The organism is Paracoccus sp. IB05 (assembly GCF_016405985.1).
In the GTDB taxonomy this organism is placed as follows: domain Bacteria; phylum Pseudomonadota; class Alphaproteobacteria; order Rhodobacterales; family Rhodobacteraceae; genus Pseudogemmobacter.
In genome coordinates this window covers 1-112382 of the sequence record NZ_JAEFCF010000006.1, presented here as the reverse complement: position 1 = coordinate 112382, position 112382 = coordinate 1, and the positions used below count along the sequence as shown (strand labels likewise).

General features: G+C 64.1%; 111 protein-coding genes and 1 pseudogene (1 of these 112 running past the window's edge). 62 read left to right on the top strand and 50 right to left on the bottom strand.

The annotated features are described in order from the left end of the window. Both JC607_RS06030 and JC607_RS06025 read left to right on the top strand, forming a co-directional pair. Window positions 1-659 carry the 3' portion of an asparaginase gene (locus JC607_RS06030; protein WP_198836046.1) on the top strand. The gene continues 370 nt to the left of window position 1, outside the view, so the window shows 659 of its 1029 coding nt (coding positions 371-1029); the start codon falls outside the window, past its left edge; the stop codon is at window positions 657-659. 139 nt (window positions 660-798) lie between these two features. Further along, a complete protein-coding gene (locus JC607_RS06025) occupies window positions 799-1140 on the top strand; it encodes a DUF2794 domain-containing protein (protein WP_370584758.1) in 342 nt (113 codons plus the stop codon). An 853-nt stretch (window positions 1141-1993) separates the two neighbouring features. On the opposite strand, the gene JC607_RS06020 is transcribed toward JC607_RS06025, so the two are convergent. From JC607_RS06020 to JC607_RS06010, 3 genes are all read right to left on the bottom strand, one after another. After that, window positions 1994-2812, bottom strand: coding sequence for an NlpC/P60 family protein (locus JC607_RS06020; RefSeq protein WP_198836044.1), 819 nt, complete (start codon window positions 2810-2812; stop codon window positions 1994-1996). A gap of 14 nt (window positions 2813-2826) precedes the next feature. Next, window positions 2827-4233, bottom strand: a complete 1407-nt coding sequence (locus tag JC607_RS06015) for a M17 family metallopeptidase (protein WP_198836043.1) — start codon at window positions 4231-4233, stop codon at window positions 2827-2829. Between the two features lie 156 nt (window positions 4234-4389). Further along, window positions 4390-4731: a hypothetical protein gene (locus tag JC607_RS06010; protein ID WP_233092700.1), complete on the bottom strand. Its 342-nt coding sequence runs from the start codon at window positions 4729-4731 to the stop codon at window positions 4390-4392. A gap of 307 nt (window positions 4732-5038) precedes the next feature. Between JC607_RS06010 and JC607_RS06005 the strand changes: the two genes are divergently transcribed. Next, window positions 5039-5686, top strand: a complete 648-nt coding sequence (locus tag JC607_RS06005) for a carbonic anhydrase (protein ID WP_092901157.1) — start codon at window positions 5039-5041, stop codon at window positions 5684-5686. Between the two features lie 6 nt (window positions 5687-5692). Here JC607_RS06005 and JC607_RS06000 read toward each other — a convergent pair whose 3' ends face one another. Then, window positions 5693-6931, bottom strand: a complete 1239-nt coding sequence (locus JC607_RS06000; RefSeq protein WP_198836041.1) for an FAD-dependent monooxygenase — start codon at window positions 6929-6931, stop codon at window positions 5693-5695. Window positions 6932-7044: 113 nt separating this feature from the next. Here JC607_RS06000 and JC607_RS05995 point away from each other — a divergent pair, with 113 nt between their 5' ends. The 3 genes from JC607_RS05995 (at window position 7045) to JC607_RS05985 (ending at window position 13056) form a co-directional block, all read left to right on the top strand. Then, entirely contained in the window at window positions 7045-8376 is a 1332-nt protein-coding gene (locus JC607_RS05995; RefSeq protein WP_198836040.1) for an amidase, read from the top strand. Between the two features lie 147 nt (window positions 8377-8523). Continuing rightward, the gene (locus JC607_RS05990) at window positions 8524-9702 is read left to right on the top strand and encodes an aminotransferase class I/II-fold pyridoxal phosphate-dependent enzyme (RefSeq protein ID WP_198836039.1); all 1179 of its coding nucleotides are present in this window, start codon (window positions 8524-8526) and stop codon (window positions 9700-9702) included. A 15-nt stretch (window positions 9703-9717) separates the two neighbouring features. Further along, window positions 9718-13056 carry a DNA translocase FtsK 4TM domain-containing protein gene (locus tag JC607_RS05985; RefSeq protein WP_198836038.1) on the top strand — a complete coding sequence of 1113 codons (3339 nt, stop codon included), beginning with the start codon at window positions 9718-9720 and terminating at the stop codon, window positions 13054-13056. Between the two features lie 95 nt (window positions 13057-13151). Here the strand turns inward: JC607_RS05985 and JC607_RS05980 are convergent, their stop codons facing one another. Then, complete coding sequence (locus JC607_RS05980; protein ID WP_198836037.1) at window positions 13152-13547, bottom strand: helix-turn-helix domain-containing protein; 396 nt, start codon at window positions 13545-13547, stop codon at window positions 13152-13154. 100 nt (window positions 13548-13647) lie between these two features. On the opposite strand from JC607_RS05980, the gene JC607_RS05975 reads away from it, so the two are divergent. Together JC607_RS05975 and JC607_RS05970 are read left to right on the top strand one after the other, a co-directional pair. Next, a complete protein-coding gene (locus JC607_RS05975; protein WP_198836036.1) occupies window positions 13648-14505 on the top strand; it encodes an SDR family oxidoreductase in 858 nt (285 codons plus the stop codon). Between the two features lie 105 nt (window positions 14506-14610). Next, entirely contained in the window at window positions 14611-15012 is a 402-nt protein-coding gene (locus JC607_RS05970; protein WP_198836035.1) for a nuclear transport factor 2 family protein, read from the top strand. 40 nt (window positions 15013-15052) lie between these two features. Here JC607_RS05970 and JC607_RS05965 read toward each other — a convergent pair whose 3' ends face one another. Next, the gene (locus JC607_RS05965) at window positions 15053-15664 is read right to left on the bottom strand and encodes a class I SAM-dependent methyltransferase (protein WP_198836034.1); all 612 of its coding nucleotides are present in this window, start codon (window positions 15662-15664) and stop codon (window positions 15053-15055) included. Between the two features lie 411 nt (window positions 15665-16075). On the opposite strand from JC607_RS05965, the gene JC607_RS05960 reads away from it, so the two are divergent. Beyond that, complete coding sequence (locus JC607_RS05960; RefSeq protein WP_198836033.1) at window positions 16076-16690, top strand: outer membrane lipoprotein carrier protein LolA; 615 nt, start codon at window positions 16076-16078, stop codon at window positions 16688-16690. Window positions 16691-16802: 112 nt separating this feature from the next. Here the strand turns inward: JC607_RS05960 and JC607_RS05955 are convergent, their stop codons facing one another. Next, complete coding sequence (locus tag JC607_RS05955) at window positions 16803-17387, bottom strand: lytic transglycosylase (RefSeq protein ID WP_198836032.1); 585 nt, start codon at window positions 17385-17387, stop codon at window positions 16803-16805. Window positions 17388-17608: 221 nt separating this feature from the next. On the opposite strand from JC607_RS05955, the gene hspQ reads away from it, so the two are divergent. From hspQ to JC607_RS05910, 9 genes are all read left to right on the top strand, one after another. Beyond that, a complete protein-coding gene (gene hspQ, locus JC607_RS05950; protein WP_092895227.1) occupies window positions 17609-17935 on the top strand; it encodes a heat shock protein HspQ in 327 nt (108 codons plus the stop codon). 121 nt (window positions 17936-18056) lie between these two features. Continuing rightward, on the top strand, window positions 18057-18392 hold the full coding sequence (locus JC607_RS05945) for an STAS domain-containing protein (protein ID WP_198836031.1): 336 nt from the start codon (window positions 18057-18059) through the stop codon (window positions 18390-18392). Next, entirely contained in the window at window positions 18382-18846 is a 465-nt protein-coding gene (locus JC607_RS05940; RefSeq protein WP_198836030.1) for an ATP-binding protein, read from the top strand. The genes JC607_RS05945 and JC607_RS05940 overlap by 11 nt, the downstream gene beginning before the upstream one ends. A gap of 425 nt (window positions 18847-19271) precedes the next feature. Beyond that, window positions 19272-20855, top strand: a complete 1584-nt coding sequence (locus JC607_RS05935) for a gamma-glutamyltransferase family protein (protein ID WP_198836029.1) — start codon at window positions 19272-19274, stop codon at window positions 20853-20855. Window position 20856: 1 nt separating this feature from the next. Next, window positions 20857-21309: a GAF domain-containing protein gene (locus JC607_RS05930; protein ID WP_198836028.1), complete on the top strand. Its 453-nt coding sequence runs from the start codon at window positions 20857-20859 to the stop codon at window positions 21307-21309. Next, entirely contained in the window at window positions 21309-22091 is a 783-nt protein-coding gene (locus tag JC607_RS25970; protein ID WP_198836027.1) for a GFA family protein, read from the top strand. The genes JC607_RS05930 and JC607_RS25970 overlap by 1 nt, the downstream gene beginning before the upstream one ends. Next, entirely contained in the window at window positions 22084-22995 is a 912-nt protein-coding gene (locus JC607_RS05920; protein ID WP_198836026.1) for a homocysteine S-methyltransferase family protein, read from the top strand. The genes JC607_RS25970 and JC607_RS05920 overlap by 8 nt, the downstream gene beginning before the upstream one ends. Further along, entirely contained in the window at window positions 22992-23657 is a 666-nt protein-coding gene (locus JC607_RS05915) for a pseudouridine synthase (RefSeq protein ID WP_198836025.1), read from the top strand. The genes JC607_RS05920 and JC607_RS05915 overlap by 4 nt, the downstream gene beginning before the upstream one ends. Before the next feature lie 82 nt (window positions 23658-23739). Next, window positions 23740-25368 carry an FMN-binding glutamate synthase family protein gene (locus JC607_RS05910; protein WP_198836024.1) on the top strand — a complete coding sequence of 543 codons (1629 nt, stop codon included), beginning with the start codon at window positions 23740-23742 and terminating at the stop codon, window positions 25366-25368. Between the two features lie 99 nt (window positions 25369-25467). On the opposite strand, the gene JC607_RS05905 is transcribed toward JC607_RS05910, so the two are convergent. From JC607_RS05905 to JC607_RS05895, 3 genes are read right to left on the bottom strand one after another with little or no spacing between them, the layout of a single operon-like run. After that, window positions 25468-26007 (bottom strand): NADPH-dependent FMN reductase, encoded by a 540-nt coding sequence (locus tag JC607_RS05905; RefSeq protein ID WP_198836023.1) that lies wholly within the window; start codon window positions 26005-26007, stop codon window positions 25468-25470. A 20-nt stretch (window positions 26008-26027) separates the two neighbouring features. Next, window positions 26028-26684 carry an LrgB family protein gene (locus tag JC607_RS05900; protein WP_198836120.1) on the bottom strand — a complete coding sequence of 219 codons (657 nt, stop codon included), beginning with the start codon at window positions 26682-26684 and terminating at the stop codon, window positions 26028-26030. Window positions 26685-26731: 47 nt separating this feature from the next. Next, on the bottom strand, window positions 26732-27124 hold the full coding sequence (locus JC607_RS05895; RefSeq protein ID WP_198836022.1) for a CidA/LrgA family protein: 393 nt from the start codon (window positions 27122-27124) through the stop codon (window positions 26732-26734). Between the two features lie 244 nt (window positions 27125-27368). Between JC607_RS05895 and JC607_RS05890 the strand changes: the two genes are divergently transcribed. Both JC607_RS05890 and JC607_RS05885 read left to right on the top strand, forming a co-directional pair. Further along, window positions 27369-30824, top strand: coding sequence for a chromosome segregation SMC family protein (locus JC607_RS05890; RefSeq protein ID WP_198836021.1), 3456 nt, complete (start codon window positions 27369-27371; stop codon window positions 30822-30824). After that, entirely contained in the window at window positions 30824-31168 is a 345-nt protein-coding gene (locus JC607_RS05885) for a hypothetical protein (RefSeq protein WP_198836020.1), read from the top strand. Before JC607_RS05890 ends, JC607_RS05885 begins: the two co-directional genes overlap by 1 nt. A 79-nt stretch (window positions 31169-31247) precedes the next feature. Here JC607_RS05885 and JC607_RS05880 read toward each other — a convergent pair whose 3' ends face one another. From JC607_RS05880 to cbiB, 4 genes are read right to left on the bottom strand one after another with little or no spacing between them, the layout of a single operon-like run. After that, entirely contained in the window at window positions 31248-31799 is a 552-nt protein-coding gene (locus tag JC607_RS05880) for a hypothetical protein (protein WP_198836019.1), read from the bottom strand. Further along, a complete protein-coding gene (locus JC607_RS05875; protein WP_198836018.1) occupies window positions 31796-32722 on the bottom strand; it encodes a glycosyltransferase family 2 protein in 927 nt (308 codons plus the stop codon). The genes JC607_RS05880 and JC607_RS05875 overlap by 4 nt, the downstream gene beginning before the upstream one ends. Continuing rightward, window positions 32719-33909 carry a lytic murein transglycosylase gene (locus tag JC607_RS05870; protein WP_370584761.1) on the bottom strand — a complete coding sequence of 397 codons (1191 nt, stop codon included), beginning with the start codon at window positions 33907-33909 and terminating at the stop codon, window positions 32719-32721. Before JC607_RS05870 ends, JC607_RS05875 begins: the two co-directional genes overlap by 4 nt. 37 nt (window positions 33910-33946) lie before the next feature. Continuing rightward, complete coding sequence (gene cbiB / locus JC607_RS05865) at window positions 33947-34846, bottom strand: adenosylcobinamide-phosphate synthase CbiB (protein WP_198836016.1); 900 nt, start codon at window positions 34844-34846, stop codon at window positions 33947-33949. Window positions 34847-35050: 204 nt separating this feature from the next. Between cbiB and JC607_RS05860 the strand changes: the two genes are divergently transcribed. Continuing rightward, window positions 35051-35407, top strand: a complete 357-nt coding sequence (locus tag JC607_RS05860; RefSeq protein ID WP_198836015.1) for a hypothetical protein — start codon at window positions 35051-35053, stop codon at window positions 35405-35407. 112 nt (window positions 35408-35519) lie between these two features. On the opposite strand, the gene JC607_RS05855 is transcribed toward JC607_RS05860, so the two are convergent. Together JC607_RS05855 and JC607_RS05850 are read right to left on the bottom strand one after the other, a co-directional pair. Further along, window positions 35520-36065 carry a murein L,D-transpeptidase family protein gene (locus tag JC607_RS05855; RefSeq protein ID WP_198836014.1) on the bottom strand — a complete coding sequence of 182 codons (546 nt, stop codon included), beginning with the start codon at window positions 36063-36065 and terminating at the stop codon, window positions 35520-35522. Next, window positions 36062-37243 (bottom strand): MalY/PatB family protein, encoded by a 1182-nt coding sequence (locus JC607_RS05850; protein WP_198836013.1) that lies wholly within the window; start codon window positions 37241-37243, stop codon window positions 36062-36064. The genes JC607_RS05855 and JC607_RS05850 overlap by 4 nt, the downstream gene beginning before the upstream one ends. A gap of 156 nt (window positions 37244-37399) precedes the next feature. On the opposite strand from JC607_RS05850, the gene def (JC607_RS05845) reads away from it, so the two are divergent. The 3 genes from def (JC607_RS05845) to fmt are packed head-to-tail and all read left to right on the top strand — an operon-like array spanning window position 37400 to window position 39328. Then, window positions 37400-37921 (top strand): peptide deformylase, encoded by a 522-nt coding sequence (gene def, locus JC607_RS05845; RefSeq protein ID WP_198836012.1) that lies wholly within the window; start codon window positions 37400-37402, stop codon window positions 37919-37921. Continuing rightward, window positions 37921-38424, top strand: coding sequence for a peptide deformylase (def, locus tag JC607_RS05840; RefSeq protein WP_198836011.1), 504 nt, complete (start codon window positions 37921-37923; stop codon window positions 38422-38424). The genes def (JC607_RS05845) and def (JC607_RS05840) overlap by 1 nt, the downstream gene beginning before the upstream one ends. Before the next feature lie 10 nt (window positions 38425-38434). Beyond that, window positions 38435-39328 (top strand): methionyl-tRNA formyltransferase, encoded by an 894-nt coding sequence (gene fmt / locus JC607_RS05835; protein ID WP_198836010.1) that lies wholly within the window; start codon window positions 38435-38437, stop codon window positions 39326-39328. A 690-nt stretch (window positions 39329-40018) separates the two neighbouring features. Here the strand turns inward: fmt and JC607_RS05830 are convergent. Both JC607_RS05830 and recO read right to left on the bottom strand, forming a co-directional pair. Beyond that, window positions 40019-41290, bottom strand: a complete 1272-nt coding sequence (locus JC607_RS05830) for an MFS transporter (RefSeq protein ID WP_233092699.1) — start codon at window positions 41288-41290, stop codon at window positions 40019-40021. Between the two features lie 24 nt (window positions 41291-41314). Then, window positions 41315-42118, bottom strand: a complete 804-nt coding sequence (recO, locus tag JC607_RS05825; protein WP_198836009.1) for a DNA repair protein RecO — start codon at window positions 42116-42118, stop codon at window positions 41315-41317. A gap of 300 nt (window positions 42119-42418) precedes the next feature. Between recO and JC607_RS05815 the strand changes: the two genes are divergently transcribed. Then, a complete protein-coding gene (locus JC607_RS05815; protein WP_198836008.1) occupies window positions 42419-42652 on the top strand; it encodes a GlsB/YeaQ/YmgE family stress response membrane protein in 234 nt (77 codons plus the stop codon). 34 nt (window positions 42653-42686) lie between these two features. Here JC607_RS05815 and JC607_RS05810 read toward each other — a convergent pair whose 3' ends face one another. The 6 genes from JC607_RS05810 to JC607_RS05785 form a co-directional block, all read right to left on the bottom strand. Beyond that, the gene (locus JC607_RS05810; protein WP_198836007.1) at window positions 42687-43199 is read right to left on the bottom strand and encodes a TetR/AcrR family transcriptional regulator; all 513 of its coding nucleotides are present in this window, start codon (window positions 43197-43199) and stop codon (window positions 42687-42689) included. Window positions 43200-43230: 31 nt separating this feature from the next. Next, on the bottom strand, window positions 43231-43710 hold the full coding sequence (gene rnhA, locus JC607_RS05805) for a ribonuclease HI (protein WP_198836006.1): 480 nt from the start codon (window positions 43708-43710) through the stop codon (window positions 43231-43233). Between the two features lie 12 nt (window positions 43711-43722). Beyond that, window positions 43723-44328, bottom strand: a complete 606-nt coding sequence (locus JC607_RS05800) for a LysE family translocator (protein WP_198836117.1) — start codon at window positions 44326-44328, stop codon at window positions 43723-43725. A gap of 18 nt (window positions 44329-44346) precedes the next feature. After that, on the bottom strand, window positions 44347-45303 hold the full coding sequence (ispH, locus tag JC607_RS05795; RefSeq protein WP_370584757.1) for a 4-hydroxy-3-methylbut-2-enyl diphosphate reductase: 957 nt from the start codon (window positions 45301-45303) through the stop codon (window positions 44347-44349). A 123-nt stretch (window positions 45304-45426) separates the two neighbouring features. After that, complete coding sequence (locus JC607_RS05790) at window positions 45427-45876, bottom strand: YqaA family protein (protein ID WP_198836004.1); 450 nt, start codon at window positions 45874-45876, stop codon at window positions 45427-45429. A 154-nt stretch (window positions 45877-46030) separates the two neighbouring features. After that, a complete protein-coding gene (locus JC607_RS05785) occupies window positions 46031-46606 on the bottom strand; it encodes an NYN domain-containing protein (protein WP_198836003.1) in 576 nt (191 codons plus the stop codon). 125 nt (window positions 46607-46731) lie between these two features. Between JC607_RS05785 and folK the strand changes: the two genes are divergently transcribed. From folK to era, 8 genes are all read left to right on the top strand, one after another. After that, window positions 46732-47328, top strand: a complete 597-nt coding sequence (gene folK / locus JC607_RS05780) for a 2-amino-4-hydroxy-6-hydroxymethyldihydropteridine diphosphokinase (protein WP_198836002.1) — start codon at window positions 46732-46734, stop codon at window positions 47326-47328. 175 nt (window positions 47329-47503) lie between these two features. Continuing rightward, window positions 47504-47857 (top strand): DNA-directed RNA polymerase subunit omega, encoded by a 354-nt coding sequence (gene rpoZ / locus JC607_RS05775; protein ID WP_198836001.1) that lies wholly within the window; start codon window positions 47504-47506, stop codon window positions 47855-47857. Between the two features lie 100 nt (window positions 47858-47957). Continuing rightward, the gene (locus JC607_RS05770; protein ID WP_198836000.1) at window positions 47958-50075 is read left to right on the top strand and encodes a bifunctional (p)ppGpp synthetase/guanosine-3',5'-bis(diphosphate) 3'-pyrophosphohydrolase; all 2118 of its coding nucleotides are present in this window, start codon (window positions 47958-47960) and stop codon (window positions 50073-50075) included. Between the two features lie 150 nt (window positions 50076-50225). Then, on the top strand, window positions 50226-50978 hold the full coding sequence (locus JC607_RS05765) for a pyridoxine 5'-phosphate synthase (RefSeq protein ID WP_198835999.1): 753 nt from the start codon (window positions 50226-50228) through the stop codon (window positions 50976-50978). Window positions 50979-51123: 145 nt separating this feature from the next. After that, window positions 51124-51525, top strand: coding sequence for a holo-ACP synthase (gene acpS / locus JC607_RS05760; RefSeq protein WP_198835998.1), 402 nt, complete (start codon window positions 51124-51126; stop codon window positions 51523-51525). A 217-nt stretch (window positions 51526-51742) separates the two neighbouring features. Beyond that, window positions 51743-52552 (top strand): signal peptidase I, encoded by an 810-nt coding sequence (lepB, locus tag JC607_RS05755; protein ID WP_198835997.1) that lies wholly within the window; start codon window positions 51743-51745, stop codon window positions 52550-52552. A gap of 4 nt (window positions 52553-52556) precedes the next feature. Beyond that, complete coding sequence (gene rnc / locus JC607_RS05750) at window positions 52557-53246, top strand: ribonuclease III (RefSeq protein WP_198835996.1); 690 nt, start codon at window positions 52557-52559, stop codon at window positions 53244-53246. A 10-nt stretch (window positions 53247-53256) separates the two neighbouring features. Next, complete coding sequence (era, locus tag JC607_RS05745; protein ID WP_198835995.1) at window positions 53257-54186, top strand: GTPase Era; 930 nt, start codon at window positions 53257-53259, stop codon at window positions 54184-54186. Between the two features lie 6 nt (window positions 54187-54192). Here era and JC607_RS05740 read toward each other — a convergent pair whose 3' ends face one another. Continuing rightward, entirely contained in the window at window positions 54193-54387 is a 195-nt protein-coding gene (locus JC607_RS05740) for a hypothetical protein (protein WP_198835994.1), read from the bottom strand. 88 nt (window positions 54388-54475) lie between these two features. Here JC607_RS05740 and JC607_RS05735 point away from each other — a divergent pair, with 88 nt between their 5' ends. Continuing rightward, window positions 54476-54811, top strand: a complete 336-nt coding sequence (locus JC607_RS05735; RefSeq protein ID WP_198835993.1) for a DUF1491 family protein — start codon at window positions 54476-54478, stop codon at window positions 54809-54811. A 170-nt stretch (window positions 54812-54981) separates the two neighbouring features. On the opposite strand, the gene JC607_RS05730 is transcribed toward JC607_RS05735, so the two are convergent. From JC607_RS05730 to JC607_RS05715, 4 genes are all read right to left on the bottom strand, one after another. Continuing rightward, window positions 54982-55302, bottom strand: a complete 321-nt coding sequence (locus JC607_RS05730; protein ID WP_198835992.1) for a hypothetical protein — start codon at window positions 55300-55302, stop codon at window positions 54982-54984. Window positions 55303-55573: 271 nt separating this feature from the next. After that, entirely contained in the window at window positions 55574-57247 is a 1674-nt protein-coding gene (locus tag JC607_RS05725; protein WP_198835991.1) for an acyl-CoA dehydrogenase family protein, read from the bottom strand. 127 nt (window positions 57248-57374) lie between these two features. Beyond that, the gene (locus tag JC607_RS05720; RefSeq protein ID WP_198835990.1) at window positions 57375-57917 is read right to left on the bottom strand and encodes a DUF3859 domain-containing protein; all 543 of its coding nucleotides are present in this window, start codon (window positions 57915-57917) and stop codon (window positions 57375-57377) included. 87 nt (window positions 57918-58004) lie between these two features. After that, on the bottom strand, window positions 58005-58835 hold the full coding sequence (locus JC607_RS05715) for a protein-disulfide reductase DsbD domain-containing protein (protein WP_198835989.1): 831 nt from the start codon (window positions 58833-58835) through the stop codon (window positions 58005-58007). A 216-nt stretch (window positions 58836-59051) separates the two neighbouring features. Here JC607_RS05715 and JC607_RS05710 point away from each other — a divergent pair, with 216 nt between their 5' ends. The 7 genes from JC607_RS05710 to JC607_RS05680 all read left to right on the top strand — a co-directional run bounded on the left by JC607_RS05710 (window position 59052) and on the right by JC607_RS05680 (window position 66068). Beyond that, on the top strand, window positions 59052-59609 hold the full coding sequence (locus JC607_RS05710) for a YqgE/AlgH family protein (protein WP_198835988.1): 558 nt from the start codon (window positions 59052-59054) through the stop codon (window positions 59607-59609). A 173-nt stretch (window positions 59610-59782) separates the two neighbouring features. Continuing rightward, window positions 59783-60895, top strand: coding sequence for a Hint domain-containing protein (locus tag JC607_RS05705; protein WP_198835987.1), 1113 nt, complete (start codon window positions 59783-59785; stop codon window positions 60893-60895). A gap of 224 nt (window positions 60896-61119) precedes the next feature. After that, window positions 61120-61740: a 30S ribosomal protein S4 gene (gene rpsD / locus JC607_RS05700; protein WP_198835986.1), complete on the top strand. Its 621-nt coding sequence runs from the start codon at window positions 61120-61122 to the stop codon at window positions 61738-61740. A 298-nt stretch (window positions 61741-62038) separates the two neighbouring features. After that, a complete protein-coding gene (locus tag JC607_RS05695) occupies window positions 62039-62569 on the top strand; it encodes a TIGR00645 family protein (RefSeq protein ID WP_198835985.1) in 531 nt (176 codons plus the stop codon). 64 nt (window positions 62570-62633) lie between these two features. Further along, window positions 62634-63719: a histidinol-phosphate transaminase gene (gene hisC / locus JC607_RS05690; RefSeq protein ID WP_198835984.1), complete on the top strand. Its 1086-nt coding sequence runs from the start codon at window positions 62634-62636 to the stop codon at window positions 63717-63719. Beyond that, on the top strand, window positions 63716-64741 hold the full coding sequence (locus tag JC607_RS05685) for a prephenate/arogenate dehydrogenase family protein (RefSeq protein WP_198835983.1): 1026 nt from the start codon (window positions 63716-63718) through the stop codon (window positions 64739-64741). The genes hisC and JC607_RS05685 overlap by 4 nt, the downstream gene beginning before the upstream one ends. A gap of 49 nt (window positions 64742-64790) precedes the next feature. Beyond that, window positions 64791-66068: an extensin family protein gene (locus JC607_RS05680; protein WP_198835982.1), complete on the top strand. Its 1278-nt coding sequence runs from the start codon at window positions 64791-64793 to the stop codon at window positions 66066-66068. Between the two features lie 32 nt (window positions 66069-66100). Here JC607_RS05680 and JC607_RS05675 read toward each other — a convergent pair whose 3' ends face one another. Continuing rightward, window positions 66101-67132: a DUF2125 domain-containing protein gene (locus JC607_RS05675; RefSeq protein WP_198835981.1), complete on the bottom strand. Its 1032-nt coding sequence runs from the start codon at window positions 67130-67132 to the stop codon at window positions 66101-66103. A gap of 65 nt (window positions 67133-67197) precedes the next feature. Between JC607_RS05675 and JC607_RS05670 the strand changes: the two genes are divergently transcribed. The 3 genes from JC607_RS05670 to JC607_RS05660 all read left to right on the top strand — a co-directional run bounded on the left by JC607_RS05670 (window position 67198) and on the right by JC607_RS05660 (window position 70888). Beyond that, window positions 67198-67755 (top strand): gamma-glutamylcyclotransferase, encoded by a 558-nt coding sequence (locus JC607_RS05670; protein WP_198835980.1) that lies wholly within the window; start codon window positions 67198-67200, stop codon window positions 67753-67755. 223 nt (window positions 67756-67978) lie between these two features. Further along, a complete protein-coding gene (locus JC607_RS05665; protein WP_198835979.1) occupies window positions 67979-69268 on the top strand; it encodes a biopolymer transporter ExbB in 1290 nt (429 codons plus the stop codon). A gap of 3 nt (window positions 69269-69271) precedes the next feature. Beyond that, entirely contained in the window at window positions 69272-70888 is a 1617-nt protein-coding gene (locus JC607_RS05660) for a peptidoglycan -binding protein (protein ID WP_198835978.1), read from the top strand. Between the two features lie 1641 nt (window positions 70889-72529). Here the strand turns inward: JC607_RS05660 and clpA are convergent. Both clpA and gloB read right to left on the bottom strand, forming a co-directional pair. Beyond that, window positions 72530-74848 carry an ATP-dependent Clp protease ATP-binding subunit ClpA gene (gene clpA, locus JC607_RS05655; RefSeq protein ID WP_198835977.1) on the bottom strand — a complete coding sequence of 773 codons (2319 nt, stop codon included), beginning with the start codon at window positions 74846-74848 and terminating at the stop codon, window positions 72530-72532. Between the two features lie 168 nt (window positions 74849-75016). Next, window positions 75017-75784 carry a hydroxyacylglutathione hydrolase gene (gene gloB, locus JC607_RS05650; protein ID WP_198835976.1) on the bottom strand — a complete coding sequence of 256 codons (768 nt, stop codon included), beginning with the start codon at window positions 75782-75784 and terminating at the stop codon, window positions 75017-75019. Window positions 75785-75897: 113 nt separating this feature from the next. On the opposite strand from gloB, the gene JC607_RS05645 reads away from it, so the two are divergent. The 7 genes from JC607_RS05645 (at window position 75898) to JC607_RS05615 (ending at window position 82457) form a co-directional block, all read left to right on the top strand. Then, window positions 75898-76761: a methyltransferase domain-containing protein gene (locus JC607_RS05645; RefSeq protein WP_198835975.1), complete on the top strand. Its 864-nt coding sequence runs from the start codon at window positions 75898-75900 to the stop codon at window positions 76759-76761. Window positions 76762-77122: 361 nt separating this feature from the next. Next, complete coding sequence (locus JC607_RS05640) at window positions 77123-77683, top strand: F0F1 ATP synthase subunit delta (RefSeq protein WP_198836116.1); 561 nt, start codon at window positions 77123-77125, stop codon at window positions 77681-77683. Further along, window positions 77683-79221, top strand: a complete 1539-nt coding sequence (gene atpA / locus JC607_RS05635; protein ID WP_198835974.1) for a F0F1 ATP synthase subunit alpha — start codon at window positions 77683-77685, stop codon at window positions 79219-79221. The genes JC607_RS05640 and atpA overlap by 1 nt, the downstream gene beginning before the upstream one ends. A gap of 21 nt (window positions 79222-79242) precedes the next feature. Further along, window positions 79243-80115: a F0F1 ATP synthase subunit gamma gene (locus tag JC607_RS05630; RefSeq protein WP_198835973.1), complete on the top strand. Its 873-nt coding sequence runs from the start codon at window positions 79243-79245 to the stop codon at window positions 80113-80115. 21 nt (window positions 80116-80136) lie between these two features. Next, window positions 80137-81576 carry a F0F1 ATP synthase subunit beta gene (atpD, locus tag JC607_RS05625; protein ID WP_198835972.1) on the top strand — a complete coding sequence of 480 codons (1440 nt, stop codon included), beginning with the start codon at window positions 80137-80139 and terminating at the stop codon, window positions 81574-81576. Window positions 81577-81585: 9 nt separating this feature from the next. Next, window positions 81586-81987 (top strand): F0F1 ATP synthase subunit epsilon, encoded by a 402-nt coding sequence (locus tag JC607_RS05620; protein ID WP_198835971.1) that lies wholly within the window; start codon window positions 81586-81588, stop codon window positions 81985-81987. 122 nt (window positions 81988-82109) lie between these two features. After that, on the top strand, window positions 82110-82457 hold the full coding sequence (locus tag JC607_RS05615; RefSeq protein WP_198835970.1) for an H-type lectin domain-containing protein: 348 nt from the start codon (window positions 82110-82112) through the stop codon (window positions 82455-82457). Between the two features lie 5 nt (window positions 82458-82462). Here the strand turns inward: JC607_RS05615 and JC607_RS05610 are convergent, their stop codons facing one another. Together JC607_RS05610 and JC607_RS05605 are read right to left on the bottom strand one after the other, a co-directional pair. Next, window positions 82463-83539: a phosphatase PAP2 family protein gene (locus JC607_RS05610; RefSeq protein ID WP_198835969.1), complete on the bottom strand. Its 1077-nt coding sequence runs from the start codon at window positions 83537-83539 to the stop codon at window positions 82463-82465. Between the two features lie 122 nt (window positions 83540-83661). Next, complete coding sequence (locus JC607_RS05605) at window positions 83662-84681, bottom strand: ribose-phosphate pyrophosphokinase (RefSeq protein WP_092895332.1); 1020 nt, start codon at window positions 84679-84681, stop codon at window positions 83662-83664. 178 nt (window positions 84682-84859) lie between these two features. Here JC607_RS05605 and JC607_RS05600 point away from each other — a divergent pair, with 178 nt between their 5' ends. Next, window positions 84860-85690, top strand: coding sequence for an alpha/beta fold hydrolase (locus tag JC607_RS05600; RefSeq protein ID WP_198835968.1), 831 nt, complete (start codon window positions 84860-84862; stop codon window positions 85688-85690). 15 nt (window positions 85691-85705) lie between these two features. Here JC607_RS05600 and JC607_RS05595 read toward each other — a convergent pair whose 3' ends face one another. The 5 genes from JC607_RS05595 to JC607_RS05575 all read right to left on the bottom strand — a co-directional run bounded on the left by JC607_RS05595 (window position 85706) and on the right by JC607_RS05575 (window position 89769). After that, window positions 85706-86728, bottom strand: a complete 1023-nt coding sequence (locus JC607_RS05595) for a low specificity L-threonine aldolase (protein ID WP_198835967.1) — start codon at window positions 86726-86728, stop codon at window positions 85706-85708. Beyond that, window positions 86728-87180: a YcgN family cysteine cluster protein gene (locus JC607_RS05590; RefSeq protein WP_198835966.1), complete on the bottom strand. Its 453-nt coding sequence runs from the start codon at window positions 87178-87180 to the stop codon at window positions 86728-86730. The genes JC607_RS05595 and JC607_RS05590 overlap by 1 nt, the downstream gene beginning before the upstream one ends. Window positions 87181-87273: 93 nt before the next feature. Beyond that, window positions 87274-88197, bottom strand: coding sequence for a bifunctional riboflavin kinase/FAD synthetase (locus tag JC607_RS05585; RefSeq protein WP_198835965.1), 924 nt, complete (start codon window positions 88195-88197; stop codon window positions 87274-87276). 68 nt (window positions 88198-88265) lie between these two features. Then, window positions 88266-88718 (bottom strand): MaoC family dehydratase, encoded by a 453-nt coding sequence (locus JC607_RS05580; protein WP_370584760.1) that lies wholly within the window; start codon window positions 88716-88718, stop codon window positions 88266-88268. 145 nt (window positions 88719-88863) lie between these two features. After that, window positions 88864-89769, bottom strand: coding sequence for a TIGR01459 family HAD-type hydrolase (locus tag JC607_RS05575; protein ID WP_198835963.1), 906 nt, complete (start codon window positions 89767-89769; stop codon window positions 88864-88866). Window positions 89770-90025: 256 nt separating this feature from the next. On the opposite strand from JC607_RS05575, the gene purE reads away from it, so the two are divergent. Next, the gene (gene purE, locus JC607_RS05570; RefSeq protein WP_198835962.1) at window positions 90026-90520 is read left to right on the top strand and encodes a 5-(carboxyamino)imidazole ribonucleotide mutase; all 495 of its coding nucleotides are present in this window, start codon (window positions 90026-90028) and stop codon (window positions 90518-90520) included. Beyond that, on the top strand, window positions 90513-91589 hold the full coding sequence (locus tag JC607_RS05565) for a 5-(carboxyamino)imidazole ribonucleotide synthase (protein ID WP_198835961.1): 1077 nt from the start codon (window positions 90513-90515) through the stop codon (window positions 91587-91589). Before purE ends, JC607_RS05565 begins: the two co-directional genes overlap by 8 nt. 47 nt (window positions 91590-91636) lie before the next feature. Here the strand turns inward: JC607_RS05565 and JC607_RS05560 are convergent, their stop codons facing one another. Next, window positions 91637-92353 carry a triacylglycerol lipase gene (locus tag JC607_RS05560; RefSeq protein WP_198835960.1) on the bottom strand — a complete coding sequence of 239 codons (717 nt, stop codon included), beginning with the start codon at window positions 92351-92353 and terminating at the stop codon, window positions 91637-91639. Beyond that, a complete protein-coding gene (locus tag JC607_RS05555) occupies window positions 92347-92745 on the bottom strand; it encodes a low affinity iron permease family protein (protein ID WP_198835959.1) in 399 nt (132 codons plus the stop codon). Before JC607_RS05555 ends, JC607_RS05560 begins: the two co-directional genes overlap by 7 nt. Window positions 92746-92853: 108 nt before the next feature. Between JC607_RS05555 and JC607_RS05550 the strand changes: the two genes are divergently transcribed. Continuing rightward, complete coding sequence (locus JC607_RS05550) at window positions 92854-93357, top strand: GreA/GreB family elongation factor (protein WP_198835958.1); 504 nt, start codon at window positions 92854-92856, stop codon at window positions 93355-93357. A 110-nt stretch (window positions 93358-93467) separates the two neighbouring features. Here the strand turns inward: JC607_RS05550 and groL are convergent, their stop codons facing one another. Next, complete coding sequence (groL, locus tag JC607_RS05545) at window positions 93468-95105, bottom strand: chaperonin GroEL (protein WP_198835957.1); 1638 nt, start codon at window positions 95103-95105, stop codon at window positions 93468-93470. A 75-nt stretch (window positions 95106-95180) separates the two neighbouring features. Further along, on the bottom strand, window positions 95181-95468 hold the full coding sequence (locus JC607_RS05540; RefSeq protein WP_198835956.1) for a co-chaperone GroES: 288 nt from the start codon (window positions 95466-95468) through the stop codon (window positions 95181-95183). A 317-nt stretch (window positions 95469-95785) separates the two neighbouring features. Here JC607_RS05540 and JC607_RS05535 point away from each other — a divergent pair, with 317 nt between their 5' ends. From JC607_RS05535 to JC607_RS05525, 3 genes are all read left to right on the top strand, one after another. After that, entirely contained in the window at window positions 95786-96796 is a 1011-nt protein-coding gene (locus JC607_RS05535) for a TraB/GumN family protein (protein WP_198835955.1), read from the top strand. A 205-nt stretch (window positions 96797-97001) separates the two neighbouring features. Beyond that, window positions 97002-98438, top strand: a complete 1437-nt coding sequence (locus JC607_RS05530) for an NAD-dependent succinate-semialdehyde dehydrogenase (protein ID WP_198835954.1) — start codon at window positions 97002-97004, stop codon at window positions 98436-98438. A 124-nt stretch (window positions 98439-98562) separates the two neighbouring features. Next, complete coding sequence (locus JC607_RS05525; protein WP_198835953.1) at window positions 98563-98811, top strand: hypothetical protein; 249 nt, start codon at window positions 98563-98565, stop codon at window positions 98809-98811. A gap of 1249 nt (window positions 98812-100060) precedes the next feature. Here JC607_RS05525 and JC607_RS05520 read toward each other — a convergent pair. Continuing rightward, window positions 100061-101147: pseudogene (locus tag JC607_RS05520) on the bottom strand (IS110 family transposase); the annotation flags it as partial. Window positions 101148-102315: 1168 nt separating this feature from the next. On the opposite strand from JC607_RS05520, the gene JC607_RS05515 reads away from it, so the two are divergent. Beyond that, window positions 102316-103320, top strand: a complete 1005-nt coding sequence (locus JC607_RS05515) for an NADP-dependent oxidoreductase (RefSeq protein ID WP_198835952.1) — start codon at window positions 102316-102318, stop codon at window positions 103318-103320. Window positions 103321-103390: 70 nt separating this feature from the next. Continuing rightward, window positions 103391-104308, top strand: coding sequence for a LysR family transcriptional regulator (locus JC607_RS05510; protein ID WP_198835951.1), 918 nt, complete (start codon window positions 103391-103393; stop codon window positions 104306-104308). Window positions 104309-104573: 265 nt separating this feature from the next. Here JC607_RS05510 and JC607_RS05505 read toward each other — a convergent pair whose 3' ends face one another. The 6 genes from JC607_RS05505 to JC607_RS05480 form a co-directional block, all read right to left on the bottom strand. Beyond that, window positions 104574-104834 (bottom strand): hypothetical protein, encoded by a 261-nt coding sequence (locus JC607_RS05505; RefSeq protein ID WP_198835950.1) that lies wholly within the window; start codon window positions 104832-104834, stop codon window positions 104574-104576. A gap of 126 nt (window positions 104835-104960) precedes the next feature. Then, window positions 104961-105857, bottom strand: a complete 897-nt coding sequence (locus JC607_RS05500) for a glycoside hydrolase family 26 protein (RefSeq protein ID WP_233092696.1) — start codon at window positions 105855-105857, stop codon at window positions 104961-104963. Window positions 105858-105883: 26 nt separating this feature from the next. Then, window positions 105884-107746: a glycosyltransferase family 2 protein gene (locus JC607_RS05495; RefSeq protein WP_198835949.1), complete on the bottom strand. Its 1863-nt coding sequence runs from the start codon at window positions 107744-107746 to the stop codon at window positions 105884-105886. Then, on the bottom strand, window positions 107743-108735 hold the full coding sequence (gene galE, locus JC607_RS05490; RefSeq protein ID WP_198835948.1) for a UDP-glucose 4-epimerase GalE: 993 nt from the start codon (window positions 108733-108735) through the stop codon (window positions 107743-107745). Before galE ends, JC607_RS05495 begins: the two co-directional genes overlap by 4 nt. Before the next feature lies 1 nt (window position 108736). Continuing rightward, window positions 108737-109693 (bottom strand): UDP-glucuronic acid decarboxylase family protein, encoded by a 957-nt coding sequence (locus JC607_RS05485; protein WP_370584756.1) that lies wholly within the window; start codon window positions 109691-109693, stop codon window positions 108737-108739. Window positions 109694-110169: 476 nt separating this feature from the next. Beyond that, window positions 110170-111270 carry a tetratricopeptide repeat protein gene (locus JC607_RS05480; protein WP_198835946.1) on the bottom strand — a complete coding sequence of 367 codons (1101 nt, stop codon included), beginning with the start codon at window positions 111268-111270 and terminating at the stop codon, window positions 110170-110172. A 380-nt stretch (window positions 111271-111650) separates the two neighbouring features. On the opposite strand from JC607_RS05480, the gene JC607_RS05475 reads away from it, so the two are divergent. After that, window positions 111651-111887, top strand: a complete 237-nt coding sequence (locus JC607_RS05475) for a hypothetical protein (RefSeq protein ID WP_198835945.1) — start codon at window positions 111651-111653, stop codon at window positions 111885-111887. A 289-nt stretch (window positions 111888-112176) separates the two neighbouring features. After that, window positions 112177-112382: hypothetical protein (locus JC607_RS25330; RefSeq protein ID WP_233092694.1), on the top strand; the 206-nt coding region annotated here is incomplete at its 3' end.

Sequence of the window (112382 nt, the reverse complement as noted above, 5' to 3'; positions counted from 1 at the left end):
CCGACCGCGAGGAGCGCAACCGGCTGATCCGCGACGGAGAGGCGCCCTGCCAGCTGCACAACAATTGTTCGGGCAAACATTGCGGTTTCCTGACCGTGGTGCAGCATCAGGGCTGGGGTCCCGACTATCACGAGATCGACCATCCTTTGCAGCGTGCGATCCGCGAGGCGACCTCCGAGGTCGCGGGCGAGGAGATCTCGGGCTGGGGGATTGATGGCTGCTCGGCACCGAATTTCGCGCTGAGCCTGGAAGGGCTTGGCCGCGCGATGGCCGGTTTTGCCAATGCGAAACCCGGGCAGGGCGCCAGGGCCGAAGCGATGGTTGCACTGCGCGAGGCGATGATGGCGCATCCCGAACTGGTCGCGGGCGAAGGCCGCGCCTGTACCGGGCTGATGCGGGCCGCGAGGGGCCGCGCGGCGGTGAAGACCGGTGCCGAAGGGGTGTTTATCGGCATCCTGCCGGAACGCGGCATCGGCATCGCGATCAAGGCCGTCGACGGCAATCACCGCGCCTCAGAAGCGGCGATCGCGGCGCTTCTGGTGCGGCTGGGCGTGGTCGAGGCGGGCGATCCGCAGGTGTCGCGCTGGCTCAATCCGGTGCTGAAGAACTGGCGCGGGCTGGTGACCGGTGAGGTTCGGGCCGCCGCCGGGCTGGTCTGACCCCGGCCTGGGGGGCACCTCCTGAGGCGCGGCCTGAGGAGGTGTGGTCTGAGACAGGGACGTGACCAGGAGTGTAACGAAGCTGTGTCGCGCAGCGCTTGATTTGTGGCAAAGCGGCGGGCAGACTGGTTGCATGAACATGGAAGCACCCCTTCCCTTTCCGGCGGGTGGCAAAGAGCCGGAGATCATCGCCTTTCAGCGGCAGGAACTCTCTGTAATCCTGAGGCTTTACGGAATGATGGTGGCTGCAGGCGAATGGCGGGATTACGGCATTTCGCATGGGCGGGAGGTGGCGGTTTTCTCCGTCTTCCGCCGCAGCGCCGAGACCCCGCTTTACCGCATCGAGAAGCGCCCGAAACTGCGGCTGAAGCAGGGGATCTATGCCGTGCTCGGCGAGGGAGGCCAGGTGCTGCGGCGCGGGCATGAGCTGGAGCAGGTGCTCAGGGTGCTTGAGCGCAAGCTGATTCGGCCGGTCGGCTGAGCGCGGCGGCCGGGTGGCACCTCTGCCATGTGACGGCGGATGCGCGGCGTAGTGTCGGTCGCTGCCAGCTTCCTGGTCTTGCCGCAGCAATGCCGGTGCCGCGACCGCGTCAGGCCATTCACGGCGTTACCTGGCAGGCCGGTCAGCGCGGGATTGTCTTCAGAATGCCCCTGGACCGATGATCCCGACCCTCGTTCTGATCTCGCGGGCGAGGACGTTGCGCGCCTCTTGCCGACACGCTTCAGGCCAGGCGTCAGGAAGGGGCTTTGGCCCGGCCATGCCTTGAGGCCTCGGCCAGGTGCGGGTGCCCGGATCTTGTGGCCAAGCGCAAGTGACCTGTGATGCAGCGGTCCTTGTGCGAGCATTTCCGGCACGTGCTGATCCCGGAGCGCCGCATTTTCAGGCCCTGCTTTTCGGATGTGGTACGCAATGCCAGGGCCTGCCCCGCCGGGCCAGATATCGAAGCCGCCGAAGCGGCCCTTGTCACAGGAAATGTGCATTTCTGCCTGGCTCAGGATGACCGCAGCGTGGCAACCAGGACGCCCGGTCCGCGCCGTGGCGAGGGAGGCCGGGCCCGCCCGCGCCGGGGTCATCTGAGAAGATACTGGCACCTCGAAGAGGGTTATATTCTGCAATCCAATCCCCCGGCCGATCAGGGAAAACGGTGATCTGACCCCGGCTGGCGCCTGTGATGAAACCGGCCATATGGCGCCGCCGAACCCCGCAAAAGCCTGCCATATACTGGGATATTAACGCAGCCCCGGCGGAAAGGCTTCGGGGGCCGCCTTAGAAGCTCCGGAATATTTCCGCCAGGACGAATAGCCGCCGCGCAGTGCTTTGGCTGACGTTGCCGTCAGGGGCGGCGGCGGGCGGTGAGCTCGCCGCCGTAATGGGACTGAATTCTGGCGATGGCGGCCGCGAGGTCTTCATAAGCCACCGACATCGTATAGCCATTGGCGTGGATCAGCCGGGTCGGGCTTTCCATCAGCGCGACATGGCCTTTCCAGAACAGCAGGTCTCCGCGTTGCAGGGAGGCGCTGTCGGGGATGGCCTGACCGATGCTCTGTTGCAGATCGCTGTCGCCGGGGCAGGCGAGGCCGGCGGCATGGAAGGCCAGTTGCACAAGGCCCGAGCAATCGACGCCGGCGGCGGAATTGCCGCCCCAGAGATAGGGGGCGTGGAGGAGGGATTGCGCGACCGTGACCGGATCCGGCGCCGCCTGGTTAAGGGGCGCGAGATGGGATTTCGCAAGAAAGCCATCGGGGGTCTCCGCCCAGGGGCCGGTTTCGCCGGTCACCGTGACGCGGGCATTCAGCCAAAGGGGCATCAGCGGCGGGGCCTGGACGCGGGGCTCGGGGTAGAGATGGGTGGCGGGCGTTTTGACACAGTGCGAGGCCGCGCGGGGCGGGGCGAGGCTGGTTTCCGCCACCCAGCCACAATAGCCGTCTTTCGCAGCCATCACGAAGATATGGCCCTCCCGCCGGTCGATCGCTGTGACCTCATCGCCAAAGACCAGCTGCCGGTCGATCGCCCCCGCCGGTGCGGCCAGCAGCGGCGCCAGCGGGGTGCTGATGCGCGCAGGCTCCCCCTCGGTCAGGGGAACATCAGCGATCCGCCCCCGCAGCGAGATATGACCGATGCGGCCGGAAAACGGAGTCAGCCGGCGGTCCATATCAGTGGCCATCCTTAAAGCCCCAGGATTTCGGGCAAGGCGTTCAGGATCGCCCGCGCCCCCTGGCCCGCACCGCCTTTGGGCCGCGCCGGCGCGTCAGAGGGCGTATGGCCGTAGATGTCGAAATGCATATAGCGCGGGTGATCGGCAAAACGGCGCAGAAAAAGTGCCGCCGTGATCGCCCCGGCAAAGCCGAAACCGGGCGCATTGTCGAGATCAGCGATCCCGGGTTCGATCACCGGCTCGTAAGCCTCGTGGAAGGGCAGCCGCCAGACCGGGTCGAAGCCGGATTTCGCGCCGCGCTCCAGGGCTGCGGCCATCGCATCATCCTGCGCCCAATAGGGGGCGAGATCGGGGCCGACCGCGATCCGCGCCGCGCCGGTCAGCGTCGCCATGGTGATCAGCGCATCCGTCTCTTCCTCGGTCGCAAAGGCCAGGGCGTCGGCGAGCACGAGGCGGCCTTCAGCATCGGTGTCATTGATCTCGACCGTCAGCCCCTTGCGGCTGGTCACGATGTCTTTCGGCTTTTGCGCATTGCCCGCGATCACGTTTTCCACCGCCGGCACCAGCAGCCGCAGGCGGATCGGCAGGTTCAGCGCCATGATCATCTTTGCAAGGCCCATGGTGGTGGCGGCACCCCCCATGTCCTTTTTCATCAGGAGCATGCCGTTTGGCGGTTTGATATCGAGGCCGCCCGTGTCGAAACAGACGCCCTTTCCGACCAGGGTGAGGCGCGGGCCTGTACTGCCCCAGCGAAGGTCAAGCAGGCGCGGCGCGCGCGGGCTGGCCTGGCCAACCGCATGAATCAGCGGAAAATTCTGCGTGATCAGATCATCACCCCGGATCACCTGCGTGGTGGCGCCATGTTCAGCCGCGAGCGCGAGGAAGGCGCTTTCCAGCTCGTCCGGGCCCATATCGCGGGCAGGGGTGTTGATCAGATCACGGGTGAGGAATTCGCCCGCCGCCATCGCCTCGATCCGCCGCGCATTGACGCCGTCGGGCACGACGAGTTGCGCAGGCCGCGCCGTGGGTTTGCCGGGGCGGTAGCGGTCGAACCGGTACGAGGCCAGGAGCCAGCCGAGCGCCGCCTCGGAGGCGAGATCGGCGGCGAGATCGGTCGCGAAATGCCAGGTGGTGTCCTCGGGAAGTGCGCTTGCGGCTTTGGCCAGCACAAAGCGCTGCCGGGCCCGGGCGCGGTCTGTGCCCAGCCCCGCCACCGCGCCCTGGATGCCATCGCCCCCCGGGAGGAGGCGCAGCTCGCCCGCTGCCGCCTCAAAGCCGCTCGCCCGCAGCCAGGGCGCGAATTTGGCGCCTTTTCCGGCCAGAAATTCCGGCAGGCCGGCAGGGGTGACGATATAGAGCGGCAGCGACTCCCCGCCTGGTTCGAGGAAACGGGGCTCTGCTCGGGTCTGCTCTGACATGATCGGGTCCGGTTATATGTCGGCGCGGGGCAAAGCCCTGCGCGCGCGGTCAGTGATCGCGCGAGCCTGGCCTGGCCGGCTTCCGGCTGCAAGGGGCGCTCGCGGGAGGTGGTCGCACCGGGCGGCCCCGGGACCTTTGCCCGCCCTCAGCAGGGGTCATACCGAACCACCGGCGAATTCCGGATCCGGGTTAAGCGAGCGCCGCGCGATCCGCAAAATCCGCGCCCAGATCGCGGCGAAAGCCGTGCCATCGCCCCGCTGCAGACAAAAGCGGGCATCCGAGGCCGCGCGTTCCAGGCTCTGCATGCCAAGGTTTTCCGCCATGACGCGGAGTTTTTGCAGATGCCGGTCCGCGCTTTGCAATTCGTGATCGCGGATCTGGCTGGCCAGCCCCGCCAGCACCAGCGCCAGCTCTCCCAGAGCGCGGCTTACGACCTGATCGGCCGCAGCCGTGCCGAGGCTGCGATAGATCGATGCGATGACTTCGCCATCCTGCAATATCCGCTCCTGCGGATGCAGTATCTGTATGGTCCCCATTGCCTTACCCCGTGGCCCCACCAGGCCAAACCCCCAAAACCACCGCCGGAGCAATCGCAACCCGGCCCGCCCGCCGGCATTGAGCGCCGCAGGACGGGCCGGAAACGCGCGCCGCCCCGGCGGAAATTTCCCATTACCCACAGAGATCATTGCGGTGATTTGCTTTCGGCTTTGCTAAACATGCCGGGCGCGTATCGGTTTTGTGGCGATTTTGCCCCTCGCAATTTCTGCAAATGCGAAGTAACCAGAGCAACCAAGGAGCAAGCCCATGATCCAGGCCCGCATTCTTCCGCAGTACCTTGTCCAGCGCTTTCACGGCTGGCGCGCGACCAGCTATCAGAACAACCGGGCGTGGTATCGCCGCCTTGCGGAAAGCGGTCAGCACCCGCGCGCCATGGTGATTTCCTGCTGCGACAGCCGCGTGCATGTCACCTCGATCTTCGGCGCGGATGAGGGGGAGTTCTTCATTCACCGCAATATCGCGGGCCTCGTGCCGCCCTATACGCCGGACGGCAAGAATCACGGCACCTCGGCGGCGGTGGAATATGCGGTGACCGCGCTGAAGGTCGCGCATATCCTGGTGGTCGGCCATTCGAATTGCGGTGGCGTCAAAGGCTGCCATGACATGTGCACCGGCCATGCGCCTGAGCTGGAAGAAAAGACCAGTTTCGTCGGCCGCTGGATGGATATTCTGCGCCCCGGCTTCGAGAAAGTCGCCCATCTGCCCGAGGATGTGATCCTGCCCGCGCTTGAGAAAGAGGCGGTGCTGGTCAGCCTTGAAAACCTGATGACCTTCCCCTTCGTGAAAAACGCGGTCGAAAATGACATGCTGACGCTGCATGGCATGTGGAACAACACCGGCGAGGGCGAACTGGAACAGTTTGATCCAGAAAAGGGCGTATTCGTTCCCGTCTGAGCGGTTTCAGACGGGTCGGCCTGTCAGCAGTTTCGGAAGCTCGCCGCTCAACCCCGCCGCCTGGCGGATGAAACGGCGTCTGAGGCCAGGCGCTGCATTGACCGCGCCGAGGCCCAGATCGCGGCCCAGCCGCAGGATCGGATTGTCGTTCGAGAACAGACGCGTCACCGCATCCATGCCAAGCGCCAGAAGCGTCGAATCAAACCGGCGCCAGCGCTGATATTCCTCCAGCGCGACACCGCCGCCGATGTCTTCGCCACGGCGCTGCGCCATGATCAGCACCTCGGCCAGGGCTGCCACATCGCGCAGGCCAAGGTTCAGCCCCTGGCCGGCCACCGGATGGACACCATGCGCCGCGTCGCCGACCAGCGCGATGCGATCCGCCACGAAATGCTCGGCCAGTGACAGTGACAGCGGATAGGTGAACCGTGCCCCTGCCAGGCTGAGCTCGCCAAGGAAATCGCCGAAACGGGGCTTCAGCGCGGTCAGGAAATCCGCGTCATCCAGCGCGGCGATCCGGGCGGCAAGCCCGCTCTCCTCGCTCCAGACGATCGAGGAGTGGTGACCGCCCGCAAGCGGCAGGATCGCCAGCGGCCCGCCCGGCATGAAAAATTGCTGCGCGCAGCCCTGGTGATGGATCTCATGGTGGACTGCTGTCACCAAAGCGGTCTGACCGTAGCCTGCGCTCAGCCGGCGGATGCCCGCCCGCGCCGCCACGCCTGATCCGCGCCCGTCACAGCCCACGAGCAGCCGCGCCGCCAGCGCCTCGCCCGATGCGAGCGTCACTCCGACCCCTGCCGCACCCGGTGCCTGGCCGCTGACCGTCTCGCCCGAGATCAGCGTGACCCCCGGCGTCTCGCGCATCGCGTCAAGAAAGGCCGCATAAAGAAAACGGTCCTCAAGCATAAAGCCCATCGGGCCTTCTTCGATCTCATCCGCATCGAAGTTCAGAAAAAACGGCGCGGGGCCTTCGCCTGGCCGCCCGTCGCTGGCTTTGATGCGGTGGATTGGCTGCGATTTATCAGCGACCTGATCCCAGATCCCGATGGCGCTCAGCAGCCGTTTCGAGGCGATGGAGAGCGCATAGGCGCGGCCGTCGAACCCGGCTTCGGCGCGCGCCGGCGCCGGGCGCTGATCGACCACCGTGACCGAAAGCCCGCCTTGCGCCAAAGCCAGCGCCAGCGCCGGCCCGTTCAGCCCGCCGCCCGCAATCAGCACATCGCTGTGTTGGTTCCGCTTCGTCATAGGGCATGGCTAGACCCGGCGCGGCGGTTTGTCCATGCGCGGGATTGTCGCCCGCGCGACATGTCGCTAGCGTCGGCGCGAATGGTGGCGAGACTGGCGGAGAGACGGGCGATATGAGCGGTATCTGGTTCAATATGACGGCGGCGGATCTCGGGCGCAGCATCGGCGATGGCCGTATCCATCCGGTCGAACTGGCCGAGGCTTTCCTCGATCAGATCGCGAACCACCCGCTGTCTAAGCGCATCTATGCCCGCGCGACCGAGGCGCGGGCCCGTGCCGAGGCGGTAGGTGCCGCCGACCGCGCGCGGACCGGATTTCGCAAGGGGCCGCTTGACGGGGTGCCGGTCAGCTGGAAGGATAATTTTGACAGCACCGGCACAGCGACCGAAGCCGGATCGGCGCTGCTGCGCGGCCGGGTGCCGGAGCGTGACGCTGAAACCCTTGAAATGGCGACGCTTTCCGGGCTGGTCTGTCTGGGCAAGACCCATATGTCGGAACTGGCTTTTTCCGGTCTGGGGCTGAACCCGGTCACTGCGACGCCGCCTTGCCTGAATGACGAACGCGCCGTGCCGGGGGGCTCGTCTTCGGGGGCGGCGGCTTCGGTGGCTTTCGGGCTGGCACCGGCGGCGATCGGCTCGGATACCGGCGGATCGGTGCGGATCCCGGCGGCCTGGAATGATCTGACGGGGCTGAAAACCAGTCCGGGCCGGCTCTCGGGCCGGGGCGTGGTGCCTTTATGCGAGCGGTTCGACACGGTCGGCCCGCTGGCCCATTCGGTCGAGGATTGCGCGCTGCTGCTTGCCGCGCTGGAAGGGCGGCGCGCCCCCGATCTGACCGGCAGCGCGGTCGCCGGCATGCGCTTTGCGGTCCTGGAGACGGTGGCGCTGGACGATCTGCGCGAGGCCCCGGCCAGGGGGTTCCAGGACGCCTGTGCGTCGCTGACCCGGGCGCGCGCGCGGGTTGAGCGGGTGGCTCTGCCCGAGCTGAAAGAGGCGATGGCGCTTTCGGGCATTTTGTTCACCGGCGAGGCCTGGGGGATCTGGCGCGAGACCATCGAGGCGGCGCCTGGCAAGATGTATGCGCCGATCCTCGAGCGTTTCCGGTCGGGCGCTGCCATCACGGCGGCAGAGTATGTCGCGGCCTGGCGGCGGCTGGAAGAGATCCGCGCGCTCTGGCGCGACCGGATGGCGGGCTATGACGCGATCCTGACGCCCACCGCGCCGATCCTGCCGCCCGATGCGGAACGGCTGCAATCTGACCGCGATTATTACATCGGCGAGAACCTGCTGGCGCTCAGGAACACAAGGATCGGCAATCTGATGGGGCTTGCCGCGCTGACGCTCCCGACCTCGCAACCCTCTTGCGGCATTCAGTTTCTGGGCACCGCCATGGGCGAGGACCGGCTTCTCAGGGTAGGCTCGGCGGCAGAGCGCGCATTGGGCTGAACCGTGCCGGCAGTTTCACGGGCATAAAAGCCACAATCGATGCCCTTAACCCCCTGGGGATGGTTGATAAATTCTGGACCGCCGCAGGATAGGGCGTTATGCTGACCGTCAAACGGGGCGATCAACGACCCTGGTCAGAGGCAGTCTATGGCATTCCCTGAGCGGTTTTCGAACCTGCCGGATTACGCGTTTCCGCGCCTGCGGAACCTTCTCGATGCGCACGCTCCGGGCGGCGAACCGATTGCCATGTCCATCGGCGAGCCGAAGCATCCGATGCCCGATTTCGTCGCCGGGATCCTCGCGGCGAACGTCGGGGGGTTTGCAGTCTATCCGCCGAATGACGGAACGCCTGGGCTGCTCGATGCGATTTCCGGCTGGATCCTGCGCCGCTACGGCGTTGAAATTACTGAAAACCGGCTGATGGCGCTGAACGGCACGCGGGAAGGGCTGTTCAATGCGGCCCTGGCGCTGGCGCCCGAAATGAAGCACGGCAAGCGCCCCGTGGTGTTGATGCCGAACCCGTTCTACCAGGTTTACGCCGTGGCCGCGCTGGCTGCGGGTGCCGAGCCGGTCTATGTGCCCGCCACCGCCGCTACGGGCTTTCTGCCTGATTATGCGGCACTTCCGGCCGAGGTTCTGGACCGCGCCGTTCTGGCCTGGATCTGTTCGCCCGCCAATCCGCAGGGCGCCGTGGCGCCGCGTGACTATCTCGCGGATCTGCTCGACCTGGCCGAGAAACACGATTTACGCCTCTTCGCCGATGAATGCTATTCCGAGATCTGGCGCGAGGCCCCGCCCCCGGGTCTCCTGGATGTGGCCGGTCAGAAGGGCGCCGATCCCGAGAAATACGCGGTCTTCCATTCGCTTTCCAAACGCTCGAACATGCCCGGGCTGCGCTCGGGTTTTGTCGCGACCGGCCCGGAGTCGATGGCGCGGATCCGCCGGTTGCGGTCTTTCGCCGGGGCGCCCTTGCCGCTGCCCTTGCAGATGGTGGCCGAGGCCTGCTGGCGCGATGAGGCGCATGTCGCCGCGAGCCTTGCGCTTTACCAGAATAAATACCGCATGGCTGCCGAGGTCTTCGCTGGCCATCAGGGCTTCCGGCTGCCTGATGGTGGCATGTTCCTTTGGCTGCCCGTGCAGGACGGCGAGGCGGCGACCCTGAAGCTCTGGCAACAGACCGGGGTGCGGGTGCTGCCCGGGGAATATCTCTCGCGTGATGTCGCGGGCGAAAACCCGGGCAAGGGCTATGTAAGAGTGGCGCTTGTTGCGCCCGAAGAAGAAACGCGGCGCGGGCTGGTTCAGCTTCGTGACTGCCTGTTCGGTTGAGGGGACGGCTAAAGCATGGCGAGCTTTCAGATGAGACAGCGAGACCCCCTTCTCGATCAGGGCACCCAGGCAATGCTGGAGCGTCGTGGCCGCGAGCTGATCGGCATCGCGCTGGTCGTGACCGCTTTTCTGGTCATGCTGATGCTGTCGAGCTATTCGCCTGAGGATCCGGGCTGGATGGTTTCCACCCAGGAGCCGGCGCGCAATATTCTGGGCCGTTTCGGGGCGGCTGTGGCGTCGACCCTGACGATCCTGATCGGGCAGGGCGCATGGTCGATCCCGCTGATCCTTGGCCTTTGGGGCGGGCGCTTTATCCTGCATTGCGGCGCGGACCGGGTGATCGGCCGCATCGTCTTTGCGGTGGGCGGTGTGGCGCTGGCCTCGGCCTGGGCCTCTACCCTGACCGTGCCGGCCGGCTGGCCGCATTCCTTTGGCTATGGCGGGCTTTTCGGCGATACCGTGGTCGGCGCCCTGGTCGGCATCGTGCCCGGCTCAATTGAGTTTTCGCTGCGCGTGGTGTCTTTCCTCAGCTTCTTTGGTCTGATCGCGGCGCTTTTGTTCGTGACCGGCTTCAGCCGGGCCGAGCTGGTGACGATCCGCCTCGTACTGATGCATGGCTCGGTCATGCTCTATTCGATGCTGATGCAGCTGATGGGCAAGGGGGCGTCGGGGGCGCTGGACCGGGCGCGCCATGTGGCGGGCGATATGATGGAACGCCGCCGGATGGCAAAAGAGGTGCCGGTATCGCCGCGCCATGAGCCCCGGCACGAGCCGCGCCAGGCGGCACAAGGTTCGGCCTACGGTGCGCCGCAGCCGATGCAGAGCCGCAATTCCGTGGTGCGCCGCGCCGATGTTGCCCGTTCCGATACCGCCCGGGCTGATATTGCCCGAGCTGATATCGCCCGTGCGGAACCCGCGATGATCGCCGATCCGGAACCGGCGCCGCTGGCGGCGGGTGCGGCCTGGAACGCGCCTGCGACCCTGCGCGCGGATCAGCGTTATTCCGCGCCGGTTGCGCCGGTCCAGGAAATGCCGAAGGAAAAGCTGGGCTTTCTCGCCCGGATGCGCCGCGTGGTCGATCCCGAGCCTGAACTGGTCGAACCGCATCTCCCAGCCGAGCAATATGACATCGCCGCCCCTGGCGATGACCGTATCCGCGCGCGGATTTCCGATGCGATCCGGGCGCGCGCCCGTGGAACTGCCGGAAGTGCCGCGGCTGTCCCTGCCGGGCCGCCGATGACCCCGTTGCAAGCTGCGATTGCCGCGCGCCGGGCCGAGCCGCCGATGCTGCGCCCGCGCCGTCCGGCACCGCTGATCGCCGACACCCGCCCGCGTGTCATGCAAAACATGTCCGAGCCGCCGCTCACCGCCTCTCAGGCGCTGGCTCAGGCGGGTGAGATGGAAGAGACCGATGCTCTGGCCTGGGATGAGGCGGTTGCAAACGGCTACGACTATTCCGACGAATATCGCGCTTACGGTCAGGACGAATTCGGTAACGAATTCAGCGATGATGAAGCCTGGAGCGAGGAGAGCTGGGAAGAAGAGGCGCCTGCAATCGCACCGGCTCTGCCCGCCGCTGGCCGTGCCGAGCCGCCTTTGATGGCGCGCCGCGTGGCTGCGCCCCAGGTTCCGGCACCTCAGGCATATGAGGCACCGGTTGATGACTGGCAGCCCGATGAGGATTATGAACCCGATTACGACCCGGCCCCGGTGGCCGCGCCGCGCCTTGCGCCGGTGCTGGATCGCCGCCCGATCGTGCAGGCGCCGGTGAAAAAAGCCGTGGTGCAGTCAAGCCGTGCCCAGGCCGAGGCGCAGCCCTCGCTGCGGTTTGACGAGACGCATCAGGATTTCGAACTGCCGCCGCTGGCTTTGCTGTCGGCGCCCTCGGGCACTTCCGGCCAGCAGCTTTCCGATGAGGCGCTGGAAGAAAACGCCCGCATGCTGGAATCGGTGCTGGATGATTACGGCGTCAAGGGCGAGATCGTTTCGGTCCGCCCCGGCCCGGTGGTCACCATGTATGAGCTGGAACCCGCGCCGGGCCTGAAGGCCAGCCGTGTGATCGGTCTGGCCGATGATATCGCGCGCTCGATGTCGGCTTTGTCGGCCCGGGTTTCCACCGTGCCGGGCCGCTCGGTCATCGGGATCGAGCTTCCGAATGCCTGCCGCGAGAAAGTCTTCCTGCGCGAGATCTTCGCCAGCCGCGAATTCGGTGACGGGCAGCAACGCCTGCCGCTGGCTTTGGGCAAAGACATTGGCGGCGCACCGATTGTGGCAAACCTCGCCAAGATGCCCCACCTCCTGATCGCCGGGACCACGGGTTCGGGGAAATCGGTCGCGATCAATACGATGATCCTGTCGCTCTTGTATAAGCTGACGCCGGATGAATGCCGGCTGATCATGATCGACCCGAAGATGCTGGAACTCTCGGTCTATGACGGCATCCCGCATCTCCTCAGCCCCGTTGTGACCGACCCGAAAAAGGCAGTCGTTGCACTGAAATGGGTCGTCGGCGAGATGGAAGAGCGCTATCGCCGCATGTCGAAAATGGGCGTGCGCAATATCGAGGGCTATAATGGCCGCGTCCGCGAGGCGCTGGCCAAGGGCGAGATGTTCAAGCGCACGATCCAGACCGGCTTTGACGATGAGACCGGCGATCCGGTGTTCGAGACCGACGAATTCGCGCCGCAGCCCTTCCCCTATATCGTCGTCGTCGTCGACGAGATGGCGGATCTGATGATGGTCGCGGGCAAAGAGATCGAAGCCTGTATCCAGCGCCTGGCGCAGATGGCGCGGGCATCCGGCATCCACCTGATCATGGCGACGCAGCGGCCGTCGGTGGACGTCATCACCGGCACGATCAAGGCGAACTTCCCGACCCGGATCTCCTTCCAGGTGACGTCGAAAATCGACAGCCGCACGATCCTTGGTGAGATGGGGGCCGAACAGCTGCTGGGCCAGGGCGACATGCTTTATATGGGCAATGGCCAGCGCATCTCGCGGATCCACGGCCCGTTTGTCTCGGATGAGGAAGTCGAGGAAATCGTCAACCACCTCAAGAGCTTTGGCCCGCCGACCTATATGTCGGGCGTGGTGGAAGGCCCGGATGAGGACAGCGCGTCGGATATCGATCAGGTGCTGGGCCTTGGCGGCAATACCGATGGCGAGGATGCGCTTTACGACCAGGCGGTGGCGATTGTTGCACGGGATCGCAAATGCTCGACCTCTTACATCCAGCGCAAACTGGGCATCGGCTATAACAAGGCGGCGCGACTGGTCGAGCAGATGGAAGAGAACAGCGTCGTGACGCCCGCAAACCATGTCGGCAAACGCGAGATCCTGATCCCCGAAACGTGAGCCTCGGCCCGGTCAGACCAAAACGCCGCGCAATCCCGCGCGGCGTTTTCATTTTCCCCACCGCTCGCCTGTATCAGAATAAAACGTGCGGGGTGTTACACCCCGTGGTCAGAGGCCGGCGTGCTGGCGGACAGCGCCCGGTGTTCCTTGCCCCAGTCTGCCAGCATGAACACCACCTTTTCGAGCGCCTTGCCCGAGGGTGTCAGCTCATATCTGCCGCCCCTGCCTGGTTGCGCCGGATCTGGCCGCGTGATCGCGCCATTGACCTCAAGTTCGCGCAGCTCGCGCGCGAGCATCCGGGGCGAGATCGTCGCCAGCAGCCTTTCGATATCGGCGAACCCTTTGGGGCCGCTCAGCAATGTGCAGATGATCGCCAGTTTCCACTTGCCGCTCACCACGTTCAGGGCGTCGCGGATCGCCATCACAAAGGCCTTCTTGCAGAGCTCGTGATCTTCCGGCTCCAGCTCCATCTGGTGGATCACCCTGTTCATCCCGAGGCTCCTCACATGCGCCGCACAGCACTATACAAGTTGATAGTTCTTTGACCCTTTTGCGGCCCCTATACCGGCGGGGCAGCAAAGGGAGTGTGTCATGATCCTGATCGGTGGTTCAACCGGCCAGCTGGGTAAAGAAGCTGTGGCCCAGCTGTTGCGCCGTAAGGCGAAGGGGCAGTTTGCCATCCTCGCGCGTGATCCGGAGAAGGCAAAAATCTATGCCGATCAGGGCATAGAAGTGCGCCTGGGGGATTTCGATACGCCGGAAAGCCTCGGTCCGGCCTTTGCCGGCATCAGTCGCTTTCTGTTCATTTCGACCATGTCGCAGGATCGCGGCGCACAGCAGAGCCGTGTCGTCGATGCGGCCGGGGCGGCCGGGATCGGTCACATCGTCTATACCGGTCTTGCGATCCGCGATATCGCGACCTCCGCCTTGTGCGACCTGATGGCCAGCCATTTCGAGACCGAGGACCGGATCCGCGCCTCGGGGATGCAATGGACCTTTCTGCGCAACAGCATGTATGCCGAGGCGATTGCGCAGATTGCGGGGCCAAAGGCGCTGACCGATGGGATTTCACTGCCGGGCGGCGCGGGGCGGGTACCCTATGCTTTGCGCGCCGGGATGGGCGAGGCGGCGGCGAACCTTCTGCTAAGCGAGGGGCGTGAGGGCAAGACCTGTAACATCACCGGCGGCGATGCCTGGAGCTATGCCCATATTGCAGCGGGCCTGTCGCGGCTGACCGGCCATGCAATCGGGTACCAGGACATCTCCGAAGAGGCGATGGCCGTTGGGATGCGTGCCGCCGGTCTGCCTGATTTTGCGATCTGGCTGACGCTGGGCACGATCAGGGATATCCGCGACGGCCAGTATGACATCGCTTCGCGCGATCTTGAGACCCTTTTGGGACGGGCGCCGAAATCGCTGGATCAGATGCTTGCATCGGTCTTTGTCTGATGCCCGTCCCGACCAGTCAGTACCGTAACGAGTGACCAGTTTTCCGGATCGGGAGGCCTGCCCCCGATCCCCCCCCGTTTCCAGTCAGACAGGACAGAGGATGCCATGACCCAGACCACTGCACGCGCCGTCGTTGACCGGATGTTCGCCGCCTTCAACGCCAAAGACCTGGACGGCGCCCTTGCCACCGTGTCGCAGGAGACGCTGTGGATCCATCACGGATCGCAGAAAATGCCCTCGGTCCGGTTCGAGGGAAAGGGCGGTGCTGCGAAATTCTTCGGCACCAGCTTTGCCGCGATGAAGATCGACTATTTCCGCCCGCTGACCTTTATCGAACAGGGCGGCCAGGTCGTGGTTCTTGGCGAGGAAAGCTATGTCATGGACGGGATCGAGGGCAAATTGTCCAATAAATGGGTGCAGGTTTACACCGTCACCGATGGGCTGATCAGCAGGATGGAAGAATTCGCCACTTCGGCGGATCCGGCCTCTTACATGATCGTGAGCTGACGGCCCGGGCGGCCCCCCTTCTCCCCCCGGGGGGGCTGCCTCACACCCGCTCCAGCACCAGCCAGGTCATGACCCCCAGGGGCGGCAGCGGGCGGCGTTCTATCATGCGCAGGCGCGGGTCGCCCAGCACGCGGGCAATCGGGAAATCGGCCTGCCAGCCCAGGTGATGCTGCAGCGGCTGGATCAGGCGTTCGGCGACTTTCAGCGCGCCTTTTTCGGCGGCGAAATGATTGGTGATCAGCACATGCGCACCGGGACGGCAGACGCGCGCGATCTCTGACAAAGCGCGTTCGGGATCTGGCACGACCGAGAGCACATGCATCGCCGAGACCGTGTCGAAACACGCATCCGGGAAGTCGAGCGCCTGGGCATCCATCTGCCGCAGCGTGACATTTTTCAGCCCGCGCTCTGCGACCTTGCTTTCGGCGCGGGCGAGCATTTCGGCGGAAAAATCAATGCCGGTGATTTTGACCCCCGGCCCGTAAAGCGGCAGGGCGAGGCCAGTGCCGACCCCCACCTCCAGCACGTCGCCGCCACGCGCTGTGGCATGGGCGGCGGCGCGGTTGCGGCCCTCATGCAGCAATTTCCCAAAGACGGAATCATAGACCGGCGCCCAGCGTTTATAGGAGGCGGTGACGGCGGCGGCTTTCATGCGGAGGACTCCTCGTTGGTTATGCCCGGTTTGTTATATGCGCTGACCGGTGCGATCTGTTGCGGCAAGCCCGATGCTGCCCCATCATCCGCGCCGGCCTGACGCCCGGTTTTCAACCGCGATTTCTGTCAGAGACCTGAGCAAGGTCAAGTGTGGTTTTGCGCCAGATGTCGCCATAGGGCAGGGGATCGCCGGTTCTGGCAAAGCATTGCCTGACCGGAAGTCGCGCGGAAAGTCCGGCAAGGTCCGGTTTCCGCCCTGTAACAGACACCTGGCCGCAAGGCAGGGTTGCACTTTGCATCCGGAAAAGGGCGCGCCGCTCAGACCACCCCGCTCACAGCCCCGGCACAAAGCCGCGAGTATTGTTGCAGAGGGATTTCCGCAAGCCGGGCGGGCGGTTATACTGTTGTCATGGATCGTCGCACCGCGCTTCTCGCCCCGCTCGCCCTTGCTCTGCCTGTCGTGATGGCCGGCCGGCCCGCCCTTGCGGACAAGATCTCTCTCAACACGCTGTCGAAATACCTGAACGAGCTGTCCACGGTTGAGACGGATTTCACCCAGATCAACGGCGACGGTTCCGTCTCGACGGGCAAGCTGTTTATCCGTCGCCCCGGTCGCGTGCGCTTTCAATATGCGCCGCCCGACCGGTCGCTGGTGCTTGCCAGCGGCGGCAATGTCGCGATTTTTGATGGCAAATCGAACTCCGCGCCCGAGCAATACCCGCTGCGCCGCACGCCGCTGAACCTGATCCTCGCGCAGAATATTGATCTCGGAAAGGCGCGGACCGTGATCGGCCATAAGGAGGACGGAACCTCGACCAGGGTGACCGCCCAGGATCCGGAACATCCGGAATATGGCACGATCGAGCTGGTCTTTACCGGCAGCCCGACCGAGCTGCGGCAATGGGTGATCACCGATGATCTGGGGCAGCAGACCACCGTGATCCTTGGCGAGATGAAGAAGGGCGGCAGGCTTGGGGACAGCCTCTTCTCGATCCCGGTCGAAATGAGCAAGCGTAAGGGCTGACCCCGCCCGGCCCCGCTGAACTGTCAGTTGCAGAATGGAAAAAGGCGGGCAATGGCCCGCCTTTTTCCATTCTTGCCATGCACCAGTCAGGTGCCTGAGCCAGGCCCCGGGATCAGCGGCGACAATCCGCCAGCTGGGTGCGATACATTTCCGACCGATTTCCGACCTTTCTGGCCACTTCGACCAGCCAGGGCTTGGCCAGATAGCTTTGACGCGAAAAGCCGGTGCGGCCCTCGTGATAGGCGAGATACTGGTTCTCAGCATCGGTTTTGGAGATGCCAAGCCGGCGGGCCGAGCCGTCCATATACCAGCCCATGAAATCAGTCGCGTCGCGGATATCGTCGCGTTTGCGCCGCCCGCCCTGGTCCTTGAGATATTCCTCCCAGGTGCCGTTAAGCGCCTGGCTGTAGCCATAGGCCGTGCTTTGCCGCCCCATCGGAATCACCCCGAGCGCCCAGCGATGCGGCGTCTGCGCATTGCCGATGAACTTCGATTCCTGGTGGATCGAGGCCATCTGCACATGGACCGGAATGCCCCATTTCCGTTCGGTAGCCTGCATCGCCCGCATATATTGCGGCCGCTCGCGGATGATCGCGCAAGCATTGTCGAGTTCGCGTGGCGCCGTAAAGCTCGCTCTTCCGCCCCCGCAGGAGGCAAGCAACAAAAGCAACAGCGCCGCACGGAGAAACCTGCTCATTTGCCCCTCGTGCATCTTGTTTTTTGCGACTATAGCGCAAGCCGCAACCGGTGGGAACCGGTTGGCAGGGGCCTCTGTTCAGTTCTGCGCGAGCAAAAGTCGTGCGGGTTTAAGGCGAACTGTGAGGATACATTCCACAGACTGTTTCCCTTTGATTCGGTCTCACTTGTGGACAAGGGCGCGCTCCCGGCGTTAGGAACCTTTTTGGGGGACTGTGACTGATGCTTAAGACACACGCCAAATATCATATCGGACAGGTGCTGATGCACCGCAAACACACCTTCCGCGGTGTGGTTTTCGACGTGGATGCGATGTTCTCCAATACCGATGAATGGTATGAGAATATTCCCGAGGAAAGCCGGCCTGATAAGGACCAGCCGTTCTACCATCTCCTCGCCGAGAATGATCAGAGCTATTACGTCGCCTATGTCTCGGAACAGAACCTGATTCCGGATGATACCGGCGAACCGGTGGGCCATCCCGATCTCTGCGATCTCTTTGGTGATTTCGAGGACGGGCGCTATCCGCTGCAGTTCCAGCTGAACTGAACCGGGCCAGATCAGTTAAAACAACCGGCAGAAGCCCGTCTGCGAAAATCCTGCAGCCGCTTACAGGTTGATAAGAATTTTGCCCCATCCTGTGCAGGAACGCCGTCAGGAAGGGATCTCCATGTCCATCGAAGCAGAGACTGAGGGCTCTGCCCGCATCATCCGGGTCGGGCATGACAGGATCGATGCCGCAGGCGCCATTGGTTTCAAAGAACGGATCCGCGATCTGATCCCCGGGCCCGAAAAACGGGTGATCATGGATCTCTCGCGGGTGAATTTCCTTGATTCCTCGGGCCTTGGCGCGATCGTCGCTGTGATGAAACTGCTCGCACCAGAGCGTAAGCTTGAACTTGCCGGCCTGACTCCCACGGTTGAAAAGGTCTTTCGCCTGACCCGGATGGATTCGATTTTCACCATTCATCCCGATCTGGCCAGAGGCCTTGGGCATGCTGGCTGATACCGGGGCTGTATCGGTCATGGGCTGTTCAGCTTCCGGAGGTGCGGGATTTGCCCTGGTCACGATGCCAGCCGATTCGGAGTCGGTGCGCGCCGGGCTGGATCGGGCGTTAAGGTCGTCGCCGCTGCGCGGCCTTGGGGCCGATGACCGTGACCGGGCCGAAATCCTGTTGGCCGAGGTGCTGAACAATATCGTCGAACACGCCTATCGCGGCGGCAAAGGTGAAATCAGACTGCTTTTGCGGATGGAGAGTGGTCGGCTGTGTCTCGTGATCGAGGACGAGGGGGAGGCGATGCCCGGTGGCCACTTACCCGCAGGCACTCTCCCCGATGCGGCCTGCCTGCCGGAGGGGGGCTTTGGCTGGTTCTTGATTCGCGCCCTTGCCAGCGAGATCGCCTATGCCAGGCGGGGAAGAACCAACCGTCTGGATGTCACCATGACCTGCGAACAATAGGGGCATTGAGGGGGGCATTGTTTTGGTTTGGGTGAAAATGACGCGGTTTGGCCGTAATTTCCCCCTAAAACTGCCAGGGCTTGCACCCATAGATTGAGGTGTAGCTGCATAAGGCTTCACCCTGGTGCCGGGATCAACAGCCCCCACCCAGTTCCGGCACCGGGGTTCAATCTTCTCATGCAGCTCACCACTTACGCTGTTCCTCCGCCGTCGCCGCTTGCATCCCCCGCAATTCGGCCCTTTGAGCGGATTGGCTTTGCTGCGGTCCTCGCCTAAATTCGGCTCAGGGGCAGCAGTGTCCGGCCTCAGCTCTGGCCCCGGCGGGATCGCTGTGGCACCGTGCCGCCAGCCATAACTCCGGAAACAGGGCTTTAAAGCCCGGGAAGCCGGAGACACCAGGCTGACAGCAGGTTACGAGGGGAACTATGCGCGATTTTGAAACACCCGGCCGCTCGGAAGTCATGGCTTTGAACGGCATGGCGGCGACGTCGCATCCGCTGGCCTCGCAAACCGCCATCGCAATCCTGCAGGCCGGCGGCAATGCGGTCGATGCCGCCATCGCGGCCGCCATGGTGCAAAATATCGCCGAGCCGCAGATGTGCGGCCTTGGCGGCGATGCTTTCATCCTGCTCAAGCCCGCCGGCCAGGAAGACGTGCTGGCATTGAACGGATCGGGCCGCGCGCCGGCAGGATACTCCGCCGAGAAGTTGCGGGCGGCAGGGCATGAGACCGTTCCGACCCATGGGATCGAACCCGTCACGCTGCCAGGAGGCGTCGATGCGCTTTGCCGGCTGCATGCCGCGCATGGTCGCCTGTCTCTGGAAGAAATCCTCGCCCCCGCAATCGGTTACGCAGAGGATGGTATCCCTGTCGCCGCCCGCGCCGCGTTTGACTGGGCGGATGATATCAATATCCTCCAGGGCGATGCGCTGAAATTCTACAGCCTCGATGGCCGCGCCCCGCGCCCCGGCCAGATCTTCCGCGCCCCCGGCCAGGCCGAAGTCATGCGCCGCATCGCCCGTGAAGGCCGCGCCGGGTTCTATGAGGGCGAGGTCGCAGAGGATATGATCGCCTCGCTGAAGGCGCTTGGCGGCAGCCATACCGAGGCAGACCTTGCCGCGACCAGCGCAACCTGGGGCGAGCCGGTCGCAGGCCTGTATTCCGGCATTGAATTGCTCGAACATCCGCCCAATGGCCAGGGCGCGACGGCGATCCTGCTTCTGAAGATCCTGTCGCATTTCGATCTCGCCGCAATGGACCCGCTCGGGCCCGCGCGCGCGCATATCGAGGCCGAAGCGGCCAAGCTTGCCTATGATGCAAGGAACCGCTTTATCGCCGATCCCGGGCATATGGATCCGGCACGGCTTGCCACCTTCCTCGGCGATGACACCGCCGCGCGTCTGGCCGCGCTGATCGACCCGAACCGCGCCATGGCTGATCCTGTGCGCCTGTCGGAAGCGGTGCATCGCGATACGATCTGCCTCTCGGTGGTGGATCGCGACCGGATGGCGATCTCGCTGATTTACTCGATTTTCTGGGGCTTTGGCTCGGGACTGGCCTCGCAGAAATTCGGGATCAACTTCCAGAACCGGGGCGCGGGTTTCAGCCTGACCCTTGGTCATCCGAACGAAGCCGGGCCGGGCAAACGGCCGATGCATACGATCATCCCCGGCATGCTGCGCCGCGCGGGGCGCGTGACCATGCCTTTCGGTGTGATGGGCGGTGCCTATCAGCCGACCGGCCATGCCCGCCTCATCACAAATCTCAGCGACTATGGAATGGAGCTGCAGCAGGCGATCGACGCGCCGCGCCTTTTCGCAGGGCCGGGCGGGCTGGAGGTCGAGCGCGGCTATTCCGACGCCACCCGCGCGCGGCTGGCGGAACTGGGGCATAGTATCGTCGCGCCTGAACAACCTCTGGGCGGCGCCCAGGCCATTGTGATTGGCGAGAATGGTGTGCTGACCGGCGGGTCGGATCCGCGCAAAGACGGCTGCGCTTTGGGGTATTGAGATGGATTACGAGACCGCGACGAAAGACATCCTCGCTCTGACCCATGGGGAGACGGACAGCGTGGCACTGATGGCGACGCTGGCCTGCGAGATCCATGCCCGCCATCCGCTGTCAGATTGGACTGGTTTCTACCGTGTTACTGCGCCGGAGCTGTTGAAGATCGGCCCCTATCAGGGCGGCCATGGCTGCCTTGTGATCCCGTTTTCGCGCGGCGTTTGCGGGGCGGCGGCGCGCACGGGCGAGGTGCAGAATGTTCCCGATGTCGATGCTTTCCCGGATCACATAGCCTGCGCCTCCTCGACCCGGTCGGAGCTGGTGATCCCGGTCCGCAACGGGGCAGGGCGGCTTCTTGGCGTGCTGGATCTCGACAGCAACACCCCCGCGGCCTTTACGCAGGCTGATGAAGACTGGCTGATCCCGCTTTTGGCGCAAGTCTTTGAAAGGGCGGAATAATGCGTGGATCCTGTCACTGCGGCTCTGTGGTGTTCGAGGCCGATCCTCCGCTGCGCGAGGTCGTCGCCTGCCATTGCAGCCAGTGCCGCAAGACCTCGGGCCATTACTGGTCGGCAAGCTCGGTGCCGCTGGAACGTTTTCACCTGATCGAAGATCGCGGCCTGGACTGGTATCGCTCCTCGCCTTCGGCGGAGCGCGGGTTTTGCCGGGATTGCGGTGCCAGCCTGTTCTGGAAACCCGAGGGCGAAGCGCGGATCTCTTTTGCCGCCGGGGCACTTGACGGGCCGACCGGGCTGAAGACCATCGCCCATATTCATAAGGAAGATCGCGGCGATTATTACGAGCCGGAGGGCCCGCCCTGCGCGTCGCAACCGGCAGAGGAATTGCACGGATCCTGTCTTTGCGGCGCGAATGCATTCCGTGTTGCGGGCCCGATGGGGGATGTCGGTGCCTGCCATTGCGGCCAGTGCCGCAAGCTTTCGGGCCATTACTCCGCCAGTTTCTGGGCCGCAGAAGACAGCGTGACCTGGACCGCGCGTGAGACCCGCGAATATGCGACCCCGGGCGGCGGGCGGCGTGGTTTTTGTGCGAAATGTGGCTCTTCGCTGTGGTTTCGCGCCAAAGATGGCAGCTTTTCGATGGAGGCAGGCGCCTTTGACCGCCCCACCGGCGGCCGGTTGACCGGACATATTTTCATGGCTGAGGCGGGCGATTACTACACGCTCGATGACAACCTGCCGCAATGGCAGGTCTGGGATGAAGGGGCCCTGGACGATGGCTGAGATCACGCTGCTGGATGGCGGTATGGGCCAGGAGCTGATCGCGCGGTCGGGGGATGAGCCGACGCCGCTCTGGGCGACGCGGGTGATGATCGACCATCCGGGGCTCGTGAAAGAGATCCATGCGGATTACTTCGCGGCGGGGGCTTCGGTTGCGACCACCAATACCTATTCGGTACTGCGCGACCGGCTGCAGGGTTTTGGGCTGGAGCCCTGGTTCCAGGCGCTGCATGCCCGCGCTTTGTCCGAAGCGCATGAGGCCTGCGCCGAGGCCGGGCGCGGCATGATCGCGGGGTCAATGGGGCCGCTTGGCGCGAGCTATCGCCCCGATCTGACGCCGCCGCTGGCAGAGTCGCGCGCCGCCTATGCGGAAAAGGTGCGGCTGCTGGCGCCCTATTGTGATGTGATCCTGCTGGAGACGATGTCTTCGCTGGGCCTCGCCGAAGGCGCTTTGGCCGGAGCAGCAGAGGGAGGGGCAGCAGAGGGCGGGATCCCGGTCTGGCTCGCGGTTTCGGTCGACGATCATGACGGGGCGAGGCTGCGCTCGGGCGAGGCGGTTGCAGATCTGGCGGCGCTGGTTGCGAAATACCGCCCGGCGGCGGTGCTGGCGAATTGCTCTGTCCCCGAGGCGATGGGGGCTGCGATGGATGTGATCCGGGGTTTCGGCCTGCCCTTTGGCGCCTATGCCAATGGCTTTACACATATTTCCGGGAATTTCCTGAAGAACGCGCCGACGGTGAAAGAACTGACCCATCGGCATGATCTGAGCCCGGAGAAATACGCGGCTTTCGCGCTGGACTGGATCGGGCAGGGCGCCACCATCGTCGGCGGCTGCTGCGAGGTCGGCCCCGCCCATATCCGCCACCTGGCCGGGGCCCTGCGCGCGGCGGGGCACGAGATCCTGTGACCGCCTCCACCCTTCCCGATTTCGTCTATGATCCGCCGGATGTGGCGCTGTCGGTTCTTTATGAGGACCGGCAGATCCTGGTCGTTGATAAGCCGGCGGGGCTTTTATCAGTGCCCGGCAAGCTTGCCGGGCGCGAGGATTGCCTCGTCTCGCGGCTGCAGGCGGAATATTGGGATGCCCTGCTGGTGCACCGTCTGGATTGCGATACATCGGGCGTGATGATTTTTGCGCGCACCAGGATCGCCCAGGGGTTTCTGGGCCAGGAATTCGAAAAGCGCCGTGCGAAGAAGTCATATATCGCAAGGGTTTATGGCGAGGTTGACGGCGAGGCCGGCCATATCGACCTGCCGCTTTCGGCCGATTGGCCGAACCGGCCGCGCCAGATGGTCAATCACGCGGAGGGCCGTCCCGCCCAGACCGACTGGGAAGTGGTGGCCCGCGCCCCCGGCGAGACGCGGATGCGGCTCTGGCCCCGGACCGGGCGCAGCCATCAGCTCAGGGTACATATGCTGGAGCTGGGCCATCCGATTCTCGGCGACCCGATCTATGCCGCCGGCCCCGCCCGCGAGGCCCCGCGCCTGATGCTGCATGCCGAAACGCTGGGCCTGCACCATCCGGCGACCGGCGCATGGATGGATTTCGCGGCCCCGGTGCCGTTCTGAACCGGTACCGCACGGTTGTTCTGTTAACCCTATGTCAAAATCCGTGGCTAATGCTGCGGCAGTTACGCTTTCGGAGCCAGCGATGAACGTCAGTCCTGCCCTGTTTCAGGTTCGCTATGCCCTGCTGACCTGGCCCGCGATCCTCTTCCTGCCGCTTATCGGGCTGTCCTTGCTGATCCCGTCCTGGCGCTGGATGTTTCTGCTGCTGGCGGGCGTGGCGCTGACCCTTGTTCTGCTGGGGCTGCGCGACATCACCCAAAAGCGCCATGCGGTCTTGCGCAATTATCCCGTGGCCGCGCGGCTGCGCTTTTTGTTCGAGGGGATCCGGCCCGAGATCCGGCAGTATTTCTTCGAGGATGACAAGGACGGCACGCCCTTTGCCCGTGACAAGCGCGCCATCGTCTACCAGCGCGCCAAGAAAGAGCTGGAGACCCGGCCTTTCGGCACGCAATACGATGTTTATAAAGAACAATATGAATGGCTGCATCATTCGGTGGCGCCAAAACCCCCTGTCACGCATGAGGAATTGCGGGTTCTGATCGGCGGCAGCTGTGCGAAACCATATTCGGCCAGCCTGTTGAACATCTCGGCGATGAGCTATGGCTCTTTGTCGTCAAACGCGATCCTCGCGCTGAACAAAGGCGCGAAGGCGGGCGGGTTTTACCATGATACCGGTGAGGGTGGCGTGTCGCCCTATCACCGCGAGAATGGCGGCGATCTCGTGTGGGAGCTCGGCTCCGGCTATTTCGGGGCGCGCGGCGGCGATGGCGCTTTCGACCCGGTGCGCTTTGCCGAAGGCGCCTCTGATCCGCAGATCCGGATGGTTGAGCTGAAGCTGAGCCAGGGCGCCAAGCCCGGTCACGGCGGTATGTTGCCGGCTGCGAAGATCACTCCCGAGATCGCCGCGATCCGTCATATTCCGATGGGGCAGGATTGTATCTCGCCGCCCTCGCATTCGGCCTTTTCGACACCGGTGGGGCTGCTGGAGTTTGTCGCCAGACTGCGCGAGCTCTCGGGGGGGAAGCCGGCAGGGTTCAAGCTTTGTATCGGGCATCGCTGGGAATTCATGGCGATCTGCAAGGCGATGCTGGAGACCGGTATCACCCCTGATTTCATCGTGATCGACGGCAAAGAGGGCGGCACGGGGGCCGCTCCGATGGAATTCATGGACCATATCGGGACGCCTTTGCGCGACGGGCTGAGTTTCGCCCATAATGCGCTTTTGGGGGTGGGGCTGAGGGATCGGGTCCGGCTGGGGGCGAGCGGCAAGATCGTCTCGGCCTTTGATATGGCGCGGGTGATGGCGCTTGGGGCCGACTGGTGCAATGCGGCGCGCGGTTTCATGTTTGCGGTCGGCTGTATCCAGGCCCAGAGCTGCCATACCGGCGCCTGCCCGACCGGGGTGGCGACCCAGGATCCGGCGCGGGCGCGGGCGATTGTGGTGCCGGATAAGGCCGCGCGGGTGACCTCGTTCCAGCGCGGCACATTGCATGCGCTGGCAGAGCTGGTCGGCGCGGCGGGGCTGTCGCATCCGTCGGAATTGCGGCCACATCATTTCCTGCGCCGCGCCGATGCGGATCGGGTGCGGTCCTTTGCCGAGCTTTATGACCAGCTGGCACCGGGGCAATTGCTGGCGGATCCGCGATCGGCACCGGCTTTTGCCGAGGCCTGGGCATTGTCGCGGGCGGATACTTTCGCGCGGATGGGGTGAGGCAGGTTACGTGGCTGCGGTCGGGCGGGGGGCTGTCTGCCCCCCGGGAAGCGGCTTTGGCCGCTTCCTCCCCCCGAGGATATTTAAGGACAGAAAAGATCAGCTGGCGGCGGCGCGGAGTTTGGCCATCAGCTGGTCGAGGACTTTCTGGTAGCGCGGATCTTTGAGATGGCCATTGTCGTCGAAGGCGTTCGAGCTGTCGGCGACGAGGAGTTCGGGGCCGGTCAGAAGACGCGGCTGGAACGGGGTCAGCATCAGGCGCAGCGCGAATTGCGACCGGTCGCCGCCGCCCCTGCCGCCAGCGGCCGAGATGATGGCGACGGGCTTGTCTTCCCAGGGATTGCCTTTGATCCGGCTGACCCAGTCGAGGGCATTTTTCAGCACTCCGGGCGGGGCTTTGTTATATTCCGGGGTCGAAATCACCACGGCATCCGCTTCGGCGATCTGGTCATAAAGCCGGGTGACGCCGGCGGGGTAGCCCTCAGTGCTTTCGAGATCGCCGTCATAAAGGGGCAGGTTCAGGTCGGCCTCGAGCTGGCGGGTCGGGCCGAAGGCCGCGCGGGCCTCGCGCAGGAGCATCCGGTTGGTCGATCCCTGGCGGAGGGCACCGGCAATGCCGAGGAGGGTGAGGCTGGTCATATCGGTCTCCGGAACAGGGATCAGACGAAAAGGCGCAAAAGGAGCGGGGCGAGGATCGCGGTCATCAGCGCGTTCAGCCCCATGCCGAGCCCGGCGAAGGCGCCGGCGGTCGGGTTGACATGGAAGGCGCGCGCCGTGCCGAACCCATGCGCCGCGAGGCCGGTGGCAAAGCCGCGGGCGCGCCAGTCGCGGATCCGCAGGGCATTCAGCAGCGGGGTCGCGCAGGCCGCGCCGCAAAGCCCGGTCAGGAAGACCATCAGTGCGGCCTGGGTGGGCGAGCCGCCGCTTTGCTCGGCAATGCCAAGCGCCACGGCGGCGGTCGCGGATTTCGGCGCCAGCGCCGCAAGAAGCTCTGGCCCGACCCCGAAAGCATGGGCAATCAGCAGTGCGGTCAGGATCGCCGTGACCGAGCCCGCCAGCAGCGCGGTCAGGATCGGCAGCGCGGCGCGACGGACCCGGGCGAGATTGTCGTAAAGTGGCAGGGCAAGGCAGACCGTCGCCGGGCCCAGCAGGAAATGGACGAATTGCGCGCCCTCGAAATAGGTTTCGAAACTGGTGCCGGTCGCCAGCAACACCAGCGACAGTGCCGCCATCGCGACAATGGCCGGGTTGAGGGCGGGCATCCGCCCGGTGTAATTGAACACCACGAGACCGAAAGCATAGGCCGCCACCGTCATCGACAGCCATAAAAGCGGATCGCGGGCGAGATAGGTCCAGATATCGGTCACAGGCTGCCCTCCTTGCTGTCTTCTTTGCCGCTGACATCTCCGGTCAGCCGGGACACCAGCACGAAGGTCAGTGCCGCCACCGCAATCGCCGCCAGCGCCGAGACCACGATGGCCAGCAAAAGCGGCAGCGTATTCCCCCCGAGGCTGCCAAGCTGCAACATCGCCCCCACGCCTGCCGGCACGAAGAGCAAAAGCAGATTGCCGAGGATCGTCCCCGCCATGGGCCGGATGACGTCGCGCAGCCGCTCGGAGGTGATCAGCCCGGCCAGCATCAGCGCCATGCCAAGGACGGGGCCCGGGATTGGCAGATGGCTGGCCTGGGAGATGACTTCTCCGGTCAGCTGGCAGGCGAGGATGGCGAGGATGGCGATGATGGTGGGCGGGACCATGGAGTTTGTTTCCGGGGGTGAGGGGCCTTTGCCATGCTGCGATTTTGCCGGGCCGGGAACCAGTGGCGAAATGGTCAGGGCCGCCATGTTTTCGCGCCCCGCCCCGGGCTTTGGCGCGGGGGCGCGTCTTTTATGGGGATAACCCCGGGAAATCCGGCTTATCGCCGCGACACGCATTGACCTTGCCTGCTCAAATTCCGAGCATGTCCGGCCAAAACAGAACAACGACTCGTGAGGGCGCGGCTTGCGCTTCAGTAAACTCAGGCTCAACGGTTTCAAAAGCTTTGTCGACCCCACGGATCTGGTGATCCATGAGGGGCTGACAGGCGTGGTCGGGCCAAATGGCTGCGGCAAATCCAATCTGCTGGAAGCGCTTCGCTGGGTGATGGGCGAGAACCGTCCGACCGCGATGCGCGGCGCGGGCATGGATGACGTGATCTTCAACGGAGCGGCGACCAGGGGCGCGCGCAACTTTGCCGAAGTCTCGCTGGTGCTCGACAATGCCGACCGGCTGGCGCCTTCGGGGTTCAATGACAGCGATACGATCGAGATCGTGCGGCGTATCACCCGCGATGCCGGTTCGGCCTATAAGGCCAATTCGAAGGACGTGCGGGCGCGTGATGTGCAGATGCTGTTCGCCGATGCCTCGACCGGGTCGCACAGCCCGGCGCTGGTGCGGCAGGGCCAGATTTCCGAACTGATCAATGCGAAACCGAAGGCGCGGCGTCGGGTGCTGGAAGAGGCGGCCGGGATCTCGGGCCTTTATGCCCGCCGCCATGAGGCGGAGCTGAAGCTGACCGGCACCGAGACCAACCTGACCCGGGTCGATGACGTGCTGGAACAGCTGGCACAACAGCTTTCGGTGCTGACCCGCCAGGCCCGCCAGGCCGCGCGCTACCGCGAGATTTCCGATGAGCTGCGGCAATCGGAAGGGATGCTTTTATACCGGCGCTGGCGTGAGGCGGATCTGGCGCGGGGCGAGGCGGAAAGCGCGCTGCGCGACCGGCTTATCGCGCAGGGCCGCGCCGAGATGGCGGCGCGGGACGGCACCAAAGCGCGCGAGGCGGCGGAAGAGGGTCTGCCTGCGCGGCGCGAGGAAGAGGCGGTGGCGGCGGCGATCCTGCAGCGCCTCATGTTGCAACGCGACGCGCTTGGCGATCAGGAGCGGCAGGCGCTTGCCCGGATCCAGACCCTGCAAGGCCGGATCGGTCAGCTTGGCAATGATATCGAACGCGAGGCGGGGCTGAACCGTGATGCGGGCGAGGTGATCCAGCGGCTGCAATGGGAAATCGACCAGATCGTTAAGGCCCATGAGGGCCATGACGAGCGCCTCGCCGAGGCGGTCGAGGCGGCGCGTGAGGCGGGGGCGGTCCTGACGGACCGCGAGACTTTGATGTCCGAGGCGACCGAGGATTCGGCGCGACTGGCGGCGCGGCATCAGTCGGCCACGCGGCTGGTGCAGGAAAGCCGCTCAGCGGTCGACCGCGCCGAGGCCGAGGCGCTGCGCGCCCGCGATGCGGTGGCGGGGGCCGAGGAAACCCTGGCCGGGGCCGGTGAGACTTTCGAGGCCGCGGAAGAGGCGCGCGAGGCGGCGGCAGAGCTGACGGAACAGACCGAGGCCGCGCTGGAACTGGCCGAAGAAGCCCGCGCCGAGGCACAATCGCGCGAGGCCGAGGCCCGCGCCGCGCGCTCGGGGGCCGAAGGTGAGGCCAATGCGCTGCGCGCCGAACGCGCGGCGCTGGCGAAACTCGTGGACCGCGAGGCCCAGGCCGGGCATCAGCTTCTCGATCGTCTGGTGGTCGAACCGGGATATGAAAAGGCGCTTGGCGCGGCCTTGTCGGATGACCTGCGTGCGCCGGAAATCGCGGTGGGGGAACGCACCGGCTGGGGCCTGCTTGATCCCTATATCACGCCGCAGCCGCTGCCTGCGGGGGCTGCGGCTCTGGGCGCGCGCGTCGAGGCGCCGGCAGTGCTGGCGCGCCGTCTGGGCCAGATCGGCGTGGTCAGCCGCGAAGACGGGTTCCGGCTGCAGGCGGATCTGAAGCCGGGCCAGCGTCTCGTCAGCCTTGAAGGGGATCTCTGGCGGTGGGATGGTTATCGCTCGGGCGCCGAGGATGCGCCCTCAGCCGCGGCGCTCAGGCTGCAACAGCTGAACCGGCTGCAACGGCTGAAACAGGATCTTGAAGAGGCGAGCGCCCGGGCCGAGGGTGCCGCTCAGGCGCATGAGGTGCTGCAAACCCGGCTCCAGGACCTCGCCCGCGCCGATCAGATGGCGCGTGAGGCCCGCCGTTCCGCCGATCAGCGCCTGGCTGAAGCCGACCGCGCGCTGTCGAAATCCGAGGCCGGGCGCACCCTCGCCACCGGCCGGCTTGAGGCGGCGCGGATCTCGGTCGCGCGCTATGAGGATGACGCTATGGCCGCCCGCGCCAGGCTGCGCGAGGCCGAGACCGGCATGGCGGATCTGCCCGATCTCGACCAGGCCCGCGAGGCGGTCGAGACCACGCGGATGACGGTCGAGGCGGCGCGCATCACCATGATGACCCGGCGCTCGGGCCATGATGAGCTGCGCCGTGAGGGCGAGGCGCGGGTGCGCCGCCGCCAGGAGGCGCAGAAGGAATTGTCCGGCTGGAATCACCGGCTTGAGACCGCCGGCAAGCGCAGCCAGGAGCTGACCGAGCGCCGCGCCGAGGCCGAGGAGGAGCTGGCCGAGGCCAGTGAGGTTCCCGAGGAAATCGCCGCCAGGCGCGAAGAGCTCAGCGATGCGATCCTTGAAGCCGAAGCCCGCCGCAGCGAGGCCGCGACCGCGCTGATCGCCGCCGAAACCACGCTGCGCGAAGCGCAGATCACCGAACGCGATGCCGAGCGCCTCGCCGGTGAAGCCCGCGAAACCCGCGCCCGCGCCGAGGCGCGTCTCGATGCCGCCCGCGAAGGCGTGGCCCATGCCGCCGAGCGTATCGCCGAAGAAGAAGACCGCACGCCGCAGGAATTGCTGGCCGCGCTGAAGACCGATCCTGAGAAGATGCCGGATGCGGACAGCCTTGACCAGGACGTTCAGCGCCTGAAACGCCAGCGCGAGGCGCTTGGCGCCGTCAACCTGCGCGCCGAAGAGGATGCGAAAACGATTGATGCCGAATATCAACAGCTTGCGACCGAGAAGACCGATCTCGAAGAAGCCGTCCGCAAGCTCCGCGCCGGGATCCAGGGGCTGAACAAGGAAGGCCGCGAACGTCTGCTGACCGCATTCGAACAGGTCAACAGCAATTTCTCGATGCTCTTCACCCATCTTTTCGGCGGCGGTGAGGCCCGTCTCGTGCTGGTCGAATCCGATGATCCGCTCGAAGCCGGGCTCGAGATCATGTGCCAGCCGCCGGGCAAGCGCCTTGCGACGCTGTCGCTTCTTTCCGGGGGCGAACAGACGCTGACCGCGCTGGCGCTGATCTTCGGGGTCTTCCTCGCCAATCCGGCGCCGATCTGCGTGCTCGACGAGGTCGATGCGCCGCTTGATGATGCGAACGTCACCCGCTTCTGCGACCTGATGGATGAGATGACCCGCCGCACCGAGACCCGCTTCCTTGTCATCACCCATCATGCGGTGACCATGGCGCGGATGGACCGGCTTTTCGGGGTCACCATGCAGGAACAGGGCGTCAGCCAGCTGGTCTCGGTCGATCTGCGCAAAGCCGAGGCTCTTGTCGCCTGATGCACTCTCTTCTCGAAAAAGCAGGCTTTCCCGGCATCGAGGCCGATGGCGATACGATCTGGGCGCGACTTTCCGCCTCCGGCCCCGAATTTCGCGCGGATCCGGAAGGCGCGGCCTGGATCCTGACACTTCTCTGGCCGGTGCGGCTCGACCCGAACACGCTGGCCCGCTGGAACAGTCAGAACCCGGGCGCCTTCCTCGACCTTTCGGGCGGCGAGACCCGGCTGCGCATGGGGGCGGAGACCACCGCCGATCTCGACATCTGGGCGAAAGCCGCCGACAGCATGGTCCAGACCTGCCTCAGCTTCCGCCGCCAGCAGCGCGAACGCGGCGAAGGCATGTGAACCGTTACATTTTCTGTCTGAAAATATCCCGGGGGAGTCCCGGAACGGGACGGGGGCAGCGCCCCCTCCCGCGCGGCGCTCAGCCCCGCGACACCACCCGTATCTCATCACCGCGCCGCACCACGCCATCGCGCTCGATGGAACAGAGGATCCCGCGCAGCCGCAACGGCACATGCTGCGGCAGGTTCAGCCAGGTCATCGCATCCTCGCCGTAGCGCACCTTCCACTTCACACAGCCATCGTTAAAGACCGATGAGACCCGGATCAGCGCCGTGCCGATCTGCAGCACCGAGCCGACCGGCAGATTGGCCTCGGATGTGTCGAGATCGGCGATCACCGGATCGCCCGGATGGACCACCGTTTCCGGATCGGGCCGTACCAGATCATGCACCCGCGCCGGCAGGACCGAGACCTGGATCGCGGGGTCGGGCGCGCCATTTTCCAGCCGGAGCCAGGGCTCTTTCGACCAGCGCTCGCCGGGAATACCGCCCGCGACGGTCAGGGTCAGGCTGTCCGGATGTTCGCGCAGATTGCGCCCCGGGCGGAAGGTCAGCTGCCGCGCAACGCTCACCTCTTTCGGTGCAGCGGTCACATGGCCGAGCGCTGCCATCAGGTCTTCCATCGGGGTCATGTCCCGCTCCCTTCCGATCCGCTTTCCGGCAGTTTCGCGACCCGGGCGCGCAGGTCAAGCCGTGCCTCCACCAGCCGCCCGGCCTCGCGCAAAAGATCTGTCCCCCGACCCGGTATCTGGGTCACCTGGTAGAAATCCGCGATCTGACCAGGGCTGGCCGCCATCAGCCAGGCCTGCATTTCGGGCCGGTATTGATAGGCGCCGCGCGTCAGGCGGAAGGGCAGGGCCGAAAGCCAGTCCTGGCGGTCCTGGGCGTGGAAATGCAAAAGCTTCAGCCCGGGGTGAAAGCCCGGCCCTGGCAGCCGTTCGCCGCCGATAAACGCGCCATGAAGGCGCGGCGACAGCCCCGGCACGCCCGAGCGGAAAAACACCTTGCCGGCGGAATGCGACAGCATCGCTTCGGGCAGGATATCGGCATAATCGCCTAAGGTCGGCCCGCGCAGCCCCCTATGCCGCGGCTTCAGCGCGCCGCGAAAGGCGCGGGCGGTATAGATGTCATCGGGAAGGTCCGGCTCATGCAGCGCCTCGAAAGGCTCGATCCGGCACAGGATGTCTTTGGCGGGCAGGCAGCCCAGCACCTCGGCCACCGGCCGCAGCGGCCAGATGAATTCATCGATATCGACATGGCCAAGCCAGTCGCTGCCGCCCGCGCGGTAGACCATGCGCGCATTCTTCGCCTGGCGGTTCTGATGCCGGTCGGGCCGGCCGCCAAGCGCCTGCCAGTGCCCTGCATCACAGGCGATCAGCCGCACCCGCGAAAGGCGCCGCGCCGCGATCGCCGCCAGCGCCGGGTCGTCCGGGTCATCAAAGCAGAGCGTGATCTGATCCGCGCCAAGATCCAGATGCCAGGCAAGAAAGGCGAGGATCTTCTCCTCGGGCGCTTTCACCGTGGCAACCAGCGCCCAGCTGGCGGCCTGTTTCACAGGAGATCCAGCAATTCCCGCGTCGGCCACGCATCTGCCGGCAGGCCGAGGCGCTGTTGTTCCGCCTGGATCGCGCGCCGCGTGCCCGCGCCCAGAACCCCGTCAATCTTGCCGACATCATATCCAAGCGCCTGAAGCTTTTCCTGCAGGGCCCTCATATCCTCATCGGGCAGTAACGGGTCGGGCGAGGTGTTCAGCGCCGGCTCCGCCCCTTCGATCAGGGTGGCGAAATAGGCGGCGGTGGTCACATAGGTCAGGCTTTTGTTCCATTCCAGCAGGACCTGGAAATTCGGAAAGACCAGGAAAGCCGGCCCCTTGCGGCCCTGCGGCAGCAAAAGCGAGGCTTCAAGTTCCGCCGGCAGCGTATTGCCGCGCCGGGGCGCCACGCCAAGCGCCGCCCATTGCGCGACCGGCAGGTCCTTGTCGAGCCCGCTCAGCGCCCAGTCGAAGGTCTCGGGCAGCACAACCTCGGTCAGCCAGGGCTCGCCCGCGCGCCAGCCGTGATGTTTCAGCATATTCGCGCCCGACATCAGCGCATCCGGGACCGAGGTTTTCAGCCGCACATGCCCGTCGCCATCGCCGTCAATACCGCGTTCCAGAATGTCCTTCGGCAGCATCTGCACCATGCCGATCTCGCCCGCCCAGGCCCCTGTCGTGTCGAGCGGCAGGTCGCCATTCGCGAAAAGCCGCATCGCGGCAAAGGCCTGGGGGCGGAACATTTCGGGTCGGCGGCAATCCCAGGCGAGGGTGAGGATCGCGGCGCGGGTATTGTAATCGCCCTGGAAGCGGCCGAAATCGGTTTCAAACCCCCAGATCGCCAGCATCACCCCGGGCGGAATGCCATAGGTGCTTTCGGCTTTCGCAAAAAGCGGCTGATGGGCGTCCCAGGCGAGCATGGCATCGGGCAGGCGCTTGTCGCCGATCAGGCTCTGCGCGAATTCGAGGAAAGGTTTGCGAAACACCCCCTGACGCTGATCGGCCCTGAGAATCTCGGGTTCGGCGCGGGCATCTGCAAGCCAGCCATCTGCTGCCGCCTCAGGAAGGCCCTCGGCCAGGGCTTCATCACGCAGCCCTGCAAGGAACCCGGGAAAGCTGCCACCGCAGGGCACCTGGGCTGCTGCCTCAGCTGTCGGGGCCTCGGGGAGGGGGGGCGGAGTTTCTGCCCGGGCAGAAAAGGGGGCCAGCATTGCGGCTATGATCAGGGGTCTCAGCATGGGCGCGAAGCTAGACGAGCGCGGCCATGAGGGCAATTGCCAGCATCAGTGCCCAGGCCCGCCAAAGCGCGCGGCAGGCGGCGTCAATATCTTCGGGCCCGGCATCGCGGCGCCCCTCGGGCCAGACCCAGGGGTACCAGCGCATTTCGCCATTATAGCTGCGCGGGCCGGAAAGCGCGACATTCAGAATGGGCGCGAGGGTGGATTCCGGCCAGCCGGCATTCGGGCTGCGATGCTGCGGCGCATCGCGCAGCACCGGGCGCGGGTCGAGCCAGCCATGTGACAGCGCGAGTAACAAAGACGTCAGCCGCGCGGGGATCAGGTTAAGCAGGTCATCAAACCGCGCAGCGGCCCAGCCGAATTCGCGATGGCGCGGCGTCATATGGCCGATCATCGAATCGGCGGTATTGGTGATCTTGTAGATCAGGATCCCCGGCAATCCGGCGATCAGGAACCAGAAAACCGGCGCAATCACCCCGTCCGAAAGATTTTCGGCCGCCGATTCAATCGCGGCGCGGGCGATATCCGGCGCGCGCATGTCTTTGGTGTCGCGTCCGACGATCATCGCAACCGCGCGCTTGCCCTCGTCCAGCGACTGCCGGAGCCCCGTCGCCACCGCCCGCACATGATCAACCAGCGAGCGCTGCGCGATCAGAATGGCGGCGATCACGGTCTCGATCACACCGTGATATGGCAGCCTGCCGATGAGCCAGCCCACCAGGCCCGCGCCAAGGACCAGGACGGCCATCACCACAGCCCCCTTGAGCCGCCGCGCCGCGCCCTCGTTGAACCGCCGGTCCGCAAGGCCGATCAGCCGGCCCATCAGCACCGCCGGATGCGGCAGGTGGCGCCAGATCCAGGCGGGCTCGCCAAAGGCGGCGTCGAGAATCATGGCAAGAACCAAAACCATGCCGGACCCCGTGCTGGTGGTTGCGAATCATCTGACAGGGAAGTGAACCGGATCGGCCCCGCGGGCAAGCGGGCATTCAACGGTCCCGGCCTGCGGCATTGCCGCCACGAAGGCTTCATCTTTTTGTGGTAAAGTGCTGGCATGGTGAGAGGGGCTTGATTTCACGGGCTTTCGGGTTTGTGCTGGGCTCAGGAGGGGACGGACATGCTGGAATATCTGCCCAAGGAGTTGCGCGATCATCTCGATGCTGCCCGCAAGCGCCAGCAAAGGCGCAAATCGCGGATGCGGGTCGAACTTGGCGATCTGCTGGTCTATCCGGTGATGCGGTTCTGGCAGGGCGGCTTTTCGCTTGATGCCGATCTGGTGCCGGCGCGGCTGCGGGGGCTGGTCGATATCTATGACGGCCCGCGCCATGTTTTTCAGTGCCTGATCGTTGCCTCGGAAATCGTCGATGGCGAACTGGTCTGCGACTTCAAACGTCTGACCCCGGTGACCAATCGCGCGGCGCTTGACTACTGGCGCGAAGACGAGGGGCCGGCGGGTTATTTGCCATCCGCGTAAGGGGGGGCTCTGCCCCCTCCACCCCCGGAGTATTCAGATCAAGAGGAAGAGCGTATTTCCTCTTGACTGAAATACTCCCGCCGGAGGCTTCCTCACCTGGCCAGAGGCGCCATCACGGTCGGATCTCGACCATGGTTCCAACAGGCGTCGCCGCCCAGATTTCACGCATTTCCGCATTGCTTATGGCGATACATCCTGCCGTCCAGTCAGTTGCGATAAATGTGTCATCGGGCAGCATATTCGGCTGGCCATGGATCATGATATCGCCCCCGGGAGAATAGCCGCCGGCCCGGGCGCGCGCGCGGTCGGCGGGCTGCGGGTAATCGAGCCCCAGTGAGAGGTGATAGGCAGACTGGTCATTGCGGCGGTCGATGCGGAATTCGCCCTCGGGGGTGCGGCCATCGCCTTCGCGTTCCTTACTCCCATCGGGCGCAAATCCGAGGGCAATCCTATAAACCCGCACCTCTTTGCCATCCTGGATCAAGGCCATGCGGCGGGTGGATTTTTCGATCACGATGCGCTCCACCTCACCTGAAAGCGGCGGCAGCGGCGTTGCATCAGGCCCGGGGGCGGGGACTAGGCGCGGCCAGAACAGCAGAGCGGCGAGGATCAGCCCGCTGAGGCTCAGCAGCGTGAAAAGCCGCGCCAGCTGTTTCATTGCAGATCGGAGAATGCCGCCTGCAACCGCTCCAGCGCTTCTTCGACCTGGGCGCGTGGTGCCGCGATATTGACGCGCAGGAAGCTCTCGCCGCCGCGTCCGAAACTGTCACCGTAATTGGTCGCGATGGCGGCCTGACCTTCGACGCGTTCCAGCATCCCGGCCTTGCTCAGCCCGGTGCCCGAGAAGTCGACCCAAGAGAGATAGGTCGCTTCAAGCGGCATGGATTTCAGCCCCGGGATCCGGTGGATCGCCGCATCGAACAACTGCCTGTTGCCGTCGAGATAGGTCATCAGCGCATCGACCCAGGCCGCCCCCTCGGGCGAGCAGGCGGCGGTGACCATATGTATCCCAAAGCTGTTCGGCGAAATCCCGATCGCCCCCATCACAGATGCAAAGCGCCGGCGCAGAACCTCATCGGCGATGATCACATTGCCGGTATGGGCGCCCGCGATGTTGAAGGTCTTGGTTGCTGCCGTCAGCATCACCAGCCGGTCCTGGATCTCTGGTGCGGCATTGGCCATCACCGTGTGTTTATGGCCCGGATAGGTCAGGTCGGAATGGATCTCGTCCGAGACAAGGATCAGATCATGGCGCTGCGCAAAGGCGGCGATCGCGCGCAGTTCGGCCGGCGTCCAGACCCGCCCGCCGGGATTATGGGGCGAGCACAGGATCAGCATGGTCTCGCGCCCCGTCAGCTGCGCGTCCCAGGCCGCGAGATCGAGCATATAGCGCCCGTCCTCGTTCTTCAGTTCGCATTCCACCACCTCGCGCCCGCTGGACCGGATCACCCGGGCAAAGGCGTGATAGACCGGCGTCATCAGCACGATGCCATCCCCGGGCTGCGTAAAGGCCTGCAGACACAGCCCCACCGCATTCACCAGGCCATGGGTGGTGAAGATATGCGAAGGATCGATTTTCCAGCCATGGCGGGTCTGCATCCACCAGGTGAGCGCCTCGAGATAGGGGCGCTCATCGCCGAAATAGCCGTAAACCCCATGATCGAGCATCTTTTGCAGCGCGGCCTGCACCGCGGCGGGCGGGCGGAACTCCATATCTGCCACCCACATCGCAAGGCCCCGGTCATGCGGGATGCCGTAAAGCGTCTCCATCATGTCCCATTTCACGCAATGAGAGCCGAAACGGTTGATGGGCGTATCGAAATCGGGGCGGGACATGAGGGCGTCTTTCTGCACAATACCCCGAAAGGGCTAGCCGCAGATGCGGCCCGGATCAAGCCGCGCGCCGTCTGTCCGCGCCCTCCGGCACCCGCCCTCACGCAGATATGCGCGAATCCCTTGCGCGAAAGGGGGGGGATGACCTAAATCCCCCCCATGTTGCGCTCCATCCTGATCCATCCCGATCCCCGCCTGAAAAAGCTCTGCGATCCCGTGACCGAGGTCTCGGACGAGATCCGCAGGCTGGCCGATGACATGCTGGAAACCATGTATGATGCGCCGGGCGTTGGCCTGGCCGCGCCGCAGATCGGTGTGATGAAGCGGCTTCTGGTGATGGATTGCATCAAGGAGGGCACGCCCGAGCCGATGGCGCTGATCAACCCCGAGGTCATCTGGTCCTCGGAAGATCTGAACATCTATGAGGAAGGCTGTCTTTCCATTCCGGATCAATATGCCGAGGTGAAGCGCCCTTCGCTGGTTACTGTGCGCTGGACGGGGCTCGATGGCAAAACCGATGAGCGCAGTTTCGAAGGGCTCTGGGCCACCTGCGTCCAGCATGAGATCGACCATCTGAACGGCAAGCTGTTCATTGACTATCTCGGGCCGCTGAAGCGCCAGATGATCACCCGCAAGATGGAAAAGCTGAAGCGCGAACGCGCGCGTTCGGAAGGCATGTGATGGCGGTTCGTGTCTGTGTGCCTTACCCGCATCCGGTGCTGAAGGCGCCGGCGGCGGATGTGGCGGAGATCACCGATGAGGTGCGTGCGATCTGGCGCGACATGGTTGATACGATGGAGGCGATGCCGGGCTACGGCCTTGCCGCCGTGCAGATCGGGGTTCCGTTGCGGCTGGCTGTGGTGGATTGTTCCGAGGCGCGCGGCCAGGCGGTGCTGATGGCCAATCCCGAGGTGATCCATGCTTCGGTGCAGCCGCGTGACCATGAAGAGGCCTCGCCCAATCTGCCGGGCGTCTCAGCCAGGGTGACGCGGCCGCGCGCGGTGACGGTCAGGTTCCTGAACGCAGAGGGCCAGATCGAAGAGCGCGATTTCGTGCATCTCTGGGCGACATCGGCGCAGCACCAGATCGACCATCTGGCGGGCAAGATGTATTTCGATCATCTCTCGCCCCTGAAACGGAAAATGCTGATCGCGAAGGCGGAGAAGCTCCGCAAACGCGGCTGAGGAGGCGCGGATGCGGGTGATTTTCATGGGCACGCCGGAGTTTTCGGTGCCGGTGCTCGAGGCGCTGAATGCAAGGCATGAGGTCGTCGGCGTCTGGTCGCAGCCGCCCCGGCCCGCCGGGCGCGGCAAAGAGCTGCGCAAAACCCCGGTCCATGCCCGTGCCGGGGCGCTCGGGCTGACGGTTCATACCCCCGACAAACTGCGCGCGCCCGAGGATCAGGCGGTGTTTGCCGCGCTGAAGGCCGATGTGGCGGTGGTGGTGGCTTACGGGCTGATCCTGCCCCAGGTCGTGCTGGACATGCCGGCGCGGGGCTGTCTGAACATCCATGCCTCGCTTTTGCCGCGTTGGCGCGGTGCGGCGCCGATCCAGCGCGCGATCATGGCCGGGGATGCGGAAACCGGCATCTGTATCATGCAGATGGAGGCGGGGCTTGATACCGGCCCGGTTCTGTTGCGCGAAGAAACCCGGATCGGTGCGGAGGAGACGGCCTCCGATCTGCATGACCGCCTGTCCGCACTGGGCGCCGCTGCGATGATCGCGGCGCTTGACCAGCTGGACGGGCTCGTGCCGGTTCGCCAGCCCGAAGAGGGCGTAAGTTACGCCGCGAAGATCGACAAGGCCGAGGCAAAGATCGACTGGACACGCCCCTGCGATGTGATCGACCGCCAGATCCGCGGTCTCTCGCCCTTTCCGGGGGCCTGGACACAGGTGGGAGCGGAACGGGTGAAGCTGCTGCGTTCCCGGATCGATGCCGGTGCGGGAGCGCCCGGCGAGGTGCTGTCCGGCTTCACCATCGCCTGTGGTGAGGGGGCGGTGACGGTGACCGAGGCGCAGCGCGAGGGCAAGAAACCGATGCCTGCCGCCGAGGTGCTCAAAGGCCTCACTTTGCCGCCACGTCTTTAAGAGCGGGGTTCAGCCGCCGTCCGCAGAAGCGGGCCCCCCGGGGATATTCAGGAGCAGACAAGGAAAGTGGATGCTCTCCGCCTTTGAGCAGTTCCTCCGGGGGGGGGCGAGGGATTTCCTGGTAAGTTATTGATATTATTTTTTGTCCTGCTTGGAACGCGTGAATTCTGACCGACGAAGGGAGGCTTGACAGCAAGAGATCCGGGGGGCCGGTCCTTGGAGGATGCTGCGTCGGAGATCGCCGCATCAAATGCCGCAACCATCCAGACATGTTCTGAAGGCGCAAGGACCGAAGGCGCGTGGCCACCCGCTGCGACAGTCGCCCCATGGTCTTCCCCTCAGCTACTGCCCTCAGCGCAACCGCCCTCTTCCGGCTTTGAAGGTTAATGAGTCTGGAGACTAACGCAAAGCGCCCGACCGATCGATGCAGATCCACTCCTGAGAGCCTCCAGACGCAGCTTTGCGAGGGCGGCTTTCCGTGCATCATCATAAGTGAAATCTCTCACCGCCTTTGGATCTGGAAGCGCCCTGCCGATTTCGCGGAAAAGTGGCGGCATGTGCTGAACATATGTTCTTGCCGCCACTGTCGGCTGCGGCCCTGACGTCAGATGGCCCAACTCGGCCAGCTTCCTCATGGCGCGCGACTGGCCAGGGGCCCGGTTTTCGCAGCGAAAACCGCACAAATTTCTTTTAAGAAATTTGGTCCCCACCGCCGCGAGAGGGGCGTTCCACCCCCAGCCGCGGATGGAGCGCGCCTGCGATCCACCAGCAGCCAAGAAGGCCGAGACCTGCCACGATAAAGATGCCCGGAACCGGCGCGAAGAACAGGATGAGCCAGGCGATGCCGGGCGTCAGAATGCCCGATACATCGCGGAAACTGGCATAGACGGCCGCCATTTCGGTACGCTCAGAGGGTTTGACCGACATCAGGAAGGGCAGCCCGCCGACGACATCCAGTGTCACGAAGCAAAAGCTTGCCGCGAGGCACAGCGCCACCGCGACCCAGGGCAGGACCGACAGCATCGCCGCCGCCAGCATCAGGCCCCCGCCCGCCAGAAACGCCAGCCGCACCGAGCGGCGCACCGAGAACCGGCGCGCTGCGCGGTTGATGGCCGGCGCGAGGAACAGGAACGTGTTCGAGACCGACAATACGATACCGCCGGTCTTGTCGCTCAGACCCGACTGGACGCAATAGATCGGCAGGTAGACGATATAGACCCACCAGCCGCAGGACCGCATCACCGCGAAGGTCCAGCCCGCGATCAGCCTCGGCTGGCGCAGAAAGCGCGACAGAAACCCCAGCGGATTGACCGCCGGCCGGCGCGCCCGCGAGATCTGGCGGCCATTTCCCAGCCTCAGCCACCAGAAGACCCCGATCAGCACCAGCGCAAAAAAGCCCGAGAGCAGGAAGGGCGCCGGCGCCCATTGGTGATGCAGCCAGACCCCCAGCACCGGCCCCACCGCCCATGGGATAGCGGCATAGGCCATCTGCACCCCCTGACTGTGACCCAGCCGGGTGCGCTCGACATAATCCAGCACATAGGCGTTGAGACAGATGAAGACCGTCGCCGTCGCCATCGCATTGCAGATCAGCGCGAGCGAGATTGTCAGCGGCGTGCCACAGACCGCCAGCGCTGTGCCGACAAGATAAAGCGTGGCCCCTCCGGTATAGGTCCAGCGGCGCGGCACGAACCGGGTCACGCCCGGCACCATCAGCCCGCAAAACAGCGCGACAAACCCCGCCGCCAGATAGGCGACCGAGGTCATCTGTGCATCGCCAAGGCTCTGATAGACCGCCAATGGCATGGCCGAGACCAGCATACCGCGCACCGCAGCCTCAAGCCCGGCAAGCAGAGCGAAATGCTCAACCTTCGGCACCGGGCTGTGTTTCAGCGCGAGGGGGAGATCGTAATGGCCCATGCCGCCGACCACACTCCGAAAGAGAAGCCCGGTCTGCACCATTTGCGACAGAGCGTGTCGCGGGCATCAGGTGGCAGACGGTGCCCCCGCAGCGGGGCCCGCCGTTTTGGTGCGGGCCAGAAGGTCGATAAGCCGGCCCCGCGCGGCGGGCAGGGCCGCCGGGACAGGCGGCGCTTTGTCATCGGCGGGCCGGGGCCTGTCGTTCAGCAGCTCGCGCGTCAGGAAATGTCCGGTCAGCGCGAGGCCCGGCAGGATGTCGGCCTCGCCCGGCATCCCGCCTGCCGCAAGCGAGGCGGGCAGCGGCAGGAGACGCGCCGCCCAATCCCCCGCGCCCCGGGCCGAAACCGCCCGGCCCGTCCTGGGGCTGACATAGGCCAGCCCTTCCGTTGCGCCGGTCACCGCACAGGAACCCAGATCCAGGCCATAGCCGGTCTCGGTCAGAAATCTGAGCTCCCACAAGAGATAATAGGCGGGCCAGCTGGCATTGACCGGGCCGGTCCGCGTCATCTGATCCAGAAGATCCTGGGTCTCCTGCCACAAAGTGCCATAGGCCTCGCGTTCGGGCAGGCAGAGCTGCAACAGCGCCGTCACCGCGCCCAGGCCTTCCAGCGCGAGCCGGTCCGCCAGCACCGCTGCGCGCGAGCGCAGTGGTTCGACACGAAAACTGCCAAGCTGGTCCTCAAGCCTTGCCGTCCAGGTCAGGTCGAGCTCGTTGCCGGGTTGCAAATGGGCCGCGAGGCGCCGGGACGCGCCGCCCCTGACCAGCCCGGAACACCGGCCATGCTCACGGGCGAAAACGGTGAGAATGGCGGATGTTTCGCCATGCGGCCGCGCCGCCAGAACCAGAGCCTGATCATGCCATTCCATCATCGCCAGAGTTTCGCCTGTGGCCGGTCCGGGGACAAGAGGGGGGCGCTGCCCCTCTGTCTGCTGACGCAGACGGACCCGCTATACTCAACGGCAGAAAAAGAGGCGCTCCTTTGATGTATTCGGTCTCTGAACATATCCGAAGGACGGTATGATCAGGGGTAATATACTGAACCTGCGGCGCAGATCCGCCTCAGCGCTTTCGGGGAGCCCCGCCGGAGGCTTTCCCCGGAAAACAGGGGCGCAGTCTTTCGTCAGGCGCGCGGCGCCCCCATATGTTCAGGGACAGCAGAGGAGGGAAGCGTGCCTTTCATCGGACTTTTGATCATCGGGGTTGCGGCCGGGTTTCTGGCCACACGGGTCATGCGGTTGCAGACAGATGTGCCGACCACCATCGCGATCGGCGTATTCGGTGCCCTGATCGGTGGATTTGCGCTGCGGTTCCTTGTCTGGTCACTGGGCGCCGCCGCGGGATTTGTGGGTGCATTTCTGGGGGCACTGGCGCTGATCTGGGCCTGGAAGACCTGGATGCGGTAAAGACCTGGATGCGGTAAAGGGCGGGCGCCGGATCTCATCCGAGACGTTTCACCAGATCTTTCAGTCGCAGATCCCCGATCCCCCAGATGAGTTTGCCCTGCCAGGCGGCAAACAGGATCTGCGCCGCCTGTCGTGCCTTCTCGCCCTGGCCGATCCGCAAAGCCAGCTGCATCTCTACCTGGCAGCGCCAGGCTGTAGCGGCCTCCAGGGCCGCAGCGTCGCGCTGGCTCAGCAGGATGAGGCCGGCGATCTGGACAGAGCCTCCGTCAGATCCATCCTCCAGCGCTTTCAAAAGCGCCTGGGGCCCTTTGCCCTGGCTGGCCTGATCTGCCGCCCCGAGCCGGGCACCGATCTCTTCCCAGCCATTTCGTGCCGCCGCGCCCTGCAGACCCTCGACCGAGCCAAAGCGCTGCGCCAGTGTTGATGCCGCGAGACCCGTCGCGCGCGAGAGATTGCCAAAACTGATCGCCTTTTCACCCCCCGTGGCAAAGAGCTGGCGGGTCGCTTTCAGGACTTCGGCGTCAGAGAGGATCTTGCGGCGTGGCATGGGCCCAGCCTGCGCGAGGCCGAGGCCGCATTCAAGCCTTTTCCTGTGACCCTTTTGCGGCGGTTTTGTAAGGGGCCATACCTGCACGGGCCAATTCATCCGCGCGCTCATTCTCAGCATGGCCGGCATGGCCCTTGATCCATTGCCAGGTCACCTGATGCCGGGTCTGCGCCTGTTCCAGTCTTTGCCAGAGATCGGCATTCTTTACCGGTTTTTTATCGGCGGTCTTCCAGCCATTCCGTTTCCAGCCATGGATCCAGCTGGTCACACCGTTTTTCACATAGGCGCTGTCGGTGACCACGGTCAGCGTCGAGGGCCGGGTCAGGCTTTCCAGCGCGTGGATCGCAGCCAGCAGTTCCATCCGGTTATTGGTGGTATCCGCTTCGCCGCCAGACAGCGTGCGCTCTTTCAGCACGGTGTCACCATCGCGTGCGATCAGCAAAGCACCCCAGCCGCCGGGGCCAGGATTTCCGGAGCAGGCTCCGTCGGTATAGGCGAAAAGATCAGGCATGGCCGGGTGATGTCACGGCGCGCGCTCCAGCGCAAGACGGGCGCCGAGCGCAGCGAAAGATGCCGCAAAGGCGCGCCTGACCCAGGTCATCAGGCGCGCGGAAGACAGAAGGCGTGAGCGACCGGTCGCACCCAGGATCACGTAAAGCAGGAAGGTGGCGAAGGTCATTGCCGTGAAGCCAGAGCCGAGAATGACCAGATCCGCCAGCCCGGCCTCTTTCGGCAGGAATTGCGGGATGAAGGCCAGAAAAAACAAAGGCAGTTTCGGGTTCAGCAGATTGAGCAGGATCCCGCGCCAGACGAGTCGCGCGGGCGTCCCGCTCTGCGCGGCTGTGATCGCCATCCCGCCGCCCGATTGCAGCACCGCCCAGGCCATCCACAGCAGATAGGCGACGCCGGCATATTTGAGCGCCTGAAACAGCAGGGCCGAGCTGTGCAGCACCGCCGCCAGCCCCGCCATCGCGACGATCATATGGAAGACCGTTGCAAGCGTGCAGCCCACCGTCGCCCAGATCCCCGCCCGCGCACCGCCGCCCAGCGTCACCGAAAGCGTATAGACCACGCCGATCCCCGGCGTGATGCAGACGATGAACGCGGTCAGCAGGAATTCCGGGCTCAGGATCGCCATGGCCAGCCTTTAAGCTGCGGGCACACGCAGGATGCGCGGCACCTTGAACTCGATATTCTCGACGGCGGTTTCGACCAGCTCGACGGTGACGTCAAAGCGGTCACGGACGGCGTCGATCACCTCATTGATCAGGACTTCGGGCGCCGAGGCGCCGGCAGTGACGCCGAGCGCTGTGATCCCCTCCAGCGCGCGCCAGTCGATATCCCCGGCGCGCTGTACCAGTTGCGCATAGGAACAGCCGGCGGCGCGGCCAACCTCGACGAGGCGTTTCGAGTTTGACGAATTCGGCGCGCCGACGACCAGCAAAGCGTTGATCTTTGGCGCGATCGCCTTCACCGCCGCCTGACGGTTGGTGGTGGCGTAGCAGATGTCCTCATGACCAGGGCCGGTGATGGCGGGGAAACGGGCGCGCAACGCCTCGACAATCTCTGCCGTGTCATCGACGGAAAGCGTGGTCTGGGTGGCGAAGGCGAGCTTCGTCTCGTCGCGCACGCTTAGGCCCGCCACGTCTTCGGGCGTCTCGACCAGCAGCACCTCACCCTGGGGCAGCTGGCCCATGGTGCCGACGGTTTCAGGGTGGCCCTCATGGCCGATATAGATCAGCTGGAGGCCGTTGGTGTGGTGGCGCGCGGCCTCGCTATGGACCTTTGTGACCAGCGGGCAGGTGGCATCCACCGCGATCATCTGCCGGCTCGTCGCTTCTGCCGGCACCGATTTCGGCACGCCATGCGCGGAAAAAACCACTGGCCGGTCATCGGGGCATTCGCTCAGCTCTTCGACAAAAACCGCGCCTTTCGCGCGCAGCCCGTCGACCACATAGCGGTTATGGACGATCTCATGGCGGACATAGACCGGCGCGCCCCATTTCTGCAGCGCCATCTCGACGATCTGGATCGCCCGGTCGACACCGGCGCAGAAACCGCGCGGCGCGGCAAGATAGAGCATCAGAGGCGGGCGGGTGGTCATGGGCATTTCCGGATATGGCACAGCGGACTGGTCTGCGGACTGGCCTGGATGAGAGGTAATGTCAAAGTGTCCCCGGGTCCAGTGCCGCAAGCCCCCGCAGGCGCTCAGTTGCCCGAAAAAACCTCAGAGGAAAACGCCGGAAAAGCTGTCGAGCATCCCGGCCCCTATCAGCGCGAGCACCGCATAGCGGGCGGTTTTTGCGATGGTGACCAAAGCGAGGAACAGCAGCGGATGGACCCGCATCAGCCCGGCAAGCGCCACGATCAGATCACCGCCCGGCGCCCAGCTGAGCAGCAGGGACCACAATCCCCAGCGGGAGAACCAGGCGCGGGCGCGGATCAGCCCCTCATCGGTGAAGGGGAACCAGCGGCTGCCGCGCAGGCGCTCGCCCCGCAGGCCACACCAATAGGTGACGCAGGAGCCGAGGATATTGGCAACTGACGCCACCAGCACCAGGAGAACCGGCCCATGCCCCGCGCCTTGCAGGGCAATGAAGACCAGTTCGGAATTCATCGGCAGCGGCGTGGAAGCGATAAAGGCCGCCAGCGCGAGGCCGGCCAGACCCAGGGTCATCAGAAAATCCATAGGGCGCGCTTCTGGAGAGAAGCGCGCCCTATGGCAAGTGTCAAATGCCCGGCATGGCGGCGCTTTTCTGGCATTCCCCCCGAGGGCTCAGGTCGGGGGAAAGCAGAACAGTGCCGGATGCGGGCCAGATCAGTGGGGCGGTTCAGCGCGCGCCGACAGTGACCTCTTCGCCATCAGCAGGGCGCGGCTCGCGCGGCGGACGGCCGATCACATCGCGCAGCTCGTCGAGCTCGATGAAATTATCCGCCTGACGGCGCAATTCATCCGAGATCATCGGCGGCTGGCTGCGGATGGTCGAGACGACCGAGACGCGGACGCCCTGGCGCTGGAGGCTTTCGACCAAAGGCCGGAAATCCCCGTCACCCGAGAAGAGCACGATATGATCCAGCCGCGCCGCGAGTTCCATCGCGTCGACAGCCAGTTCGATATCCATATTGCCCTTCACCTTTCGGCGGCCCTGGCTGTCCGTATATTCCCGCGCCGGTTTGGTCCGCATGGTAAAGCCGTTATAGTGCAGCCAGTCCACCAGCGGACGTATCGGCGAGTATTCCTCGTTTTCCAGAAGTGCCGTGTAGTAAAATGCTCGCAGCAGCTTGCCCCGACGCATGAATTCCATACGCAGAAGCTTGTAGTCGATGTCGAACCCAAGCGCCTTTGCAGCCGCGTAAAGATTCGATCCATCGATGAACAGCGCGAGCCGTTCGTCTTTGTAAAACATTCTCATTCCCCTCGAACAGTCACAGCAGTATCGAAAACGCCGACAGCCGACCCCGATGAATCAATGGATCCGGCGCGGACTGAAAAGTGTTTTCGAGACATGATGCGACTGGTAAACGATACGGTATGAAATTGATCGGCGACAAACCTGCAACCCCTGTTGTTATAGCGCTCGGCGCAAACCTGCCATTCGCAGACATGTTTCCGGTGGAAACACTCCGGTCTGCCCTGACCGCAATCAGCGAGGATGCGTTAACGATTTCAGGGGCAAGCAGCTTCTGGAGTACCCCCTGTTTCCCCCGGGGGGCGGGCCCTGATTATGTTAACGCAATCATTTTGACTCACGTGGATGTGCGGACCGATCCGGCCATGATTTTGACGATTTTGCATCGAATTGAGGCGAAATTCGGGCGGGAACGGCAGGAGAGATGGGGCGGAAGGACGCTGGATCTTGATTTGATTGCCTGGGGTGATTCGGTTTTGCCCGATGTGGAAACCCAGGGGCTCTGGCGCAATCTCTCCGCCGCTGAACAGGCGCAGCGGGCGCCGGATCAGCTGATCCTGCCGCATCCGCGGATGCAGGATCGTGCCTTTGTTCTGGTGCCCATGGCCGAGATCCTGCCCGACTGGCGTCATCCTCTGCTGGGGCTGACCGTCCGCGAGATGCTGGCCGCCCTGCCGGAAGAAGACCGCGAGGCGGTGAAACGGATCGATGTGACGTGAGAAGTGATCGGGATTTCCTGTTGACAGCGCTTGTCAGCAAGGCGAAATCCGCCTAAATGTTCCTTTTCCGAGAGCCTGGCCCGTTCAGGTGTCTGTCCTCGTCTGGGCAAACATCCGAAGACCGCCGGCGCTGCGCCCGGCTTTTGCCGGGCCCGAACCCTGGAGTGACTGACCCATGGCCCGTGTGACGGTCGAAGATTGCGTTGACAAGGTTCCGAACCGCTTTGAGCTGGTGCTGCTGGCGGCCCATCGTGCGCGTGAGATCAACACCGGCGCGCCGCTGACTGTTGACCGCGACAATGACAAGAACCCGGTCGTGTCGCTGCGCGAGATCGCGGACGAGACCCAGTCGGCCGAAGTTCTGCGCGAGCGGATGATCGAATCGTTCCAGACCCAGATCGAGGTCGACGAGCCGGAAGAAGACCAGATGGCGCTTCTGATGGCGGGCGAGATCGACCGTCCGCAGCAAGACGACATGTCGGAAGAAAAACTGCTCCGCGCCCTCATGGAAGCCCAGGGCGAAAACTGAGTCTGAAAAGCGGTGGCTGAGCAGCTAACCTGAGCTGTCCTGATGCAGCAGGCGGGGCCCCGGCCCCGCAGGCCTTCTGCGACGGATGCGCGAGGCGGTAATGATTGACGTAGAAGACCTTATCGCCCTTGTCCGTAACTACAATCCGCGCTCTGATGCTGATCTGATCCGCCGCGCCTATGCTTACGGCATCCGGATGCATGAGGGGCAGTATCGCAAATCCGGCGAGCCCTATTTCACCCATCCTGTCGCCGTCGCCGCCATTCTCACCGAGATGCGGCTGGATGATGATACGATCGTCACTGCGCTGTTGCATGACACGATCGAAGACACCCGCTCCACCTGGACCGAGATCGCCGACCAGTTCGGCCCCGACGTCGCTGAGCTGGTCGATGGTGTCACCAAGCTGACGAACCTGCAGCTTTCCTCCGCCGAGAGCAAACAGGCCGAGAATTTCCGCAAGCTTTTCATGGCCATGTCCAAGGATCTGCGGGTGATCCTGGTCAAGCTTGCCGACCGTCTGCACAATATGCGCACGATCAAGTCGATGAAGCCGGAAAAGCAGGTGCAAAAAGCCCGCGAGACCATGGAAATCTTCGCACCGCTTGCGGGCCGCATGGGCATGCAATGGATGCGCGAAGAGCTGGAGGACCTGTCCTTCCGCGTCATCAACCCCGATGCGCGCAATTCGATCATCCGCCGCTATGTGACTTTGCAGAAGAAAACCGGTGATGTGGTCCATAAGATCACCGCCGATATCCGCACGGAACTTGACCGCGAAGGTCTCGAGGCGATGGTCTACGGGCGCGCCAAGAAGCCCTACTCGATCTGGCGCAAGATGCAGGAGAAGGATCTCGCCTTCTCGCAACTGTCGGATATCTATGGCTTCCGGGTGATCTGCGGCTCGGTCACGGATTGCTACCGGATCCTCGGCGTGATCCATCAGCGCTGGCGCGCGGTGCCGGGGCGGTTCAAGGATTACATCAGCCAGCCGAAATCCAACGGCTACCGCTCGATCCATACCACGGTCTCGGGCCGCGCGGCATCCAAGGTCGAGGTGCAGATCCGCACCCGCGAGATGCACGAGGTCGCTGAATCCGGTGTGGCCGCGCATTGGTCCTACCGCGAGGGCGTGCTGGGCCGGAACCCCTTTGCTGTCGATCCCGCAAGCTGGATCAGCCAGATGACCGAGCGTCTGGACGAGGAAGACCACGACGAATTCCTCGAAAACGTCAAGCTCGAGATGTATTCCGATCAGGTCTTCTGCTTCACACCCAAGGGCGATGTGATCCAGCTGCCGCGCGGGGCGACGCCGCTCGATTACGCCTATGCGATCCATACCAGGATCGGCAATTCCACCGTTTCGGCCAAGGTTGATGGCATCCGCGTCCCGCTCTGGACCCGGTTGAAAAACGGACAATCGGTCGAGATCATCACCGCCGAAGGTCAGCGCCCGCAACCGACCTGGGTGGATATCGTGACCACGGGTCGCGCCAAGGCCGCGATCCGGCGGTCCTTGCGCGAAGAAGACCGTGGCCGCTTTGTCAAACTCGGCCAGGAGCTGGCGCGGGCGGCCTTTGAACATGTCGGAAAGAAGGCCAGCGAAAAAGCGATCCGCACCGCGGCCAAGCTCCTAGGCTACCCTGATGAAAGCGAACTGCTGTCGCGCGTCGGATCGGCAGAAATCACCGCGCGCCGCCTTGTCGAAGTGCTCTATCCTGAACTCGTGACCAACCGCGAGCCGCAGGTTGACAGCCAGCGCCCCGTGGTCGGGCTGGAGGATGATCAGGCCTTCCGTCGCGCCCCCTGCTGCCAGCCTTTGCCCGGAGAGCGCATCGTCGGCATCACCTATCGCGGCAAGGGTGTTGTGGCCCATGCCATCGACTGCCCGGCGCTGGAGGAATTCGAAAGCCAGACCGAACGCTGGGTCGATCTGCAATGGATGACCGGCCGCCATGCGCCGATCCATTCGGTAACGCTGGAACTGACGATTTCCAACGATGCGGGCGTGCTCGGACGGGTCTGCACCCTGATCGGCGAACAGCGGGCCAATATCTCGGATCTGAAATTCACCGACCGCAAACCGGATTTCTTCCGGCTGCTGGCCGAGGTCGATCTGCGCGATGTCGAGCATCTGCATATGGTGATGACCGCGCTCGAGGCCGATACCGATGTGGCGCAGATCTCGCGCCACCGCGATCTGTCACGCAAACCCTGACTCCATCGCGCCGCATTGCAGGCAGGCGGAAAAGTTCTTAACCTCCCGGGGATTGCCAGCCGGGCCTTTGGGCCGGCGCTGCTGGCCCGGGGCCAGGGTAACAGACCACAGGCGGCCGGGGCGCATGCCCGGCAGGGTTCAGGAGGGGTAATGGCTGCGCGCGACAGGCTGAGGCTTTGCATCAGTGTCGATCAGGTGGCGGTGCTGCGCAATGCGCGCGGCAATGACTGGCCCGATCCCCTGAGGGCCGCGCTGCTCGCCGAAGCCTCGGGGGCGGATGGCATATCGGCGCGGTTGCGCGCAGATCGCCGCGATCTCTCGGAGGATGATATCGAAGCGCTGGCCGCCGGGCTCGGTATCCCGCTGCATCTGAATGCCGCGCCGGTGCCCGCGATGCTCGGGCTGCTGACGCGTTTGCGGCCCGCTTCGTGCTGCCTTGTTGCCGGGGCGACGGACGGGAGCCGGGCCGATATCTGCCTCGACATTCTGGCCGATGAGCCGGGGCTGCGCGCTGCCATAAGCACCTTGCGCGCGGCCGGGATCCGGACCGCGCTTCTGATCGGCGAGACGCGCGCAGAGATCGAAGCCGCCGCGCGCAGTGGCGCGCAGATCGTGGTGTTCCACACCGGAGCCTATTCCATTGCCCATGCCGAGGGCCGCCAGGAGGAGGCAGAGCGCCACATCTGCGCGCTGCACGCGGCGGCAGTGCTTGCGACCGGGCTCGGGCTCGAAGCCCATGCGGCCCATGGTCTGACCTATGAGAATATCGACCCCGTGGCGGCGATCCCGGACCTGCGCGAAGTGCATATCGGCCATTTCCTGATCGGCGAGGCGGTCTATATCGGCCTCGGCCCCGCGATCGAGGAAATGCGCCGCCGCATCGATGCCGCATGTCAGTGGTGACAGCGCGGGCCTGAGCGGCTGAAACCGAATGGTCCCGGCATTGAGGATTGCTCTCGCCGCAGGACGCTCGCCATGGGATACTGGCTTCATCGTCGAAAGGCGCCCGAAACCCGCGACGTCACAGTAAGGCTGAAATGAGACAATGATGATCCTTGGCATCGGCACAGACCTCGCGAATATCGAACGCATCGGCCAGGTTCTTGACCGCCATGGCGACCGCTTTCGCAACCGGGTCTTTACCGCAGGAGAACAGCAAAAAGCCGAGGCGCGGCGCGAGACCGTTGCCACCTATGCCAAACGCTGGGCCGCGAAAGAGGCCTGTTCCAAGGCGCTCGGCACCGGGCTCAGGATGGGGATTTCCTGGAAAGACATGGCGGTCTCAAACCTTGCAACCGGGCAGCCGGTGATGGCGGTGACCGGCTGGGCGGCAGAACGGCTCGCGCAGATGACGCCGCCGGGCCATGAGGCGCTGATTCATGTGACCCTGACCGATGACCATCCCTGGGCCCAGGCCTTTGTGGTGATAGAAGCGCGGCCGCTGCGCTGAGAGACAATGGCATAAGGAATGAGTATTTAAGTCAAGAGGAAGGTGCAGGTCTTTCCTCTTGATCCAAATACTCCCGCCGGAGGCGCAGGCCGGGCACGGCCCCCCCCGTTTCCAGCTTCTACACCGGCAATTGACTCCGGCAAAACCGGGCGCGGCTTGACAGGTCGCCCCCCCCGGCGCAAGAAGCGGCCCGATACAGCGCGGAAGGCTTGTGAAGATGGCGAAGGCAAAAGGCGAGAGCGGCGGCATCGTCGAGACGATCAAAACTGTCTTCTGGGCATTGGTGATCGCAGGTCTGTTCCGGACGCTGTTCTTCCAGCCCTTCTGGATCCCGTCGGAATCGATGAAAAGCTCGCTCCTCGTGGGTGACTTCCTGTTCGTCAACAAAATGGCCTACGGCTATTCCAAATATTCCTGCCCCTTCGGTCTTTGCCCCTTTGAGGGCCGCATTCTGGCCTCCGATCCGCTGCGCGGCGATGTGGTCGTGTTCCGCAACCCCTATACCGGCGATGATTATATCAAACGTCTGATCGGTCTGCCGGGTGACAGGATCCAGTTGAAGGACGGCCGCGTCTTCCTCAACGACACCGAAGTGCCGCAGGTGCCGGACGGGATCTTCACTGAAACCTATGGCCCCCAGGGCCCGATGAAGAACTACCCGCAATGCGAGAATGGCGCGGTCGGCCTCAATGGCACCTGCGAAAAATCGCGCTCGATCGAGACATTGCCGACCGGCGACGGGGATGCGACCCGCTCCTATCCGGTGCTCAACATCAAGGATACCGCAGGCCTGCCCGATAATAGCAATGTCTATACCGTTCCCGACGGGCATTATTTCTTCATGGGCGACAACCGCGACAACAGCCAGGATTCGCGCTTCCAGCCCGGCCTTCAGGGCGGTATCGGCATGGTGCCTGCAGAATATCTGATCGGCCGCGCGGATCGCATCGTCTTCTCTTCTGCCGGCGCCAGCCTGTGGTATTTCTGGACCTGGCGGGCTGACCGCTTCTTCCTCGGGATCAACTGAGCCCATGCGGCTCTCTGCCGATCTCAAGGCGTTCCAGACCCGCATCGGGCATGAGTTTGCGCGTGGTGAGCTGCTTGTGCGGGCGGTGACGCATCCCTCGATTGCCACGCCGACGCGGCCAGACAATCAGCGGCTGGAATTCCTGGGCGACCGGGTGCTGGGCCTTGTGATGTCCGAGGCGCTGCTAGCAGCCGATAAGGCCGCCAGCGAAGGCCAGCTTGCGCCGCGTTTCAATGCGCTGGTGCGCAAGGAAACCTGCGCCGAGGTGGCGCGCGAGATCGGGCTTGGCGAGGTGCTGCGGCTGGGCCGGTCCGAGATGCTTTCGGGCGGGCGCCGCAAAGAGGCTTTGCTGGGCGATGCCACCGAGGCGCTGATCGCCGCCGTCTATCTGGATGCGGGGTTCGACGCGGCGCGCGATCTCGTGCTCCGGCTCTGGGGCGGGCGGGTCGGCGCGGTTGAACCCGATGCACGCGATCCGAAATCCGCGCTGCAGGAATGGGCCCAGGCGCGTGGTATGGCGCCGCCGAAATATACCGAGACCGGCCGCTCTGGCCCTGATCATCAGCCGCTGTTCACGGTCAGCGTTTTGCTGGACAATGGCGCGGGAGAGGTGGCGAAGGCCGGCTCGAAACGCGCGGCGGAACAAATTGCAGCAGCAGCGCTGCTGAAACGGCTGGAGGCCGGAAATGACTGAGATACCGGCAATGACCGAACCCCAATCCGATGGCACCCGTGCCGGCTTTGTCGCGCTGATCGGCGAGCCGAATGCCGGTAAATCGACTTTGCTCAACCGCATGGTTGGCGCGAAAGTCTCCATTGTGACGCATAAGGTCCAGACCACGCGTACCCGCATTCGTGGCGTCTGCATGGAAGGCCAGACCCAGATCGTCTTTGTCGACACTCCGGGCCTTTTCCGTCCGCGCCGCCGGCTGGACCGCGCCATGGTAAAAGCCGCCTGGGGTGGCGCGGCAGATGCCGATATCGTGGTTCTGCTGATCGAGGCGCATCGTGGGCTGACCGAGGGCGCGAAGGCGATCATCGAGCGGCTGGCGGGTGAGTTGCCGAAAGACCGCCCCGTGGCGCTGGCGATCAACAAGATCGACAAGGTGAAGGCGGAACGCCTTCTGGCCCTCGCCGAAGAAATGAACGGCGCTTTTCCTTTCGCAAAGACCTTCATGATCTCGGCCGAAAAGGGCTATGGGGTGCAGGATCTGCGGGAATGGCTGGCGGCAGAGCTGCCCGAAGGCGCCTGGTTCTACCCCGAGGATCAGCTGGCTGATCTGCCCCTGCGGATGATCGCGGCTGAGATGACGCGTGAAAAGCTGACGCTGCGGCTGCATGAGGAACTCCCCTATCAGCTGACCGTCGAGACCGAGAAATGGGAAGACCGCAAGGACGGCTCCACCCGCATCGACCAGATCGTCTATGTGGCGCGGGATGGCCATAAGGGGATCGTGCTCGGCAATCGCGGCGAGACGATCAAGTCGATCGGCCAGGCGGCGCGGGCTGAAATCAAGGAATTCCTCGACCGCGAGGTGCATCTCTTCCTCCAGGTCAAGGTGCGCCCGAACTGGCAGGAAGAGAAAGAGCGCTATTCCGAAATGGGGCTTGAATTCAAAGACGGCGACGCCTGAGCGGGTTCAGGCGCCGCGCCTGAACCCGCGTTTCAGCGCCGACCAGGTCAGCCAGATCACGCCACCGATGCCGATGGCCTTCGATGATCTGTCGAGGAGCCGGTCCTGCCCCAGCCCCTTTGGATCGCGCTTCATGGCGAAAGCGGCGATTGCTGCGGTGATCAGGGCGAACACGGCCCCACCCGGTGCGCGGTATTTCATTCGCTCGCCTCCCTCCGCCTGGCCTGCTATCAGGGATATAGGGCGGGAGAAGCATCCTGCCAGGAGGGGTTTGTGAAAGGCCCGCGAAATGACCAGGCTCACCGCCGAATTCTGGGTCCAGGCCTATCTGCGCCGGCTTAACCTTGCAGATATCCCGGCCTATGTGACGGCCAGAGGGGATACGACGGCGGGAGCGGTGATGGTGAAACTCGCCACGCTGAACGGAGAGGCTCAGGCCTTTGAACGCCGCACCGATCTGCTGAGCGGCGGACGGCAGTGGATGACCTATGCCAGCGGTCCTGAGCGTGAGGTCGATGAGGCGCTGACCCGCGCCCGTGCCCGCGACCCCGACCTCTGGATCATCGAGATCGAGGACCGCGCCGGGCGGACATTGCTGGAGGAGCCGGGCCTGGCCGGCGACTGACCCTCTGATGCGGTGGGCCCTCTGATGCGGCGGGCGTGCCGGTCGCCACATTCACCGCCACCCCGATGCAATGCGCCAGATTCTGGCACGTGTGAAAGGGGGCGGCATCGACCCCGATCCCGGGGGGGCAGCCGAAAAAGCCGGAACGGCGCAAAACGGTGCGGCGCCTGTCAATGCGGACTGCGTTCTTCCGGCCAGGGAGGCAGGCCCCTGTCCCCTTGGTCTTTCGACGCATGTCTGAAGCCGCCGGCATCCTGCCCCCGATCTGCCAGAATCCGACCCGCCAGAAGCCAACCCGCCAGAATCCGACCCGCCTTTCGGGCGGCTGGCCCGCCTGCGGGGCCTTCTTCTCTGACCCGCATGATGGGTGCCGTGCAATGGGCATTCAGATACTTGCGCAGCTCCACCGAAACGTATGGCATGTGCCGGCTCACATCGATCAGGATCGCCTTCGCGATGGCAGCCAGGCCCGTCGTGATCCGGGTGAACACCCGATCCGGCTCCCATGTTTCCAGCGGTTACAGAGGACTTTGGCGGGCCATATTTGCGGGGCGAGTCACAGTGCGCAACCCGCTGCGACTGATGCAGATCATGCCACTCAGAACCCGGCGGTCATCGACTTCCGGACGGCCGTGGCGCTTGGCGAAGCAGGGCGCATGCCCGGCCATCTGCACCGCAGACTGCCCGAAAAGACCGCTCTTCAGAAGGGCTCCTGATCCCCTCTGAAGCACCCCGGCAAGATCACACTCAATGGCCCTGACCCTAGTCCAGCAGGCGCCGCGCGATGACCTGGGCCTGGATTTCAGCAGCCCCTTCAAAGATGTTCAGGATCCGCGCATCACACAGGATCCGCGAGATACGGTATTCCAGCGCAAAGCCATTGCCGCCATGGATCTGCAATGCGTTATCCGCCGCCGACCAGGCCACCCGCGCGCCCAGCAGCTTCGCCATCCCTGCCTCAAGGTCGCAGCGCTTGTCGTGATCCTTTTGCCAGGCTGCGAAATAGGTCAACTGCCGCGCGATCATCACCTCGACCGCCATCATCGCGAGCTTGCCACCCACCCGCGGGAATTCAACCAGCGATTTGCCGAATTGCTTGCGGTCTTCGGCATATTGCAGCCCCGTCTCCAGCGCCGACTGCGCCACGCCGATCGCGCGGGCCCCGGTCTGGATCCGCGCTGATTCAAAAGTCTGCATCAGCTGTTTGAAGCCCTGGCCGGGCTGACCACCCAGCAGGTTTTCCGCCTTTACTTTGAACCCGTCAAAGCCCAGCTCATATTCCTTCATGCCGCGATAGCCGAGCACCTCGATCTCGCCGCCGGTCATGCCGGGCGTCGGGAAGGGGGCCTCATCGGTGCCCGGCGTCTTCTCGGCCAGAAACATCGACAGCCCGCGCCAGTCGGTGGTGTCGGGGTCGGTACGCGCCAGCAGCGTCATCACATGGGTGCGCGCGGCATGGGTGATCCAGGTCTTGTTGCCGGTGATCTCCCAGCCCTCATCCGTGCGGGTCGCGCGGGTGCGCAGCGATCCGAGATCCGAGCCGGTATTCGGTTCGGTAAACACGGCCGTCGGCAGGATCTCTCCGCTTGCAAGTTTCGGCAGCCATTGCGCTTTTTGTTCGGGCGTGCCGCCGCACAGGATCAGCTCTGCCGCGATCTCTGACCGCGTTCCAAGCGATCCGACCCCGATATAGCCGCGCGACAGTTCTTCGGACACCACCACCATCGAGGCTTTCGACAGGCCAAAGCCGCCGAATTCCTCGGGGATCGTCAACCCGAACACGCCCATTTCGGCCAGTTCCGCGATCACCTCCATCGGGATCAGCTCGTCCTTCAGGTGCCAGTCATGCGCGCGCGGGATCACTTTTTCATCGGCATAGCGGCGGAACTGGTCGCGGATCATCTCGAGTTCGTCATCAAGACCCGAGGCGCCAAAGGTCGCCCGTGCCTTGTCTTCACGCATCAGCGTGACCAGCCGCGCCCGCGCCGCCGGGGTATTGCCCTCAGCGGCCAGCATCAGCGCCTCGGCCCCCGGCTCATAGTCCAGCCCCAGATCTGCAAGCCGGGCGATCTCGGTCTGGCTCATCGGGATGCCGCCCCGGATCTGCGCCAGGTATTCGCCAAACCCGATCTGCAGGATCAGCGCCTCGATCTCGCCAAAGCGGCCCTGCTCGGTCAGCCGCCCGGCCCAGGCATCGAGCTGGCGCAGCGCCTCGACATAGGTGGCCAGCCAGGACAGCGCATGCGCGGCATATTGATGGGTCTCGAGCGCGGCGGCGCTGATCTTGCCGCCGGTGCTGACCTTTGCCCGCAGGGCCTCGCGCGCCTCGGCGAAAAGCCGGTCAAGCCCGGGCAGGCTCGCGGCGGTCAGCGCCTTCAGATCGGGAAGCAGGATCGCGGCAGAGGTCTGGGTGGCGGGCTGACCATCATGGGGCATGACTGGCTCCGATACTGGCTGGGATGAGGTCCGGTTTCGCCCGAATCCCTAGCGCCTTCGCAGTCGCAGCGCAATATCATTTCGTCGTGAAGCTGTAGCAGGTTCTAAAATGTCGTGATGAAATCTGTCACGAGGTTGCACCGCAGGCATTCGCGATATCCGGGCGCGCCGCGGCGGGGACCACCTCGAATTCGACGCGGTAAAGCCGCGTGCCCTGATCCCAGGCTTCGAAAGCCCAGATGCCCGGGATCAGCTCGTCCTCTTCGTCAAAGCGGAAAAAGCTGTTCACTTCGCCCGAATCGGTGATCGAGGTGACCCAGGTCTCGGGCCTTGCACGGCCGGGGCGATAAATGCGGGCCTCGGCATTGGCGGTCACCTCGCCCGGGGCGGCGATCACGCGGATGCCGAAGGCGAGGCCGATGCTTGCGGGGACCACATTTTCATCGGGCCAGTGAAATTCGATCCGGTCGCGCGGCACATGCAGCCAGCCGGCAATCGTGTCGGGGGCAGGGGCGCGGTCCATCGCTTTCAGGGCGCAGAAAATGCCCCATTCCACCGCAGCAACCCTGTCCGACAGCTGCGGCGCGGCAATGGTCTCGGCCCGCAGCGCCGACGGGAGGCTGAGCAGCGCGGAAAGCAAAAGGGCGGTGAGGCGCGGAAAACGGGTCATGGCGGCAAAGGAACCTCGCATACAGAACCGGCGCAAGCCCTGTCACTGCGGCGCATGCCTGGCCGCAGATGAGGGAAAGGGCGGCCTTTAGCCGCCGGGGCAGCCGCGCAGCTCGACCGCGCCGCTGTCGGAGATGACGGTGACAGTGACGCCCGAGCGGTCAAGTGCGAAGGGCTGACCGGTGGGCGGCACCAGATCGGCCACGGCCGTCAACACCTTGCCCTGGCGCGAACTGACCGCCTCTGACACCCAGACCGTCCGGTCGGTGGTCTCGATGGCGACGGTCTCGGCCTTGCCCTGTACGGGCACGGCGATCGAGGCGGTCAGGCGCAGCCCATCCGCGATCGGCTCCACCGCACAGGTGATGGAGGAGAGCCCGGCCTCTTTGCCGGTCTTCGGCTGTCGCGCCAGCGCCGCGTCGATCAGCGGGTCGCGCGTGCCGGGCATCATCAGCCCGGCATTCAGCTCGACTTCGGCAGGCAGGCAGATGTCGCGGCAGATGCCCATATCAACGGACACGTCAAGCCGGATCGGGCGGGTCGGGTCTTTCGGGATAAGCTCGACCGGCAGGACCAGCTGCTCTTTATAGCCAATGGATTGCATGCCGTTGGTATGGAACACGCTGGGCGCGGGCCAGTGGATGCGAACCGATTTCAGGTTCTCTGACCCGGACCAGTCGAATTGCGGCGGGATGCCAGCCGAGCCGGGGCTGCGCCAATAGGTCTTCCATCCAGGCGCGAGATCAAGCCGCAGCGCCGCCATGCGGGTGCCCTGGGCCGTGGTCCAGCCATCAAGAACCGAAGCCTTCAGAACCTGGTCCTGCGACGTATCGCGCGCCAGTGCCGCAATGGGCATGGCCGCAAAGGGCAGGGCAGCAAGGCAGGCGGCGGCAAGCGCGAAAGGGAGTTTCCTGGTCATGGCGCCCAAAATAGGCGGTGGCCGGGCGGTGTGAAATCACAACCTGGCGACGACACCGTGTCTGTGGCCAAAGCGCCGCAGTCAGCGACCGGGATGCCACAAGTGCGGGATGTCCTGACCGCCGCTGCCCTGCTCCTGCGGAATTTACAGCCCGGACCCGTGCTTTCCCTTGAGCGGCGGCGCTTTGCACCCCATCCTTAAGGACGGAGGTGTGCCATGGAACTTGCAGGCAAGGTTCTGATCGCCATGCCGGGGATGCAAGACCCCGGCTTCGCGCATTCGGTCGTGCTGATCTGCGCCCATGGGCCAGAGAGCGCGATGGGGCTGATCATCAACAAGCCCTCGGCAGATCTGGATTTCCATAACCTGCTGAAACATCTGGGCATTGCGCCCACGGCATCGGCCCGGCCCATCTCGGTCCGCCAGGGCGGGCCGGTCGAGCGCGGACGCGGCTTCGTGCTGCATTCGCCCGACTGGCAGGGTGGTGAGACCCCGGTGATGGAGCTGCCGGGCGGCCTGCGCCTGTCGGTGTCGCTCGACATCCTCGAGGCGCTGGCGCGCGGTGCCGGGCCGGAGCAGGCGCTGCTGGCGCTTGGCTATGCGGGCTGGGGCGCGGGGCAGCTGGAAAGCGAGATCCTCCGGAATGACTGGCTGATTGCCGAGGCCGGGCCAGAGCTGATCTTCGACCCGGTCGATGGCGGCAAATGGGGGCGGGCGATGCGGATGAACGGGATTGACCCGCTGACGCTTTCGCCGGTTGCGGGCCGCGCGTGACTTTGGTCAGGCAAGAAGCCGGGCGCAGGCCAGGCCGGGCGCAGGCCAGGGGCGCCTGACCCGATTCCGCGCGCCGTTCCTGCCCAAAACTGACCGTCAGATTTCTGTAGCGTGACGATTCGCGCCCTGCTATCCTGTTGCCATAAAACAAAAGAACGAGCAGGCAGACAGGCATGACAACGGGCTCACGGGCTACGTTCGTCATTTCCTGGGCACAGACGGAAGCAGATGGCGATCAACCGGCCTTGCCGGTGCTGATGACGGCCGGGGTCTCATGGCGCTGGTCGGGGGACGCGATGCGTGTGGACGCGCCGCGCGACATCCTGCTTTTGGAAGACGCCCTGGGGATGGCCGAAATCAGACAGCGCGCCTCCCGCATTGTCGGGCGGCTCACGGGACTGCCGGCGGTGCCCGGACCGGTCCGGGCGCTGCGCGCCGCCCTGCACGGGGCCGAGGCATCGGACGAGCCCGGTCTTGCGGGGCAGTGCTTCGTCGTTACCGATGGCGTCAGGTGCTGGACGGCCACCGTGCTGCAGGGTCAGAGCGATCTGTCGCCGGCCGATCCGGCGGGCTGGCTCCTGGCCTTTGCGGGTGCGATGCCGCCGAAGGATCGTGACCTCTGGCTGGTGCGCAGCCGTGTCTCGCTGGAAACCACCCGCGCAAGGGCGGGCGTGATCTGTTTTACCGGCGGCACGCGTATCCTGACGCCCTCGGGCCAGGTCGCGGTTGAGACCCTGCGTCCCGGCGATCTGGTGATCACCCGCGACAATGGCGCGCAGGAGGTAATCTGGACCGGGCAGCGCCATATGTCGGGCGCACGGTTGCATGCCATGCCGCATCTGCGGCCGATCCGGATCTGCGATGGCGCTCTCGGAGAGGGGGGCTTTGGCGAAGGCCGGCCTGACGGCGATCTGCTGGTCTCTCCGTCGCACCGTATCCTGATGCAGGGCCGGGTGGCGCGGGCGCTGTTTAATTGCGACGAGGTGCTGGTCAGGGCCGGCGACCTGGTCGACGATCACCGCATCCGCGCAGATCTCGCGTTGCGCGAGGTGACCTACCACCATATCTTGCTTGGCCGGCATGAGGTCCTCTTTGCCAATGGTCTGGGCGCTGACAGTTTCCATCCCGGAGAGGCTGAACCGGCGGGGCTCGGCCACAGTGACTATCGCAGCCTTTCTGCGCTGCTGCCGGGGATCGCAGAGGATCCGATGCGCTATGGCGGGTTTGCCCGCCGCGGCCTGACGCCGGCCGAAGCGGCGCTGTTTCTCCATGAGGCGCGCGGCTGAGAGACGGGATGCTGAAAACGCGGCAGCCGCGCGCTTGACTCCCCCATCACGGGATGTATAAGCCCGCCACGCTCCCGGGTTAACGCCCGGGGCTTTTCATTGGTGTTGGTGGCTTTCGCAAGAAAGACCCTGTCGCCCCCGTCGCAAGGCATCCGCAAGGAAAAGGGGGAAAGGACAACGCCCTTCCCAGGCCCGGCAACGGGCGATAACCGAAGGAGATCAGCGTGACCAAACGGACCGCTGCCAAACATAAAATCGACCGCCGTATGGGCGAGAATATCTGGGGCCGCGCCAAGTCGCCGCTCAACAAGCGTGAATACGGCCCCGGCCAGCACGGCCAGCGCCGCAAGGGCAAGCTGTCGGACTTCGGCACCCAGCTGCGCGCCAAGCAGAAGCTGAAAGGCTACTATGGCGACCTGACCGAAAAGCAATTCCGCCGCATCTATGGTGAAGCCGAGCGCGTCACCGGCGACACCGGCGAGAACCTCGTGGGCCTGCTCGAGCGCCGCCTCGACGCGCTGGTCTACCGCGCAAAATTCGTTGCGACCATCTTCGCAGCCCGTCAGTTCGTGAACCACGGCCATGTGCTGGTGAACGGCAAGCCGGTGAACATCGCGTCCTACCGCCTGCGTGAAGGCGATGTGGTCTCGGTGCGTGAAAAATCGCGCCAGCTCGCGATCATTGCCGAAGCCATCGCTCTGAGCGAGCGTGACGTTCCGGATTACGTCGAAGTCGACAATCAGAAGCTGACCGCGAAACTGGTCCGCACCCCTGGCCTTTCCGACGTGCCCTATCCGGTCGTCATGGAGCCGAACCTGGTCGTCGAATATTACGCTAAGAACTGATCCCACCAGATCATCGTTTTCGGAGAGGCCGCGCTGTTTGTGCGGCCTTTTCTTTTGCGCAAAAGCGCGGCTGGCGCGCCTTTGGCTGACTGCCTGTGCCTCCGGCGGGGATATTTAAGGACAGAAAACAGATCTGTTCATTTTCTGTCCTTAAATATCCCGGGGGAGGCCGCCGGAATGGCGGTCGGGGGCAGCGCCCCCTGCGCGGTTGCGACAGTTCGCTTGGTCGGCCGCTTTGTGCTTTTCTTTACGCAAAGCCCCGCTAAGAAGCCCGGGTGCAAACAGGAGTTTCCGCCCTATGACCGCCCCGAATTCCATCGAGAAGGCTTTCGAGAAGACGCTTTTCGGCAGCCGGTGGCTGATGGCGCCGATGTATCTGGGCCTGGTGGTCAGCCTGATCATGCTGGTCTTCATCTTTGGTCGCGACATTGTCTATTATTTCCCCAAGCTGATGACGATGAACTCAGAAGACGTCATCCTTGTCGCGCTGACCCTGATCGACCTCACCCTCGCCGCCAATCTGGTGCTGATCGTGATGTTTTCCGGCTATGAGAATTTCGTCTCGCGCCTTGATGTCGACAGCGAGGACCGGCCCGGCTGGATGGGCAAGGTCGATTTCGGCGGGCTCAAGATGAAGCTGATCGCCTCGATCGTCGCGATCTCGGGCATCTCGCTGCTCAAGCGCTTCATGGAAATCGGCGATGCCAAGCCGCTCAACCCGACCGATCTCTACTGGATGGTCGTCATCCATGTGACTTTCGTGGTCTCGGGTGTCCTCATGGCGCTGATGGACTGGTTCCAGGCCAAATCCTATTCCAGCCGGAAATAAGCATCTCGCCTCTGGCTTTGCGTCCGGCCTGAGGCTAGAACCCGGACGACAGCAGGAGGGACAGATGTCCGAAGCGATCATTCCGCAACCGGGAATCCTCGATATCGCCCTTTATGAGGGCGGTAAGGCTTCGGTTGCGGGTGTGGCAAATGCCGTAAAGCTCTCGTCGAATGAGAACCCCTTCGGCGCGCCCGACCGGGCCAAGGACGCGTTTCAGCGGGCGGTGCATACGCTGAACCGCTATCCCTCGACCGATCATGCGGCGCTGCGGACCGCGATTGCCGAAGTCCATGGCCTTGATGCCGCCCGGGTGATCTGCGGCGCGGGGTCGGATGAGATCATCAATCTGCTGGTTCAGGCCTATGCCGGCCCGCGCGATGAGGTGATCTTTACCGAACATGGTTTCCTCATGTACCGCATCTGCGCGCTTGCGGCCGGGGCCACCCCGGTCGAGGTGCCGGAACGCGAGCGTATGACCGATGTGGATGCGATCCTGCGGGAATGCGGGCCGCGTACCAAACTGGTTTTTATCGCAAATCCGAACAATCCGACCGGCACGATGATCGCGCCCGCCGAGGTCGCACGGCTGGCTGCCGGCCTTCCGGCAAGGGCGATCCTGGTGCTTGACGGCGCCTATGCCGAATATGTCGAGGAATTTGACGGCGGCCGCGCGCTGATCGAAGCGCGCTCGAATGTGGTGATGACCCGCACCTTCTCGAAGATTTACGGCCTTGGCGGCTTGCGGGTCGGCTGGGGCTATGGGCCGAAACATATCATCGATGTGCTGAACCGCATCCGTCAGCCTTTCAACCTCTCGACCGCGCAGCTTGAGGCTGCCGAGGCCGCTGTCCGCGATCAGGACTGGGTGGCAAAGTCGCGCAGCGAAAACACCCGGATGCGGGCCTGGCTTGCCGGTGCCCTGGCCGAGGCGGGGGTGCCATCCGATGTTTCCGCCGCGAATTTCATCCTTGCGCGATTCGCCAGCGCGGATGAGGCCGAGGCCTGTGACGCCTGGCTGCAAAAGGAAGGCCTGATCGTGCGCCGGGTCTCGGGCTATAAACTGCCCAATTGCCTGCGCATCACCGTGGGCGACGAGGCCAGCTGTCGCCGCGTGGCCCATGCGGTGAACCAGTTCAAGGCGCAGAAATGAGCGCAGGCGCGCCGGTCGGGTCTTCGCGCGCCGCTTTTCCGCGCATTGCATTGATCGGGCTGGGGCTGATCGCCTCCTCTATGGCGCATGCGCTGCGGGCGAAGGGGCTTTGCGACGAGATCACCGGCTATGCCCGTTCCGCCGAAACCCGCGCCATCGCGCTGGAGCTGTTTTGCGACCGGGTGACGGACAGCGCGGCAGAGGCTGTCGCGGGCGCCGATCTGGTGGTGCTTGCGGTCCCGGTGGGTGTCATGGGCGAGATCGCGGCCGAGATCGCGCCGCATCTGAAGCCGGGCGCGGTGGTTACCGATGTCGGCTCGGTCAAAGAGGCGGTGATCGAGGCAGTTCAGCCGCATATCCCTGCGGGCGTGCATTTCATCCCCGGCCATCCGCTGGCGGGAACCGAATATTCCGGGCCCCGGTCCGGTTTCGCGACGCTGTTTGAAAACCGCTGGTGGCTGCTCACGCCGCTGGAAGGCCAGGCGCCCGGCCCGCTGGCACGGTTGCGCGCGCTGCTCGAGGCCATCGGCGCCAATGTCGATGAGATGGAGCCGAAGCGCCATGATCTTGTGCTGGCCGTCGTCTCGCATACGCCGCATCTGATCGCCTTCACCATGGTGGGCGTGGCGGACCATCTCAGCCGTGTCACCCAGGAAGAGGTGATCAAATATTCCGCCTCCGGTTTTCGCGACTTTACCCGGATCGCGGCCTCGGACCCGACCATGTGGCGCGATGTCTTCCTGACCAATAAGGAAGCGGTGCTCGATATCCTCGGGCGCTTTACCGAAGAGCTGTTCATGCTTCAGCGCCAGATCCGCATGGGCGAGGGTGAGCAGCTTCACGCCTATTTCTCCCGCACCCGTGAAATCCGGCGTGGCATCATCGAGGCAGGTCAGGATACTTCGGCACCGGATTTCGGACGGGCCGCGCGCCATAAGGGCGATGAGACCGGTTCGGCGGATGCCAGTCTGACCGAGGCTGGCCCGGTGGAGAGTGACGCGCCGGACAGGGCCGGAACCTGACCGCCATCCTGCGGGGGCACAGACGGTTCCGTTCGGAGGGGAGATTGCGATGAAGCCCAGGTTTGCGGCCCTTTTGCTGCTTTTCCCGCTGGCAATGACACCGGCCTTCGCCGAGCCGATGAAACGCTCGCCGCGCCCCTTGGCCAACCCTGTGCTTGCCGTCTCCGCCCCTGCGGCGGGGTCCGCGAATCTGTCCACCCCTGTCCCCGCGCTGATTGGTCCGGCCCTGCCCGCGCCCGCTTTGGCCGCGGCAGAACCGGCGATCCCGGCGCCGCCCGTCAATCCCCGGCTGGATGTGATCCGGCTCAGTTCCTCCAATAAGGTTGCCAGTTCGGTCGCTGAGCCGCTCATAGGGCCGGTCGCTGGGCCGGTTATGGGGCCGGTTATGGCCGAAGCCGCGCCCCATCTGCCGTCGATCGGAGAGATGCTGCCGGCGTCGATGCCGCAACCGCAACCGACCGCAAACCCAGGCCCGGCGAGCGTCGCCCCGGCGACAAAAGCAGCGTCGTCACCGGCCCCCGAGACGACTGCGGTGGTCGCAACTGCGGCGGCTCCGCCCCCCGGCCCCCGCCCCAAAGCCCGCCCGAAGGCGGTGGAAAAGCTGGCACAGACGAGACCCGCCCCTGCCCCTGAAACTGCTGCTGCCCCCCCGGTGGCAGAGACGAATGCCGCAGGGCTTATGACCTCGCTGCGGCCAAAGCAGCGGCCGGCCAAAATCATCGGCCTGGCCTCGGCGCCAATCGCTGTATCGGCCACCGTGCCAAAGGTGGTGCCGGAGAAAGACACCGTCAGGGGCAGGAAGAAATCGAAAGAGCCGGCCTCCGTCAAAGGCTCGGTCTGTGGCGTCGCCGCGATCAAGGGCGAGAAAATCGCACCGATCACCTCGAAAGTTCAGGGCTGCGGCCTGTCGGACGGGGTCCGGGTCACTTCGGTTTCAGGCGTCCGGCTGTCGATGGCGGTGACCATCGACTGCGGCACCGCCAAGGCGCTGAACACCTGGGTCGAGCGTGTCGCACAACCGGCCTATGGCAATCAGATCGCCGAATTGCAGATTGCCGGTCACTATGTCTGCCGCCCCCGGAACAACAAAAAGGGCGCCAAGGTCTCGGAACATGGGCGCGGCAAGGCGGTGGATATTTCGGGCCTCCGGCTTGCCTCAGGCAAGGTTGCGCGGGTGCTGGGCGGGTTTGATCAGACGATGCGCAAGGCCCATAAGGGCGCCTGCGGTATCTTTGGCACCACGCTTGGCCCGGGCTCGGACGGCTATCACGAAGACCATATGCATTTCGATACCGCCAGCCATCGCAACGGCGCCTATTGCCGCTGAGGCGCCCCAATTCATAGGCGGGACCGGGTCTCTCAGCCCTGCGGTGTGGGCAGGGCGCCAAGTTTCGGCGCCGGACCCAGCGGCAGTGGCCCGAAATTCATCAGCCCGTCCTTCAGCACCAGATCCATCCTGACTTCCTGGGTGTCCGCATTCTGCTGGGCCATACCACGCAGCATGCCGGACAGGTAACCGGCCATATTCGGCGCGATCACGCCTGCCGCAACCAACAGGCGTGGCAGCTGCTCCCATCCCCGGACCGTCAGCGTGACGGTCCCGGCCGCAAAACCCTCGCTGTCGGGCGCGATATTGCCAGAGGTCACCAGTTCCAGCTCGCCCCAGGTCAGCGAGATATCGGTGATCCCGACCGACACCACCTGCGGATTCGTCGAACCGGCATGACGGTCAAGCGGTGCGGTCAGGGTGACGATGGAGTTAAAGTGGAACCGGTCGATCTGGGCAGGAAGCGTGGTTTCGGGCGCCTGGGGCAGCTCGACCGCCGTCAGCGCCGCAAGGAACGCCGGATCCGGCCGGATCGCGGTCAGGGTCGCCCCGAGATGATAGCTGTTCGGCGCGTCTGCCGCCTCGATCCGCAGGCTGGAGGGACCAAAGCCCAGCGACAGGCCCGAGGCCTGGGTTACGCGCAGCGTCTCGGCCGAGAAGGCCGCCAGCGCCAGCGGCAGATCCAGCGCAGGCGCGGCGCGCAGGCTCGCATGAAGCTTGCTGCCGTCGAGCTGAAACACCTGATCCCCGAGGGTGATCACCTGGCTGTCGGGCAGCCAGAAAACCAGATGCCAGGGCTTCCAGGTCATCGCATAGGCATAGGCGGCGCCACCCTGATAGCGGAGCCCTCCCGAAGGATCGCTGTAAGCGATGCTCTCGGTGGAAAGGTCAAAGCGGCTCGGGAACCCGGTCAGGCCAAAGCCCGGCAGATCCAGCATCGCCCCCGAAGCACGCTGATCCGCGATCAGCTGTTCGGTCTGGCTGAGGATCACATAGCGTCCGGCAAACCACCAGCCGCACCAGAATGTAAGGAATACCACACCGAGTCCGATCAGCCAGCGCATTGCTTGCCCCCTTTTCCTGACAGCCCGTTTCGGTGTTTACAGGTTGAGACACAGGAGAGCCAGCCTTGCCCGAAGCCGATCCCGTCCTCACAACCGGCCCGCTCTGGATCTTCGGCTATGGCTCGCTGATCTGGAACCCGGGATTCCCGGTGGCAGAACGTCGTCTGGCGCGCGCCCGGGGCTGGCGCCGCAGTTTCTGCATGTGGTCGATCCATCACCGCGGCAGCGAGGCAAATCCGGGCCTCGTGCTGGCACTCGATGCGGATGCGGCGGGCCATTGCGACGGCCTCGCCTTCCGCGTCGAGCCGGGTGAGGAAGCCACGACGCTTGCCGCTTTGCGCGAACGCGAGCTGGTCTCCTCCGCCTATCTCGAGGTTTCGCTGCAGCTCGAGACTGCGGCGGGCGGGGTCGAGGCGCTGGCCTATGTGGTTGACCGGCAGCACGCGCAATATACCGGAGCCCTCGGGCTGGAAGAGCAGGCCGGGATCATCGCCCAGGCCCATGGCGGGCGCGGTCCGAACCGCGATTATCTGTGGTCCACAACGCAGCACCTGGACGACCTGGGTATTGCAGATCCTGAACTTGACTGGCTGGCGGAGAGGGTGCGCCGGATCGCGGGCTGAAGGCCGGGCAGGGGGCTCTGCCCCCGTCTCCTGACGGAGCCCCCCCGGGATATTTAGAGACAGAAAATAATGCCTCGCAGCGCCTGCATCATTTTCTGTCTCTAAATATCCCCGCCGGAGGCTCCGGCGCTTACACCTGCAGGCTGTCGTCAGGATTTCATTTGGCAGCGCGGCGCAACCTGCTAAGGTCGACAAAAGCAGTCAACTGGGCAGGCAGTTCTTCATGCAAAGACCCGAGGCAACGCCGGGTTCCCGGCCGCGCGAAGCGGTCGGCACGACCTTCAGCCAGCCGATCCGCGCCATTGTGACCATGTTGATCGTCTGCGCCCTGGTGGCAGTGGGCGTGTGGTTCATGCATAAACGTCTTGAAGACATCATGCTGATCAATCCCTGGCTTAACGGGATGATTGCTTTCGTCTTCATCCTGGGGGTGATCACCTGTTTCTGGCAGGTCTGGATCCTCGCGCAATCGGTCAGCTGGATCGAGAATTTTGTCCGTGAGACGCCTGGCGTTGATGAGACCCAGGCGCCGTTGCTGCTGGCACCGCTGGCCTCGCTTCTGAAATCGCGGACCGGGCGGGGCCTCGCGATCTCATCCAGCTCGGGCCGGTCGATCCTCGATTCTGTTGCGCAAAGGGTGGACGAGGCGCGCGATATCACCAGATATCTGATCAACCTTCTGGTTTTCCTTGGGCTTCTTGGCACCTTCTGGGGGCTGGCCACCACGGTGCCTTCGGTGGTCGAGACCATCCGCAGCCTTTCGCCCAAAGAAGGCGAAAGCGGCATCGCGATTTTCGGCAAACTGATGCAGGGGCTTGAGGGCCAGCTGGGCGGCATGGGGACCGCGTTTTCCTCGTCACTGCTGGGTCTTGGCGGCTCGCTTGTGCTGGGCCTGCTCGAACTCTTCGCCGGCCATGGCCAGAACCGGTTCTACCGCGAGCTGGAAGAATGGCTGTCTTCGATCACGCGGATCGGCCTTGTGGAAGGCGATGGTGGTGGTGGCGATCAGTCGGCGGCGGTGATGGTGCTCGACCAGCTGGCCACTCAGATGGAGGGACTGCAGGCGCATTACATCCAGGCCGATCAGGCGCGGGCGGGGCTGCAGCAGCGGCTGGAGGGGTTGTCTTCGGCCGTGGCACAGCTTGCGGCGGCGCATCAGGCAGCGGCGCAGCAGGCGGAGGATCTGGCTGCGAAACGGGCTGCAGAACGCGCAGCCGAACGCGCCGCCGAACGGGCCCGGCATGTCCCGGATGAAGAGACGCTGACCCTCCTGCGCCGGATGGCGGAGGGGCAGGAGCGGCTTCTGGCGGCGCTGTCAAAGACCGGCCCTGCCGGCGAGGATCCCGAAAGCCGGATGCGGCTGCGCTCGATCGATGTGCAGATGCTGCGGGTGCTCGAGGAAGTCAGCGCCGGCCGGCAGGAGACCCTTGCCGATCTGCGCCATGATCTCGCACAGCTGACGCTGGCGGTGCGGCAGCTTGCCCGTCAGCCGCAGCCCCCGGCGCGGGGCTGAGGCATGGCGCTCTCCCGCAATCGTCGCGATTCCAGTCTGATCTGGCCGGGTTTCGTCGATGCCGTGACGACGCTTCTGATGGTGCTGATGTTCGTTCTCACCATTTTCACCGTCATGCAATCGGTGCTCCAGGAGCAGATCACCGTCCGGGACAGCGAGCTTTCCGCGCTGAACCAGCAGGTTTCGGCGCTGTCTGAGGCGCTCGGGATGGAGCGGCGCCGTGTGGGCGAATTGCAGGGCGAGGTCGGCGGTCTCCAGGCCTCACTGACCTCGGCCCTGGCGCAGGGCGAGCGGCAGGCAGGCGTGATTGCCGGTCTGCGCGCCGATCTCGCGGCCCGCGAGGGCGAGCTGGCCTCGGCTGCGGCGCGGATCACCGATTTCGAGGCCCAGGTCGCGGCGCTGATGGTGGCCCGGGCGGCGGCAGAGGCAAAGGCCACCGCCAGCGCGGCGGAAGTTGCGGCGCTGAAGGAAGACCATGCCGATCTGGCGACCGAGGCGGAGGCGATGCGCCTCGCTTTGGCGACGGCCCGCAGCGAGGTTGATGCTGCGAGCGAGGCCGCGCGTCTCGATGCAGCGCGGCGTGAGGCGCTGGAGGCGCTTCTGGCCGAGATGAAGGCGTCGGATACGGCGGATAAGGCTGCGCTGGACGCCGCAAAGCTCGAACTTGACGCGAAGGAAGCGGCGGCGCTGGCCGATGCGGCGGCGCTTGCGGCCCTGCGCAAGCGGCTGGAAGGATCGCAGACGGAACTCACCGCGATGACGCTGGCGCTGGAAGCGGAACGCAAGCGGGCGGAAGAGACGCTGACCCTGCTCGCCGCCGCCCGGACTGCGGCTGCCAGCGGTGCGGCGGCGCAAAGCGAACAAGAGGCGGTTCTGTCGGCGGCGCAGACGGCTTTGCTGGCGGAACAGGAAAAGGTTCTGAAGGCCGCGCAGGAAATGGAGCTGTTAAACCAGCAGCTTGCAGAGTTGCGCAGCCAGCTCGGCGCGCTTCGGGCGGTGTTGGATGATGCCGAAACCGCGCGCGAGGCGTCACAGCTGCAGCTGGAATCGCTTGGCCAGGATCTGAATGCGGCGCTGGCCCAGGTCGCGGTCGAGCAGCGCGCCCGGGCCGAGCTGGAAGCGGCAGAGCGCCTCCGGCTCGAAGCGGCAAACCAGGACCTGGAGCGCTTCCGCTCGGAATTCTTCGGCCAGCTTTCCACGCTGCTCTCGGACCGCGAGGGCGTCCGGGTGGTCGGGGACCGCTTTGTGTTCTCATCCGAAGTGCTGTTCCGCCCCGGCTCGGCCGATCTGTCTCCGGAAGGCCGCAGCCAGATCGCCGGCGTGGTCGCGATCCTGAACGAGATCCGCCAGCAGATCCCCGATGGGATCGACTGGATCATCCGCGTCGACGGCCATACCGACAATGTGCCGCTTTCGGGCGGCGGCGCGTTTCGCGATAACTGGGAGCTCAGCCAGGCGCGCGCGCTGTCGGTGGTGCGGTTCATGCAGACCGATCTCGGCTTCCCGCCCGACCATCTGGCCGCGGCCGGTTTTGGCGAATTCCGCCCGGTGGATCCCGGCGACAGCGAACAGGCGCGGGCGCAAAACCGCCGTATCGAGCTGAAACTGACGGAGAGTTGAACGGCGTGCAGATCGGGGCGCTGAACGGGGAGGTGACCCACGGCCCTGGTCTGAACGCCCCGCTCCTATGGGGGCCCGGGGCGGAGACACTCGGCCGTGACATCCGTGAACACCCGCAGCTTTGGCGTGATTTTGTGGCTGGGGGGGCGGGGCGGAGCAGGAGGAGCAGACCGAATGTCAGGAAAGTCGGATCGCCGGTTTGTACCAAGCGCTTTATGGCCATCTGGCCGACCACCTGTCGCAGACCTGCCATGTGAACGAGCCCGGGCTGACAACCTGACCTGTGGCGGCCCCGATATGGGGAAGACCCGCAGGAACGGCGCCGAGCGGCCTGATGTCGTTCCCGCCCGCTTTCACCACCGTCACGTCCGCCCGCGCTATGCCTGTCACCGTTGCGAGGATCGCCCCCTTCAGGCCGGCAGGGCAGGCTGGCTGATCGGGAGGGGAGTGTGGGCCGAAGGCACGCTCGCCCATGTCGCCGTCTCCGGATATGCCGGTCGGCTGTCACTTTACCGTCAGGGCCCAGGGCTTTTGCCGGGCCGGTGTGCTCGGGAGCCTGTCATCTGGTTGCGCTTGTCGATCAGGATAGTGCTCGGGTTCAAACGATCCGACCGCCTGATCATGCGCGAGCTCCGGGCGCAGGCGGTGCCCCGCTGATCACAGACTGGCACCTCTGGCTGAGCCGCCGCGCCCCCGGATATTTGCCTGATCCTGCCCTGGGCCGAGCAGCGCGCCTGCATCCGTCGCCACTGGGAGGGCGCGTAAAGCTCTCTGACAGATCGCCGCGTCGGACCGGGCATCAACACGATCCATGCCCCTCAATCGCGGTCATCTCCCCCCACGCCCGCCTGCACGACCCCCTGTCCGCCAGCGCAAACGGCCATTCCCGCGCCGCGCTTCACTGGTCTCATGGTACGGGACTTCCACAGGCCATGACGCTGAAAAGCCTGCCCTGGTTACGGATGCTGAGCCATCGGAGCGCAAAAAGAACCTGTATGCGGGCGCTGCAAGCTGGTTCCAATACCATGGTTTCGGCTGTCCGGCAGATCCGGCTCCAGGTGCTTCACGGTCAAACCCTGCGAAAATTCAGAAAAAACCGACAGCAATCAAAGCAGGGTCAATGCAGGTTTTTCTCGGCGTCACCAGCTGACCGCCCGCCCCGCGCTGTCAATAATGACGGGACCAGAGCTGCTGCCGGTTTTGTGGATCCGGAACCGTACGCGCTTGGTGCGGGCCTCTGGCCGGGTTCTGAAATGCCGCGACGGAGATGGCAGAGACGCCAGATGTACCGGAACATCCTGGTCAGGGCTTCGTCCCGACTGCGGCGGACCTGCAAGGTGGTTTGTTCGGGGTTCCGGCGACGGGGGGAAAGGCGCCGCGTGGTGCAGATATTGCGTGGTCAGGATGCAGATGGCAGTCCTGCATCGGGTGGCAGGTTCTCTCGCATCAATAACACTTGCCCGCTCCACAGGAAGCGTTTCACGTCATCAGGCCGATCGGAGAGCGCCGCTTGTGGTGAAAACTGCGGGTGAGAGAACAGATCTGCAGGGATCCCGAAGGCGCGGCGCACACAGTTTCGCGACGCGTGCGGCAGGGCCGGGCCTCCGGAAGAAAACCCCCGCCAGTGGCGGGGGTTTTGCTTTATTCAGCCGTCAGGAGCGGCGGTTTCGATCCGGTGATCCGGGGTTTGACCGGCTCCTGGATCTGCAGCTCAATGGCGCCGTCTTTCACCACCACTTTCACCACACCGCCTTTTTGCAGATCACCAAACAGCAGCTCTTCCGCCAGCGGCTTCTTGATATGCTCCTGGATCACGCGGCCCAGCGGGCGGGCGCCCATCTTGTCGTCATAGCCCTTTTCGGCAAGCCATGCGGCAGCCTCGGAGGACAGTTCGATATGGACGCCGCGGTCGATCAGCTGCGCTTCCAGCTGGAGGACGAACTTCTCGACCACCTGCAGGATCACCTCTTTCGGCAGCGCACCGAAGGCCACGACCGCATCGAGACGGTTGCGGAATTCGGGGGTGAAGGTGCGCTCCACCGCTGCCGTATCTTCGCCGGTCCGCTTTTCGCGGCCAAAGCCGATAGCGGCCTTTGCCATGTCGGAGGCGCCGGCATTCGAGGTCATGATCAGGATCACATTGCGGAAATCCACCGCCCGCCCGTTATGGTCGGTCAGCTTTCCGTGATCCATCACCTGCAACAGGATGTTGAAGACATCCGGATGCGCCTTTTCGATCTCATCAAGCAGCAGCACACAATGCGGGTGCTGGTCGACGCCATCGGTCAGCATGCCGCCCTGGTCAAAGCCGACATAGCCGGGAGGCGCGCCGATCAGACGGGAGACCGCGTGTTTCTCCATATATTCCGACATGTCGAAGCGCAGGAGTTCGACCCCCAGCGTATTCGCCAGCTGCTTTGCCACCTCGGTTTTGCCGACGCCGGTCGGACCGGTGAAGAGGTAATTGCCGATGGGCTTTTCAGGCTCGCGCAGACCGGCGCGGGCGAGTTTGATCGACGCCGACAGGGCCTCGATCGCCTTGTCCTGGCCGAAGACCAGCCGCTTCAGCGTCTTTTCCATATCGCGCAGCACTTCTGCATCGTCTTTCGAGACGTTCTTCGGCGGGATACGGGCGATCTTGGCCACCACGGCTTCGATCTCTTTCGTCCCGATCTGCTTGCGGCGTTTCGATTCCGACACGAGATGCTGCGCCGCCCCGGCCTCATCGATCACGTCGATCGCCGAATCCGGCAGTTTGCGGTCGTTGATATAGCGATGCGCCAGCTCGACAGCGGTTTTGATCGCGTCATTGGTATAGCGCAGGTCGTGATGCTCTTCGAAATGCGGCTTCAGCCCCATCAGGATCTTGATCGTGTCGGGCACCGAGGGCTCGTTCACGTCGATCTTCTGAAAGCGCCGGCTCAGCGCGCGGTCTTTCTCGAAATGCTGACGGAACTCCTTATAGGTGGTGGAGCCCATGGTGCGCAGCTTGCCGCCCTGCAAAGCAGGTTTCAGCAGGTTCGAGGCATCCATCGCGCCGCCCGAGGTCGCGCCGGCACCGATCACCGTATGGATCTCGTCGATGAAAAGGATCCCGTCGGGATGGTCCTCCATCTCTTTGACGACCGCCTTCAGACGTTCCTCGAAATCGCCGCGATAGCGGGTTCCAGCCAGCAACGCCCCCATATCGAGCGAGAAGATGGTGGCGCCCGAGAGCACCTCGGGAACTTCACCGCGCACGATCTTCCAGGCGAGGCCTTCGGCAATCGCGGTCTTGCCCACGCCCGGGTCACCCACCAGCAGCGGGTTGTTCTTGCGGCGGCGGCACAGGACCTGGATCGCGCGCTCGACCTCGGCTTCACGGCCGATCAGCGGATCGACCTCGCCCTTGCGCGCTTTGACGTTCAGATCGACGCAATATTTCGACAGCGCCGATTCTTTCGCCTCACCAGCCTCGGCTTTCGGGGTTTCCTGCGGCTCGTCTGCGCCCTGGATCGGACGGGCCTCGCCAAAGGCGGGGTTTTTGGCCACGCCATGCGCGATGAAATTCACCGCATCATAGCGGGTCATATCCTGTTCCTGCAGGAAATAGGCCGCGTTCGATTCACGTTCGGCAAAGATCGCGACCAGCACATTGGCGCCGGTCACCTCGGTGCGGCCCGAAGACTGCACATGGATCGCCGCGCGCTGGATCACGCGCTGGAAGGCGGCGGTCGGCACGGCTTCCGACCCTTCGACACTGGTGACCAGCGTCGAAAGATCCTCATCGACGAAATCGGTCAGCGTCTTGCGCAATTCATCCAGATCGACCGAGCAGGCTTTCATCACCCGCGCGGCGTCGGGTTCATCAATCAGGGCCAGCAAAAGATGTTCAAGGGTTGCCAGTTCATGACGGCGGGCATTGGCCAGAGCCAGCGCACCATGAATGGCTTGTTCGAGCGTGGACGAGAATGACGGCACTTGCCTGCTCCTGTTCCTCGGGGGCGGGGGGATTAGCAGTCCCACTCCGACCGTGGCCTCATATAGTTAAAGATCGGTTTTATTCAGCGTACTTCAAGCGCAATCTGATCCCCCCCGCGAATTCTGTCTTTGGATTGCAGGAATGTGATACTTCCCGCTGCAATCGGATCAGAACCTGTCCTTACGCGCCCGGATTTCGGCGAAAACCACGTCATCGGGGGCATCGGGCAGGCCCACCGCCTGTTTCAGCTGCGGCAGATGCGCGCGCAGAAACGGATTGGTGGCCAGCTCGTCGGAAAGGGTGGAGGGCATCGGCAGGCGGCCTTCGCGGCGCAGCCCGGCCAGAGCTTCGATACGGGAGATAAGTGCGGAATTCTCTGGTTCAAGGGTCAGGGCAAAGCGCAGATTGCTGTCAAGATAATCATGTCCCGATCCCACCAGTGTCTCTGGCGGCAAAGCGGCAAGTTTCGACAGGCTCTGCCACATCATGGGCGCGGTGCCCTCGAAAATGCGGCCGCAGCCCGCGGCCATCAGCGTGTCGGCGGTGAAAACAAATCCCGAAACCGGGAAATGATAGCTGACATGGCCTAAAGTATGGCCGGGGGTTTCGATCACGACCGCCTCTTCGCCGCCCACGCGGATATGGTCGCCTTCGGTCAGGGCGCGGTCGAGCGGCGGCAGGCGATGCACATCCTTTGCCGCGCCCAGCACCTTTGCGCCGGTGGCTGCGACAATGCCGGGCACGCCGTCAATATGGTCCCAGTCATGATGGGTGAGAAGGATCTGGCCAAGGGTCCAGCCGCGTTCCGCCAGCGCGGCCAGAACGGGGCCGGGTTCCGGCGCGTCGATCAGGGCGGTGTCTCCGCTGGCGGCATCATGCAGCAGGAAGGCGAAATTGTCCTTGAGGCAGGGGATCGTTACCAGTTCGAGAGCCATAGCTTTTCCTTTTCCTGCCGCTAAGATGGGCGGTCTGTACCGCCGCCGGGGCCAATATCCGCTTCAGTTCACCTTTATCCGTCGCAGTTCACCAGAGGGAGCCAGCAACCGCAATGCACCTCGACGTGCAGGATCTGAGAGATTTCTACTACCGCACCCAGCTTGGCCGGGTGGCGCAGCGTGCGATCCGTGATCAGCTGATCCGGATGTGGCCGGCGGGCGCCGGGCAGATGGCGGGACAGACGGTTGCGGGCTTCGGCTTTGCGGTGCCGCTGTTGCGCCCCTGGCTGGAGGAGGCGCGCCGGGTGATCGGGCTGATGCCGGGCCAGCAGGGCGTGATGCCCTGGCCTTCGGGAATGCCCAATGTCTCGGTCCTGTGCGAGGAATCCGCCTGGCCGGTCTCGACCGGGTTTGTCGACCGGCTGGTGCTGATGCATGGGCTGGAGACCTCGGACCAGCCGCCATCGGTGCTGGAAGAGGCGCATCGCGTGCTCGGCCCCGGCGGGCGGGCGGTGTTTGTGGTGCCGAACCGCTCGGGCCTCTGGGCGCGGCGCGACGGGACACCCTTTGGCTATGGCCGTCCCTATTCCGGCGCTCAGCTCGAGGCGCAGCTGCGGTTACATGGCTTCACGCCGGAACGCAGCGCGACCGTGCTGCATGCGCCGCCAAGCCAGGCGCCCTTCTGGCTCAGGACCGCTGATCTGTGGGAACGGATGGGCCGCCGCCTGCCCTGGCTGTCCGGGGGGATCCTGATCGTCGAGGCGACCAAGCAGGTCTATGCGCCGACGCGGGGCGGGCTGAAGGCCGTGGTGACGCGGCCCCTGAAGGTGCTGGAAGGGGTGCGGGGCGGCCCGCCGCCGGAACCTGCGCTGAACAATATCACCACCGGCAGGATCACAACCGGCAGGATAAAGACCGGCAGGTCCCCGGCTGCTTCGACCGCTGCGACCGGCGTGACGCCGTCTTGCCGCGACTGAATTTGGCACTGCGGCTGAATGCTCTGCCAGCCACCTGACGTCCCACCTGAGGCCCCACCTGAGGCCACTGTCGGGCGCTGATGTGATTCTGCCCGAACGGGTGGGCGAATGGGCAGGGCGCGTCAATCAGGCGCAGTGACCCGCTACAAAGAGTCGCAGCCCCGCGCCCCGCGCCCGGCAGGCGCAATATCGGGGCCGAAACCCTCACGAAAGCGCGACTGACAAGGTTGCGGGGTTGGTCACGCTCTGTTAATGACGCCCGCGACAGCGGATACAAAGGTCTCCCTTTGTCCATGGCGCACGCACGATGGCGACGCCGGTGGTCGGGCAGGGTGAGACCGGATAGATGGGAAGGACGACCGTGGCGGAATCAGCTTCGATCTCTCAGGGCATTGCCGCGCGATATGCCACCGCGCTTTTCGATCTGGCGAAAGAAGGGGGCGCGCTGAAAGCCGTTGAGGCCGATGCCGCAGCGCTGACCGACGCCCTTGCCGTGTCGCCCGATCTGGGCGCCATGATCGCCTCGCCGGTTGTGTCGCGCGAAGAGCAGGCCAACGCCATTGCCGCAGTGGCAAAGGCGATGAAACTCGACGCGCTGACCGCGAACACGCTGGGCCTGATGGCCGACAAGCGCCGTCTCTTCGTGCTGCCGCAATTCCTGACGGTGCTGCGCGCTCAGATCGCGAAAGAAAAAGGCGAAGTGACCGCCGAGGTGACCTCGGCCGTGGCTCTGACCACCGAGCAGGTCACAAAGCTGACCGCCACGCTGAAAGCCAAGGTCGGCAAGACCGTCAAACTGAACGCAACCGTCGATGAAAGCCTCATCGGCGGTCTTATCGTCAAGCTGGGCTCGACCATGATCGACACGTCGGTCAAGTCGAAGCTCGCTTCCCTGCAGAATGCTATGAAAGAGGTTGGGTGATGGGAATTCAGGCTGCTGAGATCTCTGCGATCCTGAAAGAGCAGATCAAGAACTTCGGCAAAGACGCTGAAGTGACCGAAATCGGTCGCGTGCTGTCCGTCGGTGACGGTATTGCGCGCGTTCACGGGCTGGACAATATCCAGGCCGGCGAGATGGTCGAATTCCCCGGTGGCATCCGTGGCATGGCGCTGAACCTTGAAGTCGACAACGTTGGTGTCGTTATCTTCGGTTCGGACCAGGACATCAAAGAAGGCGATACCGTCAAGCGCACCAAGTCCATCGTGGACGTGCCGGCCGGTAACGCTCTGCTGGGCCGCGTCGTTGACGGCCTTGGCAACCCGATCGACGGCAAAGGCCCGATCGCAGCAACCGAGCGCCGCGTCGCCGACGTCAAAGCCCCGGGCATCATTCCGCGTAAATCGGTGCATGAGCCGATGGCGACCGGCCTCAAGGCCATCGACGCCATGATCCCGGTTGGCCGTGGCCAGCGCGAGCTGATCATCGGCGACCGTCAGACCGGCAAGACCGCTGTGGCGCTCGACACCATCCTGAACCAGAAGTCCTATAACGAGGCTGCTGGCGACGACGAGTCGAAGAAGCTCTACTGTATCTATGTCGCTATCGGGCAAAAGCGCTCGACCGTGGCTCAGCTGGTGAAAAAACTCGAAGAGACCGGCGCGCTGGCTTACACCATCGTTGTGGCTGCGACCGCTTCGGACCCGGCACCGCTGCAATACCTGGCGCCTTACTCGGCGACCGCTATGGCAGAATTCTTCCGCGACAATGGCCGTCATGCCCTCATCATTTATGATGACCTTTCCAAACAGGCTGTGGCTTACCGTCAGATGTCGCTGCTGCTCCGCCGCCCGCCGGGCCGCGAAGCGTATCCGGGCGACGTGTTCTACCTGCACTCCCGCCTGCTCGAGCGTTCGTCGAAGCTGAACGAGGATTTCGGTTCGGGCTCGCTGACCGCGCTGCCGGTGATCGAGACCCAGGGCGGCGACGTCTCGGCCTTTATCCCGACGAACGTGATCTCGATCACCGACGGTCAGATCTTCCTTGAGACCGAACTGTTCTACCAGGGCATCCGCCCGGCTGTGAACACCGGTCTGTCGGTGTCGCGTGTGGGCTCCTCGGCTCAGACCAATTCGATGAAAACCGTGGCCGGCCCGGTGAAACTGTCGCTCGCCCAGTATCGCGAGATGGCGGCTTTCGCGCAGTTCGGCTCTGACCTCGACGCTTCGACCCAGCAGCTGCTGGCCCGCGGTGCGCGCCTGACCGAGCTGATGAAGCAGCCGCAATATTCGCCGCTGACCAATGCTGAAATCGTCGCCGTGATCTATGCGGGCACCGCCGGTTTCCTCGACAAGGTCGCCGTGAAAGACGTCGGTCGTTTCGAAGCTGGTCTGCTCGCTTACCTGCGCGGCCCGAAGAAAGAGATCCTCGACTGGCTGACCTCGGCTGACCCGAAGATCAAAGGCGCTGATGAGACCAAGCTGAAAGACGCTATCGCGGCATTCGCCAAAGACTTCGCATAAGAGCCCTGAAGGAGAAGGCAGATGCCCAGCCTTAAGGACCTGAAAAGCCGGATCACAAGCGTTAAGAACACGCGGAAGATCACCAAGGCGATGCAAATGGTTGCCGCTGCCAAACTGCGCCGTGCGCAGGAGGCAGCGGAAGCCGGTCGCCCCTATGCCGAACGGATGAACGCGGTCATGACCTCGCTCGCCGGCGGCGTGGCCGGATCGGAAGGCGCACCGCGCCTTCTGGCCGGCTCTGGTAAAGACCAGACCCACCTTCTGGTGGTGATGACGGCAGAGCGCGGGCTGTGCGGCGGGTTCAACTCGTCCATCGCCAAACTGGCGCGGACCCATGCCCAGGAGCTGACCGCTCAGGGCAAGACGGTGAAGATCCTCACCGTCGGCAAAAAGGGCCGCGAACAGCTCAAGCGCGACTGGGCCAATGCCTTTGTCGGCCATATCGACCTGTCTGATGTCAAACGCGTGGGCTATGCCAATGCGGCGGATATCGCGCGTCAGGCGACGGCTTACTTCGACAATGGCGAAGCCGATGTGGTCACGGTGTTCTTCTCGCGCTTCCAGTCGGTGATCAGCCAGATCCCGACCGCGCAGCAGATCATCCCGGCGAAGTTCGAGGCGGAAGCAGGGGCGGCATCGTCGCTCTATGATTACGAGCCTTCGGAAGAGACCATTCTCGCCGACCTGCTGCCGCGCAACATCGCGACCCAGATCTTCACCGCTCTCCTTGAAAACGGCGCCTCCGAGCAGGGCGCGCGGATGTCCGCAATGGACAACGCGACCCGCAACGCCGGCGACATGATCAACAAGCTGACCATCCAGTTCAACCGGAGCCGTCAGGCAGCGATCACCAAGGAACTCATCGAAATCATCTCGGGCGCTGAGGCGCTCTGACGAACCCGGAGTATTTGAACAATGGCTAAAGCACCGAAAGCTGCCGCCACGGGTAAGGTTACCCAGGTCATCGGCGCAGTTGTGGACGTTCAGTTCGAGGGCGCTCTGCCCGCCATTCTGAACGCGATTGAGACCGAGAATAACGGCAAGCCCCTGGTTCTCGAAGTGGCTCAGCACCTTGGCGAGAACACCGTTCGCGCGGTGGCTATGGACGCGACCGAAGGTCTGGTTCGTGGCGCCCCGGTGAAAGACCTCGGCGCGCCGATCTCGGTTCCGGTTGGTACCGCGACGCTGGGCCGTATCCTGAACGTCATCGGCGAGCCGGTCGACGAAAAAGGCCCGGTCAATACCGAGACCCGCCGCGCGATCCACGCCCCGGCCCCGGATTTTGCACAGCAATCGACCGCGACCGAGATCCTCGTGACCGGCATCAAGGTCATCGACCTGCTGGCGCCTTACACCAAAGGCGGCAAGATCGGCCTCTTCGGCGGCGCCGGCGTGGGCAAGACCGTTCTGATCATGGAACTGATCAACAACATCGCGAAAGTGCACTCGGGTGTGTCCGTGTTCGCAGGCGTTGGTGAGCGGACCCGTGAAGGCAACGACCTTTATCACGAGATGATCGAATCCGGTGTTATCGTTCCGGACGATCTGGAAAAGTCGAAAATTGCCCTTGTTTACGGCCAGATGAACGAGCCTCCGGGCGCACGTATGCGGATCGCTCTGTCGGGTCTGACCATCGCGGAACAGTTCCGTGACGAGACCGGCGCAGACGTTCTGTTCTTCGTCGACAACATCTTCCGCTTCACGCAGGCTGGTTCGGAAGTGTCCGCACTTCTCGGCCGTATCCCGTCGGCCGTGGGCTACCAGCCGACGCTGGCGACCGACATGGGCGCGATGCAGGAACGCATCACCTCGACCAAGAACGGCTCGATCACCTCGGTGCAGGCCGTTTACGTTCCGGCCGATGACCTTACCGACCCGGCACCTGCAACCTCGTTCGCCCACCTTGACGCGACCACGGTTCTTGACCGTTCGATCTCGGAAAAAGGCATCTACCCGGCTGTGGACCCGCTGGGTTCCACCTCGCGTCTGCTCGATCCGCTGGTCATCGGCGAAGAGCATTACAACGTCGCAACGAGCGTCCAGCGCGTTCTGCAGAAATACAAGTCGCTGCAGGACATCATCGCCATCCTCGGCATGGACGAACTGTCGGAAGACGACAAGCTGACGGTGGCCCGCGCCCGTAAGATCGAGCGTTTCCTGTCGCAGCCCTTCGACGTGGCAAAGGTCTTCACCGGCGCAGACGGCAAGCAGGTTCCGCTGGCAGACACCATCGCTTCGTTCAAAGCGGTTGTGGCTGGTGAATATGATCACCTGCCGGAAGCTGCCTTCTATATGGTCGGTGGCATTGAAGAAGTGAAAGCCAAGGCTGCCAAACTCGCGGCAGCTGCGGCGTAAGGGGGCATCATGGCAGGCACTCTGCAATTCGACCTCGTCAGCCCCGAGCGGCGTCTCGCTTCGGTCTCTGCTACCGAAGTGCAGATCCCCGGCGCTGATGGCGACATGACGGCGATGGAGGGGCACAGCCCCACCATCACCACTTTGCGCCCCGGCATCCTGCGCGCAGTGACCTCGGAGGGCGTGAAGTCCTACATCGTCACCGGCGGCTTTGCGGATATCTCGCCCTCGGGCGTGACCGTGCTGGCCGAGCGGGCAATCCCGGCGGAAGAAGCCAGCAGCACGATCCTCGACGAGATCCTCGCCGAGGCCCGTTCGCTGGCCGATGCCGCGCTGCCCGAAGACAAGGCCCAGGCCGAGAAGAACGTCTCGGATGTGGCAGCCTTGCGCGATGCGGTGCAAAAGCACTGAGACCCTGCTGTCCCGGGACAGTGGAAAAAGACAGGAAAAGGCTCCTTCTGCGGAAGGAGCCTTTTCTTTTTCTCCGGGGTTTCGCTTATAATCGGGGCACGGAATTGTACGGTCAGCAGATTATGCAGCGATTCAACACACCGATTGGCGTTCAGCAGGGATCAAAGATCCTGTTCTCGGATTTTGCCGATGGCGGACAGATGTGGGTCGGCGAGGGCGAGCGGGAGACCCGCCAACAGATCACCTTTGCCCATCCCTATCTGGCGGTGCCGATGGTGATGGTCGGGCTGTCGATGTGGGATATGGACAACCGCACCAACCTGCGCTGCGATCTCTCGGCGGCGCATATTACCGGGACCGGGTTCCAGATCGTGTTCCGCACCTGGGGAGACAGCCGCATCGCCCGCGTCAGGGCGGACTGGACCGCGATGGGCCAGATCCGCGATGACGAGCAATGGGACGTGGAATAGCGCGCTCAGCGCTGTTCCTGCGGCACCCAGCGGGGGAAGCGGCGCATCAGCGCGCCGGCCGCCCACCAGGAGGCGATTGCGATTGCAGCCCCCGCATAGCCATCCACGGCATAATGCCAGGCCAGCAGCACCGAGCCGATCATGATCACCACCGAGAACCCGGTCATGATGCGCCCCAGCAGACGGCTGTACTGATAGGCATATAGCGTCATCAGCACGGTCGAGGCCACATGCATCGAGGGGAAGGCCGAGATCCCGTTCAGACCAACCGGCCCGCTATAGTACCACCAAAGCGCGTCCTGCGACTCGAGAACCGAGATCGGTTGCGTTCTGGCATGCTCAGCCAAAAGCTGCATCAGCGGCACGAAATCATCGCCAAAGCCGAACCGCTCGTAATAGACGGGGCCGACCGAGGAGAAGAGCGTGGCGACCAGATTACCGCCAAAGCCCCAGCAGAACATGAAGGCGATGAAATAGCGGATCCGCTCGCGGGGTTTTGCCAGGCTGAAACAGGTGAAAATCAGGCTGAAATACAGCAGGAACATCCAGTAATTATAGGCGCCGGTGAACAGCGTCACGACCCAGGGATGCCCGAATACCGCATGCAGCGCGACGCCCGGATCCATGCCGAAATGCAGGAAACGGTCGAGATCAGCGAGAGACGGATCCCAGGAAAAGGGATTGAGGATCGGGATGATCTTCTTCAGCTGCGCGAAGGACGCCATGATGGCGATGGCGAGGGTAAGACCGATCCCCGCGGTCACGATCCGCTGCGGATCTGAGATCGCCTGCCGGATATCGGCTTTGAACCAGGCCATCTGACCGGCGGGCCGGACAACATAGCGCATATGCAGAAAGCGCCACATCAGCACCAGATAGATCATACCTGGCACCTGGCCGAGAAATTTCCAGAACAGGGTCAGGCCAACCTGGGTGTCCAGTTTTGGCGCATAGATTTCGGACAGACCGAGCGCGATTGCGGCATATATCCCCACAAGGGCGATCAGCAGCCCATGTTCGCGCAGGGTCGGCAAAACCAGCGGGGCGAATTTTCCTTCAGAATAAATTCTTGTATGTTGCATAACAGGCCCGTCGTGAAGAGAACAATCGAGTACCTCACACGCCATTATGTCGCGAAAAGGGCGAAAACGGGGTAAGCCGTTTCCGCCCTTGACTTTCAGGACCCGAGGGTCGCTCGCAGCTCTCAGCTGCGCGGGTAGAGACCCTCATAGATCGGAACCAGGGTCTCGGTCTCGAACAAGGACGAGACCGACATGCCGCCCCAGATGTTCAGCACGGCCTGGGCAAACATCGGCGCGGTCGGCACGATGCGGATATTGGGGCAGTTCAGCACCGCATCGGTCGGTGCGATGGAATCGGTGATCACCAGCGATTTCATCACCGATTTGGTCACCCGTTCGACCGCCGGGCCCGAGAGAACGCCATGGGTGATATAGGCATGGACCTCGGTCGCCCCGGCATTGATCAGCGTCTCGGCCGCTTTGCACAGGGTGCCGGCGGTGTCGCAGATGTCATCGACGATGATACATTTCTTGCCGCTGACATTGCCGATCACCGTCATTTCGGCGACTTCACCGGCCTTTTCCCGGCGCTTGTCGACAATGGCGAGGGGCGCATTGATGCGCTTTGCGATCTCACGCGCGCGGGCCACGCCGCCGACATCGGGCGAGATGATCATCACATCATCCAGCTGGCCTTTGAAATGATGCTCGATATCGAGCGAGAAGATCGGGCTGGCATAGAGATTGTCGACGGGGATGTCGAAAAAGCCCTGGATCTGGGCGGCATGCAGATCCAGCGTCAGCACGCGATCGACGCCGGCGGTCTGGATCAGGTTCGAGACCAGCTTGGCCGAGATCGGCGTGCGCGCCTTGGTGCGACGGTCCTGGCGGGCATAGCCGAAATAGGGGATCACGGCGGTGATGCGCGCCGCCGAGGACCGGCGCAGCGCATCAACCATGATCAGAAGTTCCATCAGGTTGTCATTCGCCGGGTTCGAGGTCGGCTGGATAACATACATATCCTCGCCGCGCACATTGTCGAACACCTCGACAAAGATCTCCTGGTCATTGAAGCGCTCGACCCTGGCATCCACCAGGCTGATCGACATGCCGCGATGCATAGACATGCGGCGCGCGATGGATTTCGCGAGCGGAAGGTTGGCATTACCGGAAATAAGTTTCGGCTCGTTGATGGCGGCCATGATCTGGGCTCCGTGTGGGCAGCGGAATCGGATGCGGGCGGGATAGCACCGAGGGAAGGCCGGGCAAAGGGGCGCGGCGTGCAATCCGGGGCTGCATATGGCCATGCCGTCACGAAAATGCCAAATGACGCATGTTCGCAACTGCGAATGGCCTATCTGAGACCGCAATGAGGACCCCATGACCCTGTCTGACCGGCGCGCCGACCCCATCCTGCACAGAATCGCTGGCCATGAAACGGCGGTGCGGCGGTTTGGATCTGGCGCAGGCCCGCTCCTGGCGCTGCATTGCAGCCTCGCGCATGGCGGGGCATGGGCGGGGCTGGCACAGCTTTTGCCCGAGGCGACGGTCACCGCGCCCGACCTGCCGGGGCATGGGCAAAGCGCGCCGCCCGCTGCGGATCTGCATGGGCTCGCAACCGCGATCGCGGCTGGGCTTGCGGCTGAGATCGGGGGCGGGGCGCCGGTCGATCTGATCGGCCATAGTTTCGGGGGCACTGTCGCGCTGCGTCTCACGCTGGAGCGGCCTGAGCTTGTGCGCAGCCTGACCCTCGCCGAGCCGGTGCTCTTTGCCGCGGCCATGGGGACACAGGTTTTTGCCGAGAACTTTGCCGCACATGAGCGGGTGGCTGATCTCGCCGCGCAGGACATCGAAGCGGCGGCTGCGCTGTTTCACAGGGCCTGGGGCGGCGGCATCCCCTTTGCCGCGCTGCCCGAACGTCAGCGCCGCTATATGGCAGACCGGATGCATCTGGTGTTCAATCTGAACCCGGTCCTGATGGAGGATGCGGCGGGGATGCTCGCGCCGGGCCGGCTCGAGGCCCTGCAGGTCCCGGTCCTGCTGGCCGAGGGCAGTGAGAGCCCGGCCATCGTGCCGGCAATCCTCGATACGCTGGCGGTGCGTATCCCGGGCGCGCGGCGCATCCGGGTCGAGGGGGCCGGCCATATGCTGCCGCTGACCCATCCAGAGCCGATCGCGCGCGCAATGCAAGAGCTGCTGGCCGGCGGCTGAGGGCCGCCCGGCGTTTCAGATCAGGGCGAGAAACCGGTCCACGTCACCAGGCGTGGTGGACCAGCCGGTGACGAGCCGCGCACCTTCAAAACCAGCGCCATCCTCAGGGTAATAGCTCGCCCCACCAGCGCGGAGCCGGCTGTGCAGACCGCTCTCCCAGGTCGTGAACATCAGATTGGCCTCGACAGGGCCCCGCAGCGAGACGCCGGGCTTTGCAATAAGCCCTGCGGCCAGCCGCGCCGCCATGCGGTTGGCATGGGCTGCAAGGTCGAGCCAGAGCCCATTCTCCAGCCAGGCCGACATCTGGGCCGCCAGAAAGCGGTGTTTCGACACCAGATGCCCGCCGCGCTTGCGCCTGAGCTGGAATTCCCAGGCACGCGACGGATCGAACAACACCACCGCCTCGACCCCCATACAGCCGTTCTTGGTGCCGCCGAGCGAAAGGATATCGATGCCCGCGCGCCAGCTCAGATCGGCCGGAGAGGTGCCGGTCGCCACCACCGCATTGGCAAAGCGCGCGCCATCGAGATGCACCGGCAGCCCGAAGTCACGCGCCACCGCACAAAGCGCCGCGGTCTCGACAGCAGTATAAACCGTGCCGGCCTCGGTCACATTGGTCAGAGAGACGGCGCCGCGCTGAACGGAATGAACGCCGCCGGTGCCACGGGCCGTGATCACCGCGCGCAGCGCCTCGGGTGACATGCGGCCATGCGACCCCGGCACCGACACCAGCTTGGCGCCATGGGTGAAAAACTCGGGCGCGCCGCATTCGTCCCGGGTGATATGGGCCAGCTCATGCGCGAAAATCGCGCTCCAGGGCGCGGCGAGCACCGCCAGTGACAGCGCATTGGCGGCAGTGCCGGTCGGGACCAGGGCAATTTCGGCCTCGGGCGCGTCGAAAATCTCACGGATCTGCGCGGTCAGACGCAATGTCAGCGGGTCCGTCCCATAGCCGGGCGCCTGGCCCTCATTGGCGCGCACCAGCGCCGCCATGATCTGCGGCGCCACGCCGGAGCAATTGTCAGAGGCGAAATGCATCACTCTTCCTCACCGAGCAGGTAGTCTTCCCAGTCTTCCTCGGGAACCGTCAGTTCGGACACGGTCTGGCCCCGGATCGTCGGGCCGAGCCTATGGGTGCTGTCCGGATCGCCGGTGAGCAGCGGATGCCAGTCGGGGAGCGGCTCGTTGTAGTAAAGGCGCTTATAGGCGCAGGTTTCGGGCATCCAATACGCGGATTTCGCCAGCGTTTTCGGCGTCAGGAATACGCATTCCGGCACATGTTTCTTGCGGTTGGGGTAATCCGAACACAGACAGGTCGCATTGTCGAACAGGCGGCAGGCGACGCGGGTGAAGACCAGCTCGCCCGTATCCTCGAATTCCAGCTTGTTCAGGCAGCATTTGCCGCAGCCATCACAAAGCGCCTCCCATTCGGCAGGAGTCATCTTTTTGAGCGGGACGGTTTCCCAGAAACGGGGGCGCAGGCTGGACATAGGCGCTATTTGATCCCGCGCATCGCGAATGGAAAGGGGGGCGCAAAAATCTTTGCAGATTTTTGGGCCGGTTTCTGTACAGAAACCGCGGCGTCAGCCTGCAGCGAGCACCGCCCGCGCCTGATCGCAGTCCTCGTTCATCTGGGTGATCAGGGCCGGCAAACCGTCGAATTTCAGCTCTGGCCGCAGGAATTCCACGAGCGCCACCGAAAGGTGGCGGCCATAGAGATCCCCCTTGAAATCCAGCAGATAGGTTTCAAGATTCGGCGCCACGCCGTTGAACATCGGCCGCACACCAAGGCTCGCGGCCCCCATATAGCTGCCTTCCTGTGGGCCCGAAAGCACATCGACCCTGACCGCATAGACCCCGAAACGTGGCAGATGCAGCCCGGTCAGATCCATATTCGCGGTCGGGAAGCCCAGCTCGCGGCCGCGTTTCTCGCCATGGATCACCGCGCCTTCGATCCGGTGCAGGTGCCCCAGCATCGCCGCCGCATCGCCGGGTCGCCCCTCACTCAGCGCATCGCGGATCGCGGTCGAGGAAATGCCGATCCCGCCTTGTTTCAGCAAAGGCGCGATGGTGGTGGTAAAGCCATATTTCTCGCCCAGCCGCTTCATGTCTTCGGCGCGGCCTGCGCGACCCTTGCCGAAACAGAAATCCTCGCCGATCACCACATGGCTGATGCCAAGGCCCTCGGCCAGAACCTTGCGCGCGAATTCTTCGGGCGTCAGTGCCGCGAGACCCGCATTGAACGGCAACTGGAACAGATGTTCGACCCCGAGCTTTGCGAGCCGGTTCGCCCGCGCCTCGGCATTCATCAGCCGGAACGGGCCCGCATCGCGCTGGAAGAACTGGCGGGGATGCGGCTCGAAGGTCACGATCCCCAGTGGCGCCGGCCCCCGGGCCAGGTCGATCACCGCCTGATGCCCAAGATGCACGCCATCGAAATTGCCAAGGGCGCAGGAGGTTCCACGGCCCGCAGCGTCAAGCCAGTGCCAGTCCTGATGAATCTGCATTCTTCCCCGCAGGCGTTTCGGCCACGGCGCAGATCATCTGGCCTCAGATTGTCCTGCGTCAGGCCCGGTCAGTCGAATTTGCGGCTTGGTGCCAGAACGACAGCCTCACCCTTCAGGACCGTTGTTTTACCGACAGACGCGGTGGTTTCAAGGGTAACCCGCCGTTTCGCGTGATCAATCGCAAGGACCGTCACTTCTGCGGTCACCATATCGCCGGGGCGGACAGGGGCCATGAACTTCAGGCTCTGACCCAGATAGACGGTGCCATGGCCGGGAAGCTGTTCGCCGATCACCGCCGAGATGAGCCCCGCCGTCAGCATGCCATGCGCGATACGGCCCTGGAAAATCGTGTCCTGGGCATAAGAATCATCCAGATGCACCGGGTTGCGGTCGGTCGAGACCTCGGCAAACAGTTCGATATCGCGGTCGGTGATCTGTTTCGTCAGGCTGCGGCGCATCCCGATTTCGAGATCCTCGATACAGATCGTGCCGCGCGGCTGATTATGGCTGTGGTCGAACATCATGGCTGATCCTGTGGGGACGAATCCTTTCCGTCAGCCACAGGTTTACCAGATGCTGCGGTGCAGAGCAATCCGTGGCGCAAGTAATTTGCGATTGTGTGCCCATAATCGGAATTAAATTACCACACCAGATCCTCGCACTGCCTCAGGCCAAAGCGGGAATCGCAAAAAGCGGCGCCTGCTGCTGCGCCGCGAGCCAGGCGTTCAGCCGCGCCGGGTCGGGATGCTGCGCATCTGTGCCGAATTCTTCGGCATGAATGCCGCCGGTGATGAACAGAGCATCCAGATCCTCGGCCCCGGCGCCCCGGATATCGGTCGGCAGGCCGTCGCCGATGCAGAGAATGCGCATGTCATCGCGCCCGGTCAGCGCGGCCAGCCGGCGGCGCGCCAGGTCATAGATCGGCGGATGCGGCTTGCCGAAATACAGCGTCTCGCCGCCCATTTCTTCATAGGTCTGGGCCAGCGCACCGGCGCAATAGATCCGCCGGTCCCCCCAGTCGACAATGATATCGGGATTGGCGCAGAGCATTTTCAGCCCGTTGGTTTTCGCAAGCAGCAGCTCGGCCCGGTAATCGGCCGGGGTCTCGGTCAGGTCATCCCTGAGACCGGTGCAGACGATGCCCTCGGCCTCGGCCAGCGACACGAGGGTAACCGGTGCTTCGGCCGCTGCCAGACCGGCGAGATCGGCGGCAAAGGTGGTGAAGAAGGACATGTCCTTTTCCGCGCCAATATGGAACACGCGCCGCCCGACCGCCCCGGTCAGGAGCCCGAACTGCGCCGCATCGCCCGAGGTGGCAATCTCGTCCCAGGCATCGCGCGGCACGCCGATCCGGTCGAGCTGCGCGATCACCGCCTCTTTCGGGCGCGGCGAATTGGTCAAAAGCAGCACCGTCACCCCACTGGCCCGCGCGGCCTGCAAAGCTGCGACTGCGGCCGGGAAGGCCTCTTCGCCATTATGGACACAGCCCCAGAGATCGCAGAACAGCGCGTCGTATGTGCCGCTTATCTCGGCAAGGGACGGGATCAGGGTGGTCCGGGGCGGCAGAGACATGGGGCGCTTCCTTTCAGCAGGCAGGTTAAGGCATAGGCGAGCCAGACCGGAATGGCAAAGGCCACAGTAAAGCCCATAGTAAAGCCCATAGTGCGGTCCGGGGCATGGTTGCAGGGCCAGGGGGGCGGCTTACGCTTGCTCCTGTCGGAACATGCGCTATAGGACCGAAAGACACCGGCAAAGGTCCGGTTACCACTGGTTACCACTGGGCCGGCACCCACAGGGCCGGATCCCACAGGGCTGAAACGGGGGCGTCATGCCGGAAGATACCGTAACTGTCGGCATCATCATGGGGTCTCAGTCCGACTGGGCCACGATGAAAGAGGCCGCGCTGATCCTTGATGAACTGGGGGTCCCCTATGAGGCGAAGATCGTCTCGGCCCATCGCACGCCGGACCGGCTCTGGGAGTATGGCAAGACGGCGGTGGCGCGCGGGCTGAAAGTGATCATCGCGGGCGCGGGTGGTGCGGCGCATCTGCCGGGCATGATGGCGTCCAAGACGCGGGTGCCGGTGATCGGCGTGCCGGTGCAGACGAAAGCGCTTTCGGGGGTCGACAGTCTTTATTCGATCCTTCAGATGCCGAAGGGCTTTCCGGTCGCGACCATGGCAATAGGTGCAGCAGGCGCGGCCAATGCGGGGCTGATGGCGGCGGGGATCCTTGCCGTGTCAGATACGGGCCTTGCGGCGCGGCTTGATGCCTGGCGGGCGGAGCTTTCCGCCTCTATCCCTGAGGAGCCGAAAGATGAGTGACGCGATGAAGCCGCTGGAGCCTGGCGCAGTGATCGGCATTCTGGGCGGTGGCCAGCTCGGGCGGATGCTTTCGGTTGCGGCGAGCCGGCTGGGCTATGTCACCCATATCTTTGAGCCGGGCGCGGCGCCGGCGGGGCATGTGGCGGCCCGCGTCACCACGGCGCCCTATGAAGATCTCGATGCGCTGCGGGCTTTCGCCGAAAGCGTCGATGTCGTCACCTATGAATTCGAGAATGTGCCGACCGCCGCGCTGGATGCGATCGAAGAGGTGCGCCCGATCCGCCCCAATCGCCGGACGCTGGCGATCAGCCAGGACCGGATCACCGAAAAGCAGTTTCTGACCGGTCTTGGCCTGAAAACCGCGCCTTTCGCGCAGGTCGACAGCCATGCCGATCTGGTCGGGGCCGTCGCGCGCCTTGGGGTGCCTTCGATCCTCAAGACCACACGCTTCGGCTATGACGGCAAGGGTCAGCTGCGGCTGGCGCCGGAGACCGACCTCGCCGCCGCCTGGGCGGGCATGGCGGGGGCGCCTTCGGTGCTGGAGGGCTTCGTATCCTTCGAGCGCGAGATTTCGGTGATCGCGGCCAGGGGCGCGGATGGTCAGGTCGCGGCCTTTGACCCGGGCGAGAATGTGCACAGCGAAGGTATTTTGCGGACCACGACGGTTCCGGCCCGGATCTCTCCGGCCCTGCGCAGCGATGCGGTGCTGATCGCGGCGCGGATCCTCAACGCGCTGGATTATGTCGGCGTGATGGGGGTGGAGCTGTTTGTCACCCGCGAGGGGCTGCTGGTGAACGAGATCGCGCCCAGGGTGCATAATTCCGGCCACTGGACGCAGCAGGGCTGTGTGGTGGACCAGTTCGAACAGCATATCCGCGCGGTGGCCGGGCTCCCCCTCGGGGATGGCACCCGCTACAGCGATGTGGTGATGGAGAACCTGATCGGCGCCGATGTCGAACGCGTGCCGGAGCTTTTGCGCGAAAGCGGCGTGGCGGTGCATCTTTACGGCAAGGGCGCCTGGCGCGCGGGGCGCAAGATGGGCCATGTGAACCGGGTCGTGAAGGGCTGACCGGGGCGTCTCTGGCTGAGCGGGAGCCTCCGGCGGGAGTATTTAAGTCAAGAGGAAGCAGCATCCGTTTCGCGGGCGAACCGGCCATGGGCGAGGAAATGCAGGGTCTGGCGGATGACGCCGGGCGCGAACATCATCCAGGTATGGCTGACGGGGAGGGTGATATGGTCGCTCATGCCCTCGAGCCTGGTGCTGGCGACGCTGACCTTGCCGTCATCCTCGCCCGGGATCAGCGATGAGAACCAGGGGCTGACGGAGCGGCTTCCGGCGATGATCCCGAGCGGGAAATCGGCAGGCGGCAGACGGTTCGGCCAGCTGTCCGGGGCGGTGCCGAGCGAAAGCCCCGCCGGCCCGTTCACCCAGCGAAACGGAGCGAGCGCGCCGAGCCGGTCAACGATTTCCGATCCGTGATTGGGCGGCGCCAGCATCACGACGCGGCCGGGCGGCGGCAGCGCGTTGCGGCTGAGCCAGTCGCGCAGCAGGATCCCCCCCATCGAATGGGTCACGGCATGAAGCGGCCGCCCCATCTCCAGCGCCGCGCCCAGCTGGCGGTCCAGAAGCGCGGGCAGCGCGGCAACCGCCATTCTGGTCGAGGGATAAGCGATATTCACCACCTCATACCCGGCGGCCTTCAGCCGCAGCGCAATGGGCAGCAGCGAGCGCTGAGAGCGGGCAAGGCCATGGATCAGGGCCACGGTCTCATGGCGGGCGCGGCCGGGGGCAGGCCGCAAAGCGGGCCGGGAGAGGCTGCTTTGCCTCAGCATTCAGGCGACCCCGTATCGCCCTCGCCCCGCGCCTGGCCCTCGCGCGCCGCGCGGGCAAGCGCGATAAAGCGGCGGCGGAATTCGGCGATCTCGCGCTCGTCCAGCTCTTCCAGATCCATCAGCGCATTATGGGCGCCCTGGGTTGCCCGGATCAGCTCGTCCAGCTTCAGCTGGATGGCGGCTGTGTCATGGTCCTGGCTGTTCTGGATCAGGAAGACCATCAGGAAGGTGATGATGCTGGTGGTGGTATTGGCGACCAGTTGCCAGGTGTCTGACCAGCCGAAAAACGGCCCGGTGATGCCCCAGGTCAGCACGAAACCCGCGGCCATCAGCAGCGTGGCGGGGCGACCACAGGTCCGGGCGCAGCTTCGGGCGACGGTGGCATAGCTCATGACGATCAATCCCCGGGCAACTGGTGATCGCGTCAATCTGGGGCAGAGGACGGCTCTGGACAAGATGCGTATTCCGGACGAGCCTTGCCCGGTTGGTGAGGGGGCAGTATGAGCCGGGCATTTGTAAATGAAGACGCCGGAGCGGACCGGCCCGATCTGCCGGAGCTGCCGCTCTCAAAGCATCCGAATTATGTCACCCTGCGCGGGCTGGCGGATCTGGAGGCGCGGCTGACGGCGCGGCTGCGCGACCTTGCGGCCTTGCGGGCGCGGGCAGATCGGCTCGACAAGCTGCCCGAAGCGGCGGCAGAACGCGATATCCGCTGGCTCGAGGCGCGGCTCGCTTCGGCGATCCCGGTCGATCCCGCCGCCCAAGGCACCGAAGAGATGGCCTTCGGCCTCCAGGCGCTGGTGGCGGATGAAAACGGCACTGAGACGCTTTATGAGATCACCGGCGAAGATGAGGCGGATCCGGGCCAGGGCCGTATCGCACCACATTCCCCGCTTGCCCGCGCGCTGATCGGCGCGCGGCCCGGCGATGAGGTGACCTGGAAACGCCCCGCAGGCGATCTGACCCTTGAAATCCTGGCAATCCGCCGCCCGGCCGCGCCCTGACTTCCTCTTGACGTAAATACTCTCCCGCCGGAGGCGCTTGCCGCGACAGCGGCAAAGAAAAAGGGCGGCTCTGATGAGCCGCCCTTTCCAAATGTCCCATGAGGGATGGATCAGAAATCCATACCGCCCATGCCGCCGCCCGGCATTGCCGGAGCAGCACCTTTGTCGGCCGGCTTGTCCGCGATCATGGCTTCCGTGGTGATCAGGAGCGATGCGACCGAGGCTGCATTCTCCAGAGCGGTACGGGTCACTTTCGCCGGGTCGATCACGCCGAACGAGAACATGTCGCCATATTCTTCGGTCTGAGCGTTGAAGCCGAACGAGGTCGAGGAGGATTCGCGGATCTTGCCGGCAACAACCGCACCGTCAACGCCCGAGTTTTCCGAGATCTGACGCAGCGGCGCTTCCAGCGCGCGGCGGATGATCTGGATGCCAACGTCCTGGTCGGAATTGCCGCCCTTGAGGCCTTCAAGAACCTTGCCGGCCTGAACCAGAGCCACGCCACCGCCGACGATCACGCCTTCCTGCACCGCAGCGCGGGTTGCGTTCAGAGCGTCATCAACGCGGTCTTTGCGCTCTTTGACTTCGACTTCGGTCATGCCGCCGACGCGGATCACTGCAACGCCGCCAGCCAGTTTGGCCACGCGCTCTTGCAGCTTTTCTTTGTCGTAATCCGAGGTGGTTTCCTCGATCTGGGTGCGGATCTGGGCCACGCGGGCTTCGATCTCGGCTTTCTCGCCAGCACCGTCAACGATGGTGGTGTTGTCTTTGTTGATCGAGACTTTCTTGGCGCGGCCGAGCATGTCGATGCCGACATTTTCCAGCTTCATGCCCAGATCGTCCGAGATCACCTGGCCACCGGTCAGGATCGCGATGTCCTGCAGCATCGCCTTGCGACGATCGCCGAAGCCCGGAGCTTTGACAGCAGCAATTTTCAGGCCGCCGCGCAGTTTGTTGACGACGAGGGTCGCCAGCGCTTCGCCTTCGACATCTTCCGCGATGATGATCAGCGGCTTTTGCGACTGGATCACAGCCTCCAGCAGCGGGACCATCGGCTGCAGCGACGAGAGTTTTTTCTCGTGCAGCAGGATGTATGCGTCTTCGAGATCCGCAATCATCTTGTCAGCATTGGTGACGAAGTAGGGCGAGAGGTAGCCGCGGTCGAACTGCATGCCTTCGACAACCTCAACCGAGGTCTCCAGGCCCTTGTTCTCTTCGACGGTGATCACGCCTTCGTTGCCGACTTTCTGCATCGCGTCAGCGATGAAGCGGCCGATGGTGGCTTCGCCATTGGCCGAGATGGTGCCGACCTGTGCAACTTCGTCCGAGTCTTTGACCGGGCGCGACGCCGCGCGGATCGCTTCGACGACTTTGGTGGTCGCGAGGTCGATGCCGCGCTTCAGATCCATCGGGTTCAGGCCGGCTGCGACCGAACGCAGGCCTTCCTTGATGATGGCCTGGGCCAGAACGGTAGCGGTGGTGGTGCCGTCGCCTGCTTCGTCATTGGTGCGCTGAGCGACTTCCTTGACGAGCTGAGCGCCCATGTTTTCGAACTTGTCCGAAAGTTCGATCTCTTTGGCAACCGACACGCCGTCCTTGGTGATGCGCGGAGCACCGAACGACTTTTCGATCACGACGTTACGGCCTTTCGGGCCCAGCGTCACTTTGACCGCGTCAGCGAGAACATTGACGCCGCGCAGCATGCGGTCACGAGCGTCGGTGGTGAATTTAACGTCCTTGGCAGCCATTATGCTGTCTCCTTGGATGTAAGTTTCAGGAAAAAGAAAGCGCGGCTCACGGCAAAAGCCGGAGCCAGCCCGTCATCACGAGATGATGCCGAGGATGTCGCTTTCTTTCATGATGAGCAGTTCTTCACCTTCGACGGTGACTTCGGTGCCCGACCATTTGCCGAACAGCACGCGGTCGCCAGCCTTGACGCTCGGAGCGATCAGCTCGCCCGAATCTTTGCGCGCGCCTTCACCGGTCGAAACGATTTCGCCCTCAGCGGGCTTTTCTTTCGCGGTGTCCGGGATGATCAGCCCGCCCTTGGTTTTTTCCTCGGACTGGACGCGGCGGACCAGCACACGGTCATGCAGCGGTTTGAAAGCCATCTGGTAACACTCCCTTAAGGTTCCAGGTTGAATGTGATCAGCACTCACCCTGGAGGAGTGCTAACGGGACAACAGGTAGGTAAACCCCTCTGGCCTGTCAACCGCTTCTTCCGGCTTTTTATCCGCATTATCGCCGCCAGTTCCGGCGTCTGATCTGGTGGCCCTGGAAAGCAATCGCGGAGACGTCAGCCGAGACATGCATGGGCGGCCTGCGTCTTGCCTTGGTCTTGCCGCGCTGAAATGTCAGTCTGGCCAGGGAACAGTGCCGCGCCGCGCGGCCTGTGCCCGTTTTGCCGCCCATTTTGCCGGAGCCCGTCATGAAACATCTCGCCGTCGCAGCCTTTGTGCTTTTCGGGCTTGTCGCGCAGGCTGCGGCCTATTGTGCCGGGACCAATCTGGTCGACCAGATGCTGCCCGGCGATCTGAAAGAGATTCGCGCCCGCGCCGATGCGGTCCCCTTTGCACGCGGCAATTTCTGGACGGCTGAAAAAGAAGGTCATGCGATGACCATCGTGGGCACTTATCATATTGATGATCCTCGTCATATGTCGGTCATGGCCGCGCTGAGCGGGCGTATCGCCGCGGCCACCGAGCTCTTGGTCGAGGCCGGCCCCGAAGAGGAAGATGCGCTGATGCAGGCGATGGATAAAAACCCGTCGCTCATGTTCATCACCGAAGGACCGAGCCTGCTGGAACGCCTGCCGCGCGATACCTGGCGGCGGCTTTCCGAGGCGCTGGAGGCGCGCGGCATACCGGGGGTTTTCGCGGCCAAGTTTCAGCCCTGGTATGCCACGGTGGTGCTGGCGATTCCGTCCTGCATGATCGCCGAGCCCGATCTGAAAAACGGGCTCGACGCGCAGCTGATCGAGGCGGCCGGCGCGGCCGATGTGCCGGTCCGGGCGCTGGAGCCCTATGACACTCTGTTCACGATGTTCGGCGCCCTGAGCGAGGAACAGTCGATTGCCATGGTCGAGGCCTCGCTGGCGATGGAGGGGCAGTCTGAGGATATGGCGGTGACGATGGCAGATCTCTATTTCGAGGCAGATTCGCGGATGATCTGGGAGCTGAACCGGCTCTTCGCCTATAAGCAGCCCGGCTATACCAAAGACCAGGTCGATGCCGAGATGGCGGTGATGGAGGATGTGATGATGATCCGCCGCAACCGCGCCTGGATCCCGGTGATCGAGGCGGCGGCGGCAAAGGGGCCGCTGGTCGTGGCCTTTGGCGCGCTGCACCTCTCGGGCGAGGAAGGTGTGCTGAATCTGCTGGCCGAAAATGGCTGGATGATTTCCGAACTCGACTTGGCGGGGGGCGTATCGCCGCCCTGATCCGCCGCTTTTGTGCCGGCACAGGCGGCAGATCGGGGCTGGGCGCAAAGATATCCTGCGAATATCGGCATTGTCCGGTCGACGGCGGGCGGTCACGGCGCTATTTCTTGCCTCGGGCCCACCGGCTGCTGCCGGGAGGAAACCGCGCCGCGGCCGGGCCATGCTCCCGGACCGGGCGGGATGATCAGATCCGAAGGATGTCGCCATGACGCGCAATACCGAAACGCTCCTTTTCATCGACGGCCAGTGGCGCGCCGGAACCGGGGGGCGGGTGATTCCCGTGATCAACCCGGCAACCGGTCGCCAGATCGGCACCGTGGCCCATGCCGCGCGCGAAGATCTTGACGCGGCGCTGGCCGCGGCAGAGCGCGGGTTCCGGATCTGGAAAAACACCTCCGCCTTTGAACGCGGCAAGATCATGCGCAAGGCGGCAAACCTTCTGCGCGACCGCGCCGATGCTATCGCCGTGCTGATGACGCTGGAAAACGGCAAGCCGCTGGCGCAGTCAAAGGTCGAGATCGCCGGTGCCGCCGATGTCATCGACTGGTTCGCGGGCGAGGGCCAGCGCAGCTATGGCCAGGTGATTCCGTCGCGCGCCCCCGATGTGCTGCAATTCACGGTGAAACAGCCGGTCGGCCCTGTCGCGGCTTTCACGCCGTGGAATTTCCCGCTCAACCAGGTGGTGCGCAAGCTTTCGGCCGCGCTTGCGGCGGGCTGCTCGATCATTGTGAAGGCGCCCGAGGAAACCCCGGCCTCGCCGGCGGAACTGATCCGGGCCTTCCAGGATGCCGGTGTGCCGGCGGGGGTGGTGAACCTCGTTTTCGGTATTCCGGCTGAGATTTCCGAATATCTGATCCCGCATCCGGTGATCCGGAAAATCAGCTTCACCGGCTCGACCCCGATCGGCAAGCAGCTGGCGGCCCTGGCCGGGCTGCATATGAAACGGGCGACGATGGAGCTTGGCGGCCATGCGCCGGTGATCGTCGCGGGCGATGCCGATCTCGACCTCGCCGTGTCGCAGATCGCGATGCATAAGTTCAGGAATGCAGGACAGGTCTGCGTCTCGCCGACCCGCTTCCTCGTGCATGATGACCTCCACGCGGCCTTTACCGAAAAATTCACCGATTATGCGGCAAAGCTGAAGGTGGGCGACGGCATGGATCCGGCCACCGAAATGGGGCCCTTGTCGAATGAACGCCGCATTCCTGCGCTGGAGGCGCTGATCAATGACGCGGTGGAAAAGGGCGCACGTCTGACCACCGGCGGGCGCCGGATCGGCAATGAGGGCTGGTTTTTCGAGCCGACCGTGCTGGCCGATGCCCCCCTGTCGGCCCGGATCATGAACGAAGAACCCTTCGGCCCGGTGGCGGTGATCAACCGTTTCTCGACCATCGACGAGGCCATTGCCGAGGCGAACCGGCTGCCCTTCGGCCTTGCCTCCTACGCCTATACCTCTGACACCGCCACCGCGACCCGGCTCGGGAATGAGATCGAGGCGGGGATGCTGACGATCAACCATCTCGGCCTCGCGCTGCCGGAAACGCCCTTTGGCGGCATGAAAGACAGCGGCTACGGCACCGAGGGCGGATCAGAGGCGATTGAGGCCTATCTCGAAACCCGTTTCGTGACCCGCAAAGGCTGACGCGGTCGGGGCCGCAGGTGCCGGATTTTGCTTTCTGTCGCTGCGGTCTCTGGAGCCTCTCTCAGTCATATGGCAAAGCTGCCTGCGGCGGCGGATGCCGCAGGAATGAGAGAGGTGATTACAAGTGAAACGGTTTTTGACGATCCTGGTCGTGGCAGTTTTCGCGGCTGTCGCAATGGTCGGCTATAGATATGTGTCCTGGGTCATGAACTGGACCAGCGCGGATACGCCTTTCGACGAGGTCGGGATCGACCTGCACAAATATATGCCGGGCTTCGTTCAGGACTGGGGCTGCGCCCAACTCTTTGCCGAATTCGGAGATAAAACCCTGCCGCCGCATGGCTGCCGCGGCAAAGGCGGCTGGCCGTCGTAAAAAAGAGCGGGGGCGCTGCCCCCGCACCCCCGGGATATTTGAGGACAGAAAATGAAGTCTGCGGGCTTTGTCATTCTCTGTCCCTGAATATCCCCATCAAAGCCATTTCCGCTGGCGCCAAAATGAACTGAAATTCCTTATAACCTGCCTGTGACGAGTGCTCGCAATGTTACAGAAATGTGCACCAGATGGCGCGTGCGGGATTGATCGCTTTTAGATCCGTGCCTTCCGCCCTCCTCTGCGGCACGGCCTATGCTTTGGTCGGGCTTTGACGATGGGTCGCGTATGATACCAGCCGCCGCCGTGATCGGCACAGATGGTTCCCGCGATTGGCCCGAGGGCTTTTGTGTGTCGAGCGGGTGGCATCATCGCCTTCCTGATACCGTGGCCGGCCATGCCCAACTTGTGCAGCTCCGGGCCTTATCACAGCCGGCACAGATCAAAGCCTATGCCCTTTTCTGAGGCATGCGGGCAAAGACCGACCGGAGCAATCCCGGGGTCATCGCGCGGTTCATGCCGTTCAGGCCAGAAGCGGGTAGAAGATTGCCGGAAGAGAAGCTGCGCGTTCTCAGAATGTTGACAACACAGGGCACAGATCGCGGCATTTGCCAGAGGAGTTGTCACCCGTGTTGTGTTTCGGGCGGCGCGTTTTTCGCCGCCGCCCATGGTGCCTCCGCCGCCAGCTTTCTGCATGGGGGCTTCGTCGGCCCCAGGGTGATCACCGCGCGGATCGGGTCGCTTTTCGACAAGGACCAGCAGCGCGTGACCCATGCCGCAATCACCGGGAACGAGCGTCTGGGCGAGGTTCTGTCCTGTGCCATGGCGTTACAGCAAGCCGCAGCGCCGAACATGCCGCCCGCCGGAAAGCAAAGATCGCGCTGCGAACCTGCCGGAAAAAAGCCTCCCGGTCGCAAAAGATGGTTCGGCAAACGTGCGGACGGCGCACCGCTGAAACGGCGGCACATCACGCGGCCGAATGAATGGGGTGACACGAAGAGCCCTTTTCTATGTGCCGGCTGCTGTTCGCAATCGGGAATCTTGCGTGGCTGCGGAAGTCGCTCATAGGTATCCGGCCAGTCTGATCGGCGCGAGGGCCGTGGCCATGACGGGGTTACGCACGCGCCTTGGACTCAGCAGCGGACAGGTCGACGAAGACCCAATGGGCTCTCAGACTCTGGGGTGGAATCAATCCGTTCCATGCTGTTTTCTCTCTCGCGAACTCGATGATGGCGGTGGGACGGCAGATCGCGCGCGTCGCCATGTCTCTGTTTTCTGCTGTGTCGAAACTGGTGCCGTGGCGCAGGAGGCTCCGGGCGATCCGGGCCAGTTTGCTGGCCAAGGCTATGGCCGCCTTGTTGCCGGGCATGCGTGTCACCGCTCCGGCCAGCCAGCTTCCAAAGCTATAGTTCGGCCAGAGATGGGGACGCATCATGATGATCCGTGCCGCCTCGACCAGGAGCATCCGCAAATAACGGCTGCCGCATTTGGTGATCCGGCCAGGGATGATGCGGCCGCCAGTGCTGAACTGCTGCGGCACCAGCCCGCGCCCCGCGCGGCAAAATCCCGATCGCAGTCGAAGGGCTCTCCCGATCCGACAGCAGCCACCATCGCTGTCGAAATCATTGGTCCGATACCAGGGATCGACATGATGCGCCTACAGGTCTCGTCGCTTCGGCTGACGTCCCTGATCTCATCGGAAACATGTTCAATGCGCTGATCCAGCCGCCGCCAATCGTCGCGAAGGCCAGTCAGTCCGCTGCGCATTCGGGTCGATGTCTCGCCCTGACGGCTCTCAAGGATCGCATCGAACGAAGTGTCCAGCGCCCGGAGGCCCGGAGGCCGGGACGAACAGGGATCCCCTGTTCAATGAGGAAGGCTCTGATCTGGTTGATCCTGGCAGTCCGCCGCGACACCAGACGCAAGCGCACCCGGTGCAGTGCCTCAGGATCGAGCTGGTTCTGGGTTTTCTCGGGGACAGACAGCAGGTTCGGACGCAGAGCGGCTTCGGCGATGGCCTCTGCATCATTGCAAAGGTTCTTCTGGCCCTTATTGAAGGGCTTCACATAGATCGCCGGGATAATCCGGGGCTCGAAGCCCAGGCCGCGCAACGTAAGACTGACATTGTGGGCGCTGAGACACGCCTCCATTCCGACTATGCCTCGCGCAAAGCCAGCGAAAACCTCCTGCAGCGCGAACCGCCTGATCTTCTGTCGTAAAACAACCTGACCGGAGCGGTCAAAGCCGACCAGATGAAACCCATCCTTGCCGACACCGACACCGACACCGACACCGACACCGGGAAGGCCTTCGATCTTTCCCTGCCTCCTGTCAAACATGGCGGCTTCTCCTTGTGGCGCGGTTGATCCCGGTTCAGGATAACCCAACGGTCGGGGAAGCAGCCGGCATATCCCATTGGCGGGCGTTCGTCCGCCCCGTAGCAATCATTACGAGCTGCGGCCGTATCCCCCCAGGCGGCCCTCCTCGTCCAAAAATCGTCACAGGTTCATCGCATCGCCGTTCGCAGGGCAACTGCTGGTGAAGGTGAAGGTATAAACGAAAGCAGACGAAGTCTGGATCAGCAGCATCTCCACGGACAGCACCATTGTCCGCGGAACCGATGTAGATCGCAGCGAGCCAGGATGGAACATCACGTTCGAGACGCATGCGCCTCCCCCGGAGGATGTGCCGCTGAATCTCTCCGCATCATACAAGGGTGACGCGCTGAATGACCTGCCGCCGGCATTCTCTGGCGATGGCAGTCTCAGGTTTTCCGGGCCGGTCGCAAAATTACTGATGCAATTCAGCCTGGGTAACGGGTTTCCCGCGCCTGTTCTTCTCTGTCGTCATGACAGGACGACGCCCGTCGACAAGAGCTACTGCGTATATGGCCCATTTGACCGCAAGGACGGCAGCTTCATATCAGAACTCAGTAAAGACATCAGAAGCAGTTCCTTCAAGAAATTCCAAACCCTAACGAATGGAAGATGCCCTGGGACCTGAAGGATGATGACATAGCCGTTCTGGAGACAGCTCTTGATGGTTCCGAAATATGGGTAGCCCGAACGCTTTTCGGATCTGTGTTTCTAAAAGGAAATGTGGTCGCCGCCCTTCAAAAGCAGGGTAAGGGCGGGTGTTCAAAGCGAAAAAATGCCGACTTATTCGTCTGGGTTAGTTGCGCGGATGTGAATCGCGACCGGCAGCTTCGTCCGCATAGCGGCCATGGTTGGCCCTGTCTGGCGCCGCTGGCAGGAAGCGCGCGGCCAGATCGGCGCACAGAGCACGAAGATGCCGCTCAGTCCTTGGGTTTCAGTATGTTCTGAGCAGCACGGGTTGGGGAGATTGCCTGGGGGCGGAGGGGTGCGAGAGCATTTCGCGAAAGCGTGGCACGGCAGGCAGGAGCACCACCGTTCGCCATATCAAACACTGAGTTCGGGTTGAGGCGCTTTTGCCCGCTCTGCATTGCGGCTAATTTTTGTCCAGCTTTCACGCAGCAGAGGCCGTGCCATGACATCAAATCCCACCTGGGTCCTGAAGCGCTTTCCGACCGGCATGCTTTCACCAGATGACTTCGGCCTTGAGGATCGGGACGCCCCGGTCGCGCAGCGCGGGGAACTGCTGGTTCGTACGTTGTGGCTGTCGGTCGATCCCTACATGCGTGGACGGCTGAGTCCGGCAAAGAATTATGCGGCGGGCCATAAGATTGGCGAGATGATGGTGGGCGGCGGGGTGGGCGAAGTTGTCGTCTCGGAATCCCCCCTGTTCCAGCCCGGCGACATTATCCAGGCTGATGATTTCGGCTGGCAGCCGCTGACGACCGTTTCCGCGAAGACCGCCCTCCGGCTCGATCCCGCCGCAGCGCCGGTGCAGACTTCGCTCGGATGCCTGGGCATGCCAGGCCTCAGCGCTTACTTTTCGTTGCTGCATGTTGGGCGGCCAAAGCAGGGTGAGACAGTGCTGATCCCGGCTGCCTCCGGGGCACTTGGTCAGATCGCCGGCCAGATTGCCCGCATCAGGGGCCTTGATCCGGTGGCGATTGCCGGGTCGGATGCAAAGCTCGACTGGTGCAAAAGCATCGGTTATCGCACCGGAATAAACCACCGCACCACCGGTGATCTGACCGGGGCAATTGCCAGGGCCTGCCCGTCAGGCGTCGATGTCTTTCTGGACAACACTGCCGGTCCGATCCATGACGCGGCGCTTCTTAACCTTAACACTTTTGGTCGCATCGTCGTGGTCGGCACCGTCGCCCGTGCCGACAGGTTCGATCAGCCGGATATCGGCCCCCGCTTCCTGCGCCGGATCCTCGTGACCCGCGCCCGGATCGAAGGCTTCCTGCTGGATGATTTCGAAGCGCAATATGGCGAAGCACGCCAACAGCTGACAGAATGGTATCAGCAGGGCCTGCTTGAGACCCGCGAGGATGTGGCCGAAGGGATCGAGGCGGCCCCCCTTGCTCTGATCCGCATGCTGAAGGGTGAGAATTTCGGCAAGCAGCTGGTGCGGGTCTGATCCCCGCGCCGGTTGCCGTCATGGGCAGGCGGTCTGTTGTGCAGACAGCCGGACAATGCAGGTGAAGGGTATGGACAGCCTCGACGACATGCTCCTGCTGCTTGAGGTCGCCGAAGCAGGCAGCTTCACCAGGGGGGGCCAACGCATCGGCCTGCCGAAATCCACGGCCAGCCAGCGCATTGCGCGGCTGGAGGCGCGGCTGGGCCTGCGGTTGCTGAACCGATCGACCCGGCAGGTCACGCCAACATCGGCGGGGGAGGTCTATCTGCAGCATTGCAGGCGTGTCCGGGATGAGGCCCGCGAGGCAGCTGTGGTGATGGGGCACCTGAAGACAAGGCCGGAGGGCCAGCTGCGGATCACCTGTCCCGAGATCACCGCAGTCCATTTCATGCCTGGCTTCCTGCATGCCTTTGCACAGGCCAATCCGGCCATCTCGGTGCAGCTGATCGCGATCAATCGCCCGCTGGATTTGCTGCAGGACAGGATCGACTTTGCCTTCCGGGTTGGAGCACCGCAGGGCCAGGACATGATCTTGCGTCGCATCTCGGCAATCCGTCGGGTGGTCGTGGCGGCCCCGGAATATCTCGAGACCAGCTTGCCGCCCCTGTGCCCCGCTGATCTGACGCAGCACCGCTGCCTCATCTATGATACGCATCCGCACTGGACCTTTGCCGGGACAGAGACCCCGGATCTGCGGCCGACCGTCTCCTTGTCCTCGGATTCCATGGGCTTTCTGCTTCGGGCCTGCCTTCAGGGCAGCGGCATCGCATTGCTGCCCGCCTATATCTGCCAGTCCGCGCTTGCCTCCGGTGCATTGGTCCAACTGTTACCCGACTGGCTCCCGACACCCTATGAAATGTCCATGATTTTCCCCAGCCGCGAAAACCCCTCCCGCGCCCAATTGGCATTTCGCGACCATGTGGATGGCTATGACTTCTCCACCCTGGCGGGGGCAGAGCTGGGGCCCGTCAGCGGCCCGTTTGACTGATCGAATCTCAGGCCACGGCGGGGGCGCCGGTGAAGCGAAGGGCAGCTTTGTCCTCGTGGCCGCCACATTCGGCCCTGTCGAACGCCGCTGGCAGGGCCAGCTGTCCCGCGCGACACTTCAGGCCCATTGCAGGGCACTCAGGCTGGCCGCAACAAGGTGAGGCGATCGCTTATGCAACGGAAAACGCGGCCCATAGCCGCAGCTCAGTTCCCCGGCAGGCTGCATGACCGCATACCCCAAAGCTGCCGTTCGTCTGGCGCCGAAGTCACCCGCGATGGCAACGCGAGGCCTTGCCAAAGCCTGCGGGCGAGCAGACCCAGCTGGCCCCGCTGTTCAGCGCCTTGGCGCGGATCAGCGCCTCTTTCGCGCGCTGCTGCCGGATCTCGGCCGACCCGGCCTGTGCGCCGTTCACCATCCAGCTGAAACCGGTTGCCGGCCTGGGATCATCGATCTGCGTTGCATCCGCCATACCCGGCGGGCAGAGGATGACTGTTACGGCGACAAGGGCCGCATATCGCGTCGTCATGATGCGTAAACCCGCTGTTTTCGAATTCTGGATAGGTCCAGATCGTAAAAAGCGAGTTAGCCGCGCTTAATCCGGCGAGATTCCGCAAGGAATAAGGTCATTCCGGGGCAATGCCCTGTCATGCGGTCAATTCGAGGGCAGGATACGGTGTTCGACCCTCCAGTCAGGCATCCCAAAGCCATCGGGCCACGGATAGACCTCTTTCTGGTTGAAATACAGCGCACCCACCAGCAGCGGCAGATCAGGCCGTGCTTCGCGCACCTTTTCCTCCCAGGCGGCGACATAGGTTTCGCTGCCGGAATAGCCGACCTCGGCGACCACCACGGGCTTGTTGAACCCCTTTACCTCATTATAGCGTTCGGTCAGCAGGCTCGGGTAGTCCTGCGCCCGGCCCAGGATCGCCCGGTCCCAGGGCTCGTAACCAAAGATCGACAATCCGATCAGATCGACGACATCATCGCCCGGATAGTAGTCGCTGGCATTCAGCAGCCCGACCGGCGACCAGACCATGTTGATCCTGGGGGCCTCCGCCCGGCAGATCTCGGTCATCCGCCGGAACGAAGCGATGTAATCCTCGGGTCGCCAGGCCGACCAGATGAACTGTCCGTCATCGGTTTCCATCTCATGCGCCCAGCGGACCGAGACCGGGCTTTGCAGCTGACCGATCACGCCGCAGACCGCCTTCATATTCGCATCGTAATAGCCCTGCCGAATGCCATTCAGCAGGAAGTCGGCGGTATTGCGTTCATCGCGGGTCCAGGTCCATGGCTCGACCGTGATCATCAGCGCGCGCTTGCGTTCCAGCGCATAGGCATCCGCCTCCAGCAGGGAGGCGAGGTTGACGTCTTCCCATGGCATGAAGACATGCTCGACCGTGAGTTCGCTGTCCGAGGCGAAATAGCCCTCGGGGTCATAGGCGCCGAAGGGCAATGTGCCCGGTGGCGCGGCAAAGGCCACCGGAGCCACGAACAGGGCCGAGGCCATGAGGGCGGCGCGAGGGGCGTATGTGCGGATCAGTGACATGGGTCTTTCTCCTTTCCCCTTGATTTTCATCGGGTGATCCAGCCGGGATCCCAGATGAAGTAGATACGGTCATTGGCACCATAGCCGGCGCCCGCGATGCCGTATTCGGCGCGAACCAGACGCAGCGGTTCCAATCCGAAGGCCAGCGCATGCATGCTTTCCACGCCGCGCCAGCTGAACCCAAGGGCAACTGTGGCCAGCACGACGCCTGCAGCGGCGGTCTGGCCCAGCGTGGACAGGCCGGATTGATGGCGGATCGCGCCCGTCTCGCGCAGATGGTGCCAGACGATGACCACGACCAATGCGGTGTAAAGCGCCGCGTTCAGCAGCGCGAGCAGCAGAAAGCCGCGCGCATTGGCCAGCTCGGCGCTGAACAACACCGGCAGCGTGGCCCCAAGCGCGAGCAGCGTATAGACCGCCAGCACCTTCAGGGGCAGAGTCCGCGCCGCGGCCTCCCCCTTCGGCGTGATGCGGAAATCGACGAAACTGCCGGTCAGCCGGTCGCGGACCGCCATGGCGCAGCCCCACAATGCCCAGGGCCACTGCATCGCAAGGAACAGTGCCTTCTCCCAGCTGATCACGGGCGCATCGACCGGACGGAAGAACCCGTCATGGCGGATGCGGAGAGCGATCAGCAACAGCACAATGACCGGCGGAACCGCATGCAGCAGAAAGCCGGGATAGGTCACATTGGCAAAGCGCATGTCAAAGGCCAGCGCGACCATCGGGGCCAGATACATCATCAGCGCGGTCAGCGCGAACAGCGGATACCAGAGCTGGCAGAACACGAACAGAAAGCGCAGCCGCGGCGACAGTTTCGGCAGGTATCGCCCGCTATGTTGCAGCAGCAGCGACAGCAGGCTGCGCGACCACTGGAACTCCTGCGTGACCAGATCGGTCACGCTGGCCGGACCATCGCCGATGGCGATAGCGTCGATGGCATGCACCCCGCGCCAGCCGCCCGCGCTCAGCAGCATGGTGGTTGAATGATCTTCGGCCAGTTCGGGGCCCAGACCACCGACCTGCCGGAGCGCCCGGGTGCGCACCGCGTAATGTGATCCGATGCACATCGGCGTGAACAGGCGGGTATAGCCCATCTGGAACAGCCCGTGAAACGCCGCCTCGGTATGCAGGCGGGTTCGCGCGGCCCAGCTTTCGGTGGCATTGGCCGCACAGATCGACGGCGCACTGACATAGCCCACCTGCGGATCGGCAAAGGGGCGGACCATTTCGCGCAAATAGCCGGGCTGCGGCACATGATCGGCATCGAGCTGCGCCACGATATCGTAGTTGTCATAGCCCCAATGGTCGTAGAAAAACGCCAGGTTGCCCTCTTTGCAGCGGGTGCGGCGCGGCCAGACGGGTTGATGATAGGCAGGAAACCCCTTTCGGGTCGAGATGTGGACGCCATGCGCCGCACACCAGGCGCGGGTTTCGGGCGAGGGGTCTTCATCCGCCAGCCAGGTGTGATGCGGGTAATCCTGCGCCAGCATGGCCTCCAGCGTCCGGCGCAGGATGCAGAAGGGTTCGGACGGGGTCTTGGTCACGATCATCGCCACCCGCCACTGTCCGGGCTGCGGGTCCGGCGCGGCAGAGCGCGCCGCCATCAGCAAGACCACCACGAAAAACACCTGCAACCACTGGATCCACAGCAGCGGAATGGTGGCAAACAGGAAGGGCACCCAGCCCACGAAATGCGCCGGGTCCAGCCACCAGATCCAGAACCAGGCCACCGCCAGCGCCCATAGCAGGCAAAGCGTGAGATAGATCACCCGCTGCCGCCGCGAGAACAGGGAAACGGCAAACCCGTTGCGCCCCTGCGGCACTGTCACAGGCGCGCGGTCACGGCGGGGCGAGACATAGGGCGGACGTGCCGGGCGGTCGGTCATGGCCGCACCCCCGCCGGGATCAGCCCGAACCACGGCGCCGCATCGGCGAGCAGCGTCGCCAGATCCGACCGCTGCGCGCGAAAGCCCAGCCGGCGCGCGGCCTCGGCCGGGTCGGCCACCAGTTCGGCCGGATCGCCGGGGCGGCGGGCATCCCAGATCACCGGCACCGGCCTGCCGGTCAGCCAGGCGATCCCGGTCAGAATGTCGCGCACCGAAAGCCCGCGTCCGGTGCCAAGGTTCAGCACCATGCTTGCGCCGCCCTGCAACAGATGACCAAGCGCCAGCACATGCGCCGCCGCCAGATCCTGCACATGGATGTAATCGCGGATGCAGGTGCCGTCGGGCGTTGGATAATCGCTGCCGAACACCCGCAGCGACCCGCCCTGACCCGAGGCCGCGCGCAGGGCCAGCGGGATCAGATGGGTTTCGGGGTCGTGCCTTTCGCCCAGGGCCCCCTCGGGATCGGCCCCGGCGGCGTTGAAATAGCGCAGCGCCACAAAGCGCAGCCGGTGGGCGGCGGCGTGGTCGGCCAGCATCCATTCGCAGATCAGCTTGGTGCGGCCATAGGGGTTGATCGGGTGCTGTGGCAGATCTTCGCGGATCGGCAACCGGTCGGGGATGCCATAGGTCGCACAGCTTGAGGAAAATACGATCCGGTCAAGGCCCGCCTGCGCACAGCCCTGCAGCACACCGGTCATCCCGCCAATGTTATTGTCGTAATAGCGCCCGGGATCGGACATGCTTTCCCCGACATAGGCCGAGGCGGCGAAATGGATCACAGCGCTGCAGCGATGGGCGGTCAGTGTGCGCGCCACCAGATCGGCATCCCGCACGTCGCCCCTGACCAGCGGCCCGAATTTTACCGCATCGGCATGGCCGGTGGACAGGTTGTCCAGCGTCACCGGCAGATACCCAGCTGCCTTCAGGGCCTTGCAGGCATGCGAGCCGATAAATCCGCCCCCGCCGGTTACAAGGATCGCGCGTTCCATGTCAGCACACCATGGTCGTTTCGCGCAGCTCGGCCTGCACCCGGGCGGTGAACCAGCCGATTGTCGGCTTCAGCCCCTGTGCCAGCGACATTTTCGGCGCCCAGCCCAGCAGATCGCGCGCGCGCGCAATATCCGGGCAACGCTGGCGCGGATCATCCTGCGGCAGCGGTCGGAAGGTGATTTCAACGGGCTTTCCAAGGGCATCGCGCACGGTTTGCGCCAGTTCCAGCATCGTGAATTCGCCCGGGTTGCCCAGATTGACGGGCATCTTCTCATCGCTGGCCATCAGTCGCATCAGCCCGTCGACCATGTCATCGACATAGCAGAAGCTGCGGGTCTGCGCCCCGTCACCATAAATTGTCAGCGGCTGTCCCCGCAGCGCCTGCACCACGAAATTCGACACCACCCGGCCATCATCGGGATGCATGCGCGGACCATAGGTGTTGAAGATGCGCGCGATGCGGGTTTCTGCCCCCAGATGGGCACCGTATTCCCAGAACAGGGTTTCCGCCGCCCGCTTGCCTTCGTCATAACAGGCGCGGGGGCCGACCGTGTTCACATTGCCCCGATAGCGCTCATGCTGCAGGGTGATCTCGGGATCGCCATAGATTTCCGAGGTCGAAGACAGCAGGATCCGCGCGCCCTTCTCCGCCGCCAGGCGCAGAAGAGTCATCGACCCCTCAAAGCAGGTGCGGATCGTATGAATGGGATCGCGCTGATACCGCGGCGGCGAGGCCGGGCAGGCCATGTTGTAGATTTCATCCACCGGACCAGCGATGGTCAGCGGGTTGATGATGTCCTGCAAGACAAAGCAGATCCGCGGATGCTGCATGTAATCGGCGATATTGGACAGATCGCCCGACAGCAGGTTGTCGACGCAGATGACCCTGTTTCCTTCATCCAGAAGACGCCCACACAGCGCCGATCCGAGGAATCCGGCTCCGCCTGCGACAAGCACAACTTTTCCGCTGCCGGGCAAACCCGAAGGGGCTGCCGACCTGTAATCAAAAGGCTGCATTGGCTTATATCCCGATGGGATGATGCCGCTGCATCATCCGCTGTGATCATTGCTGGTGCTTGCTTCTAAGGTGGAGGAGCTTCTGCGCCTGGGCGTGGCAGGAAAGGTCCGTGTCGCGATCAGGCAAAATGCTCTCGATACAACGTATGTCGCCAGGATCGCGCTGCGCCCCCGAAATGTCAAGAAATCGTCACATTTTGCCTTCGTTTGGGCACAATATGCCATTCGCCGCAGCTATTCGGTGCATCTTCGGGATCTTGCCGCGAGAATTGCAACCCACGGGTGAATTTGCTTGCCTTTTTTCAAATGAAAAAAACCTGGCCGATTCGGCTCGGAAGCTTCGCGATGGGAAATGACAGCGGCCCGGCCGAAGGATCGACCGGGCCGCCTGGGCAATTCTAAATCGGCATCAGCGGCTAGTGGAGGGTCAGCAATGCGGCCATCACATCGGGGCGCAGCACGCTGTCACGGCACAGAGCGGCGGCTGCCACCTTTGGACATGCGTCATTCATTGCCGCCAGTGTCTTGTGACCGGCAAAGCCGTCAGGCCTGCCCGGCGCGTGTCCCGCCGTGACCAGCCGCGTTTGCAGCAGATAGATCAGCGCATTTGGGTTTGCGCGCGCCAATTGGTTGCCCAGATCCTTCGTCACCCAATCATGATGCGTGGCGACTGCGCTGGCCAGCGCTGCGTAATCCGCCGTACCCCGGGCCTCGGCGGCCTGAATGCTGATGTCGAGCTGCCACCGATCCGGCTCGGTCAGCAGAGGAGCATAGGCTGACAGGGCCGCCCGCGCTGCGTCGCGGTCCTTGCCGATGTTCAGACCATTGCCATCGCGCAGCAGGATGATCAGCGCGCGTGCCGCATCGGCATCACCCGCATCGGCGGCCCGGCGCAACACCTTGACCGCCTCGGTGCCATCCGCCCGGACCGAAATGCCCCATTGCAGACGCTCAGCCTCCAGCACGGCCATCCCCGGTGCGCCGGCGGCTTCGGCCTTGTCGGCATAGGCGCGGTATTTCGCCCGGGATGTGCTGCCACCGCCAAGATAGCCATACATCGCGCCCCTGGCCAAGGTGACCCAGGCCGAGGCCATCCCTTGTTCCGCCGCCTGTTCCAGTAGCCGCTGGCCTTCCTGCCAATCCTGTTCGCGCCACATCAGCATTGCCCCAAATTGTGCAAGACCGGACCAGTCGCCCGCTGCGGCGGCGGTTTCAAAATACCCGCGCGCACGACGCAAGTCGCGGGGGACAACGTCGCCGTAAAGATACAGGCTGCCCAGTTCGACCTCTGCCCTGGCGCTGCCTGTGGCGGCGGATTTTTCCAGCAGCGCGATGCCGCGCCGGGTATCTTCGCCCGCCACGGGGGTGCTGTAGGCAAGCGCCAGCCCCTGCCGGATCAGATCATCGGCGGCAGGTGGCGTCTCGGCCATCAGGCCGGCCGGCAAGGCCGTGTCCGCGAACAGGGCCAGCAGCAGCAGACGAACAGAACGGAAGATGGAATCGCGACGCATCATCATTTTCCTCTCATCAAGAAAATGTCAGGCCGGATTTCAGGATCGTAGAAAGCGGTGATTCTGCCAAGGCCCCTGTCAGGCCGCTGTGAAAGGACCGCGCCTGCGGATTTCCGCCACTCGCCCGCCTGCGGCCGAAACGGCAGATTGCACAAACGGTGGTATCCCGCGTAGTGATGCGCAACCCGATATGGCAGCTGTCCCGCTGGACTGTCGGCCCGGCCCGTCTGACGTATCTCGGGATGGCGCGGGCCGCAAATTCCGGTCTGCCCACTGTTCCGGCTGCCCCAATGCACGGCATGGCTTGCCGGTGCGCGACCGCCCCGCTGCGACGGCGGGTGCCGGAATGCCCGCTCCTGGCGATTTCTGAAAAGGTGAACGACCCCTTGCGACCTCTGCTTCTTGCTTTCCTGCTGCCGCTGACCACCCCCGCCCATGCCGAACAGACAGCCGTAGGGGCTGCGGATTTCGACTGGCTGGCAAATGCCGCCGATACATGGCCCCGGCCAAAGCCCGGCGCGCCGGACCCGGTGCTGACGATATTGGACATGGCCCGGGCCAATGCCAGCTGGATCTGCACGCTTGCAGGCTCCGGACAGACATCGCGCTGCACGAAGGGCTAATCCAGACGCACTGCAGCCTCATATGTCAGCACGTCACCCACCGGGGGTTGAAGCTGCTCTGCAGCCGCAGCCTGCGTGAAAGGCCGCATTGGAGGGCTGCTGCGTGCTGTTTTCAGGTGGCTTTTCCTCCTTTATGGCAACGCTGAGGATCCCGGTCTGCGGTGCGCAGGAACGGCTGCTGGTCCAGGTTTGCCGCGACTGCCACGCCGCACTGCCTTCAGACCGCTCACCGCCGCGCCTGTGTAAAGGCTGCAATCTGTGATCCTTTCATAGGGTTGGGAGGCCTGGCATGGCGGGTTTCATCGGGGGTGTTCGCCGGGATCAGACATATTTTTCCCTGACCGGCTGGCTGACTGGGTCGCAGAAGATAACCTGGCCCGTATCGACGGTATTTTTGTCGATGACCCCGATCGGGCAGCGCCCGGCTTCCATCCCCACGCCGCTGCGCGGACTGGCCGTCCCGGATCCCGTCCGGCCGGCGGCTGGAGCGGGAGG

Coding starts and splice junctions, on each gene's coding strand:
- hspQ (WP_092895227.1), top strand. CDS start 17,609: ATGCTTAAGACACACGCCAAATATCATATCGGACAGGTGCTGATGCAC.
- JC607_RS05510 (WP_198835951.1), top strand. CDS start 103,391: ATGGACAGCCTCGACGACATGCTCCTGCTGCTTGAGGTCGCCGAAGCA.
- acpS (WP_198835998.1), top strand. CDS start 51,124: ATGATCCTTGGCATCGGCACAGACCTCGCGAATATCGAACGCATCGGC.
- folK (WP_198836002.1), top strand. CDS start 46,732: ATGAAATTGATCGGCGACAAACCTGCAACCCCTGTTGTTATAGCGCTC.
- JC607_RS05785 (WP_198836003.1), bottom strand. CDS start 46,606: ATGTTTTACAAAGACGAACGGCTCGCGCTGTTCATCGATGGATCGAAT.
- JC607_RS05580 (WP_370584760.1), bottom strand. CDS start 88,718: ATGTTCGACCACAGCCATAATCAGCCGCGCGGCACGATCTGTATCGAG.
- JC607_RS05560 (WP_198835960.1), bottom strand. CDS start 92,353: ATGCTGAGGCAAAGCAGCCTCTCCCGGCCCGCTTTGCGGCCTGCCCCC.
- JC607_RS05725 (WP_198835991.1), bottom strand. CDS start 57,247: ATGCCCCATGATGGTCAGCCCGCCACCCAGACCTCTGCCGCGATCCTG.
- JC607_RS05920 (WP_198836026.1), top strand. CDS start 22,084: ATGGCTGAGATCACGCTGCTGGATGGCGGTATGGGCCAGGAGCTGATC.
- era (WP_198835995.1), top strand. CDS start 53,257: ATGACCGAACCCCAATCCGATGGCACCCGTGCCGGCTTTGTCGCGCTG.
- JC607_RS05895 (WP_198836022.1), bottom strand. CDS start 27,124: ATGGTCCCGCCCACCATCATCGCCATCCTCGCCATCCTCGCCTGCCAG.
- JC607_RS05540 (WP_198835956.1), bottom strand. CDS start 95,468: ATGGCTTTCAAACCGCTGCATGACCGTGTGCTGGTCCGCCGCGTCCAG.
- JC607_RS05740 (WP_198835994.1), bottom strand. CDS start 54,387: ATGAAATACCGCGCACCGGGTGGGGCCGTGTTCGCCCTGATCACCGCA.
- JC607_RS06025 (WP_370584758.1), top strand. CDS start 799: ATGGAAGCACCCCTTCCCTTTCCGGCGGGTGGCAAAGAGCCGGAGATC.
- JC607_RS05600 (WP_198835968.1), top strand. CDS start 84,860: ATGACCCTGTCTGACCGGCGCGCCGACCCCATCCTGCACAGAATCGCT.
- JC607_RS05710 (WP_198835988.1), top strand. CDS start 59,052: ATGGAACTTGCAGGCAAGGTTCTGATCGCCATGCCGGGGATGCAAGAC.
- JC607_RS05610 (WP_198835969.1), bottom strand. CDS start 83,539: ATGCAACATACAAGAATTTATTCTGAAGGAAAATTCGCCCCGCTGGTT.
- JC607_RS05530 (WP_198835954.1), top strand. CDS start 97,002: ATGACGCGCAATACCGAAACGCTCCTTTTCATCGACGGCCAGTGGCGC.
- JC607_RS05810 (WP_198836007.1), bottom strand. CDS start 43,199: ATGCCACGCCGCAAGATCCTCTCTGACGCCGAAGTCCTGAAAGCGACC.
- JC607_RS05705 (WP_198835987.1), top strand. CDS start 59,783: ATGACAACGGGCTCACGGGCTACGTTCGTCATTTCCTGGGCACAGACG.
- ispH (WP_370584757.1), bottom strand. CDS start 45,303: ATGACCACCCGCCCGCCTCTGATGCTCTATCTTGCCGCGCCGCGCGGT.
- JC607_RS05935 (WP_198836029.1), top strand. CDS start 19,272: ATGCGCGATTTTGAAACACCCGGCCGCTCGGAAGTCATGGCTTTGAAC.
- JC607_RS05880 (WP_198836019.1), bottom strand. CDS start 31,799: ATGACCCCGATGGAAGACCTGATGGCAGCGCTCGGCCATGTGACCGCT.
- JC607_RS05970 (WP_198836035.1), top strand. CDS start 14,611: ATGACCCAGACCACTGCACGCGCCGTCGTTGACCGGATGTTCGCCGCC.
- JC607_RS06015 (WP_198836043.1), bottom strand. CDS start 4,233: ATGTCAGAGCAGACCCGAGCAGAGCCCCGTTTCCTCGAACCAGGCGGG.
- JC607_RS05680 (WP_198835982.1), top strand. CDS start 64,791: ATGAAGCCCAGGTTTGCGGCCCTTTTGCTGCTTTTCCCGCTGGCAATG.
- JC607_RS05905 (WP_198836023.1), bottom strand. CDS start 26,007: ATGACCAGCCTCACCCTCCTCGGCATTGCCGGTGCCCTCCGCCAGGGA.
- rpoZ (WP_198836001.1), top strand. CDS start 47,504: ATGGCCCGTGTGACGGTCGAAGATTGCGTTGACAAGGTTCCGAACCGC.
- JC607_RS05565 (WP_198835961.1), top strand. CDS start 90,513: ATGAGTGACGCGATGAAGCCGCTGGAGCCTGGCGCAGTGATCGGCATT.
- atpA (WP_198835974.1), top strand. CDS start 77,683: ATGGGAATTCAGGCTGCTGAGATCTCTGCGATCCTGAAAGAGCAGATC.
- gloB (WP_198835976.1), bottom strand. CDS start 75,784: ATGGCTCTCGAACTGGTAACGATCCCCTGCCTCAAGGACAATTTCGCC.
- purE (WP_198835962.1), top strand. CDS start 90,026: ATGCCGGAAGATACCGTAACTGTCGGCATCATCATGGGGTCTCAGTCC.
- JC607_RS05660 (WP_198835978.1), top strand. CDS start 69,272: ATGGCGCTCTCCCGCAATCGTCGCGATTCCAGTCTGATCTGGCCGGGT.
- JC607_RS05555 (WP_198835959.1), bottom strand. CDS start 92,745: ATGAGCTATGCCACCGTCGCCCGAAGCTGCGCCCGGACCTGTGGTCGC.
- lepB (WP_198835997.1), top strand. CDS start 51,743: ATGGCGAAGGCAAAAGGCGAGAGCGGCGGCATCGTCGAGACGATCAAA.
- JC607_RS05955 (WP_198836032.1), bottom strand. CDS start 17,387: ATGAGCAGGTTTCTCCGTGCGGCGCTGTTGCTTTTGTTGCTTGCCTCC.
- JC607_RS06005 (WP_092901157.1), top strand. CDS start 5,039: ATGATCCAGGCCCGCATTCTTCCGCAGTACCTTGTCCAGCGCTTTCAC.
- JC607_RS05575 (WP_198835963.1), bottom strand. CDS start 89,769: ATGTCTCTGCCGCCCCGGACCACCCTGATCCCGTCCCTTGCCGAGATA.
- def (WP_198836011.1), top strand. CDS start 37,921: ATGGCGGTTCGTGTCTGTGTGCCTTACCCGCATCCGGTGCTGAAGGCG.
- JC607_RS05985 (WP_198836038.1), top strand. CDS start 9,718: ATGGCGAGCTTTCAGATGAGACAGCGAGACCCCCTTCTCGATCAGGGC.
- JC607_RS05980 (WP_198836037.1), bottom strand. CDS start 13,547: ATGAACAGGGTGATCCACCAGATGGAGCTGGAGCCGGAAGATCACGAG.
- atpD (WP_198835972.1), top strand. CDS start 80,137: ATGGCTAAAGCACCGAAAGCTGCCGCCACGGGTAAGGTTACCCAGGTC.
- JC607_RS05665 (WP_198835979.1), top strand. CDS start 67,979: ATGCAAAGACCCGAGGCAACGCCGGGTTCCCGGCCGCGCGAAGCGGTC.
- JC607_RS05940 (WP_198836030.1), top strand. CDS start 18,382: ATGCTGGCTGATACCGGGGCTGTATCGGTCATGGGCTGTTCAGCTTCC.
- JC607_RS05830 (WP_233092699.1), bottom strand. CDS start 41,290: ATGGTGCAGACCGGGCTTCTCTTTCGGAGTGTGGTCGGCGGCATGGGC.
- JC607_RS05715 (WP_198835989.1), bottom strand. CDS start 58,835: ATGACCAGGAAACTCCCTTTCGCGCTTGCCGCCGCCTGCCTTGCTGCC.
- JC607_RS05515 (WP_198835952.1), top strand. CDS start 102,316: ATGACATCAAATCCCACCTGGGTCCTGAAGCGCTTTCCGACCGGCATG.
- JC607_RS05735 (WP_198835993.1), top strand. CDS start 54,476: ATGACCAGGCTCACCGCCGAATTCTGGGTCCAGGCCTATCTGCGCCGG.
- JC607_RS05770 (WP_198836000.1), top strand. CDS start 47,958: ATGATTGACGTAGAAGACCTTATCGCCCTTGTCCGTAACTACAATCCG.
- JC607_RS05645 (WP_198835975.1), top strand. CDS start 75,898: ATGCACCTCGACGTGCAGGATCTGAGAGATTTCTACTACCGCACCCAG.
- JC607_RS05505 (WP_198835950.1), bottom strand. CDS start 104,834: ATGACGACGCGATATGCGGCCCTTGTCGCCGTAACAGTCATCCTCTGC.
- galE (WP_198835948.1), bottom strand. CDS start 108,735: ATGGAACGCGCGATCCTTGTAACCGGCGGGGGCGGATTTATCGGCTCG.
- JC607_RS05870 (WP_370584761.1), bottom strand. CDS start 33,909: ATGCTGGCCCCCTTTTCTGCCCGGGCAGAAACTCCGCCCCCCCTCCCC.
- JC607_RS05885 (WP_198836020.1), top strand. CDS start 30,824: ATGCACTCTCTTCTCGAAAAAGCAGGCTTTCCCGGCATCGAGGCCGAT.
- JC607_RS05495 (WP_198835949.1), bottom strand. CDS start 107,746: ATGACCGACCGCCCGGCACGTCCGCCCTATGTCTCGCCCCGCCGTGAC.
- JC607_RS05850 (WP_198836013.1), bottom strand. CDS start 37,243: ATGTCCCGCCCCGATTTCGATACGCCCATCAACCGTTTCGGCTCTCAT.
- JC607_RS05995 (WP_198836040.1), top strand. CDS start 7,045: ATGAGCGGTATCTGGTTCAATATGACGGCGGCGGATCTCGGGCGCAGC.
- rnhA (WP_198836006.1), bottom strand. CDS start 43,710: ATGCCTGATCTTTTCGCCTATACCGACGGAGCCTGCTCCGGAAATCCT.
- JC607_RS05910 (WP_198836024.1), top strand. CDS start 23,740: ATGAACGTCAGTCCTGCCCTGTTTCAGGTTCGCTATGCCCTGCTGACC.
- fmt (WP_198836010.1), top strand. CDS start 38,435: ATGCGGGTGATTTTCATGGGCACGCCGGAGTTTTCGGTGCCGGTGCTC.
- JC607_RS05990 (WP_198836039.1), top strand. CDS start 8,524: ATGGCATTCCCTGAGCGGTTTTCGAACCTGCCGGATTACGCGTTTCCG.
- JC607_RS06020 (WP_198836044.1), bottom strand. CDS start 2,812: ATGGACCGCCGGCTGACTCCGTTTTCCGGCCGCATCGGTCATATCTCG.
- JC607_RS05535 (WP_198835955.1), top strand. CDS start 95,786: ATGAAACATCTCGCCGTCGCAGCCTTTGTGCTTTTCGGGCTTGTCGCG.
- rnc (WP_198835996.1), top strand. CDS start 52,557: ATGCGGCTCTCTGCCGATCTCAAGGCGTTCCAGACCCGCATCGGGCAT.
- JC607_RS05590 (WP_198835966.1), bottom strand. CDS start 87,180: ATGTCCAGCCTGCGCCCCCGTTTCTGGGAAACCGTCCCGCTCAAAAAG.
- hisC (WP_198835984.1), top strand. CDS start 62,634: ATGTCCGAAGCGATCATTCCGCAACCGGGAATCCTCGATATCGCCCTT.
- JC607_RS05960 (WP_198836033.1), top strand. CDS start 16,076: ATGGATCGTCGCACCGCGCTTCTCGCCCCGCTCGCCCTTGCTCTGCCT.
- JC607_RS05720 (WP_198835990.1), bottom strand. CDS start 57,917: ATGACCCGTTTTCCGCGCCTCACCGCCCTTTTGCTTTCCGCGCTGCTC.
- JC607_RS05620 (WP_198835971.1), top strand. CDS start 81,586: ATGGCAGGCACTCTGCAATTCGACCTCGTCAGCCCCGAGCGGCGTCTC.
- JC607_RS05765 (WP_198835999.1), top strand. CDS start 50,226: ATGGCTGCGCGCGACAGGCTGAGGCTTTGCATCAGTGTCGATCAGGTG.
- JC607_RS05685 (WP_198835983.1), top strand. CDS start 63,716: ATGAGCGCAGGCGCGCCGGTCGGGTCTTCGCGCGCCGCTTTTCCGCGC.
- JC607_RS05595 (WP_198835967.1), bottom strand. CDS start 86,728: ATGCATTTCGCCTCTGACAATTGCTCCGGCGTGGCGCCGCAGATCATG.
- JC607_RS05480 (WP_198835946.1), bottom strand. CDS start 111,270: ATGATGATGCGTCGCGATTCCATCTTCCGTTCTGTTCGTCTGCTGCTG.
- JC607_RS05630 (WP_198835973.1), top strand. CDS start 79,243: ATGCCCAGCCTTAAGGACCTGAAAAGCCGGATCACAAGCGTTAAGAAC.
- JC607_RS05855 (WP_198836014.1), bottom strand. CDS start 36,065: ATGAAACAGCTGGCGCGGCTTTTCACGCTGCTGAGCCTCAGCGGGCTG.
- JC607_RS05550 (WP_198835958.1), top strand. CDS start 92,854: ATGAGCCGGGCATTTGTAAATGAAGACGCCGGAGCGGACCGGCCCGAT.
- JC607_RS05585 (WP_198835965.1), bottom strand. CDS start 88,197: ATGCAGATTCATCAGGACTGGCACTGGCTTGACGCTGCGGGCCGTGGA.
- JC607_RS25970 (WP_198836027.1), top strand. CDS start 21,309: ATGCGTGGATCCTGTCACTGCGGCTCTGTGGTGTTCGAGGCCGATCCT.
- JC607_RS05900 (WP_198836120.1), bottom strand. CDS start 26,684: ATGACGGTGGCGGCCTATGCTTTCGGTCTCGTGGTGTTCAATTACACC.
- JC607_RS05500 (WP_233092696.1), bottom strand. CDS start 105,857: ATGTCACTGATCCGCACATACGCCCCTCGCGCCGCCCTCATGGCCTCG.
- JC607_RS05695 (WP_198835985.1), top strand. CDS start 62,039: ATGACCGCCCCGAATTCCATCGAGAAGGCTTTCGAGAAGACGCTTTTC.
- groL (WP_198835957.1), bottom strand. CDS start 95,105: ATGGCTGCCAAGGACGTTAAATTCACCACCGACGCTCGTGACCGCATG.
- JC607_RS06000 (WP_198836041.1), bottom strand. CDS start 6,931: ATGACGAAGCGGAACCAACACAGCGATGTGCTGATTGCGGGCGGCGGG.
- recO (WP_198836009.1), bottom strand. CDS start 42,118: ATGATGGAATGGCATGATCAGGCTCTGGTTCTGGCGGCGCGGCCGCAT.
- JC607_RS05605 (WP_092895332.1), bottom strand. CDS start 84,681: ATGGCCGCCATCAACGAGCCGAAACTTATTTCCGGTAATGCCAACCTT.
- JC607_RS05975 (WP_198836036.1), top strand. CDS start 13,648: ATGATCCTGATCGGTGGTTCAACCGGCCAGCTGGGTAAAGAAGCTGTG.
- cbiB (WP_198836016.1), bottom strand. CDS start 34,846: ATGGTTTTGGTTCTTGCCATGATTCTCGACGCCGCCTTTGGCGAGCCC.
- JC607_RS05930 (WP_198836028.1), top strand. CDS start 20,857: ATGGATTACGAGACCGCGACGAAAGACATCCTCGCTCTGACCCATGGG.
- JC607_RS05945 (WP_198836031.1), top strand. CDS start 18,057: ATGTCCATCGAAGCAGAGACTGAGGGCTCTGCCCGCATCATCCGGGTC.
- JC607_RS05615 (WP_198835970.1), top strand. CDS start 82,110: ATGCAGCGATTCAACACACCGATTGGCGTTCAGCAGGGATCAAAGATC.
- JC607_RS05860 (WP_198836015.1), top strand. CDS start 35,051: ATGCTGGAATATCTGCCCAAGGAGTTGCGCGATCATCTCGATGCTGCC.
- def (WP_198836012.1), top strand. CDS start 37,400: ATGTTGCGCTCCATCCTGATCCATCCCGATCCCCGCCTGAAAAAGCTC.
- JC607_RS05965 (WP_198836034.1), bottom strand. CDS start 15,664: ATGAAAGCCGCCGCCGTCACCGCCTCCTATAAACGCTGGGCGCCGGTC.
- JC607_RS05790 (WP_198836004.1), bottom strand. CDS start 45,876: ATGACCCTGGGTCTGGCCGGCCTCGCGCTGGCGGCCTTTATCGCTTCC.
- JC607_RS05675 (WP_198835981.1), bottom strand. CDS start 67,132: ATGCGCTGGCTGATCGGACTCGGTGTGGTATTCCTTACATTCTGGTGC.